This window comes from Streptomyces sp. NPDC048434 (assembly GCF_043200375.1).
Lineage (GTDB): Bacteria > Actinomycetota > Actinomycetes > Streptomycetales > Streptomycetaceae > Streptomyces.
In genome coordinates, this window is the sequence record NZ_JBICXQ010000012.1 from 1 (window position 1) to 114,674 (window position 114,674).

Consider the following 114,674-nt stretch of genomic DNA (forward strand, 5'->3'; position numbering starts at 1 on the left):
GATGCGCTCACCGATGCCGGGTTCCTCGTACCACTCCATGGCCACCCCCGCGGGAAGGACGTGCCGACCACGCTACGCCCGCGCACGGCGGCCCCGCCCCCTACAACCCCCCGCCCCGCCCCACCGCCGCCGCCCGGACCCCCTCCGTCCGCACCCCGTCGTACGGGCCGAAGCCGCGGCCGGTGGTCAGGACGACCACGGAGGTCATGGCCGCCAGGGCGTAGGCCGTCGTGGCCAGCGACAGGGCGCCCTCGGGGGTCTCGAAGGAGCGGTTGAAGAAGTCCGTCACGGTCAGCCATACGACCGTCCGCACGGTCATGTACAGCTCCAGCACGGCGAACAGCAGGAGCGCGCCGCGCACTTCCCGCCGTCCTTGGAAGGCCAGTACTCCGAGGAGCAGGAGCACGAATACCGAGCCGATGGTGGTGAACTCGTGGGGCGCCGCCAGATCGAGGGTGCGGAGTACCGAACCGTCGACCACCCCGCGCAGATACTGCCCCGTGTCCACCTCGGGGGCCGTCAGAGCGCGGACGGTCCAGCCGATACGGGCCAGACACATCAGCAGGAACAGCACCCCGCAGATCCGGGACGAGCGGCGCCACCAGGCTTCCGGGTCGTCCACCCCCGGGGCGGTCGGGTGCCCGCCGCGCCGGCGCTCGGTGGCCGGGAACAGCGCGAACAGTACGACCAGCGCCACCACCAGCCCCAGACCGCGGGTGGCGAGCACCCAGCCGCCCAGTGAGTCGTTGCTGTACTGGTAGCGGTAGGCGGGGTCGAAGAGGCCCACGCCCTCCCGTAGGGAGACGGCGAGCAGGATGAATCCGGACAGCAGCGCCGCGGAGCGCGCCACCCGTCGCCGGGCCAGTGCCAGCCCTGCGATCACCAGGAACGCAAGGGCGAAGGCCCATTCGTAGGGGCCGAGAATCTGGGCCGTGGGGGAGTCGCCCGGGTTGAACAGGCCCTCCAGGAAGTCCCAGACGTTGCCGTCCCCTTGGGCGATGCCGTAGATCGTCCAGGCGATCAGTACGCCGGAGTAGAGGAGCAGGGACAGGGCCGTCGTCAGATAGGCGCCGCGGTGCTCCGCGGGGGCCCGGCCCGGGTCGGGGCCCGGACGGACATCCACCGTTCCACCGTCCTGCATCACCATGACCGACCCCCGATCCGCCTCTCGTAGCTGCCGTACCGGTCGTTCCCGTACGACAGCCTCACTGTGTCAAGGACGGTGGGAGAGCAGGTGGAGGTTCCACCCCGTGTGTCGTGTGGTCCGTGCGGGTCCCGGGTCGGGTTCCCGGTCCCGGACGATCAGCGCAGATGCCGGGCGGTGGCCGCGACGAAGTCCCGTATGCCCTGGCGGGTGGTGGCCCGCAGTTCGGTGAGGCTCTCCTGGTCGGGGGCCCAGTGCAGCTCGGTCGTGGCTGCCATCACCTGCTCGCTGCGGTCGAGTATCCCCGGGTCGTCGGTCACCATCTGGGCCCGGAACATGGCCTCTTGAGCGGCATAGCGGGTCTTGTACACCTCCTCGCGCAGCTCGGGGGAGTCCTCGTCGCAGCGGTCCTCCTCGTGGAGCACGAACCAGCGGTGGACGAGGACCCGCCGGTAGTCCAGCAGCGCCCCCGCGTAGGCGCAGTACGCATCGATACGTTCCTGCCGCAGCCGCTCCGCGCGGGCGAACTGCTCGCTGCGCTCGGTCGCCCGGCTCTGGAAGAAATGGGTGATGCCGGAACCCAGCAGGGTGCCGATGACGGCCACGACGCTTGCAACAACTGCCTCCATGCGGGCAGTGGATCACGGCGGCCCGGCCCGGCGTCAGGCATCCGCGACGTTGGCCGGTCCCCGAGGGGGCGCTCTTCCGGTGGAGGGCCGGTGCGGCAAGATGGGTGCATGGGGATCTTCGGGGGCGAGGGCCGACTGATCGGTGGCCGGTACCGCCTGGGAATACGGCTCGGCCGCGGCGGAATGGGCACGGTCTGGCGGGCCACCGATGAGCTGCTGGGCCGCCAAGTGGCAGTGAAAGAGTTGCATTTTGATGACGGCACGGCGGAGTCCGAGTCGCGGGTGCAGCGCGAGCGGGCGATGCGGGAGGCGCGGACGGTCGCCGGGATCAAGCACCCGAATGTGATCGTCGTGCATGACGTCGTCGAGCAGGACGGCCGGCCGTGGATCGTGATGGAGCTGGTGGAGGGCCCGTCGCTGGCCGACCGGCTGCAGAGCGGCGGACCGGTCGCGCCGCGCGAGGCCGCCCGGATCGGTATCGCACTGCTGGGCGCGCTGCGGGCCGCGCACACCCGCGGGGTGCTGCACCGCGACCTCAAGCCCGCCAACGTCCTGATGGAGTCGGGCACCGGCCGGGTCGTGCTCACCGACTTCGGTATCGCCCAGGTGCCCGGCGTCACGACGCTGACCGATGCCGGCGGCTTCGTCGGCTCGCCCGAATACACCGCGCCGGAGCGGATGTCCGGCCGCGGCACCGGCCCCGAGGCCGATCTCTGGTCGCTCGGGGTGCTGCTGTGCGCCGCGCTCAGCGGTGACTCGCCCTTCCGTCGCGACTCGTTGGGCGGTGTGCTGCATGCCGTCGTGTACGAGGAGATCGAACTCCCGGAGGCGGCACGGGCGTTGCACGCCGTCGTCGAGGGGCTGCTGGAGCGCGATCCGGAGCGCCGGCTGGGTGTCGCCGAGACGGAACGGCTGCTGCGTGGCTATCTGCAGTCGGGCCGCGCCCCGGAGCGCGGGCCGGGCGTCCACGGGCCCGGCCGCGGCCACGGGGGCGGCGGGGCCGCGGGCATCGCCGCCGAGGCCGTGGCGGGCGCGAGCGGACCGGCCGGACCCGGCCCCGGGGGGCCGCACGCCCCGCACCACTCCGAAGCCGACGTCCACGCCTCCCCGCACGACGGCCCCGGCGACGGCCTGCCCAGCGAACACCCGCCCAGCGAGGACCCCGTGGCCGCCGGTACGCCGCCCGCGGTCCCGTCCGCTCCGGGCCGCGCCCCCGCCGGAAGCGGCGCCGGGGGGCCGGGCGGGCGCGCGGGCGGCCGGGCCCCGGGCCTGCCGATCCGTGCGGCGCTCGACGACCGGGCGCTGGCCGCGGCCGCCCGCCCGCACACCGGCCGCCTCCGCACCGTCCTGCTGGTGACGCTCGCGGTGGTGGTGATCGGCGGCGTGGGCGCGGGCATCGCGGTCCTGCTGATGGACCGGAACGGGACCGACGACGGCACCGGCCGCCGGTCCCCGCAGGCCTCGGGAGCGGGATCGGCACGCAGCCCTCGCCCCGACAGTGCGAAGCCCAGCCTCACGGGCACCTCCTCGCCTTCGCCAGGGACCACCGGTTCACCAGGGACCACCGGCAAGGTCCCCGCCGGATACCGCCTCGTCCACGACCCGGCCGGCTTCGCGCTCGCCGTACCGGACGGCTTCACCCGCTCGTACGAGAACGACCGCGTCTACTACTCCTCCCAGGGCAGACGGTTCCGGATCGGCGTCCAGCTGCAGAAGCGGGTGCCGGACGGGCCGCTGGGGGCGATGCGTACGGCGGACGCGGAGGGGCCCGCCCACTACCCCGGCTACCGCCAGGGGCAGGTCGTCGAGACCACCCACAACGGGCTCCGGGCCGGGCGCTGGGAGTTCGTCTGGGACGGCGCTGCGCAGGACGGCGGCGCCCGGTACACCTACGACCTCAGCTGGGACGAGGGCGGCAGGATGATCGACGTGTGGATCTCCTCCCCGGTCGGCTCGCGCACCGAGGCCGCACGGCACTTCGACACCGCGCTCGACGCGTTCCGGCTGACCGGGTCCTGACCCCACGGCCCCCTGGTCGCACCAGACCAGCCCCCTTGCGGCCAGCGAACACTGGCACGATTGTGCGTAGGGCGTGAAAACTCATTACTCCCGGGTACACAAAGCGTCCTGGGAGGAATACGCTCGCCGACATGACGGACTCGCAGGACACCGGAACAGCAGCCTCCGCCCCCGCCGAGGCCCCCGAAGAGGCCCCGGCCGCGGTTTCCGCAGCCACCGCCCCCGCCGAGGCCCCCGCCGCGCCCACCGAAGGCAACCCGGTCGCCCCCGCCCCGGCGGGCGCCCGTACCGCCGCGGACGTGGTCACCCCCGAGGTCGCCGCGCGGCTCACCCGTGGTGTCGTCGGCAGCGGACGCACGGCCAACCACACCCCGTTCACCGGGGAGAAGCTGGCCGACCTGCCCGAGTCCACCCCCGAGGACGTCGCCACCGCCTTCGAGCGGGCCCGCGCCGCCCAGGAGCGCTGGGCCAAGGTCCCGGTCAAGCAGCGCGCCGCGGTCCTGCTCCGCTTCCACGACCTGGTGCTCAGCCGCCAGGCCGAGGTGCTCGACCTGATCCAGCTGGAGACCGGCAAGGCGCGGCTGCACGCCCATGAGGAGGTGCAGGCGGTCACCGTCACCGCCCGCCACTACGGCCGCAAGGCCCAGGCCTACCTCAAGCCCAAGGCGCGCACCGGTGTCGTACCGACCCTCACCAAGGTCACCGAACTCCGCCAGCCCCGCGGCGTCGTCGGGCAGATAGCCCCCTGGAACTACCCCTTCGAGCTGTCCGTGGGCGATGCCCTGCCGGCCTTCGTCGCGGGCAATGCCGTCGTCATGAAGCCCGACACGGAGACCGCGCTGACCGCGCTGTGGGCCCGTGAGCAGCTCATCGAGGCCGGGCTGCCGGAGGACGTCTGGCAGGTCGTGCTCGGCGAGGGCCCGGTCGTCGGCCCCGCCGTTGTCGAGCACGCCGACTACGTCTCCTTCACCGGCTCGACCCGTACGGGTCGCGAGGTCGCCCAGGGCGCCGCCGCCCGGCTGGTCGGCGTCTCGCTCGAACTCGGCGGCAAGAACGCCATGTTGGTGCTCCAGGACGCCGATGTGGAGAAGGCCGCCGCCGGCGCCGTCCGCGGCTGTTTCTCCTCGGCCGGCCAGCTGTGCATCTCCATCGAGCGGCTGTACGTCCACGAGTCCATCGCCGACGACTTCCTCCAGCGCTTCGCCGCCCGTACGAAGGCGATGCGGCTGGGCAACGCCCTCGCCTACGGGGCCGACATGGGCTCGCTGGTCGGCGAGCGCCAGCTGGAGACGGTCACCCGCCATGTCGAGGAGGCCGTCGCCAAGGGCGCCGAGCTGGTCGCCGGCGGCCGCCCCCGCCCCGACATCGGCCCGCTCTTCTACGAGCCGACCATCCTCGACGGCGTCCAGGCCCCGATGGCGGTCTGTGGCGAGGAGACCTTCGGCCCGGTCGTCTCGATCTACCGCTTCAGCGACGAGGACGAGGCGGTGGCCCTTGCCAACGCCACCCCGTACGGGCTGAATTCCAGCGTCTGGACGAAGGACGGCCGCCGCGGCCGTGCGGTCGCCGCCCGGCTGCGTACCGGCACCGTCAACGTCAACGAGTCCTACGCGGCCGGCTACGGCAGCGTGCAGGCGCCGATGGGCGGCATGGGGGACTCGGGCCTGGGCCGCCGGCACGGCTCCGAGGGCATCCTCAAGTACACCGAGGCGCAGACCGTCGCCCAGCAGCGTCTGATGCCGCTCGCGCCGTCCTTCGGGATGACCGATGAGAAGTACGCACAGTTCATGACCCGCAGCCTGCGCGCGATGAAGGCGTTCCGACTCCGCTAACAAATCAGCAGGGAGAGCCAGTGCCCCAGGAGAACTCTGCCCGAAATCAGGACCGGTACGGCGACCGGGACGCCCAGGACGGTGGCTACGACTACGACGTGCTCGTCGTCGGCTCCGGCTTCGGCGGCTCGGTCTCCGCGCTCCGGCTGACCGAGAAGGGCTATCGCGTCGGCGTCCTCGAAGCCGGCCGCCGCTTCACCCGGCAGACGCTGCCGAAGAACTCCTGGGACATCCGCAGCTATCTGTGGGCCCCGGCGCTCGGCTGCTACGGCATCCAGCGGGTGCATCTGCTCGGCAACGTCATGGTGCTCGCCGGCGCCGGCGTCGGCGGTGGGTCGCTCAACTACGCCAACACCCTCTACGTCCCGCCTAAGCAGTTCTTCGACGATCAGCAGTGGGCCCATATCACCGACTGGCACGCGGAGTTGGCGCCGTACTACGACCAGGCCCGGCGGATGCTCGGGGTGCGCCTCAACCCGACGATGACGCCCTCCGACGTCCACCTCAAGGAGACCGCGGAGAAGATGGGCGTCGGCGACTCCTTCCATCTCGCGCCGGTGGGCGTCTTCTTCGGGGACGGACGGGACGCCGTCAGCGGGGAGGAGACCGGGACGTCGAAGACCGCACCGGGCACCGAGGTCCCCGACCCGTACTTCGGGGGCAAGGGCCCGGCCCGTAAGGCGTGTACGGAGTGCGGGGAGTGCATGACCGGGTGCCGGCACGGCGCCAAGAACACCCTCAACGAGAACTATCTGCACCTCGCGGAGCAGGCTGGGGCCGTCATCCACCCCATGACCTCGGTCGTCACCGTCACCGACGACTCCCGCGGCGGTTTCGCCGTCGCCACCCTGCCCACCGACAACAAACGCACGGGCGGGGGCCGCACCTTCACCGCCCGCCGGGTCGTCATCGCGGCCGGTACGTACGGCACCCAGACCCTGCTGCACAAGATGAAGGACAGCGGGCTGCTCCCCGGCCTCTCCGCCCGGCTCGGCGAGCTGACCCGGACGAACTCCGAGGCCCTGGTGGGCGCACAGACCGACAACCGCCGCTACCGCAAGCGGCACGGCACCAAGGCCGACTTCACCCGCGGGGTCGCGATCACCTCGTCGATCCACCCCAACGCCAACACCCACATCGAGCCAGTCCGTTACGGCAAGGGCTCCAATGCGATGGGCGCCATGTCCATCCTCCAGGTACCCCTCGCCGGACGCGGCTCGCGCGCCGGCCGGTGGGCCGCGAACTGCCTACGGCACCCGCTGCTGCTGCTCCGGTCGCTCTCCAACCGCCGCTGGTCCGAGCGGACCATCATCGGCCTGGTGATGCAGTCGCTGGACAACTCCCTGACGACCTACCGCAAGCCGAGCGGCATCGGGAAGGGCCTGCTCACCGCCCGCCAGGGCCATGGCGCGCCGAACCCCGAGCAGATCCCCGAGGCGACCGAGGCCGCCACCCTGCTCGCACAGGAGATCAACGGCTTCGCGGGCAGCAATGTCGGCGAGCTGATGGGGACCCCACTGACCGCGCACTTCCTGGGCGGCTGCCCCATCGGCGAGGACGCCGATCACGGCGTCATCGACCCGTACCACCGCCTCTTCGGCTACCCGGGCATCTCGGTCGTCGACGGCGCCGCGGTCTCCGCCAACCTCGGCGTCAACCCGTCCCTGACCATCACCGCGCAGGCCGAGCGCGCGATGTCGCTGTGGCCCAACAAGGGCGAGCCGGACCCGCGCCCCGCCCAGGGCCGGGCCTACCGGCGGCTGGCGCCCGTCGAGCCGGTCCGCCCCACCGTCCCCCCGAAGGCGTTCGGCGCGCTGAACCTGCCGTTCCTGGCCGTCCCGCCGGTGCCGCCGAAGAAGTCCCTGACCTAGGGCGTTTCCGCAACGTCCCGCCCGGCCCGACGGGTCATGGCCGGGGCGCGGCACTGGCGACGGCTACGACGAAGGGCCGCACCGTCCCCGAGTGCGGCCCTTCTGCTCTGCCCTGCGCCGGCCGTTACGCGGCGGCGCCACCGTCCGTCTTACGGCGACGGACGACGAAGAGCGCGCCCGCGCCGACGACCATGGCGACACCGCCCACGAGGCCGATGGTCGGCAGCGCGGAGGACGCACCGGTCTCGGCGAGGTTGCCGGTCACCGGCAGCTTGTCCATGCCGTCCTTCGGCTTGGTGGTGTTGACCGGCTTCCCGCCGCCCTGCGTACCGGGCTTGTTGCCGGGCTTGCCGGGCTTGGCCGGCGGGATCTCGCCCGGCTTGCTGCTGGCCGGCAGGATCGTGAAGTCGTACCACTGCTCCTCGGACCAGCCGCAGGAGCCGTCCTTGTTCTGGTAGTCGCCCGCCACCAGCGCGAAGCCGTCACCGGCCTTGGCGCCCTTGTCGGCGCGGATCCGCAGCTTGAGCTCCGCGGTCTGGTGCGCGTCGAGCTGGAACCAGCCGAAGTACTGGCCGTCGGTCCACTCGTCGAACGAGGTCCACTTGCCGGTGTCGGGGTTCTGGTACTCCAGGTCGAGCTGCGACTTGGGGTGGTCGATGTTCCCGGTCGGCACCGCGTAGATGACCGGGTAGACCTCGTCCAGCGCGTGGTCCGTGGTGTTGGCCAGGTGCACGCTGAAGCCCTTCCAGCCGCCGCCCGCGACGAGCTTGGAGGGCAGGTGGGCGACGGTCACCTTGATGGCGGCGTCGTCGACCTTGCAGTCGGGCTCGTCCCCGGGCTCGGCCGGCTTGGTGGGCTTTGCCGAGGTGGTGGGCTTGGGAGCGTCGCCGGGCTTGGTGTCACCGCTTGGGGCGGCCGGGTCGGACACCGTGGTGCCGTCACCGTTCCCGGTCTCCTCGCCGGGCTCGGTGCCGTCGCCCGTCGCGTCGTCGCCTGTCGTGCCGCCGTCCGACGTGGCCTCGTCACCGGCGCCCGGGGTCTCCGGCTGTGTGGCGGTGTCGTGGGACTGCTCCGGGCCGGGGGTGCCCGGGGTCGGTCCGGCGCTCGCGCCGGACTCGGTGCTCTCGGGACCGGTCGCGAACGCGGCAGGGGCCGCCATGAGGGCGGCGGGGGCTATGACGGCCGTTGCGGCGGCAGCCGTCAGGGCACGGCGAAGCTTCATCGAGAAGACCTCTCGGGTCCAAAGTGCCGTTGGGCGGCACAAGTGGGTGCGGGCCGTCGCGGTGGGGCGCGGTATGGCCGTGCGATTGCAGGTACATGACCGGCCATGGCCGAAAAAGGTTGTCTACTCAACAACAAATGCTGTCGTGATGCCGATCACATCCGTCACAGCAGCCTCACAGGATTTACAAAGACCGCGCACAGGACAGGTTCCGCGACGACCGTGCGCCGGGCGCACCCCCCCGCATAGCGAAGGGCCCCGGATACCGTCCGCGAGGGGGGTTGCGGACGGCCACGGGGCCCTTTGCTTTCGGTGCCGGCGTCAGGGCAGCGCCGGCACCGATCGGCGGCGCTGGGGGGGGGTAGCGCCGCTGGCTTTTGGGTGGTGCGTGATGGTGCGCATGCCGCGGTGGTCGGACCAATGGCAATGCAAGGTCCGTACCGGATGCGGTACGTCGTTCGTCAAGCATCGTCCTGGATACGCCTCACCTGGCGCAACCGTTTCGACCGGATGCGGTCGGTCCCGGGCGTCCCCAGGACCGACCACCCCATCGGATGTGACCGGGCTGCTGTCCCCTGCTGACCGGCCACGCAACCGGAGCGAGGTCCCACGACGCGGACCGCGGCAAGCGGCCGGCGTCTCATCGCTCCGGGTTTCCGCCCGTGGGGCGGCGTCTACGCGTAGTCCTGCAGGCCGCGCCTGGCTGGCGTGGCACCGGGAACAACGAAGCCTTGCAGCGGCCGGTCACGCGCCGTACGGGTGAGTCGGCAACCGAACGCGGATCCGGCAGCTGCGCCGGGGCGCGTGCGCCCGCGCCACGCGCCCCGACCAGCCCGGAAACCGACCGAATACCGTCCAGAACCAGCCATGGGGGCCTCGGGTGTGCCCGCTGTCTTCCATGCCGCCTCAGATCTGGCCGCGGGACAGCTCCAGCAGGGTCATCGCCAGTGCGGTGCCCGGCTTGCCGAGCTGGGCGCGGTAGTGGGCGAGGATCTCCATCTCGCGGGAGAGGTTCACCCGACGTCCGCCGGAGGTGAGGCGCTCGCGCTGGATGACGGCCGAGACGGCCATCCGTTCCTGGACGAGGCCAATGATCCGGCCGTCGAGATCATCGATCCGCTGCCGTGCGTCCTGGATGATCCCGGCCGCCTCGGGGGTGTGGGCGCCGGTGGCGGGAGCGGGGGTGGTGGTCTGGGGGCTCATGTACGTATCTCCTGGGGTGAGTGGCCCCGGAGCCGATGATCGGTCCCGACAGACGCAGGCGCCCCGGACCATTTCGGCCCGGGGCGCCTGGGAAGTTGCTTGTCAGTGGATCAAGCAGCACGACCATGGCAGCCGGACGGGCCGGTGCCATAGGTAAAGACGAAGGTCAGCTGCTTGGACATAGCGCTCAGTATGAGCCCGTTAGAATCGAAAGTCCAACCCTGCTCCACACCGCCGGAAGGCCGCCGAAGTGCCATCAGCGCCCCCTGCCGCTGCCCCGGACGTCGTCCTCGTAGTCGACTTCGGCGCACAGTACGCCCAGCTCATCGCCCGCCGAGTCCGTGAGGCCCGGGTCTACAGCGAGATCGTGCCGTCCACCACGCCGGTGGCGGAGATGCTCGCCAAGAACCCGAAGGCGATCATCCTCTCCGGCGGCCCCTCGTCGGTCTATGCCGAAGACGCCCCCAGCCTGGACCGCTCGCTGTTCGAGGCCGGTGTCCCGGTCTTCGGCATGTGCTACGGATTCCAGCTGATGGCGACCGCCCTCGGCGGCACCGTCGACAACACCGGAGCCCGGGAGTACGGCCGCACCCAGCTGACCGTCTCCCGCCCCGGATCCACCCTCTTCGAGGGCACCCCCGCCGAGCAGTCGGTGTGGATGTCCCACGGCGACGCCTGCTCCGCCGCCCCCGAGGGCTTCTCGGTCACCGCGTCCACGGACGTGGTGCCCGTCGCCGCCTTCGAGAACGACGAGAAGAAGCTCTACGGCGTCCAGTACCACCCCGAGGTCATGCACTCCACGCACGGCCAGCAGGTCCTGGAGCACTTCCTCTACCGAGGTGCGGGCATCGAGCCGAACTGGACCACCACCAGCGTGGTCGAGGAGCAGGTCGCCGCGATCCGCGCCCAGGTCGGCACCAAGCGCGCCATCTGCGGGCTGTCCGGCGGCGTGGACTCCTCGGTCGCCGCCGCCATCGTGCAGAAGGCCATCGGCGACCAGCTGACCTGCGTCTACGTCGACCACGGGCTCCAGCGCAAGGGCGAGTCCGAGCAGGTCGAGAAGGACTTCGTGGCTGCCACCGGCGTCCAGCTGAAGGTCGTCGACGCCGAGGAGCGCTTCCTGACCGCGCTGGCCGGGGTCAGCGACCCCGAGCAGAAGCGGAAGATCATCGGACGCGAGTTCATCCGCGTCTTCGAGCAGGCCCAGGCCGAACTGGTCGCCGAGGCCGGCGCCGAGGGCGAGGAAGTGGCCTTCCTGGTCCAGGGCACGCTCTACCCCGACATCGTCGAGTCCGGCGGCGGCACGGGCACCGCCAACATCAAGTCGCACCACAACGTGGGCGGACTCCCCGACGACATCGAGTTCGAGCTCGTCGAGCCGCTGCGGCAGCTGTTCAAGGACGAGGTCCGGATGGTCGGTTCGGAGCTCGGCCTGCCGGACGAGATCGTCCAGCGCCAGCCGTTCCCCGGCCCCGGCCTGGGCATCCGGATCGTCGGCGAGGTCACCAAGGAACGCCTGGACCTGCTGCGCGAGGCCGACGCCATCGCCCGCGAGGAGCTGACGGCGGCCGGTCTGGACCGTGAGATCTGGCAGTGCCCGGTGGTCCTGCTCGCCGATGTCCGCTCGGTCGGCGTCCAGGGCGACGGCCGTACGTACGGCCACCCGATCGTGCTGCGCCCGGTGTCCTCCGAGGACGCGATGACCGCGGACTGGACGCGGATGCCGTACGAGGTGCTGGCGCGGATCTCCACCCGCATCACCAACGAGGTCGCCGACGTCAACCGCGTCGTCCTCGACGTCACCAGCAAGCCCCCGGGCACCATCGAGTGGGAGTGATCCCGCCGGCCGTGCGGGAGTGATCCCGCCGACCGCCCGATGATGCCGCCGCTCGGTCTGTCCGAGCGGCGGCGTTGTCGTTGGGGGCGAACGGCGAACGGCGAACGGCGAACGGCGAGCTGCGGGCTGCGAACGGCGGCCGGGGCGTGGGGTGGCCGCGGCGGTGGCCGGCCGGCCCGATGACGTGGCCGGGGGGCGTGCCTCAGTCCCGTACGGCCGAGGCCAGCCGCTCCAGCGTCGTGGCCATCGCCGGGCCCATCCGCTTCGGGAAGCCGGGGAGTTCGATGACGAGGCGGGGGAGCCGGGCGCGCGACCAGTCGTAGGTGTGGGTGACCCGGGTGGTTCCGCGGCCCTCGGTGCCGTCCGCGCCGCCGGCGTCTTCCACCGGGGTCAGCTCATAGCGCCAGCGCTGCCCTCCGACGAGCCGCCGGCCGCGGAACTCGCCCCAGGTCTCCCAGGCGATCAGCCGGTCCTTCTCGTACTCCACCACGACGTTCACCGACCGGTACGCGACGCGCCCCTGCGCCATCCCCATGCTGAACCGGTCGCCCGGACCCAGCCGCGACGGGCCCTCCGGGCGGCCGCGCAGCATGCCCGAGCCGTCCAGCTCGGCGTGCCTGGCCGGGTCCCGGAGGACGGCGAAGAGCTGCTGCGGTGTGGCGTCGATGCCCTTGCTGACCGATATGGCCCTCATGATCGTGCCCCCTCTGGTCCCGTTCTGGTGCCCTCATCATGCAGGTCCGGTCATTCGTGCCGGTCGCGGCCCTGGTTACCTGGGGTAGTGGAAGGTAGCTTCCGCATCGAGCATCAAGTGCCGTATGCGCCAGGAGGAGAGCCGCGATGCCCGAGCCGAGCCCCATACCCACCGATCAGCTGCAGTTCGCGATGCCGCCGACGCATCAGACCGTCGAGGACGAGCGGCGCCACCGCAAGGAGCGCCTGGTCGCGGCACTGCGCCTCTTCGGGCGCTACGGCTTCGAGGAGGGCGTCGCGGGCCATATCACCGCGCGCGACCCGGAGTTCCCCCACTGCTTCTGGGTCAACCCCTTCGGGATGTCCTTTCAGCACATCACGGTCAGCGATCTGCTGCTGGTGAACGCGGAGGGCAAGGTCGTCGAGGGCCGCCACCACGTCAACCAGGCGGCGTTCGCCATTCATGCCCAGGTCCACCGGGCCCGTCCCGACGTCATCGCGGCGGCCCACAGCCACTCCACGTACGGCCGGGCACTGTCCTCACTGGGTGAGCTGCTGGACCCGATCACCCAGGACGTCTGTGCCTTCTACGAGGACCATGCGCTCTTCGACGACTACACGGGCGTGGTGGTGGACGAGCAGGAAGGCCGGCGGATCGCGGCCGCCCTCGGGCCGCACAAGGCAGTGATCCTGCGTAACCACGGCCTGTTGACGGTGGGCGACTCGGTGGACGCGGCGGCGTGGTGGTTCCTCACGATGGAACGCTCCTGCCAGGTCCAACTGGCCGCCAAGGCCGCCGGCAAGCCGGTCCTGATCGACCACCACAACGCCGTCCGCACGCGCGAACAGCTGGGCAACGACCTGGTGGCCTGGATCAACTACCAGCCGCTGTACCAGCAGATCGTGCGCAGCGAGCCGGATCTGTTCGGCTAGGGCGGGTCCGCGCAGTCCCGTCGTTCGCCCGCAGGCCAGGCGGAACCCACCGGACACGCCCAGGGCACGTCCGGTGGGTTCCGGGACCGGCCCCCGGTCGGTGGCAGCGCCCGGCCGCCGATGAAGGCGACCGGGCGCCGGCCGAGCTCGGACCGCGCGTTGAGCTATCCGATGTTGAGGTCGATGACCTGGTAGAAGGCGTTGCCGGTGTCGGCGACCTCCCACACCGACAACAGCACGTGGTACCCCTTGCGGTCACCGGGCAGCGTGACGTGGTGGATGGTCGGGTCCTCGGGGAGGAGGTCGTCGGCGCTCCAGTACGGCTGGCCGCTGTTCTGGTAGGTGGCGATCGGCTCCGGGGCGAACTGTGCCCGCGTCAGGCGCGCCCCCGGGTCCCAGCCGCTCTTGGTGAGGAAGTAGTTCCAGCGGCGGGTCTTGTGCGCGGCGTGGTAGTTCCAGGTGATGTCCAGCGCCTGGCCGGCGGCCACCTGGTGCTTGAACCAGTCCTGCTGCGCGTCGGGCTCGTCGAGCTTGGACGCGAAGTCCTTCCCTGCGCTGGCGATCCGGCCGTCCTGGGGCGGCTGGAAGTTGGGGACATCGTCCCGCGCGTACGGGTCGGTGAGGCCGGCATCTTTCGCGGGGAAGAACTTGCCGGCCTCCAGGCCGGCGGCCTGCCAGTCCGCGAGGTGAAGTTGAGCCCTGGACTTGGGGTCGGTCACTGCTCCGTGTCGGGCTTCTCGTGCCACAGCTCTCTCCTTAAACGACGAGAAGGTCGGTATATCGACCCTGTGTGCGCACTGTATCCATGTGGTTACTCATTGTGTCCGTGGAGCGTGACGTGTCCCCGCGAACCACCGGACGGCGCACCCAGGCCGTTCCTTTCGGATCGGCCGGCCGGGCCCGGCGGGACGGACGACTGTCCCGCCGGGCGCGGTCCCGTCTCACAAGTGCGGGAACAGATCGAGGAACGGTGCGGCGGTTGCTGCGATGCCCCGGCTGAAGGGCGCGTCGAAGTCCCAGACGAGGAACAGCAGGAAGGCGATCAACGCGCTGAAGAGCCCGGCCATCAGCAACTCCCGCCCCGAGCGCCGGATCTGCAGGGTGAACATGACGCCGATCGAAATGGCGCCACCGGCGATCAGCCCGAACCACACCACGCCCGGCAGCGTCGAATCGGCCGCGTCCGCACGGGCGGTACGGGCGCCGTCGGCCACCGCGACCTGGTCGACGAGGGGCTGGTAGGACTGCCCTTCGAAGTCGTTGCGCGGGTGGTAGTCGGTGACATCCGCCCGGACCTTCGTCAGCAGGTCGGCGGCGTGCCCGGTCAGTGCCCCCTGCTTGGCCATGACCGGCCACTCCTTGTGCACCACGTAGGACACATACGCGTCGACGTCCGAGCGGATGCGGTCCCGTACCGGCGCGGGGTAGGTCCGTGCCCGCGCGCTGACCTCGTGCAGCGCCTGCGCCTCGGTCCGTACGGTGTCCTCGGCCGCGCTCCTGGCCTCCCAGACACCGGCGATGGCCAGGCCCAGCACGATCGCGTACACCACCCCCACCATCATCGTCAGATACTCGATCACATCGGGCGTTTCGGTCGGGTCGTCGTCCTCACCGACCCGGCGCTCCTTGAGGACGGTGATGGTCAGGACGACGCCACAGGCGACGACGATGGCGATGGTCAGCACCAGCCATTGCGACATGGAGACCTCCTACGAGGAACGGCGCCCGGCGGAACCGGACGAGGAGCTCGAACGGGGACGGAGGGCGGCGCCGGCCAGCACGGCCGGGGCGGTGATCAGCAGGGTCGTGGTCACCACGGAGCGCCCGGCACGCGGTTTGTGGGACACCGGCGCATAGCTGCGGGGCAGGACGGGCGGAGAGGACGCCGGGCGGGGGGTCGGCGGCTTGGGCTTGGGCCTGGGCTTGGGCGGCGGGGCCGCGGGGTGGGTGCGGGGAGCAGGGGGCGGAGGCGGAGGCGGGGGTGGTGGTGTCGGGCGCGGTCTGGGGGCGGGCGGTGGTGGTGGCGCGGGCTTCGGGCTCCGCGGAGGCGGCGCCGGCGTGTGGGGTGGCGGGGGCGGAGGCTTGGTTGCGGTGCAGGGGAAGTGCCAGTGGCGGGGCATGGGAAAGCCGGTCGGTACGTCCACGGGTGGTGCGGTACCGGCATAGGCGCAGTTGTCGCCGGTGGCCGGGTGGTGAAACCGGTCATGGGCGGTCGCCGACGGCGCGGTGACGAGCAGCGCGGCGGCCCCGGTCAGGAGAAGGAAAGCGGCGGCGGCCAGCAGTCCGGCCCCCAGGCGCCGGATGCCGCCGAGGGGGTGAAGGGGGCGGGCTCGGCGTTGATGGGTGTGGTCGTGGGGTGGTGTCCCCTTGTCTTGTTGCTTTTGTGGTCCACCCTGTTCGCCCGGTCCATCCTGTTCGCCCGGTGCAAACGGTCCGCTCGGTGCAACCGGCGCATATCGCGCATCGCCTGCATCGCCTGCATCACGTGCACCCGGTCCACCCGGTCCACCCGGTCCACCCGGTCCACCCGGTCCACCCGGTCCATGTGGTTCATTCGGTTCAGTCAGTGCGTCGGGTCCGTTCGGTTCCGGTGGTCGGTCCAGGTCAACGCGGCTGTGCGATCCGTGAGGTCCGTCTATTTGGAACACGGCGAGAGCTTGCGCAGCGCGCGTGCCAATCAGCCGTCGCCGTGGCCCGGTTCGCCCGAATAGGGGAAGCGCCGGGGTTGCGTGGTCGGCCGCCGGTCAGGTGTGCGGAAGCCTGCGCACACCGGTACGGATATGCCGGGGCGCGTGCGACGGCCGGGCCGCCGCTTGTCGTACGTCAACGCGCCGATGCGCCCGCCACCCGCCACCAGCTGGACGTTTGATGTCCGCCCGACCATTTGGGGCACAATTCGCCTTTGTATAAAACAAGTTGGCGACGAGCGGTGGCGGGGCGGTAACGGACGTGTCGGTTGAGGCGGCGGGCAGGATGGCCGGAACGGGCGAGCCGGGGGACGGCGCGGAGCGCGCCACCGGCGGCGAGTGCCGATGCGGACGGTGCCCGCACGGCGCCCGTGCGGGGCACCGGCAGGCGGTCGCCGCGTTCATCGCGCTGCGCGAGGACTTCGCCGCCGGGCACGGGGTGCCGGCCGGCCTCGCACGCTCGGCCGGCGCGGCCCGGCAGTGGGTCTCCGACGAACTGACGCTGTCCGCACGGGAGGTGGCCAAGCGGGGCGCCGCCGAAGGGGCCGCCTGGCTGACGTCCGTACGGTGGCGCACCCTGCTCGTCGTCTGGGGCGCGGTGATCGCCCTGCTGCTCGGGCAGGCGCTGACCGCCATCGGCGACGGCTGGACGGCGGCCCGTACGGCGGGGCTGCTCGCGGCCGTCGTGCTCGCGCTGGGGCTGACGGCGGCGGCCTGGTGGCACCGCGCGCACGGCGGGGCGCTGGCGCCGCTGATCGGCGAGGACGGGCGGCTGTCCACCTCGCGCGCGGTGGCGTCGGGCTGGGCGGCCGCGGTGCTGTACGCCGTGCTGACGACGGCCGGGCAGCTGGCGACGGCCGCCGCCCCGGGTGAGCGGCGCGCTCTGCTCGGAGGCCTGGAACTCGACCGGTCCGGTGCCCTGTTGGCGATGCTCGCCGTCGGGTGCGGGGTGGCCGTGCTGGCGTACGGGCTGGTGGCCGCGCGGGTGCGGTCGGGGCGGTTGCAGAAGGTTCCCGCGGAGCGGCCACGGGCCGCCGACCTGCTGGCGGACGACGCGGGGCGGGGCAGCTTCCTGGACGTGCAGTACGTCCTGGTGAACGCGGCCGTGCTGGTGTGCGCCCTGGTACGGCTGGCCGGGCGGCCGGGGGAAGTGCCGCAGCTGCCCTGGGGATTGGTGGTGCTCCTCGCACTCTCCGGAGCGACCTATCTGTGGGGGAAGGCGGTGGCGGGCGGGCGCCCGGTGATCCTCTCCGTCGTCCGCGCCCGTGAGCTGGGTGATCTCGCCGCACCGGTCCGTACCGGCGACGACATCGAGATCCGCGGTGCCGGCTTTGTCCCGCCGGGCGCCGGGACGCCCGACCGGCTCGCCCGGACCGTCGTGCGGATCGGCGATGTTCATGTACCCGTCCCCCTGGTTCCAGTGGCCGGTGGCTTCGCCAATCCGAGGGACGGGGTGCTGACCGTCCCGGTACCGGTCGATGTCGAGCCGGGCCGGGTGACGGTCCGGGTGATCACGGCGGCGGGTGTGGAGACGAACGGCTACCCGATCGACGTCCTGGACTGAGGCCGCAGCGGGCGGGGTGAGGATGGCTGCGGGCGGCGCGGAGCGGCCGGTCGCCCTTGCGTGACGATTTTGTGTGCCGCAACCGCCCGAAGTGCATCGCGCCGTTGAACCTCTCGCGCACGTGCGTACGTATCTCCCCACGAGGCGCGGGCGGGGGCACAATCGTCTGCGCCCGGAGGCAATGGAGAGGCGGACGTCATGGTTCACGCGAATCGTACGATCGGTGCCGAATTGGGAGGGGTGGCCGTTGAGAGCTCCGGCGTCGGGTTGCGGGGGCAGCTGGCGCGCAATGCGCTGCTCCCGTTGCGGCTGTTCCTGGGGGCGACCTTCCTCTACGCGGGCATCGACAAGCTGACGGATCCGGCGTTCCTGGCGACCAGTGGCGCGGGGTCGCTCGGTGAAATGCTGCGCCAGGTCCATGACGTGGCGGCGCTGCCGCAGCTCGTGGACCTCGCACAGAAGAGCCCGGTGGGCTTCGGCTATGCCATCGCGGCCGGCGAACTGGCGGTGGGCCTCGGGACCCTCGTGGGGCTGCTGGGGCGGCTGGCGGCCCTGGGCGGGGCGCTGATCGCGCTGACGCTGTGGCTCACCGTGAGCTGGGCGACCACGCCGTACTACTACGGCAATGACCTCGCCTATCTGATGGCCTGGGTCCCGCTCGTACTGGCCGGCACACCGAGGTACTCCCTGGATGCCGCCCTGGCGAACCGACGCAAGCGGCATGGGACGCAGCTGTTCGGCTAGGCCGTCTCTTGCGGATCAGCGCGGGCCCGCGACGCCTGGCACGGCCCCGCGCCGCGTAGTCGCCTCGCCGCGTTGTTGTCTCGCCCACGGACACTCGGTCCGCGGGCGGGGCTGCTTTGCCGTGCAGCTTTGCCGTGCAGCCCGGCATCCGGAGGGCCTATGAGGTGAGGACGGCGCCCTGCGGCTCGGACGGATCGGTGCAGCTCGGACGGCTCGGACAGCGCGGTGCGGCTCGGACGGCTCGGACGGCTCGGCCGATGCGGTGCGGCCGCTCGGTCTTTCCGCGGCGGCGTGAGGCCGGGCCGGTCACGTGAGGCCGGGCCGGTCAGGGGTGCGGCAGGGGTGGCGCCTCGGTGTGCGGTGTGTCGCGGCGGGCCGTGGTCCGGAAGGCGGCAGTGAGGCCCGAGAGGAGCAGGCCGGCGGGGAGGGCGAGGAAGAGCCAGAGTCCGGGAGCCTCCCAGCGGCCGAGGGCGTCGAGACCGTAGCCCGTGCCGACGGTCAGGGCGGTGAGGCCCGCGATCAGGCGGGCCGGTTCGAAGCGATGGCGCTTCACTGGGGGGCTCCCTCGGGGGTCGGGGCGGTCGGCGGTGCGGGCGGCGCCGGGGCGGGTATCGACGGGGCGGAGGCCGGTGTCGCGCGCTGGATGACGATCTGTCCCGCGCCGAGTTCGAGGTCCAGATCCAGCGAGCCGCGCGGCTTCTCGCCCCTCTTGAGGCCGTCGGCCGGCAGCGTGATGGTCCGCTGGTCGCCTCCTGCCGAGAGGTCCATGTCGTGCGGCGATTCCCCGGGCAGCTGGATGTCGCCGAGGCCGAGGGAGATATGGAGGCGGGTGGTGACGCCTTGCGGCAGCGTCACCTGGAGGCGGCCGAGGCCTACTTCCGCGGTGGTGTGGACGGTACGGCCGCCCTTGACGGGCAGGTCGCCGAGGTCCAATGACCCTTCTCCCGAACCGATCTCGTAATGCGGGCGGACGGCGGCGAGGGTGGTGGGGGTCCAGGTGTGCTTCTGCCAGTCGGTGGTGATGTTGTCGGGCAGGGCCGTCGCGGCCGCCAGCAGCAGCGCCGTCAGCACCACCATGAAGACCGTGCCGCCGCCCGTCCGCCCGAACCAGGCGCTGAGTACGAGCCCCAGACCGAAGACGGCCAGCGCACACGCCAGCCCTGCCTGGAGGGAGGGTGCGAAGCCGTCCTGGCGGAAGACGGTGTGGGCGGTGGTGCCGCCGGCGAGCAGCGCGAGCAGGAACGTCCAGCCGCCGATCGGGCGGCCGATGCGGCGGGTTGCGCGCGGGGCGCGGTCGGGAGGTGCGCCGTGCGGAGGCGGGCCGGGCGGGCCGCCCGCGTCGGACGAGGAGTGAGGCCGGTCGGCGGCCGCCGTGCCTGCGCCGTGCTCGTAGCGGTAGGCGATGTCCAGCGGGAGCGGGGTGTTCTCGGGTCCCCACAGATAGCCGGGGCCGCCCGCCTCCCCGGAGCGCTGGTTGCGCCACCAGGAGGGGCTGGTCGGCACCGGAGGGGCCTTGGTCTCGGGCGGGGCGTCGGCGACAGCCTGGGCGGTGGCGGCGTCCACCGACTCCGGGCCCCTGGTCTCGACCTCCCGGCGCCGCCGCGACCAATAGGCGGAACCGGCCGCCGCCAGCGTCAGCATGATGGCGAAGGACATCATGCTGCCCTTGGCGAGGGTCGTCAGGAACAGTCCGCAGCCGACCAGCGCGAAGAGCAGGGCCGTCAGCGCGGAGCCCTCGACACGGCCGGAGAGCAGCCGGCGGCCCTCGTTCTCGTCCTCGCCGTCGAGGGGGATGAGCAGCCAGGCGAAGCCGTAGACGATGAGGCCGACGCCGCCGACGGAGAGCACGGCGAGCACGATCCGGAAGATCACCGGGTCGAGATCCCACTGGCGGCCCAGCCCGCCGCACACTCCGCCGATCACCTTGTGCCGCCGGCTGCGGCGCAGCGGGGCGTGCGACGGGGTGGGGCCGGCGGGGTCGGAGGGTGCCGACTCCTCGACGGGGGCTGCATCGTTCATGGACCCATGGTGACGTGGGCAGCGGAGTCCCGGCATCCGTGGAAACCCTGGCAGATCCCTGAGATTCCCTGATGGCCGCCCCGATATGCCCCAGGGGGGTCCCGAAACCCCTCGTGCCTTCGCATATGCCCCCTCGCTGGGGGCCCGGCCGGAACACGGGCGCGGACGGGCGGTGGCCGGAGGGCTTTCCACCGGCGAGGGCGACTATCGTTGCGCCCTGGATACGTACGGGTTTCCGGAGGGGCGTGCGGTGACGGAGGCGGCGTCGGTGGACGAGGGGCGACTGGTCGCCGGGCGGTATCGCCTGGTTGAGCGGATAGGCCAGGGCGGCATGGGAACCGTCTGGCGGTCCCGGGACGAAGTCCTTGGGCGTCAGGTCGCGGTGAAGCGTCTGCATGTGGCGCCGTATCTCGATGCGGACGAACTGGCGAGGCGCTATGAGCGCACCACCCGCGAGGCGCAGGCCGCGGCGCGCATCAACCACCCCAATGTGGTGGGGGTGCACGACGTCGTGGACGACGCGGGCATGCCGTGCATCGTCATGGAGTACGTCCGCTCGACGACGCTCGGCGATCTCATCAAGGAAGCCGCGCGGCAGGACAGTTCGGTCACGCCGCGCGAGGCCGCCCGTATCGGACGCGGCATGGTGGCGGCGCTGCGGGCCGCACACTCGGCCGGTGTGCTGCACCGTGACGTCAAGCCGGGCAATGTGCTGCTCGGTGAGGACGGCCGGGTCGTGCTCACCGACTTCGGCATCGCGGTCGCCAGCGGAACCTCCACGCTCACCAAGACGGGCGAGCTGGTGGGCTCCATCGACTACTTGGCGCCCGAGCGGGTCAGGAGCGGCAGCCCGGGTCCCGCCTCCGACCTGTGGGCGCTGGGCGCGACGCTCTATCAAGCGGTCGAAGGACGGCCCCCGTTCCGGAAGGACACCGCGGTCGAGACGGCGTATGCGATCGCCATGGACCCGCTGGAGGCGCCGCGCAACGCCGGGGCGCTGGGCCCGCTGATCGAGGCGCTGCTCGCCAAGGAGCCGGGCGACCGCCCGACGGCCGAGGTCGTCGAGCAGGCGCTGCGGTCCGCCGAGGCCGAGGCGGAAACGGCGCTGCTCGGCTGGCCGACGCTGGCACTGGGCACGGTCGGACGTGGTGCCCCGGAGTCGGCCGAGTCGAACGAGCAGACGGAGGCTCCCACCCGTCCGGTGTCTCATACGGGCGCGACGGGAACCATGTCGGGCCACACCGGGACAGGCACCGGGACAGGCACCGGGACCGGCACCGGCACCGGCACCGGGGCGCATACGGGCACGGGGCCGGGTACGGGTACCGGCGGCGAGGCCTTGACCGGCCCGGTGGCCCTCCCGGACGGGGCCGGCGGCGGGCGGACGGCCGTGGACCGTACGGGAGCGCCGTCCGGCGGCAAGCCCCGTAAGCGGCGTGCCGCCCGGGTCGTGGTCTGGAGCGCCGTCGGGGTGCTGTTCGCCGGCGGCGGTGCGGGCGCGGCCTGGTACCTGATGCACCACGGCGACTCGGGTGCGTCCCCCAACGCCTCCGACAAGGGCGTACCGGGAGTCCCCAGCGTCCCGGACAACGACATCGGGCCCCCGCCGGCCCTCCCCGACGGCTACCGCAAGGTCACGGAGTCCGGGGTCGGCGTCAGCTTTCCGGTGCCCAACGGCTGGAGGCGGGAAGCCAGGGACGGCGGCCGGCAGATCGTCTACTCCTCCGATGCCGAGCGCGCGCAGCTCACCCTCAGCGTCCTGGACTTCTCCTCGGGGGACCAGGTCCAGCACTTCAAGGACGTCGAGGTGGCCTTCAAGAAGCTGTACCCCGTCTACTCACAGCTGCGTATGCAGAAGACGACCTACCAGCACGATCCCGCCGCGATCTGGGAGTTCACCTTCGGGGGCCGGGCCCGTACGTTCCGGGGGATAGATCTCGGGTTCGGCCGCGAGGGCGCCAAGGAGTACGCGATCTACGTGTCCGCGCCGCAAGCGAACTGGGCGAAGTTCGAGAAGGTCTTCTCGGTGGTGAAGGACGGCTTCCGCAGGACCGACCCGAAGGGCTGAGGCGGCGGGCGGAGCCGGCGGGCCGGAGCAGGCCGTCACGGGCCGCCACGGGCCGGCCGGACCGGTCGCCGACGGCCCGGTCCCGGGCCGAACCCCGGAAACGTCAGGGACGGGTTCAGGGTCGACCCTGATGCCCCGGGCCCCGGCGCCGTGTGACGATCGGGGACATGACCACCGCTCCGCCCCGCGCCGAGACGAGCTACGCCCCGGCGCCGGACCCTGATGAGCCACCCGTGCGCAAGCTGTACCGCAGCGCCGACGGGCGGTTGCTCGGCGGTGTCGCGCGCGGTCTGGCGGGGCATCTCGGGCTGCCGGTCTCCTGGGTGCGGATCGTGTTCGTGGCCCTGTTCCTGGCCGACGGCATGGGCGCCCTGCTGTATGCCGCGTTCTGGTTCTTCGTCCCGCTGGGTGTCGGCGGCGTGGACCACCGGCAGCCCGCCACGGCCGGCGGGAAGCTGCGGCTGCGGCGGCACAAGCCCGACAAGGGCCAGGTCTTCGCGCTGATTGCGCTGCTCGTCGGCGCTGCGATCGTCGCCTCCAGATTTCAGCTGGGTCAGGCCAAGGGCTATGTCTGGCCGGTGGTGTTGATCGGCGCCGGCGTCGCCCTCGTGTGGCGCCAGGCGGACAACTCCCGCCGTGCGCAATGGCTTGAGCTCGGCCGCCGCAAGGGCGTGCTGCCGGTGTTGCGCGGCGCGGCCGGTGTGCTGCTGGTCGGCGTCGGGGTGACCGGCATCGTCGTGCTGCAGGGGTCGGTGCGCCATCTCGGCGCGGTGCTGCAGGCCTCGCTCGCCGTCGTCGTCGGCATCGCGCTGCTGGCGGGCCCCTATCTCGTGCGGATCACCCAGGACCTCTCCGAGGAGCGGTTGATGCGCATCCGCGCCCAGGAACGCGCCGAAGTGGCCGCCCACGTCCATGACTCCGTGCTGCACACCCTCACCCTGATCCAGCGCAACGCCGAGGATCCCCGGGAGGTGGCGCGGCTGGCCCGCGCCCAGGAGCGGGAGCTGCGCGCGTGGCTCTACAAACCCGAGGGCCGCGGCAAGGAGGAGGACGAGGAACCGGCCACCCTGGCGGAGGCGGTCCGCACGTCCGCCGCCGAGGTGGAGGACGACCACGGCGTCCCCATCGAAGTCGTGATCGTCGGCGACTGCCCGCTGGACGAGGCGCTGGGCGCCCAGATGCAGGCCGCACGCGAGGCGATGGTCAATGCCGCCAAGTACGGTGGCGAGGGCGGCGCGGTGCAGGTGTTCGCCGAGGTCGAGGGACGCACGGTCTTTGTCTCGGTGCGCGACCGCGGCCCCGGATTCGACCTGGACGCGGTCCCCGAGGACCGGATGGGCGTACGGGAATCCATCATCGGCCGTATGGAGCGCAACGGCGGTACGGCCCGGCTGCGTTCCGCCCCCGAGGGCGGCACGGTCGTCGAGCTGGAAATGGAACGCCCGGCGGCGGAGCACGGCACATGACCGGGCCGGGCGAGCGGCAGCCGGTGGCGACACCGCGGGCCGGAGCACGGGATGATGACCGGGCAGACATCGAGGGACGGGCGGAAGAGATGAGCAGCGAGGGCGCACAGCAGGGCGAGACCGGCGGCGGGACGGCCGAGGGCCGGACCGTACGGGTCGTGCTGGTCGACGACCACCGGATGTTCCGTACGGGCGTCCAGGCCGAGATCGGGGAGACCGGGCGCACCGGCGTCGAGGTGGTCGGCGAGGCGGCCGACGTCGACCAGGCGATCACGGTCATCACGGCCACCCGCCCCGAGGTCGTCCTGCTGGACGTCCATCTGCCCGGGGGCGGCGGTGTCGAGGTGCTGCGCCGTAGCGCCGCGATGATGGCCGACCCGGAGCGCCCGGTCCGTTTCCTGGCGCTCTCCGTCTCCGACGCGGCCGAGGACGTGATCGGCGTCATCCGCGGCGGCGCCCGCGGCTATGTCACCAAGACGATCACCGGCACGGACCTGGTCAACGCGATCTTCCGGGTCGCCGACGGCGATGCGGTGTTCTCCCCGCGGCTGGCCGGCTTCGTCCTGGACGCCTTCGCCTCGACGGACGCCCCGCCGGTCGACGAGGACCTGGACCGCCTCACCCAGCGCGAGCGCGAAGTCCTGCGGCTGATCGCCCGCGGCTATGCGTACAAGGAGATCGCCAAGCAGCTGTTCATCTCCGTGAAGACCGTCGAATCCCATGTCTCCGCGGTGCTGCGCAAGCTCCAGCTCTCCAACCGCCATGAGCTCACCCGCTGGGCCACGGCCCGGCGGCTGGTCTGACCTGCACAACCCGCTCGGGGGCCGGATAGCGGGGCCGCCGGAGAGCGGGTCGTAAAGAACGGCCAAAGACGGGCAACCAGGACCACGCGGATCACCATCTAAGGGCGCGGAGAGGCTCACTGCCGAAGGCGGGGCCGGAACCACCCCCACGTCCTTCGCGTAGTTGTCCTGGAAGCGAGATCCCGATGAGCCTGACGGGCACGCCCTTCTTCCTCACCTCGGTCACGCTGTTGATCGTCGCCTTTGTGCTGCCGCTCGCCCTGTGGGGCCGAATAGCCGGGCCGCCCCTGGCGCGCGGCCTCGGCCGGCTGCTGATGCTGCTGTTCGCCCAGGTCACGGCCCTCACCGTGGTCTTCGTCCTGGTCAACAACGCAAACAACCTCTACGACACCTGGGGCGATCTGCTCGGCACCGGCAGCCATGTCGAGGCGGCCCGGGACCTCGGCCCCGACGGCATGGGCGGCCAGCAGATCAAGAACGAGCCCAAGCAGCTCCAGCAGTTCCGCCCGGCCGACGACCCCAGGGTGGGCCCCGGCGTGCAGATGACCGAGCTCAAGGGCCGGATCTCGGGCGTGCTGGGCGAGGTCTACGTATGGCTGCCGCCGCAGTACAACGACCCGGCCTACCGGAACAAGAAGTTCCCGGTGGTCGAGCTGCTGCCCGGCTACCCGGGCTCGGCGAAGTCCTGGCTGGGCTCGCTGCACGTGGCCGAGCAACTCCAGCCGCTGATGCAGCGCGGCCAGGTCAAACCGGCCATCCTGGTGGCACCGCGCACCAACATCCTCCCCGGCGCGGACACCGGCTGCGTCAACATCCCCGGGAAGGTCAACGCCGACAGCTGGCTGACCGTCGATGTCCGCAAGATGATCCTCGACAACTTCCGGGCCGGGAACAAGGCCGACTCCTGGGCCCTGGCCGGCTATTCGGCGGGCGCGCACTGCGCCGCCAAGCTCGCCCTGGCCCACCCGGACCGCTACCGCGCCGCGGTGGCGATGTCCGGCTACAACGACCCGGCGCTCGAACGCGACTCGCTGGCCGGCAAGGACCCCAAGCTGCGCGTCGAGTCCAACCCGATGCACATCCTGCAGTCCGCCAACGCGGCCGGGAAGCCGCCGCGTACGGCCCTGTATGTGTCGGGCGCGGCGGGCGACGGCTACCAGGCCGGCATCGGTCTGCGACAGCTCGCGAAGTACCCGACGACGGTGGACGTGCAGCAGATCTCGTCGGGCGCCGGCGGCCACACCACGGTGGTGTGGAGGCACCAGGTGCCGCAGATCTTCCATTGGCTGGGGATGAAGCTCAGGGCGTGAGCGCGGCACCCCCGCAAACGGCCCCCTACGCCGGCCGGGTCGCCGCCGCGAACGGCATCTGGTCGATCGGCGCGATCCGTACCGGCGCCCCCGGATGCGGCGCATGGATCATCTTGCCGTCCCCGACGTAGAGCCCCACATGGCTGATGCCGGAGTAGAAGAACACCAGGTCACCGGGGGCGAGTTGGGACCTGTCGATACGCGGCCCGGAGCTGATCTGGGTGTAGGTCGTACGGGGCAGCGCCACACCGCCGGACCTCCAGGCGGCCTGTGTCAGCCCCGAGCAGTCGTACGCGGAGGGGCCGGTCGCGCCCCAGACGTACGGCCTGCCGAGGGCGCCGTAGGCGAAAGCGACGGCCCGCGCGGCACGGGGGTCGGGGGCCTGCGCCGCGGCCGCGGCGGCTGCCGAACCGGTGGGGACCCCGCCGAGGAGGCCGTCCCCGCGCCCGGTCCCGCGGTCCGCGCGGCCCTCGCCGGCGCCGCCGCGGCGCGCCATCCGCTGCCGCTGTTCCGCGGTCAGCCGGCTCAGCAACTGCTCGGCGGCGCCCAGCTTGTGGACGATCGTGACCCGGTGCTTCTTCAGCGCCGCCTCGGTGTCCGCCAGCCGTTCCGCGGTGTCCTCGGCCCGCCGCTGGATCTGCCGTACGCTGCCGAGCCGGCGGGCGTATCCGGCCACCGCGGTCGCCTGGTGGCTGCCCGTACGCTCCAGCACCGCGGCGCCGTCCAGATAGCGCTGCGGGTCCGCGGACAGCAACAGCCGTACGGTCGGGTCGATGCCGCCGGAGCGGTACTGGCTCGCGGCCATGGCGCCCAGTTCGGTGCGGGCGGCGTTCAGTTTCCCGGTCCTGCGGGCGGCCTCGTCCTGCAGCCTGCTCAGCTCCTCGCGTGCGGTGTCGGCGGCTTCCTTCGCGCCGTTGTAGCTCTGCGTGGCCACCTCTGCCTCCTGGTACAGCGCGTCGACCCGGTTCTTGACCTGGGCGGGGGTGGGCTGGGGCGCGGCCTGGCCGGTGCCGTCGAAGCCGGTGGCGGTGGCGGCACCGGCCAGCGCCAGGGTGGCGGCCGTACGGGCGGTGCGTGCGCTGCGGGAGCCACCGGTGAGAGCGGTGAGCGGATGCTGCCGGGGCTTGCGGTGCGAGGCCACGGTGGCCGTCACTTCCTTCCCTTCGAGCCGTGGGCCCGGCGGCGGTCCGTAACGAGGGAAACGGACCGCCGCCACGCCTCTCGGCGAAGCGGCCGACAGGACGCCGGTGGGAGGCCGGCGATGGCGGGGAGTCGGCCGCCTGGAGGAGGACGCTAAGCCCGGGTGTTGCGGCGACGGGTGTGCTTGCCCGGGATTGTTCGCTTTCGACCGCGGTCGGCGCGCGGCTGACCGCGGCGCCGTGGCCGCACGGCCGGGACCGGGCCCGGCCTGACCGAAGCGGCGATTGTGGGCGCCCTGCCCGAAGGGCCGTGCTATGCGGCGGATACGATCCAGCACTATGGACGTAGTAATCAATCTCTTCGTCGGCCTGCACATCATCGGCATCGCCTCCCTGCTGGGCGGCTTTCTGACCCAGATGAAGGCGATGAGCGCGGGCACCGCCCGGTTTGTGCCGGCGATGCTGCACGGCGCGCTGACGATGCTGGTCACCGGCATCGTGCTGGTCGGCCTCGACCAGGCCGCGGGCCACAGCCTCAACAACATCAAGATCGGCATCAAGATGGCCGTTCTGGTGGTCATCCTGGCGCTGGTCTACGTCAAGCGGGACGAGGAGACGGTCGCCAAGCCGCTCTTCGGCGCGGTCGGTGCGCTGACGGTGGCCAACATCTTCATCGCCGTGCTCTGGACCTGAGCGGAGCGGCGGTCCGCCCGGGAACAGGGCTCCACGGGCCGGGTAGAAGGCTCCCCCGTGGGCCGGGAAGGCCCCCTCCACGGCACACCGCGCGGTCATCGCACTCCGAATCCGGAGGCGACGGCCGCGCGGTGGCGTGTGGGGGTGGCCGTGGGGGGTGGTCCGGGGGAGCGCGGCCGGGTCTCAGCCTGGGCGGACGCTCCCGTAGATCGGCATGTAGTAGATGGACTCTTCGCGGACGTTGGCGCCCGGGTGCGGCGCGTGGATCATCTTGCCGCCGCCTATGTACATGCCCACGTGGCTGATGTCGTCGTAGAAGAAGACCAGGTCACCGGGCTTGAGGTCCTTGGTGGCGATTCGCTGGCCGACCTTGACCTGGTCCCAGGTGGTCCGCGGCAGACTGACACCGGCGGCCTTCCACGCGGCCTGCGTCAGGCCCGAGCAGTCGTAGGAGCTGGGGCCGGTCGCGCCCCAGACGTACGGCTTGCCCATCTGGGAGCGGGCGAAGGCGAGCGCCTTGTCGGCCTTGGCGGAGGTGGAACCGCCGGTCGAGCCGCCGTCGTCCGCACCGCCGCCGGTCTGTCCGCCGGCCGAGCCGCCGCCGTCGTGCTGCCGCTGGCGCTCGCGCTCCTGCTGCTTGCGCGCCTCCTCCTCGGCCTTGCGCTTGGCCGCCGCCTCCTTCCGGCGCTCCAGCTCCGCGAGCCGCGCCTTCTCCTGGGCGGTCAGCCGGGAGAGCAGCTGCCGGGCCTCGGCCAGCTTTTGCTGCACGGACCGCTTGGACTCCTTGAGGGAGGTCTGCGACGTCTGCAGCCGCTCCAGACTGCGGGTCGCCTCGGCGCGCTGCCGGGCGGCCGCCGCCTGCTCCTCCTGGTAGTCGGTGACGGCCTGCTTCTGCCGGCCGGTGAGCCGCTCCATGAGGTGACTGCGGTCGACGAACTGCTGCGGATCCTTGGCGAGTATCAGCTGCGCCGTCGGGTTCATGCCGCCGGTGCGGTACTGCGCCGAGGCGAAGGTCCCCAACTGGCGCCGGGACTCGTTCATCTTCTCGGCACGCTTGGCGGCGGCGTCGAGCAGGCCGTCCACGGTGTGGCGCTGTGTGTCGGCGTGCTCCTTGGCGGCGTTGTACTTCTGGGTGGCCACCTCGGCCTGGCGGTAGAGGCCGTCGACCTTCTGCTTGACCTCTTCGACGGTCGGCTTGGGCGCCCTGGGGGCCGCGTCGGCGGACTGCGAGAGCAGTGTGGCCGAGGCGAGGGCGGCAGTGGTGAGCCCGACGGCCGTACGTCGGCCTCCGGGTGAGGCGAGAATGCTGGTGCGCGGCTTGCGATGCGACGCCAAGGCCGGCGACTCCTTCCGTGGACCGCCTACCGGGTTAGCTGTCGGGTTCGGGCGGTGTCGCTGACGGAAGGCTTGCCCTACGGTCCGGACGTCCGCTGGCGACGGCTGTCCGGATCGATTCACCCCGGTGGTGCTGGTGGGTCCCCGGCTCCGGGTGCCTGAGGGCAGGGCCGGACTCGGCGTGGGCGGCCCGTGCGGACGCTGTCGTCCACGGGGAGGCGGGCTGCCTGAGCGAGGACGTTAGCCAACTCGTGTGGCTCCTGTGAAGGCTGATGTTCGATATGCCCGAAACCTTTTCGTGACCTGAACGCGATGCGGGGGTTGTTGTGGCAGATGTCGGATTCGGGTAGACGAGCCGCCGACCGATCTGTGACGGTCCCGGCCACCTGACCTGCCGCGGTGCCACGCCTCGCCCCGCAAGCGGCAGACAATGGGCTACTCCGCGGCGGACTGTCAGTGCGGCGGCCTAGACTCGGTGGGCGATGAGCAGCCTCTTTGACGACAGTTTCCTGGCGGACCTCGGCCACAAGGGCGAGGAGCACCCGCCGCCTCCCGAGGACGAGCACGGTCCGGCCCCGGAGGAGATCCCCGCCGACCTCTTCGGCGGGAAGTTCGACGCGCCCCCGCCCAGAGAGGCGTACTACCGCGACGGCGCCGCCCGTCCCGCCCTCGATCCGGCGACGCTGCTGGAGGGGCTCAACGACGAGCAGAAGGCCGCCGTGGTGCACACCGGCGGCCCGCTGCTGATCGTCGCCGGCGCCGGCTCCGGCAAGACCCGGGTGCTCACCCACCGCATCGCGCATCTGCTCGCCGAGCGCCATGTCCACCCCGGCCAGATCCTCGCGATCACGTTCACGAACAAGGCCGCCGGCGAGATGAGGGAGCGCGTCGAGGAGCTCGTCGGCCCGCGGGCCAACGCCATGTGGGTCTCCACCTTCCACAGCGCCTGCGTACGCATACTGCGCCGCGAGTCCAAGAAGCTGGGCTTCACATCCTCCTTCTCGATCTACGACGCCGCCGACTCCAAGCGCCTGATGGCCCTGGTCTGCCGCGATCTGGACCTGGACCCCAAGCGCTACCCGCCCAAGTCCTTCAGCGCGAAGATCTCCAACCTCAAGAACGAGCTCATCGACGAGGAGACCTTCGCCGGGACGGCGGCCGACGGTTTCGAGAAGACCCTGGCCGAGGCGTACGCGATGTACCAGGCGCGGCTGCGCGAGGCCAACGCCCTGGACTTCGACGACATCATCATGACGACGGTCAATCTGCTCCAGGCCTTCCCGGATGTCGCCGAGCACTACCGCCGCCGCTTCCGCCATGTCCTCGTCGACGAGTACCAGGACACCAACCACGCCCAGTACACCCTGGTCCGCGAGCTGGTCGGCCCCGCCGTATCCGCCGCCGAGCTGTGCGTCGTCGGTGACGCCGACCAGTCGATCTACGCCTTCCGCGGTGCCACGATCCGCAACATCCTCCAGTTCGAGGAGGACTATCCGGACGCGACGACGATCCTGCTGGAGCAGAACTACCGCTCTTCGCAGACGATCCTCTCCGCCGCCAACGCGGTCATCGAGCGCAACGAGAACCGCCGCCCCAAGAACCTGTGGACGGACGCCGGTGCCGGCCCCAAGATCACCGGCTATGTCGCCGACACCGAGCACGACGAGGCGCAGTTCGTCGCCGACGAGATCGACCGGCTCACGGACGCCGGAGACGCCAAGGCCGGCGAGGTCGCCGTCTTCTACCGCACCAACGCCCAGTCCCGTGTCTTCGAAGAGATCTTCATCCGGGTCGGGCTGCCCTACAAGGTCGTCGGCGGGGTGCGCTTCTACGAGCGCAAGGAGGTCCGCGACGTCCTCGCGTATCTGCGGGTGCTCGCCAACCCCGAGGACACCGTCCCGCTCCGCCGCATCCTGAACGTCCCCAAGCGCGGCATCGGCGACCGCGCCGAGGCGATGATCGACGCCCTGTCGCTGCGCGAGAAGATCACCTTCCCGCAGGCCCTGCGCCGCGTCGAGGAGGCGTACGGCATGGCGGCCCGCTCCGCCAACGCCGTCAAGCGCTTCAACGTCCTCATGGAGGAGCTGCGCACCATCGTAGAGTCCGGTGCCGGCCCCGCCACGATCCTGGAAGCGGTTCTGGAGCGTACGGGCTACCTCGCCGAACTCCAGGCCTCCACCGACCCGCAGGACGAGACCCGGATCGAGAACCTCCAGGAACTCGCCGCCGTGGCCCTGGAGTTCGAGCAGGACCGTGGTGAGGCTGCGACATCGGGGGCTGATGCCCCGGGCCCCGGCACGCTCTCCGACTTCCTGGAGCAGGTCGCGCTGGTCGCCGACTCCGACCAGATCCCGGACGAGGACGAGGACGGCAGCGGCGTGATCACGCTCATGACGCTGCACACCGCCAAGGGCCTGGAATTCCCGACGGTCTTCCTGACCGGCCTGGAGGACGGCGTCTTCCCGCACATGCGCTCGCTGGGCCAGACCAAGGAGCTGGAGGAGGAGCGGCGGCTGGCCTATGTCGGCATCACCCGCGCCCGCGAGCGGCTCTATGTCACCCGCTCGACGATGCGCAGCGCCTGGGGCCAGCCCTCGTACAACCCGCCCTCCCGGTTCCTGGAGGAGATCCCGGTCGACTACGTGGACTGGAAGCGCACGGGCCCGGCGACGCCGTCCGCGTCGATGGGCGGTATGTCGGCGGGCAGCGGAGGCGGCGGCTTTGGCTCCATGCTGTCGTCGTCGCGCGCCAAGGGCCCGAGCGGCTTTGCGACCCGCCGCGCCGCGGACCGTCCGGTGGTCGCCCTGGCCATCGGTGACCGGGTCACCCACGACACCTTCGGGCTCGGCACGGTCGTCGGCGTCAAGGGCAGCGGAGACAACGCCGAGGCGACGATCGACTTCGGCGGCGAGAAGCCGAAGCGGCTGCTGCTGCGGTATGCGCCGGTGGAGAAGCTGTAACGGGGGGCCGAGCAGCCCCCGCGGGGTGTCCCCCGGGGGCTGTGACGGCGAGACGGCGGTCAGTTCGGGTTGAGGCCGTGGTCGCGCAGCCACGGCTGCGGGTCGACCGCCGCGCCGCCGCCGGGGCGCACCTCGAAGTGCAGATGCGGTCCCGTGGAGTTGCCTGAGTTGCCCGAATAGGCAATCTGGTCACCGGCCTTGACCGACCCGGACCGGATCTTGGTGCTGCTCAGATGGCAGTACCAGATCTCGGTGCCGTCCGGCGCCGTCACGATCGCCATGTTGCCGTAGGCGGAGTTCCACTGGGTGCGGATGGTGCCGTCGGTGGCCGAGCTGACCGGGGTGCCGTAGCTGACCGGGAAGTCGATGCCGGTGTGCACGGACATCCAGTTCACACCGGCCTGGCCGAAGGTGGCGCTCAGCCCGTGCTGGGTGACCGGCAGCACGAACTTGGGGCGCATCGCCTCCTTGCGCGCCGCCTCCTTCGCCTTGCGCTCACGCTCCAGCGCCTGGCGCTCCTTGAGGTCGATCCGCTCCTGGGTGCGGCTGGCCCGGTCGCGGAAGTCGTCGGCGCTGGCGCTGAGTCCGGCGAGCTGGGTGTCGAGCTTGTTGTTCGCCGCGGACGGTTTGACGGCCCCCGGGTCGGGCGCGGCCTGAGCGGTCGCGTCGCCCTTGTCGTCCCCGGTGAATCCGGTGACGGACGCGGCAGCCACGGCGCACACGCCCATGGCGGCGACCGAGGGGACGGCCACGGTCAGCAGCGCCGACCGCTTTACCGGCCGTTTCCGGCCCCGGCCACGGACGGCCTTCCCGGCGTCCGGGCCAACGACCCGCCGCCCGGCGGGGGCCGCGGCGGTGACCGGCATGGCCTGCGTCATGGCGTCCGCCACGGCGGCGGCATCGCTGGTGGCGGCTGCGTCGTCGGAGAGATCACCCTCGCCGGGGGAGCCGCCGTCGGTCCCGGTCCGGCCGGCCTCGAAAACATCGGCGTCGTAACCGTCGGTGTCGAACCGACCGGTGTCGAGCTGACCGACGTCGGGCTGACCGGTCTCGAAGTGCGGGGTGTCGCCCCAAGCGGTGGTGTCCCAGTGGACGGTGTCGGTCGGGGGCGGGCCGGCCTGGGCCGGAATGCCGGCGATCAGGTTCCGGTCCGTGGTCGGCCAGACCGCCGTGGCCTCGAAGCTCCCGGTCTCCTGGAGCGCGGTGGCCTGCTGGCCGACGGTGTCGAAGGCGCCGGTGGTCTCGTACGCTCCGGTGGTTTCGTACGCGCCGGTCGCATAACTCCCGGTGTCGTACGTGCCGGTGGGGTAGCTCCCGGTGTCGTACCCGCCGTGCCCGTAGGCCGTGGCTTCATAGGCGGCCGCCGTCTCGTACGCGGGAGAGGCGTACGCGGTCGCGTCGTGCGCCGGGGTCTCGTACGACGTGTGCGCATAGGGGTCGTAGCCCGCGGCGGCCGGGTGCGGGTCGGTGGCGGCGTAGGCGCCGCTGTCGTAGGCACCGGTCTGGTAGGCGCCGGTGTCCCACTGTGCCGAGGCGTAGGTGCCGGTGTCGTAGGCGCCGGTGGTGTAGCTGCCGGTGTCGTAGCCGTCGGCCGCCGGGTATGCGCCTGTGTCGTACGCACCCGTGTCGTACGCACCGGTGTGGAAGGTGCCCGTGCCGTACGCGCTCATGCCGTAGGCGCCCGTGTCGTGCGTACCGGTGTCGTACATCCCGGTGTCATAGGTGCCGGTGTCGTACATACCGGTCTCGTACGAGCTGGGGAGCGAGCCGAAAAGGGGGTCGCCGTCGCCGTATTCGGCGCTGCCCGAAGGGGATTGCTGCTGCCCGTAGGAGTCGTAGGCCGGATAATGCGCATACGAGGCGTCGGAAGTGGAGCTGGTCGGGGGCTGAGCCCCCGATGGGTGACGGTCGTTCACCAACTTCTCTTTCGCCTCGGCAGCAGGAGAATTAGCGGTGACTGTACCCGGCGGTACATGGCGGCGACAATCTTCCACAGGTTTTGGGTTCGGCCAGACCGGGCATTTGGCCGCCTTTCGGCAGTCCCCATGCGAGCCCTTGGCGCCCCGTTCGATGTTTGTTCGACATTAAGCCAAGATCAGGTCGCCTGTGCGACCCCGTTTCGGCCTCGCGCGAGGCCGAAACGGGGCGTTCGCCACCGGTCGGGGTCAGGCCACCGAAATGACGTCCGCGGCTCCTTCCGCCGTCTCCGCCGAGGTCAGCGCTTCACGTATGCCGGCGGCGACGGTGCCGTTGACCGGTAGCGCGAGATGTCCGACACCGGCGACATGCACGTTGTAAGCGAGCAAATCCGGGTGGTCGATTCTGGCCGTCGTGGCGGGAACCATCACCCGGTCCTCTTCACTCCAGAAAGCGACAAAGTGCGTCCGGCAATGTGGCGCCGGAAGCGACAACTCCGCAATCACCTCGGAATCGGGGCGCATCTGGCGGACGATCGGGTGCGCCGACATCAAGGGCGCGATGCGGGTGCCGGAGTGCGGGGTCCCGAGCGTGATCAATGTACGGACGCGGGCGTCGCCGCCGAGCCGCTGGACGTAATAGCGGGCGATGAGCCCGCCCAGGCTGTGGCCCACGATGTCCACCTGTCGATGACCGGTCCGCGCGCACACCTCCTCCACATGCCGGCTCAGCAGCTCGGCGGCCTTACGGAGATCGCAGGTCAGCGGGGAGTAGTTGAGCGCCTCGACACGACGCCAGCCGTGCCGCTGCAGTGAGCGGCGCAGCAGCAGGAAGACGGAGCGGTTGTCGATGAAGCCATGGAGCAGGAGGACCGGCGGATGGGCCCGGCCCTCGGTAGGCAGCAGTGACGGTGCATCGGCGGCGGGCTGCAAGGGCTCCGGCGCCGGGTGCCCTTCCGGAGTCCCGGCCGCGGGGTGCGGTGCGGGTCGTGGCACGGGGCGTTCCGGGGAGATGCCGGTCGGATAGAGGAGGAGATGGCCGGCCAGCACCGCCAGTTCCACGGCCGTGCTGCGCAGGAGCACGGAAGAGGCGTAGGTGGGGAGCCGGCGGGCGCGCCGGAGTGGTGCGGCGCAAAGGCGCGCGAGCAGAAGGGGTGCGGAGAGAAAGGGCAGGGCCTGCATGGCCGACCTCCCGAACGGCACGCGGGAGGCGGCTTTGACCCCCGTATGCCCTCGTGGGAAGCCATGAGCAGCGACGGCGGGCATGCGGCGTACCCGCCCTGATGCGCGCCCGGCGGCGCGGTGGCCCGGCTGCGACTCCCCGTGCGCCCGCCCCGCGTGTACGGATCCGCCCGGCTCTGGCGGCACGACACACGGAACACGGCGCGTAGCGAACGTGTCCCATGTGTGATTTCCCCCTCCCCGGATGTCACGAAACGGCTGGGTACGGGATGCTGGCGATAACGTTCGTTCACGCTCGTGGCCGCCGGATCGCGGTCGCGCGATCGATTGTCGGCTCGGCGGCACCACGGTGCCGTGCATGGCTTGGAGGCAGTGATGAGTGTGGCTCGGCATGACGGAGCGCAAGCGGGGAGCCAGGGCGCGGCGGGCAGGTCGGGGCCGATCCGTGTGGTCGTGGCCAAGCCGGGCCTGGACGGGCACGACCGGGGTGCCAAGGTCATCGCGCGGGCGCTGCGCGACGCCGGTATGGAGGTGATCTACACCGGGCTGCACCAGACCCCGGAGCAGATCGTCGACACCGCCATCCAGGAGGACGCCGACGCGATCGGGCTGTCCATCCTGTCCGGCGCGCACAACACCCTCTTTGGGAAGGTCATCGCCCTGCTGGAGGAACGCGACGCGGCGGACATCAAGGTCTTCGGCGGCGGCATCATCCCAGAGGCCGACATCCCCCCGCTCAAGGCGCAGGGCGTCGCGGAGATCTTCACGCCGGGCGCGACGACCGCCTCGATCGTGGCGTGGGTCAATGCGAATGTGCGGTCGCTGGCGGTCTGAGACGCGAGACGGCCGGGCGGCCTGGGCGGCCGCGGCACCGGTGGTTCCGGAGCGGAGGGTCATGGGGCGAGGGGCTGTCGCGTGGCCCGGCGGGGGGCGCCGGCCGGGGTACCGGTAGTGATGCCGGTGTCCGGGCCGGTATCGGTGCAGGTGCTCGTGCTCGTGCTCGTGCTCGTGCTCGTGCTCGTGCTCGTGCCGGTGTCGGTGCCGGTGCTCGTGCCGGTGTCGGCAGGGCCGGCCGATTCGCTCTCGCCCCCGCTGTCGTGACCGGTGGGGGGCGGGGTGAGTTCCGCGTGCATGGTGGCGCGCAGGCGCAGGGTGCCGACCAGGCGCTGGAAGGCCTCGGACCAGTAGCCGCCGGCGCCCGGTGAGGCGCCCTCCGGCTCGTCCGTGACGGCGGTGAGCATCTCCAAACGGCCCGCCGCGGCCGGGTCCAGGCAGCGCTCGGCCAGGCCCATCACCCCGCTGAAGCTCCACGGGTAGCTGCCCGCGTCCCGGGCGATGTCCAGGGCGTCGACGACGGCCCCGCCCAGCGGCTCGGCCCAGGGGACCGCGCACACGCCGAGCATCCGGAAGGCTTCCGACAGCCCGTGTGCCGCGATGAACTCCGCCACCCACCAGGCCCGTTCGGCACCGGGCAGCACGGTCAGCAGCTTCGTCAGGTCCCGCGACGAGCCGGCCGGTGCGACCTCGGCCGCCTGGGACGGCGCGCCCGGCGCGCCCAGCAGCGCCCGCGCCCAGTCGGCGTTCCGCTGTCGCACCGCGGCGCGGCACCAGGCGTCGTGCAGCTCCGTCCGCCAGTCGTCGCCCACCGGCAGGGCGACGATCTCCGCCGCGTCGCGGCCCCCGAACCGGGCGTGCCATCCGTCCAGCGGCGTTGCCTCCACCAACTGGCCCAGCCACCAGGACCGTTCGCCCCGTCCGGAGGGCGGCTTGGGCGCCACGCCGTCCCGCTGCATCCCCGCATCGCACTCGTGCGGCGCCTCCACGGCGATCACCGGTGCGCCGGCCGTACGGTCCAGGCCGACGCAGGTGTGCGCACGCTGCGCCATACGGTCCGCGAGGGCGGAGCCGGGGAGCGTGGAGAGCAGTTCGGCGGCCGTGGCGCGGACGTTGCGGCTGCGGTCGGACAGCGCCTGTTCGAGGAAGGGCTCATCGGTCCCCGAGAGGCCCTCGCGCAACGAGTCGAGGAACATCAGACGGTCCTCGGCCCGCTCCGTGGGCCAGGTCGTGGCCAGCAGGGCCAGGCCGGCCTGCGGGTCCTGGCGGCGCAGCGCGGTCAGCAGGGCGACCCGCTCCGCGAACAGGCCCTCCTCCCAACGGCGTCGTACGCCCTCGGGGTTGTCGTCTCCGGAGAGCTCGGCCGGGCCGCCGACCCCTCGGAGCGCGAATTTCCACTCGTCGTTGAGCCGCGACAGCCACAGGGCACGCGGCCCCGCCAGCGCCAGCGCGGCGGGCCGCAGGTCCGTACGGGCGCGGGCGGCGTCGAGCAGCGCGGGCAGCAGCGCCTCCGGGGCGCGATAGCCGTACTCACCGGCGGCGGCCAGCCACTGGGGGAGCAGCTCGGTGAGATCGGGGGCCGTGCCGCGGCGGCTGCCGCCTGCGCCGCGGTCGGCCAGCAGCAGGGACAGCCGGCGGCGGGCGGCGGACGGCAACGGGGGGCGTAGGTCGGCCGGGGCCGCGGCGGGCCGCTCACCGGCCGGCGCGGGGCGGAGTGCGGCGCGCCGGCGCACCGTGCTCACCGCGGCCGCGTCCAGCAGCGCGGCCGCGCCGCCCTGCCCGGACCGCACCGCCACCGGCGGCGTCCGCCGCTCGGTCCCGAGGAGCGCGGCGCTCACGAGATCGGCCCAGGGGGCCGGGGCGGTCGGGGTGAGGGAAGAGGGGGCGGAGGATGCATTGGAAGTGGCGGGAGCTGCGGGAGTCGTGGGTGGAGTGGGCGTGGTGGTGGGCGTCATGCGCTTCCTCCGGGGATCGGTGGTGGACGGCGGGCGCGGGTGGCGGGAGGCAGTAGCCGGCGGTGTGGCGGGGGCTCGGGTCACAGGGACACCGGGGCCGGGTCCCAGACGGTCAGCGGCAGAAAGCCGCGGTGGCCGCATTCGCCGAAGACCGTGACCGGCGCGCCGCCCGATATGGCGGCCAGCTGCCACAGGTTCGTACGGGCCGGACAGCGCGGGTCCAGCGGCAGCGCCGATTCCCCGTCCGCATCGGCCAGTTGCCAGCTCTTTCCGTCCCGGCCCGGAATCGGGGTGACCTCGGCGAGCACCACCGGCCAGGAATCCAGCCACGGGTCGTCGCGCAGAGCGTCGCCGTACGAGGCGAGGGCGGCATCGATGCCGCAGCCCGGTGGCACGGCCCCCGGGGCGGCCGGGGCGTGCCGCTCGCCCAGGGTGGCGCGCAGGGGGCGGGCGCCCGGGTAATAGGCGAGGTCCGCATCGAGCACCAGGCCGGGCGGCAGGGCCAGGTCCAGAGGGCGGTTGGCGCCGCCGAAGGAGAGATGCAGCGCCATCCGGCCGGTCCGCTCGCCCCGAAGGAAGATTCTGCGGGTGGTCAGCTTGCCGTCCTCGCTGTCCTGTTGGGAGAGCACCAGCCAGCGGTCCCGGACCGTGGTCGTCCCGGGGCCGGTCAGCAGATCCGCCGTGTCCGTGGTCAGCCCGACACGCGAGCGGACCGTCGCCGCGAGGGGAGCCGGCAGCCGCTCGATGCCCAGGAACCCCTGGTCGAGGAGGTGCAGCAGAGCGCACTCCTCCAGCAGCCGGGCCGGCCAGTCCGGACCGGACGCCACTGCCGAGCCCAACTCCCTTACCCGCGAGGCGAGACCGGGCGCCTGGGCGTCGACCATGCGGGCGGCCGTCTCGTCCCAGGCCCCGTAACCGGCGCGCTCGGCCGAGGCCAGACCGGACTGCAGCAGATCCTCCAGGCGCTGCTCCAGCTCCGTCGCACCGGCGCCGATCCGCTGCATCCGGCGCTCCGCCCGCCGCTTGGCCGCCTCCGGGTCGGCCGGCGCACGCGACGGAGTGCCGCCGCCCGGGGGCGAATCCGCGGACCGCTCGGCGCGCTCAATGCGTCCGGCCAGCCACTCGCCCGCCCACTGCGCCGGTTCCCCTGCCGGCACCTCCTGGCCGCCGCCCGCCCAGAGCAGCAGCAGCCCCAGCGCGTGCTTGCACGGAAATTTGCGGCTCGGACAACTGCACTTGAATGCGGGTCCGTTGAGCTCCACGACCGTTTGATACGGCTTCTTGCCGCTGCCCTTGCACTGCCCCCACACCGCGCCCTCGTCCGCGCCCGTTTCCGACCACGGTCCCGGCGCCGCGAGCTTGCCGCCCGCCTTGCGCGAAGCCTCGTCAGGCGCCAGCGCGAGCACCTGATCCGTCGTCCAGCGTTCCCCCTGCGGATTCATGTCATCGACGCTACGACGCCCCACTGACAATCGCCGTGACGCGCGATGAACTCGCAGTTCAGGGCGGGTTTTCGGGGGATTGTCAGTGGCGTGGTGCAGGCTTGATTCCGCAAGCGGCCGCAGGGATTTCGGGGTCCCGGCCGCAGACGTTGCGACGAGGGGGAACCATGTCCGAGAACAGCTTCCAGACGACGGACGACGACAGCAATCCGAGCGGCGGGACGCCGCCGCACGCCACGGGCGGCCAAGCGCTGCGGCCGCACGCCGAGGACAGTTTCGCGGAGGAGCTGAAGGCCCTCGCGGCGGCCGACGACCGGCCGCGGCCGGAGCGGTGGCGGCTCTCGCCGTGGGCGGTCGCGACGTACCTTCTCGGCGGCGCGCTCGCGGACGGCACGGTCATCACACCCAAATATGTCGGCCCGCGCCGGATCGTCGAGGTCGCCGTGACGACCCTCGCGACGGACCGCGCACTGCTCCTGCTCGGCGTGCCCGGCACCGCGAAGACCTGGGTGTCCGAGCATCTGGCGGCCGCCGTCAGCGGCGACTCCACCCTGCTGGTCCAGGGCACCGCCGGCACACCCGAAGAGGCCATCCGCTACGGCTGGAACTACGCCCAGCTGCTCGCGAACGGCCCCAGCCGGGAGGCGCTGGTGCCCAGTCCGGTGATGCGCGCGATGGCGCAGGGCATGACCGCACGGGTCGAGGAACTGACCCGCATCCCCGCCGACGTCCAGGACACGCTGATCACGATCCTGTCGGAAAAGACCCTGCCCATCCCGGAGTTGGGACAGGAGGTGCAGGCCGTCCGCGGCTTCAATCTGATCGCCACCGCCAACGACCGGGACCGCGGGGTCAACGAACTCTCCAGCGCGCTGCGCCGCCGCTTCAACACCGTCGTACTGCCGCTGCCCGCAACCCCGGACGAAGAGGTGGACATCGTCTCGCGCCGGGTCGAGCAGATCGGGCGCTCGCTGGACCTCCCGGCCGGACCGGAGGGCCTGGACGAGATCCGCCGTGTCGTGACGGTCTTCCGCGAGCTGCGGGCCGGCCTCACCTCCGACGGCCGCACCAAGCTCAAGTCGCCGTCCGGCACCCTCTCCACGGCCGAGGCCATCTCGGTGGTGACGAACGGGCTGGCGCTGGCCACCCACTTCGGGGACGGTGTGCTGCGCTCCGGGGACGTGGCCGCGGGCATTCTGGGAGCCGTGGTCCGCGATCCGGCAGCGGACCGGGTCGTCTGGCAGGAGTACCTGGAGACCGTGGTGCGTGAGCGCGACGGCTGGAAGGACTTCTACCGCGCCTGCCGTGAGGTGAGCGCATGACCGGGCCGGTGCTGCTCGGGGTGCGGCATCACGGCCCCGGCTCGGCGCGGGCGGTGCGCGCCGCCCTGGACCAGTGCACGCCCGCCGCGGTCCTGATCGAGGGACCACCGGAGGCGGACGCGCTGGTGCCGCTGGCCGCCCAGGAGGGGATGCGCCCGCCCGTCGCACTGCTCGCCCATGCGCAGGACGATCCCGGCCGTGCGGCGTTCTGGCCGCTGGCCGAGTTCTCCCCGGAGTGGGTGGCGATGCGCTGGGCACTGGAGCGCGGCGTCCCCGTCCGCTTCATCGATCTGCCCGCGGCGCACTCCTTGGCGATGGGGGACGACGAAGGGACGGCGGGCGAGGGAGCGGCCGACGGGGGGCCGGCCGCCGGTAAGGAGGCCGATGGCAAGGAGGGGGCCGGCAAGGAGGGGCCCGGCAGCGAGAGGGACGCTGACGGCGGGCAAGCCGACCGCGCCCAGACCGGTGGCGCGGAGTCGGGAGGCACGGAGCCCGATGGCGCAGAGTCCGGAGGCCCAGCGGCCGCAAGCCCAGCGGCCGCAAGCCCAGCGGCCGCAAGCCCAGCGGCCGGAGGCGTGGCGGACGGAGGCGGCGCGGACGGCGGCCCGGGGACCGCCGGCGAAGGACTCGGCGCGCAGGAGGCCGGAGCCGGAGCCGGAGCCGGAACCGGGACCGGAGCCGGGACCGCGACCGCGACCGCGACTGAAGCCGGGACCGCGACCGCGACCGAGACCGCGACCGAGGTGCGGGTCGATCCGATCCGGGTGCTGGCCGAGGCGGCCGGGTACGACGACCCGGAGCGCTGGTGGGAGGACGTGGTCGAGCACCGCGGAGGCGGGGGTGCCTTCCGGTCAGGGGGGTCCTCCCGCCCGAGCGAAGCTTCGAGCGAAGCCGGGAGTGGGGGCGAAGTCGGGAGTGGAGGCGAAGCCGGGAGTGGGGGAGGAGCCCGGAGCGGGGGAGGCTCCGGTGTGGATGCGCTGGCCCCGTTCGTGGCGCTGGCCGAGGCGATGGGGGCGCTGCGCGAGACGTACGGGGACGGCGGCCATGACCGCGATCCGGTGCGCGAGGCGCATATGCGGCTGCGACTGCGGGCCGCGCGGCGGGAGTTCGGGGACGGCATCGCCGTGGTGTGCGGTGCCTGGCACGTACCGGCCCTGGCGCAGCGCACCACCGTGGCCGCCGACCGGCAGCTGCTCAAGGGACTGCCGAAGGTGAAGACGGCGGTGACCTGGGTGCCCTGGACACACCGACGGCTCTCCCGTCGCAGTGGCTACGGCGCCGGTATCGCCTCACCGGGCTGGTACGGCCATCTCTTCAGCGTCCCCGACCGCCCCGTGGAACGCTGGCTGACCAAGGTCGCCGGGCTGCTCCGGGAGGAGGACTACGCCGTCTCGTCGGCGCATGTCATCGAAGCGGTGCGGCTCGCCGAGGGGCTGGCCACGGTACGCGGCCGTCCGCTGGCCGGGCTGACGGAACTGGACGACGCGATCCGGGCCGTCATGGGGGACGGCTCCGATGCGCCGTCCTCGCTGATCCACGACCGGCTGGTGGTCGGGGAGGTGCTGGGCGAGGTCCCTGAGGACGCCCCCGCGGTGCCGCTGCAACGGGACATCGCCCGCAGCCAGCGGACGCTGCGGCTCAAACCGGAGGCGCTGGAACGGGAACGGGAACTGGACCTGCGCAAGGAGACCGACGCCGGCCGCAGCCGCCTGCTGCACCGGCTCCGGCTGCTCGGCATCCCCTGGGGCGAGCCCACCCGCTCCCGCGGCAGCACCGGCACCTTCCGGGAGACCTGGCGGCTGCGCTGGGAGCCCGAACTGTCGGTGCGGGTCGCGGAGGCCGGCATCTGGGGCACGACCGTGCTCTCGGCCGCCACGGCCAAGGCCGCCTCCGAGGCGTCCGGGGCGGCCACGCTCGCCGACGTGACGGCGCTCGCCGAGCGCTGTCTGCTGGCCGAACTCCCCGACGCACTACCGGTGGTGATGCGGGCGCTGTCCGACCGCGCGGCGCTGGACGCGGACGTGGGCCATCTCGCCCAGGCGCTGCCCGCCCTCGTACGGTCGGTGCGCTACGGCGATGTGCGCGGCACGGACGCCGTGGCGCTCCGCGAGGTGGCGACGGGCCTGGCCGAGCGGGTCTTCGTCGGACTGCCACCCGCCTGTCCGGGCCTGGATGCCGACGGCGCCGCCGAAATGCGCGGCCATCTCGACGCCACCCACCAGGCCGTCGGCCTCCTCGGCCAGCAGGAGACCGGGCAGCGGCCCGGATCGCGGCAGCTGCGGACGCGGTGGGCCGGGGTGCTGCGGGCGGTGAGCGAACGGGACGCCGTACCGGGCCTGATCCGCGGTCGGGCGGCCAGACTCCTGCTGGACGAGGGGGAGTTGGGCGACGGGGGAGCGGAGCGGCTGATGGGGCTCGCGCTCTCGCCGGGTACCCCGCCCACCGAGGCTGCCGGATGGATCGAGGGATTCGTCGGCGGCGGGGACGGCGGCATGCTGCTGGTCCATGACGAACGGCTGCTCGCGCTGGTCGACGGCTGGCTGACCGGTGTGCCGGACGCCGCGTTCACGGACGTCCTGCCGCTGTTGCGCCGGACCTTCGCGGAGTACGAGGCCGGAGTGCGGCGCACCCTCGGCGAACTGATCCGCCGCGGCCCCGCGGCCCCGTCCCGCCACCCGGCCGGCGATGCCCCGGACGCCGCCGCACCCGGGTTCGGCCCCGGCCTGGACCGCGACCGCGCCGCGGCCGTCCTCCCCACCCTGCGCATGCTGCTGGGGATCGGTGCCCACGGCTTCGACGACGAGCCGGGCGAGGAGCCGAACGACCCGCAACCGGACACCATCCGACCGGCCGACGACCTCACGGGGGCACGGACATGACCCGCACGACACCGGACCCGACGGCAACGACTACGACCACTGCCCCGGTGACGGCAACGACTACGACCACCGCCCCGGGGGCAACGAGTACGACCACCGCCCCGGCGACGGCAACGGGCACGACTACTGCCCCGGTGACGGCAACGACCACCGCCCGCACGACGGACCCGGACCCCGCTCCCGCCACCCCCGCTACCCCCGCCCCCGCCTCTGAAGCCGAGCGGCTGCGCCGCTGGCGGCTGGTGCTCGGTGGCGGCGGCGCGGACGGGACGGGGTGTGAACTACGGGGGCGGGACGCGGCGATGGACGGCGCGCTGGCCTCGCTCTACGGACGGGAGAAGGGAAACGGCGGCAAGGCGGCCGACGGCAGGCGGTCGGCGGGGCTCGGGGCTTCGGCGCCCGGGGTGGCGCGCTGGCTCGGCGATATCCGTACCTACTTCCCGTCCTCCGTGGTGCAGGTGATGCAGCGGGACGCCATCGACCGGCTGGGGCTGTCCGCGCTGCTGCTGGAGCCGGAGATGCTGGAGGCCGTCGAGGCGGATGTGCATCTGGTGGGCACCCTGCTCTCACTCAACAAGGTCATGCCCGAGACCACCAAGGAGACCGCCCGCGCCGTCGTCCGCAAGGTCGTCGAGCAGCTGGAGAAGAAGCTGGCGCAGCGCACCCGCGCCACCCTCACCGGCGCACTGGACCGCTCCGCCCGGATCAGCCGGCCGCGCCACCGCGATATCGACTGGAACCGCACGATCCGGGCGAACCTCAAGAACTACCTCCCGGAGTACCGCACGATCGTCCCCGAGCGGCTGATCGGCTACGGCCGCGCGGCGCAGTCGGTGAAGAAGGACGTGGTGCTCTGCATCGACCAGTCCGGTTCGATGGCCGCCTCGGTCGTCTATGCCTCGGTGTTCGGCGCGGTGCTCGCCTCCATGCGGGCCCTCGACACCCGGCTCGTCGTCTTCGACACCGCGGTCGTCGATCTGACGGACCAACTGGACGACCCGGTCGATGTCCTCTTCGGCACCCAGCTCGGCGGCGGCACGGACATCAACCGTGCCCTCGCCTACTGCCAGTCCCGCATCACCCGCCCCACCGAAACCGTCGTCGTCCTCATCAGCGACCTCTACGAAGGCGGCATCCGGGACGAGATGCTCAAGCGGGTCGCCGCGATGAAGGCGTCCGGCGTGCAGTTCGTGACGTTGCTCGCACTCTCCGACGAGGGGGCGCCCGCCTACGACCGTGACCACGCCGCGGCCCTCGCGGCCCTGGGGGCACCGGCGTTCGCCTGCACCCCGGATCTCTTTCCGGACGTGATGGCGGCCGCGATCGAGAAACGGCCGCTGCCCATACCGGACATGGCGGAGCAACGGTGACAGGAACCCCTGGCGGACTTGCGTGGCACCTGGCTCCTCATGCAAGGATCAGGCCATCGCTCGATCGCCCGCGACGCGCGTGACGCCGAGGCCGTGTGCCTTGGGCGTCCCCGTCCGTAGGGGAAGGTCCTCCTTGTCTGCTGTGTTCGCCCTGCCTGCCGCCGTGCGCCTGCCGCGCACGGTGGCCGTGCGGCGTGCGCTGCTGGCCGGGCTCTTCCTGGTGGGCTTCGTCGCCCTCGGCTTCGCCTTCGGTCCCGGCGCCCATGCCGACGACCGCACGCGGACAGCGGACCTGCCCGGGGTGGCGACCCCGGCCAAGGCCCCGGCCGAGGCGTCCACCCCGGACCGGGCCGCCACCCGGGACCGGGCGACGGACCGGGCGCACCAGCTGTCCGGCTCCGGCACCAGGCTCCAGCGGCAGGGCAAGGCGTCCGGCGCAAAGCTCGCCGAGCGCACCCCCACCGACTCCGACGCGGTGGCCAAGGCCGTACGGCCCGCCGCCGAGCAGGCCGCGCCGGTCACCGGCCGGATCACCGAGCCGGTGAGCCGGGTCGTACGGGAAGCCGGGGACTCGGCCGGCGCCGCACTGCCCGTACACCTCCCGTCCGGTGAACAGACGGGACCCGGAGACGGCGCGAGCAACCAGCACGGCCGTACGCCGGGCGACGCACAGCCGGCCGGTCCGCGGACCGCTGCCCAGGCTGCCGCCGCTCGTGCCGCCCAGTCGTCGCACCTCGTCGGTGACCTGCACCGTTCGGCCGCCGAGCACCGTTCGGCCGCCGTCCACGAGCAGCCCGCCCCGGGCCACAACGGCCTTCCGGGACAGTGCCCGCAGGCCCCGGTGGCGCCCACCTCGCACTCCGCCGGTGACGGCCATGGCCCCCGTGGCGGGGACCAGCACGCCGCCGCCCCGGCGGATCCCACGCGCTTCCGGCTGCTGCCGGGTGGCGTCCGCACGGCCGATGGCGCTCCGACGCGTCGGCGTGCCGAAGAAATCCTCGAATTCCCGGGCTAGGGCAGACCGCTCCGCGTCTGTAACTGGACCTGCCGCGCGGGGGCGGGACAGGTCTGCCCTTACACCCCTGAATTCGAAGGACATCACCTCCATGCGCTCGAACATCCGCCGTTCCATCGTCGTTGCCGCCGCCGCCACCGGTCTGTGGGCCCTGGGCTCCGTCGCCGCCAACGCCGCCGAGCTGCCCGTCGGCTCGGACCTGCCGGCCGCCGGCACGGTGACCGACACCGCCAAGCAGCTGCCCACCGGTGACGTGGCCGGCACCGCGACGAAGACGGCCAAGACCGTCACCACGACCGCCCAGGAGACGGCGGCCAAGGCCACCGGCGCCCTCGGCGGCGTGTCCACCCAGAACCTGCCCACCGGCAAGCTGCCGCAGGTCGGTGACGTGACCGGTGCGGTGGACGGCGTGCAGAAGCAGGCCCACGGCGTCGGCCTGCCGAAGACCGGTGAGGTGCAGAAGGCCGCCGACCTGAAGAAGGCCAAGAAGGCCAAGAAGGCCGTCAAGAAGGCCGGCAAGGCCGCCGACCTGGGCAAGGCCGGGCGCCTCACGAACGGCACGCTGCCCTCCGTTCCGTCGCTGCCCGCCACCCCGGGCGTCCCGTCCGCCCACCTCCCCGGCGGCCTGCCCCAGGGCCTGCCCGGCACCCCGGCGCTGCCGAAGGTCCCCGCGCTGCCCAAGGCTCCGGGCTCGGTCGACAACCTGCTCGCCGGTCTCGCCGGTGCGGGCATCCGCCCCGAGCAGCTGACGAAGCAGGCCCAGGGCGGCCTGGCCACCGCCCGCCCGGTCGTCGACAAGGCGGCCTCCGACGTGCTGCCGCCCGTCGCCCGCCGGGTCGTCGTCAAGGTCGTGCCGGTCGCGCAGGGTGCGGTCGGCGGTGCCGGTCACCTCGCCGGTGACGCGGCCGGCCAGGCGACCCCGTTCGTGATCACGGTCGGCGGCCAGGCGCAGCTGTTCGTGCAGGGTGCCGCGGCCGACGCGGTGCCGTTCGCCCAGGGTGTGGCCGGCGACGCGGCGCCGTTCGCCCAGGGCAAGGCGACCGACACCGTGGGGTTCGCCCAGGGTGCGGCCGCTGACGCCACCCCGTTCGCGCAGGGCCTGACCGCCGTCGTCGTGGCCGACGCGCAGGGCACCGCCGGCAAGGCCGTCGCCGGTGTGCAGGGCCTGGCCCCGGTGAAGTCCGTGCCGGCCGTGCCTGCCGTGCCCTCCGTCCCTGCCGTGCCCTCCGTCCCGGCCGTGCCGGCCAACGTGACCGACGCCGTTCCGGCCGTTCCCTCGGTCCCCGCCGTTCCGGCCAACGTGACCGACGCCCTTCCGGCCGTCCCCGCCGTCCCGGCCAACCTGACCGACGCGGTTGCCGTCCCGGCCGTCCCGTCGGTGCCTGCCGTCCCGGCCAACCTGACCGACGCCGTTGCCGTTCCGGCCGTGCCCGCCAACCTGGCCGACCTGACCAACGCCGCCAACATCCCGGCGCTGCCGGCCCTCCCGGTCCAGGCGGTCTGAGGCCTCAGGCCGACACCACCGGCTGATCGGCCGCGGCGGCGGCCGACGCCGGAACACCCATGAACAGCCGGGCGGACCTCTGTGGGGGAGGGCCGCCCGGCCTTGGCGTATCCACCGCGCCGCGCCGCACCACTTCGCGCCGCACCCCTCCCCCGCAGCACCCCTCCCCCGCACCACTTCGCGCCGCAGCACTTCGCGCCGCACCGCATCCCTGATGCGCTGCGCCAACGAGCCTCCCGCGCCTAAGACTTGGGTACGTGCAGCCGCTCCCAGCTGACCTGCCCGGGTGCCCCGTCCGCGTCCTTGCCGCGGAAGCCGTTCTTGCGCTGCCAGGCCGCGTACGACTTGCGGTCCGCCTCGGTCCACTCCGGACCGGGGCCGTCTTTGTAGTGGCCACAGCCCTCCGCCACCAGCCGCGCACCCATCGCCGTGATCACCGGGCTGCGGGCCCCCGCCCGGAAGAAGTCGCGGCCGGGAAACGACTCGTACGGCGGATGCTGTGGCTTCGGCGGCACCGGCCGCGTCGAACCGTCACCGGAACCGCCGCCCGAGCCACCCGGCCCCGAGCCGCCGGCATCCGTACCGCCCGCATCCGTACCGTCGGCATCCGGCGGGCCCTCCGCCGCCTTCGCCAGCCGCTTCTTGATCCGGCCGCGCAGGTCGTCCATCACGATGCCGCGCGGATCGACCTTCCCCGGCTGCCACTCCTTGTGCCCGATCACCGAGCGCTCGCTCCAGCCGTGCGCCCGGCAGATCGCCGCCGCGGCCTTCTCGATGGCGAGCTTCTGCTCCTCGGGCCAAGGGTCCTTGCCGTCCCCGAGGTTGATGCATTCGAAGCCGTAGAAGTGACGGTTGCCGTCGGTGTCCGCGGCGTTGTCCTTCGGCAGCTCCGCGTCCTCGTTGACCACCGCACGCAGGACGTCGCGGTCGCCGAGTCCGGCGTGGTTGGCGCGGCCGTTGCCGACGAGATGGACCTCGCCCTGCTTGTCGATCACGCCATGGCACAGCGGCCCCGGCAGATCGGAGCGCCCGTCGTAACACAGGTCCACCGAGCTGTCGGTGCCCTTCGTGGCGGTGTGATGGATCATCACGCCGTTCAACGGGCCCCAGCGGCCCTTGGTGTTCCGGTTGTGCTGACGCCAGTTGCGGACCTCGTGGACCACCAGGCCCTCGTCGCGCAGCGCCGCGATCAGCTTGCTCGCGGTCAGGGCGGTGGCCATCAGCCCGCACCTCCTTCGTCGGCCGCGGCTTCGGCCGCCGCGGTGGTCTGTGACCTGCTCGGCGCCGGATCCGCCGCGTCGTACGCCGCGCCGTCCGCCTCCTCCGCCCGTGCCTCCTCCTCGGCGGCCAGCGCCGCCTCGTCCGCCGCCGGAATGCCCGCCGACAGCGGGGCGAACGCCAGCCGCAGATCGGTCTCGCCCTGCTCGCCCGCGACCCACGCCAGCGGCGCGAAGTGCACCGCGATACCGGACGGGTACTCCAGCAGGGGGCGGCGCGCCGCATCCGTCGGCCACTCCACCGAGCCGGTGGCCGTACGGGCCGGGATCAGCCAGAAGTCGCCGGTGCGGTAGCTGCCGCCGGACGCGAAGCAGACCTCGACGCCGTCCTCCAGCGGCAGCCAGCCGCCCTCCTCGACCGGCAGTGCTCCGTGCTTGAGCCGGCCGCCCCGCTCAGCGCGCCCGGTGGTCCGCCGGCCGCCTTCCTGGTGGTCCCAGCGGCGCAGGAACGGGTGCAGTTCGGGCCGCCGGCCGACGCCCGGCGCCGGCTCGTCCGAGAGCCGTACCCGGCGGCCCGGCAGATCGAGCTCCTCCACCCGCAGCAGCGGCTCGGCCTCGCCCCGGCTCGTATACGCGGTGTCCACGAACTCGACCCGGTCGCCCACGTCCAGGTCCAGCTTGTCGTCGCTGCCCAGGGTCGCCAGCTCCACCCAGGTGCCGTCGAGTCCGTCGACCGGGAAGGTGACGGAGCCGTTCTCCCTGGACCATTTGAAGGTGGCGTCCTTGGCGCTGCCCCCGTCGTGCACCTCGACCCGGTAGAGCTGGTTCTCCGGCCCCCGGTAGCGGGCGTCAGGGACGACCAGGCAGGGCTCGTCGTCCGCGTGGTCCGGGCGTGCGCTGCGGGCCGCGAGACGGGAGCCGGGGGCTCCCGCCTTCTGCGCCCAGCGGGTGAAGGCCGTACGGATGTCGTCGACCGACGGGCTGTCGTCGTCCAGCCCCAGTGCGGAGGCGGGCAGGGGCAGCACCTGCCACACCACCTTTGTGCGGGCCGCGGTGTCCGGCATCGCCGCGCCCAGGGCGACCTCGCGCAGCGCCGGGTCCTCGGCCGCGGTGACGAGCCGCTCCCACACCTTCAGACAGGCCAGATACGGGAAGGCGGTGGGCAGCCGGTCGCCGGGCCGTTCCGGGTCCCGGAAGCCGTCGGGCTGGTCCCAGTACGTCCAGGTGGTGGGCGGTGCGGCCGGTTCGTCCGCGCCCTCGCCGCCGTCCTGGCCGTCCTTGGCCGCGGCGCCGTCCTTGCCGCCGGCGCCGTCCGCGCCGGCCGCGGGCACCGGCACCCCGGGCTGCGGGCGGGTCGCGTCACACAGGATGCCGTCCACGTAGTAGCGGCCGGGGCCGATGATCAGGTCGTCCAGCTCGCGGCTGCCGCCCCGCAGTTGGATCCTGAAGCCGGTGGCGCCGCGCGGCCCGCCGTGCTGACCGATCAGATCGGCGGCGAGCGTACGGGCCTGGAACAGCTGGATCGCCGTCTGCTCATTGGCGTCCGCGTCCAGCTGGACGCGGCCCTGCTGGGCGACGACCGCGGAGTAGTGACGCGCCGGCCGGTGGGTGAGGCGCGAGAGATCAGCGTGCATGGAAAGGGTCCCCCTCGTACGGGATGCTCGGAAGGTCGGCGGTCGGGGCACAGCAAGGGCGCGCAGTGCGCGGGCAGTTCACGTCACGAACAGGCCGGTGGTTCACGTCACGAACACCACCCCCGCATCGCTCCCCGCCGGCGTGTACTCCGCCAGCCGGGCCCGCAGGCTGTCCTCGCGCTGCGGTTGGTAGAGGTCGTGGTACGCGCCCATCTCGGCGCCGTCCTCCGCGCCGCGCCTGATCTCTTCCGCGCAGCCCGCCGCCAACTGCCCGTACCACGGCGTCCCGTAGCGCTCACCGCGCAGCAGCGGCCGTACCCGCGCGGCGTCCTCGGCTCCCGCCAGGTCCGGCCGGCAGCGGTAGCGGCGCGGGGTGCGCGACCCCGGCGGGACATAGCTGAACCGCAGACAGCCGATGCCGCGCCGGGCGACGTGCAGCCGCCCGGTGAAGATGCTGTTCTCGGCGATCTGTACGGCGTGCGTGTGCACCTCGCCGATGACCGTGGCGCGGTGTGCGTGGAGCACCGCATGCGCATGCCGGCAGTCCGGCGCTGAAAGGGCCTCGCGGTCGGACCCGGTGGCGTCCAGGATGCTGTCGCGCAGATGGATCGGCAGCGGATCGGTGCTCACCTCGTCACCGATCACCTCGATGGTGCCCAGGATGCTGCGGTCGATCTCCACACACGCCGTCGTACGGTCCAGGACCAGGCTCGGCTCCTCCGGGGAGTGCGGATCGCACTCAGGCTCCAGTGACCAGCCCGGTACCAGCGTGCAGTGCCGCAGCACCAGTGCCCCCATCGGCCCGCTGACATTCAGCCCGCGGCCGGTGACCAGCAGCCCGTCCAGCACCATCCGCGGCCGGTCGCCGGGCGCGCAATCCGCCTCGCTCGCCCGGATGTTGAGCGCATCGGGCCGGTTGCTGTACCAGTCGAGCAGCCGGATGACGGGCCGGGTGCCCTCGGCGGCGCGCAGCTCCAGCCGGTCGCCGGGTTCCAGGTCGAAGTCCAGCTGCTCCTGGTAGGCGCCGCTGTGGGTGATCTCGATGACCCCGTCGGGGCCGCAGCGCCCGGCCCGCCGGTCGTGCTGCCACGCCCCGTACGCATCCATGATCCGCCGGAAGTCCTGGCGCGGCCCGACCCGGTAGACGGCGGCGTCCGCAGGGGTGTCCCGCTCCCGCTCGTACTCCCCGCCACCCAGCTCGTCGCCGAACCCGTAGTGGTAGTCCACCCAGACGCCCTGCCGCGGCGCCGAGCGCGCGCCGAACGCCATCCGTCCCAGCTCCGGATCGACGGCGATCTGCCCGCGCTTGGGCCGGTAGCGCCAGTCGCTCAGATCCGCGACGACGATGTCGGCCGGCGGCACCGGAGTGTCGTGCCCGTCCCGCCGGATGACGAAGCTCTTGCCCGGCCCGTAGTAGTCGGCGAGCCGTTCGTGCAGCTGCCGGCGGCGGATCGCGGCCGGCACATTGTCGAGGGTGGCGATGTGGCTCGCGGACGGCTCCGGCTCCGGGCGGGTCACCAGCGCCGTGTCGTTGCCCAGGATCGAGAAGGTGTAGAGGTTACGGGCCCGGTCGATGCAGTACGCGGGCGCCCGGGTCACCGACTGAGGCTTCAGCCGCCAGACGAACAGCCCGACCCCGGCCGGGGTGTAACCGCCTTGCGTTCGGGGCGAGTTGACCCGTCTGACATCCACCGAGCGGGCCACCGTCCCGAACGGCCCGCCGGCCAGGTCCAGTGCCGCACCGTCCCGGACGTCCACCAGCCGCCCGCGCCCGCGCCGCCGCTCGTCGGCGGCCTCGGTGCCCGACCCGTACAGCTTCACCGGCTGCTGGTGCGCGACCAGCCGGGAGAACTCCACCGCCCGCGCCGGCCAGCCCGCCACCGACTCCGACAGTTCCTCCAGCAGCGCCAGAGTGCCCTTGCGCCGCCGGTTGCCGACCGTCGCCGCCACATCGCGGCGCGGCGCGAGCGCCTCGGCCAGCCGCCGCCGCGAGGAGTCCGGCAGCCCGCCGTCCCGCAGCCCGGTCGCCAGCACCCGCTCGTACCCGGGCAGCGGACGGTAGCCCACCAGATCGCCGAGGTAGGGCAGCACCCACTCGGCGGCGCTCTCCACGAACCAGTCGTCGTACTGCTGGGCGACCCCGTCGCGCACCCGGTCCACCTGCTCGGCGATCACGGCCAGCAGGGCGCGCAGGGGCTCCCCGTTCTCCGCGTCGCGCAGCCGGTGCCACTGCGGAAGCAGCTCCGCGAGCCCGTCCGGCTCCCTGGACGTCGTCATCGGGTCACCTCCGTGAGGATCAGTGTGTCCGCGACCTGCGGTGAGAACAGCGCCAGCTGGGCCGGGCGGATGCCGCGGAAGACGGCGACCGCACGGCCCTTGGCCAGCGGTCGGGTGTCGGTGATGTCCGGGTTCAGCCGCAGCAGCTCGGCCAGCGAGATGCCGTACTGTCCGGCGACCGCGCTCAGCGTCTCGCCGCCGTCCGCCGTCACCTCATGGATCCGCTCGTCGTACGTGGCCAGGCGGGCCGGTACCGAAGCATTCGGCGGGCCGGTCAACTGATCGCCCAGTCCGGCGAGTTCGGCGGGAGTGGCGGACGCCGGCACACCGGTGAACGCGTCCACATCCAGATAGTCGACACCCGGCACGGCCTGTGCAGCGGCCAGCACCTCCGACAACTGCGCCGCCTGTCCCAGCTCCCGCCCGTCGTAGCCGAGCCGGGCCAGCAGCGCCCGCCGCACCCGCGGCTCGACCAGCGGCCACGTGTGGTCCGCCGCCACCTTCAGCTGCGCCACGAGCAGCAGCAGCACCCGCTCCCGCACGTCCACCCGGACCGGCAGCCGGGCGTCGCCGTACTCCGCGAGCGAGGACCGCAGCGCCCGCAGCACCTCCGCGTCCGGCGCGATCGGGGTGTCGTCCACCCCCGCCACCGTCACATGCAGCACCTTCCGCCGCCCGTCGAACAGTTCGCGGGCCGCGGCCCGGCCGATGCCGGCCCGGGAGCGGGCGAAGTCCTCGTAGTCCGCGAGCGAGACCAGCCGGTCGAGCGCGGAGACCGCCAGCGGCACGGTGCGCCGGGTCAGCCCCGGCCCGTCGGCGTCCGCACCGCCGCTCGCCGGCTGCGGATTGGTGACGCCGGTGACGCCGAGCGGCCGGGTGACCGCCTGGGTGATCCGGTTCGCCGCGACATTCGCCGCCCGCCCGGTGCCGAAGCGGTAGCGGGCCCGTACGTTGTCGTGCCCGCTCGGCAGCCGGGCGCCGTGCACCCCGTCGCCGAACGTCACCGTCGTACGGCCGGCTCCACCCCCGGCTCGGCTCGACGGGGCGGTGCCCCCGTCCGCCGTCCCCGTCACATAGACCCGCTCCCGCGGGCCGCGCCCGGCCAGACTGTCCACCGCATGCCACAGCAGACCGTCGACCCGCACCTCCAACTGCGGGACGGCGCCGAGCGCATTGTCGTCCGGCAGCCAGGTCAGCGGCGACTGCCAGAGCGCGAACGTCTGATTCCCGCGTGCGGCATCTCCGCTGCCGATCGGCTCGTCGCGGCTCTCACCATGCGTGGCGGGGACGACATTGCCTTGAACGCGGACGGTGTCCCGCCGGTACCAGTAGGCGAGATCCGCGGTGAGCGTGAGCACCGTGTGCACCTGATCGCCCGGCAGCCCGGGGTCCAGGCGCTGGTCGACCGAGGCGATCACGGCCGGCTCGGTGGCGCGCAGCCCCGCCGACCCCGGGACGTCGGTGCGCTCGCCGGAGACGATGAGGCGCCGGCCGGGCAGCAACCCGTCGTACAGGGCGGCCAGTTCCAGCTCGTTGCCGTGCACGTCCTCGCCCAGCGGCTCGTCCGCCATCCGCAGCGGCGCGCCGCCCGCGTGCACGGTCGTGTCCCGGATCGCGGAGAGCACCACATCGTGCTCGTCCAGCCAGGGGTCGGCCAGGGTCAGTTCGGTGCCGCGTCCGGTGATGCCGAAATCGGTGTACGCGGCGGTACGCACCGCCGTCACCCGGGTGGTGACGAACGCCAGCTTCCTGTCCCCCGGGATGCCGTCGGGCCCGTCCGCGCCCTTACGGGGCCGCTGGACGGCCACCCAGCTGCCGACCGTGATGCCGTCCTGCACCGAGTCCAACGGCAGCACCGAACGGTTGGCGGCCTCCGGGACCGTCGCGATGCCGATCTCCACGGCGGGCGGTTCGCTGCCCGGCGTGCGGCGCACCGTCACCTCGTACGCGCCGTGCCGGATCTGATCCTGGTCGCCCGGCTTGAGACGCCAGGTCTTGGTCTCGCCGTTGTGCACCGCGATCTCGATCCGGTCCTCGTCGTCCGGACGGGCCACGAACAGGGTGCGCTCCGGCAGGCCGGCCAGCAGCCGGGCCGTGATCCCGGCATCCTGCGAGTCCGTCGGACGACGGCCCAGCCAGCTCAGATCGTGGTCCGGGCCGGTACGCGTGGACAGCTCGATGCGTCCGGGACCGAAGTCGAAGGCCCCGTCGGACGGCAGGTTCTCGGTGCGCTGCACCGAACTGCCGGTCTCGATGTGCTGGAACTCGGCCTTCACCGGCACCTTGCCGGCCGTGTCGAACACGACCCGCATGCTGGTCAGTACCCCGCCGGTGAGCGGCCAGTCGGCCTGCCGGATGACCCGGCCCTTGTCGTCCTGCACGGGCTTGAGCGGCGCGGTCGCCCCGAAGGGCGCGGCGGTCACCCGCATCGCCAGCAGCTCGCGCAGTGCGGACGGCACGGCGGGCGCCGCCTGCCGCCACGCCGCGTACATCCCGTCCGCCAGCCGCGGGTCCAGCGCGGACAGCAGCCGCGCGGTCAGGTCCGAACCCGGAGCGAAGAGCCGGCCGGGTTCGCGCGAGGCGCCCCGCGCGCCGGACGGCGGGCGGACGACCGGGTACGGAGGGCGGGGAGGACGGAACCCAGCGCCGCCAGTGCCGGAGCGCCCTGCCCCGCGGCGGACTTCGGCGTGCCGGGCACCGTGCGTGCGGGCGCCAGCTGCCCCGCGCGCTCCCGCAGTTCGCCGACCACCGCCGCCAGCCGCTCGAACCAGGCCGCGACCGCCTCGTACGGCGCGGCCAGCACCTGTGCCTCGGCCAGCCGCTCATGCGGCCCGGCGAGCCGCTCGGCCAAGGCCGCCGGCGTCCGGCCGGCGTCCCCGTCCAGATCCCTGCGCAGCGGCGCCAGCACCTGGATGTCGAAGGTCTCGATCAGCTTGCTGACGGGCCGCGGGTTCGGGACCTGCGGCCCGGGGTCCGGCGGATAGTCCGGGTCGTCCGGGTCGACGCCGGTCTCCGGCTCGGTGATCCACTGCCGCAGCTCGTCCACCAGCTCCTTGAGGGTGGCCGGCGCGGACCGCGGCAGCCCGATCGCGGTGAGGTCCTCGTCCCGGTCGATGCGTACCTTCGCGACCGGCAGCAGCAACTGCCTGTCGCCGAAGTCGAAGAGCAGCTGGTCACCGGTCTGGAGGGAGGTCGAGGTGCCCGATACGTACAGCTCCGACCGCTGGGCCAGATCCTCGGCGACCAGCAGCGCCGGACGCCGCCTGCGCACCGTCAGCTCGTTCCACGCCCATCGCGCGGTCAGGTCCTCGTCGGTCTCGAAGGTCTGCGACTCCTCCACGTCGGCGGCCGGCACGCTGTGGCTGCGCGCGCCCCGCGGAATGACCACCGGCAGGTCCTCGGCGCGCGGATCCTTGTCGAGGGTGTACGCGAGGTGGGTGTCGGCCGCGACACCGGGCCGCGGTCGATGCCCCACCAGCCGCCCCAGCAGGGCCAGCGACCGGTGCTCGTTGGCGGTCCGCAGATAGCCCTCCTCGGCGATCCGCTCGCTGTGGAAGGTCAGTACGTCACCGAGCACCGCCCAGGCGTCCAGCAGTCCGACCGCCGGGTCCTCCGGCGTACTCCCCCACGCTCGGCTCTGCTCGCGCGGGGGGACCCCCACGGTCAGGCCGCGCAGCGCCGGGTAGGCGGGCGAGGCGAGCCGGTCGAGCATCCCGGCCAGGAACGAGCCGTAGTCGCCGACGCGGTAGTCCAGGGCCGTGCGTCCCGGCGGGTTGTAGAGGGCGTCGGGGGCGCGGCGCTCGTCGCTGCCGCCCCCGCAGCCGCAACGGCAGCCGCTCATCGCACACCCCCGAGCTCGATGACCAGCGAGCCGTTCTCCGGCCGCTCCGGGTCGTTGTCGCACACGGCGATCTCCAGCGGGCCGAGCCGCAGCACACCGTCCTCCAGCGCTTTGTTGTCGATATGTCCCTGATGGAAAAGGCGTTGCAGCCGGGTCACCCGCACGCTCTGCACGCCGGGCACGGCCGCGGCCACCGCGACCAGCCGGCTCAGCCGGACCGGCTCCCCGAACGTCAGCGCGTCCGGGTGGAAGAAGCCGAGCCGGCCGCCGGACTGCCGCCCGCTGCCCAGCACCCGCGTCAACTCGGCCAGGATCTGCCCGTGTTGATGCCCCGGCGCGGCACACACCTCCAGCGCGATGTCCAACGGCACCGTCCGGGCCGGCCCCACGACCAGGTCGTGCCCGATCCGCCGGTAGCACTCCAGCGCATCCGCGACGGAATCCAGCAGCCGCGGGCCGGGCTCACCGGTCCCCGCCGCGTCGATCGCGACATGCGCCTCCTGGACGCTGCCGGTCCAGCGGATTTCGGCCGCCGCCCGCTGAACGCCGGGAAGCGCCGACGCCAGCTCCGCGTAGTCCGCGGCGGTCACGGCCCGCAGGCGGGTCCGCTTGAGGTCGAGCGGGGCGAGCTGCCGCACCTGTTCCAGGGGCTCCGGCTCGGTGCCGCCCGTCGCGGGCAGCGGGTTGCGGACCCCCGCCACCGGCATCGGGTCCCCGGCGTCGGAGGTCTGCGGATCCCGGCTCAGCACCAGGTGGTTGATCGCCTCGGCGCCGACATTGCCCGCCTTGCCGCCGCCCATCCGGTATTGCAGCGTGAGCCGGCTGCCGGGTGCGGGGCGGGCACCGTACCGCCCGTCGCCGAACCGCAGCGCGATCCGCCCGTCGTCCTCCAGCTCACCGACGACATGCCGCTCGCGGGGCCCGCTGCCGAGGAGATCGCGGCGGGGGCGCCACTCACCGTCGTCGTCCTGGATGCGCACGGCGGGGAGCGCGGCGCGCGGATCGGGCAGCAGGGTGGCGGCCGGACCGTGCAGCACCGGCTCGTCCGGATGCAGGCCCACCGCGTAGGCCGGACCCCAGCTCTGTGCGATCTCCCAGGCGATCCGCCCGTCCAGCACCGTGCCCGCACGGGCCCGCGCGGTCAGCACCTCCAGCCGGCGCAGCTTGGCGTCCAGCAGCCGGTCCGCACGGTGCAGCAGCTCACGCAGCGCCCGTACCGGGTGGCGGCGCAGCTCCAGCCGTTCGAGGATCTTCAGGCCGAACACCACGGCCAGCTCGGCGATCTCGTCCTCCGACAGCCCGTCGTGGTCCCGGGCGCTGCGCCACAGCTCCACCAGCCGCGCCCGCACCCGCTCCCGGATACCCGCCAGATGACCGGCCTGCCCCGCGGCCACCTGCGCGGCCTGCGGGAAGGGCACCGTCTGGGCGACGGGGGAGCGGTGCAGCAGCGGCCGGAAGCGCGGTCCGATGCCCGGATAGACCACCTGCGCCAGCAGCGTGCGCAGCGCCTCGGCCTGCGCATACGCGGTACCGGGGACGACGCGTTCCCGGCCCCGCCCGGCTCCGGCCGGCTCCAGGCCGAGCCCGGCCCGTACGGTCGCCTCCTCGCCGACGACGGTGAACAGCTCACGCATGTCGTCGGGGGAGAGCGCCCGGTGACCACCGGTCTTCTCCCGCAGGGCGTTGATGACCCGGGCCGGCGCATTTCCCCCGTCCTTGCGGTCGCCGCAGCCGAATGCGGGCGGATCGCAGGAGCCGAGGACGGCCGGGACGGGCGGGACGGTGACGGTCTCCTGCTCGGTCTCCGCTGCCGAGGCCCCGAAGGTCAGCGACCGCCCGTGATCGACGAGTACGACATTGCCGCGCGCCACGCTCACGTCCTCGACGGGCGCGCAGTCCGGGCCGCCCCGGGTGGACAGACACAGCGCAAAGGCCAGCGCGTCCTCCCGCGCCCAGGTGACCTCCAGCACCGGCTGGTTGTCGAGCCGGTCCACACCGGGGGTGACCGAGGTCAGCCGGACCGGCTGCCGGTGCGCCGGGTCCTGATCGCCGGGTGTGCCCGTGCGCGGCCCCTTGACCTCCTCGAACAGCAGCAGGTCACCGGGGGAGAGGCGGAGTGCACGGGAGGCGCACCCGTCGTCCGCCCACTCGTCCCGCAGCGTCGCGCTCGTCGCCCCCTTCGGCAGCGCAGGGACCTCCCCGCCCCAGGTCCACAGCCGGACGGCGTTGTGCTCCGCCCGCAGGGCCAGCGGCGCGTTGGCCACCGGCTCGAAGACCTCGACCGAACCGCGCTCGTCGAGCACCGCCAGATCCCGGTCGTCGATGACGCTGCCGATCTCGGGCCGGTCGCGCGGCCCGTACGTCCGGATGTCGACGGCGGCAAAGCGGAACTCGCCCGGCAGCAGCGTCAGTTCCCCGGTGGTCTCCAGGGACACGAACGCCCGCGCGCTGCACCCGTCGTGCATCAGATAGTCGATGAGCCGCACGTGCCGGCGCAGGGAGACCCGTCGCCGCGCCGTGTCGAGATACGCCTCCGTCGCCACCGCGTCCTGCTGATAACTGATCTGGTCCGCGGTGTACGCGAGCAGCTCGACCAGCGTCACCCCCAGATCCGCCGGATTGCGCTCGACCCAGTCGGGAGTGGTCAGCCGCAGCCGGTCCAGGACGAGTTGGCGCAGGCTGTCGTAGTCGCGGGCGGTGTAATCGATGACCGGCGCCGGCCGGAAGGTGTCCGGGCAGTCGTCTCCGGCGCTCTCCCCGGCGCAGTCGAAGGCGCTCGGGCAATCGGTCCGGAAGAAGAACTCGGCACGGAAATACCGCTGGTCGAAGCCCTCGTACGGCTCGGTGCCGGGCCGGCCGTACGGATCGGTGGCGACCAGCGACAGCCCGTACCGCGAGGTGTCACCGGTCCGGTCGAGGACGATATGCAGCCGGTCGTCGAGCTCGGGGTCCTCCTCCCGCTCGACGGAGACCTCCAGGGCTGCCGGCCCGGTGATCCGGCGCCCGCCGTCGATACGCACATTCTCCGGACACAGCCCGTGCGGCGCCTTACCGAGGAAGGTGACCGTCAGCGTCACCCCGTCATCGGCGACCTCCACCGCATCGATCCCGTTGAGCCGCGCCGCCCTGATACGCCCGCGCCGGCTGTCCGTACGGCACCTCAACTCGGCTGCCGCGCCGCGCTGTTCGCTCATGCCTCGCCCCGCCCCTCGAACACTTCGTCACGCCGGCTCGCGGTGGAGCGCACGACATAGCGCAGATACACCCGTACGACGTTCTCCTCGCTCACCACGTCCAGCGACTCGACCTCGATCAGGTCACCGAGCAGGCGCTGCAGCGAGGCCTGGACCGACAGCTCGACCGCCGACGCCAGCTCCGGGCTGTTAGGCGTGAACACGAGATCCAGCAGCCCGCACCCGAAGTCCGGCCGCATCACCCGCTCACCGGGGCTGGTGAACAACAGCTGCTCGATCAGGTCCCGTACGTGCGCGTCATGGCCGGCCTGCGCGGTCCGCCCCCGCCGGTCGATCCGGAACGGAAACGCGATCTCGGTACGCACTGGCCTTGTGGTCCTCATCGGCTGGAAACCCCCTGGTGGACGGACGCCACGACCGGGGGGCCCTGTGGCACCAGCCCGGCGTGGAAACACATGGCCGCCGTGGTGTCCAGCAGCACCGGTGCCCCGTCGACCAGTACGGCGTCATCGCCCGCGGCCGGGGTCCAGCGGATGCTGGTGCACGGCCGCGGACGGCCGGCGACGACATGTGTGCACCCGCTGACCGTGTAGAGGTCCGCTGCGGTGACCGCGGGCGCACCGTCGATCCGCACCTCCGCGCCACTGCCCGCGCCCGCCACGGACAGCGCGCGCCCTCCGTGCGGGCAGCTGATCACGGCCCCGCCATGGACAAGATTTCCGCTCGCCATTGTCTTCTGTCCCCCCGTTCCCTTCAGCGCTTCTTGGGCACGGTCAACCGGCCCTCATTGATGTCGACTTGATCCCCGACCAAGGAAATCGAAGCGCCGTGCCCGTTATTGATATGGACACCCGTCGCATCGATCTTCACGAATGCGCCACCCGGCGCTTCCAGCAGAATTCCGTTGGTGGGCACATCCGACATCACCAACTTGTGCTTCTTGGGCGTCTGAATCACCACGGGATGCGCGATCGCCGGATCGACCTGCGCGTCCTCCGGCAACTCGTCCCGTCGCCCGTACCAACAGCCGGTCCACACCGGGAAACTCGGATCCCCCTGCTCGAACTCGACCCACACACCGGCCCCGACGGACGGCACCACCACCTGTCCCGCCCGCTCTCCCGTGAACGGAAAGCAGGGCATCGCCCAGGTGGACACCTCATCGCCCAGCACGTCCGGCACCTGGACTCTGAGCCGTCCGATCCCCATCGGGTCGTCATTCGCCGCCACCCGGCCCCGGAACTTGCCGAGGAAGCGGTTGTTCGGTGCGCCGGCCATCTCTCCACGTCTCCTGGATCTCGTGCGTGCTGTTAGGGGGCGAACCGCGGCTGTATGTCGCTACGGTCGTACGGTGCCGCTACGGGCGATCAGTCCTTCCCGCGACAGGGTGAAGTTCTGCTGGTAGGAACCCGGCCTCAGATTGGTCGTCACACTCTTCACGTAGTAATCGCCGTCATAGGTGACCCCGGCGCCGCGCACCCCGACCAACTCCCGTGCCCGCAGCACATATCCATGCCGGTTGACGTCCAGCTGCCCGGACCCGGAGATCGCGTCGGCCGACATGGCGGCCCGCCCGAGGGCCTCCGCCTTGGCCAGCGCCTCATCCTTCTTCGCCGTCCCCGACAGCGTCCGCCGCTTGAGTGCCGGCGAACCGCGCAATCCGAGGGGCGGCCGCAGCGGACTGATGTCGGGCTGTGCGAGCAGCGGAGCCTGCCGCGTCACCGGATCCTGGACCCGGGCCTGCGGCTCCTCGCGCGCGGTCCCGTCATAGGCGAACGTCATCTGGTCCACGGTCGAGTGGACGTCCATGTTCACGTTCAGCGCATGCTGCCGTTGGCCCAGCCGCTGCTCCGGGCCCCAGAAAGCGGTCGACCGCCCGGGAACCGGCCCCGGGTCCAGATAAAAGGTGTACCCATTGGCACTGGCCAGTTCATTCACATACTGCAGATCGGTTCCGGTCTGGTAGTCGACCCTCAGCTGCTCCCGCGGTGGCTGCGGCACCTGCTCCCGAATGATCCGGGCATCGATCCCGTAATCCGCGTACTTTCCCAGAATCCGCTCCACCCGCTGCGAGGGCGCGAGATTCGGATACCGGTCCGTCCGCTCCTCCAGGTCCATGAGAAGCGTGAGATCCTCCCCGGTCACCGTCAGAGTGGTCTGCCCCGGCTGATTGCTGGCCCCCACCTCCTGCCGCACGATCAACCCGTCCAGCAGCACGAACGGCGTCCCCTTGACCGACACGGCCAGAATCACCCGCGTCTTGGGGTCGAAGAACCCCTCGGGCAGCAGCCGCTGAATGATCGCCCCCTTCTTCGTCAGATCGAAGGCGATCTGGAAACCGCTGCGCTCCCCCGCCGTACTCGTGATCTGCGCCGAAAGCAGCGCCTCCGTCACTTCCTGCGGAACCAGCCGCGCCGACTTGGGCCCCATGTACAAGGACACATGGATGGGCCCGCTCCCCACCGGCTGGTCCTCACCCATTCCGCACCCCTGGCCCACCCGTCCCACCGGGGAACCCACCCGGCAACGGCACCGCTACCCGCTCACCGGGCTCATCGGTCAACTCCCGCGGATCCAGCACCGGATTGGCATCGGCAATCCGCCACCACTGGCCCGGATCCCCGAAATACCGCTGCCCCAGCTGATCCGCCCGCTCCCCGCTGCTGACCGTATGGGGCACGGTCTCCTCGGCCGCTTCATCGAGCGGCGGCAGCAACCGCCGCTTCGCATACCGCACCCCGGTACCGTCCGGCGCCCGGTGCACCCCGATCTCGACCGCGTGGTACCGACTGCTCCGCGGATACGGATGCGCTCCCGGTACGTCGTCCAACGCCCGCTCATACGGCTCGATCACGCCTCAGATCCCCCTCCCGAGCCCCAACTGAGCAAAACTCCCCGCCCGTGCCTTGCGCGCCAACTGCTCCTTCTGCGCAAGGTGCGCGAGGTACAACTCGGCCCCCCGGTGCCCGGCGGGCAGATCACTCACCGTCAGCACCTTCATCCCGATCCCGAGCGAGGCCCGTATCGGATTCAGATTCACATCGAAAGCCGACTCATTGACGGACAACTCCGTGAGCCGCACGGGCATGACCCGCTTACTGCCCCAGGTGAAGAGCGTCAGCGGTGTCTCGATCGGACTGATCTCGATCGTGCCCTTCTTACTGAGGTGCGAGGCGGCCCGTAGCTGTGCCGTCGTCGGCTGCACCAGCATCTCCAGCACGGCCAGTTCCGGATGAATCCCGTCCGGCGCCGCCACATCGAGCTGATCGGTGGCGTCGATCTCCGCGGTGAACTTCCAGGTCTCCTGCGCGGGCCCTTTGAGCCGCAGGGCCTCGTTACGGTCTCCACCGCTATCCCCGCCCCCGCCTTCCCCTCCGGCGGATTGCGGCGTAACGGAGCGTTCGAGCGTGTCCGGGTTGAACTGGAGGACGATGATGCGCTGGGGGGTTCCGCGCTCGGGGTCCACGATGACAAGACCGGACCGGATGGGTTTGGGGATGTCGGCGTAACGGGTCACAGCCTTTCCTCCAGACGTCGACGCAGGGGCTCGTACTCGTAGTCGGGGAAGAGCGTCGGGAACACCTCGAGCATGTTCCGCATGTCGTCCGCGATGCCGCCGAAACCGCTGTCCCCGAGGTCTACGTCGGCGTACAAGTACTGCCAGCCGTGCGTCCCCTTAGTGATGAGAAGTGCATCGAGGTACTCGGCGTAGTCGATGTCCAGTCTGAATGCCCCGTCAGAACTGTCGTAGTGCCAGATCTCCGGGGAGATTGCGTCATTGGTGCCGTCCTGGACGCGGAGTGCGACGAGCGTCCCCGCTCCCGTCCTCGGGTGATCGTCGAATATGCGGAACTCCGAGTAGAGAGTGCGCTGAGCCTCACTGCAGTCTTCGTGGATCAAGCTGTCCCCGGTTGCGAACATGGCGGCAGACAGGTGCCGGAGTGAGAACTCGCCATTCAGGGACGTGTTGCCCTTCGCCATGTGCCAGTGACATGAGACCCCGTCGAAGCGAAGGAATGCGCGCTGTAGCTCTGGCGAGAGATCAATGCCGTGCCATTCTGAAATGAGGGCGAAAGCCTCTGGCGCCTCTCCTACGGTTTCCTCGATGTTCCCCCTCTCTTCGAAGTGCACGTCGACCTCTTCAGCTTCCTGGAGTTCATCCAGGATTTTGAGGTACCTGAGCTCTTGTGCAGTGAAACGCGCCATGATCCCTCGGTGTGCTAGGTGAAACGAATATCGGCTTTCTTGTCGATCACTGCCTTGAGTTCGTGCTCGAAGTTCCTGAGTTTCCTCGGTGAAGTGGCGGCAAGGTCCCTCTTGTACTTCTTCATCCGCACGATCAGTTGATATATATCGCGATACGGTGACTGATCCCGCACGGCCTTCGCGAACGCAAGGCTGACGCCGAATTCGTCCCTGATGGATTTTGGCCCTTTTCCGTTGATGTCGAACTTGGAGTCCAGGGCGTTCGGGCGCTCAATATTGTCACGCGTATAGTGGTTTTTGGCCGGCTGCTTCCGCCAGGTATTTCCCGCCGGCTTGTACTGTCCCCATGCCATGGAGATCTTCTTGGGGAAGTACTCATCAGGGCCCGTGTAGTAGCTGACGTCGTAGTTGTACCAGATCATGCGCACCTTGGGGTCATTTGTTATCGCCTTGTAGGCGGGGAGTTCTACGCGGTACGCAAATCTGCTGTTGACTGCCGTGCCTGGCGCGGGAACGAGATTTGAGCCCGTGGCTTTTCCGCCGAACTTCTCCGTGAAGAGGTGCATACGAACCCATGCGGTTTCATTTCTCAGGTTACTGGGAACAAGGTCCCAGCCGAGCGGGATTTTATTGTTCTTGCCGGGCTTCTCCCCCTTGTGGTTCTTGATGGTTTTATTGATGCCGGTTGCCTGAAATCCTGCGCCGCGCACGCCGTCGGTGTACGGCGGGAGAACCATCGGGAGAAGCGGCGGATCATTCGGATCGATATCACGGACTTCCAGTATTCTGGAAAGCCTGGTAAGTGCGATACGCAGGGCCGTGTACGCGGCCTCGCCGCTTCTCGCCGTCGTACCCCTGGCCGGCAGCCGCTTCTGCAGGTTGTCCACCTGAACGTGTTCGGCCCTTGCGGCGCGGACGGCGCCCTGCTGGTTGGACCGGCGTTGGGGGTCGTCCCGGATCTCGTCAGCCTCCCCCTCCCAGTCCTCGAGGTACTTGAGGATCGGGTCGGTCTGGCTGCGCACCACCAAGTCGGCACCGGGGCCCTGCCCCCGGTACATCAACGTGTGCACCTCCCCGTCCCTGTTGCGGAAGCGCACCCTCGGCATGTCGTGGTCGCGGGTGGGCTCCTGCCGTCGGTCCTTCTCCTGCCGCCTGTTCCGCCTCCGCTCATGACGACGCCGCAGCCGATCGCGCTGCCGCCTCCACCGGTCCCGCAGGCGATGGGCGCGGTTGTTGAGCTTGTGGCCCAGCTTGCGGCCCTTGCCGAAGAGGCGGCGGGCGGCGCGGCGGGCCCTGGACAGGGCGGACTTGATGGTCTGGCGGGCGCGGCGGAGTTTGCGGCGGGTGCGGGACTCGGGCTTGCGGGGCGGGCGTTTCTTGGTGCTGACCTTCTTCTTGCCGTCCTTGTCCCGGGTGCGGTCCTTGTGGTGGCCCTTGTCGTCGTGCTTCTTGTTGAGGTCAGGCTTCCTGGGGTCCTTCTTGTGGAGCGGGTCCTTGGTCCTGTCCTGGTCCCGCTTCTGGTCGGGGCGCTTCTTGCGGAGGGTGTCGCGGGCCGGGCCGCGGCGCTTGCCGGCGGCGGGCTTGTCGTCGTCGCGGCGCTGCTTGCGCTTGGCGTCGCGCAGGCGGCGGCGGGCGTCGTTGACCTCGCGGCCGTCGTCGCGCCGCTCGTGCTCGTCGGGCTTCTTCTTGTGCTTGGGCTGGGGCTGGTGCTCCGGGCGGGGCTTCTTCTCGGGAGAGGGGTGTTTCGTGGGGCGGGGGCCCTCTTCCGGGCGGGAGGTCTTGTCGGGGGAAGGCTTGCGCGGGGCCGGACGCTGGTTGGGCTTGTCGGCGGGGCCGGGCTTGTCGGCCGTCGGGCCGGGCTTGTCGGCGTGGCCGGGACGGCCCGCGGGGCCGGGGGTGTTGGTGTGGCCGGGGCTGTCGGGGTGTCCGGGCCGGCTGTTCTGGCCGGGCGAGCCCGAGTCGCCGGGCTCGCCGTGCCCGCCGGGCCGCCGCTTGCCGCGAATGTTCTTGAGCATCTCGCCGAGCTTGCTGGTGACCTTGCCCATGTACTTGTTGAGGCCGTCGATCAGAGCCTGGTAGATCAGCTCCAGGAGGGCGACGACACCGGCCGCGACCGCCTTGGCGAAGGGCCGGGCGCCGTTTCCGCTCTTGACGGCCTTCAGGAAGTCCATGAAGAGGCCGAAGGCGGCCAGGATTTCGCTGAGCGTGTCCCATGCGGTCTTCAGGGCATCGATGATCGCCATGACCCAGCCGGCCCCGGGGATCAGCTTGGCGACGACCTTTTCGATGACCAATTCACCGATGATCATGGGGAGTTGGGGGACGGCGGCGTCCCACGCCATCTTGCCCATTTCTTCGACGCTGACGTTCCCGGAGATCAACGCCTGGAAGTCCTCCGGCGAAAGGCCGGTGATTTCCTGGACCTTGTTGTTGAACCACTCCTTGACCGCCGACTTGACCTCGTCGAAGAGGTAGTCCCTGGCACCCGAGTGCGCCGCCGAACCGGCCTTGCTGATCCAGCCGCCGGGGTCGGAGACGATGTCGGTGAAGATGGCGGCCCATTCACCGAGCCCGGCGACGACGGCTTGCCCGAACTCCACCGCCGAGACGGTGACGCTCTCCGCGACATCGACGGCCGCCAGCAGCCCGCTCTCCATGATGTCCAGGCCGGCGAGGAGCGCTCCGCCCAGCCCGTCGATGAGCTTGCCCGCCACTTCCTTGAGCGCGTCCGCGGCCTCGTTGACCTTCCGCACGGCGTAGTCGCGGCCGGCGTTGATGGTGTTGCGCCACTTGTCGCGCATCGCCGGGTAGTCGGCGAGCATTTCGTCGCCGAACGCGATCAGCGCGTCGGCGAAGTCATTGATCTGCTTGACGACCCAGTTGCGTGCGTCGTCGATGAGCTGGAAGACCTCTTTCTTGAACTTGTCGATGAGGTCGGTGACGGCCTTCCGGGCCCGCTCGAAGAACTTCTTGATCTCGTTCTTGAGGTTCTCCCACCACTGCTTGAGCTGATCGAGGAACCCGCCGTCCCCCTTCTCGGCCTCCTTCTTCTTGTCGTCCTTCTTCTGCTCCGCGCCCTTCTGCGCGTTCGCATGCTCGTTGTCGATCTTGTTGTTGTCGTCCTCGGTGCGCTTGTCCGCCTTGTCGTCCGTCTCCTTCTGCTTGTCGTCGACGTCCTTGCGGACCTTGTCGTACTTCTTGCCCTTCTTGTCGTCGATCTCCGTGACCTTGTCGTCCTGCTCCTTGCGCCACTTGTCGCGGGCATCGGAGATCTGGTCGCGGCCCTTCTCGCGCTCGCCGGCCTGCTTCTTGGTGCCGGCGTCGACCTCGCGCTGCACGTCCTGGTCGTGCTTCTGCTTGTCCGCCTTGGCCTTGTCGTCCTTGGCCCCGCGCTCCTTCGCCATCCGCTGGTGGCCCCGGGCGAAGCCCGCCTGGATCTGCGGGCCGCGGTCGTGCTCGGCCACGGCGGACGCGGACTCGACCGGCACGCCGCCGCCGGCCCCCTTGGCCGCCCCGCCGCCCTTCTGCCGGACCTGCTTCCCGCCGCCGCGCACCTTGGCGGTCAACGTCTCCTGGGGGGCGTCCGGGTAGATCTGGTCCTCGCCCATGGGCTTGGCCGCGTCCTCGCGGCCGGACCGGTGCAGTTCGTCCTTGCGCTCGTCGAGCTTCTGCCCCTGCTCGTCGGTGCGTTGCGGATCGGAGTCGTCCTGGAGCGGCAGTCCCGGGGCGTTGCCCACCCGGTTGCCCTTCATACCGTCGTCCGTGGTCTCGATGCCCATGACCGAGTCGATCAGGTCGTCGAAGGGGAAGATCTTCTTGAGCAGCGCGCCGCCGATGGTCAGGAGAATGTCCCACCAGCTCGGCTCCGGCACATCGGCGCCGGGCGCCTCTCCCTCCGGCCGCTGCTCGCCGGTGATCTCGTCCGTCTTGCCCTTGGCCGCGTCGGTGCGGGCGACCTTGTCGTGGGTGTACGCCCCCGGGGCGGCGGGGGTCGGGCCGCCCGGCACCGTACGGGGCGAGCCGATGGGGCGCGCCATCTTCGGCGGCCCCTTGTGCAGCGCCGTGCGCTCCTTGCCGACCGAGTTGCCCACGGCCCCGTCGACGCCCTTGAAGGTCTCCAGCATCTGGTACGGCTTGAGCTTCGACACCGTGGCCAGCCCGGCCTCGGGCGTGCTCTTGGAGACATCGGGCGTCGGGGCGTCCTTCTTGGGCTTCGCCGGGCCGGACGCGGCACGGGCACCGCCGCCGCCCCGCGCGGGGGCCGCGGCCGTACGGCCACCGCCACCGCCGCCTCCGCCACGCCGGACGGTCCTGGCCGCCTGCTTGGCCGCCTGACGCTGCCGGGGTGCGGCCCCGGCCTTCGGCCGTACGGCCGGCCGGCCCGGCGCCGGCTTCGCGGAGGGTTCCGGCTTGGGGGCGCCGCCCTTGGCCACCGTGGCGGCCATGGGGACGGCCGCCCCCTTGCCTGGTGACAGCGTGGGCGCGGCCGAGGGCCCGGTGCCGGGTGCCTGGTCCGGGCCGGCCTCCGGGCCCGGCACGGTCGCGGGCCCCTTCCCCTCGGTCACCTCCCTGTTCCGGGCGCCGTCCTTGGTTTCGGTGGCGCCCGCCGGCTCCGCGGCGTCCTTGCCGTCGGTCGCGTCCTTCGACGTGGTGGCGTCCATCGACGCCGCGTCGTCCGGGGACTTTCCGCTGCCGCCCGAGGCCGTGCCGCCCGCTGCCCTGCTCTCGTCCTTGCCGGCTGCGGTGCCGGCGGCGGAACCGGACGCCGAGCCGCCTTCCGTACCGGACGCGGTGGCGGAGCCCGAACCCGATCCGGTGCCGGACCTCTCACCGGAACCGGTGGACGGCTTCGGGCCCGTGTCCGCGGAGCCCTCCGAGCTCTTCCCCTCGCCGGAGCCCGCACCCGAACCCGCACCCGAACCCGAACCCGATTCGGAGTCCGCCGTGTTCGACGCCGAGGACGAACCGGCTGCCTGTTTGCGGGCGTCCTCGTCGGCCTTCGACAGCTGCCCCGAGGCGGCTGTGTCGCCACCGGATCCGGACGCCGATCCACCGCTGCCTTCGGAGGCGGTACGAGCCGCGTCGTCCCGCCGCTTCGCCGCGGCGTCCTGCGTACGCTCCTCGGCCTGCTCCCGTTCGAGCTCGGCGTCGTCCGGGTCCACCGAGTCCGAGCCCGAATCTCCGGACTCCGCACCGACCTTGTCGTCCGCCTGCTCGTCCGGCTCCGGCCCGATCTCCTGCTCGATGGACTTGTCGGTCTGGAGATCCTGGCCGATCCGGTCGTCGGACTCCTGCTCCTCCTCGGAAGAGCGCGCACCCCCACCGCTGCCGGATCCACCCTCCGCCTCTCGCAGGGCAGCCGTCGGATCCTCGGTGGCGGGCGAGTCGATCACGCCCGGAGCGCCGTGACCGTCCCCCTCACGGTCGCCGGAGTCCTTCCGGTTCTCCCGCCGCGCGGCCGACGGGGCCGAGCCGTTGAGCTCGCCATCGGACGGAGAATCCGCGGCGTCGGCATCGGCGTCCGCATCGTCCTCGTCGCCCTCCGGCTCCAGTTCCCCGTCCGCGTCCCCGTCCTCCTCCGCCTTCTCCTCGTCGTCCTCGTCGAGGTCCGCCGACTCCTCCTCAAGCCCCAACGGCTCGTCGTCGGCGTCCTCTTCGTTCTCCAGATCCCCTGAGCCGGGCTGCCCGTCGCGGTCCCCGCCCTTCCGGTCCTTTTCGCCGGGCTCGGCGGCGCTCTTGTCCACGGCCTCCGGACCGGTACCGCCCTCGACGGCATCCTCCGCACCCTCCCCGCCGGCGCTCTGCCCTTCCTGCTCGCCGGCCTGCTCCTCCGACTGCTCCGGCGAGTCCTCCCCCTGGCCACCGGCAGCGCTCTCGTTGTCCTGCCGCGCGGCCTGCCCGGTAGCCGCCTTGTCGTCCTCCTTGGCCTGGGCCTGCTCCCCCTGCCGAGCGCCGGCCGCTTCCTTGGCCTGTGCCGCCGACTGCCCGGACGCCGCCGTCCCGCCCGCCGCGGCAGACGCCTTCGCCGCGCCCCCGGCCGTCTGCCGCCCGTCCCGCTCCGGACCGCCGTCGCCGGCGGGATCCGCGTCCTTGCGCTGCTGTGCCCGCTTCCGGCGGCCGTCGCTCTCCTTCTCGTCCGCCTTGCGCTTGTCGCGGGCGGCGGCGGCTTCCTGCGCCCGCTCCTGCCCGAGGACCTCGGCCTCGTCGGGGACGGCTTCGGGAGCCGTGGCCGACGCCGGCGGCAACGGCCCCTCCGCCACCTCCTCGACCAGGTCCAGCAGCCGGTCGAGTTCGGGGGTGGACAGCCGTATCTCCAGGCGGTCCAGCACGCTCTCCTGCACCTGCGGCGCCATCCGCGCCAGCTGCAGACGTACCCGCCCCGAGCGGTCCTCGGGGTCACCGCGCAGCGACCGCAGGACACCGTTGGTCAGGCGGTCCACCAGCGTCGCCGGGTCCACCTTCTCCATACGGGAGCGATCGGCGTCGACCGTCGCGTACCGCAGCCAGCCGGGAGTCGCCTGCCCCGGCCCGACCTCCGCCGCCGGCTCCTCCTCGCGTACGGAATCCCGCAGCGCGCCCAGCACCGACGCCTGCGCCGCCGACTCCGCCTCCCGCTCGACCGACTCCTGCGGCAGGCTGACCGAGCCCAGGTCGCGGCCGGCCCGCAACGCGCCCAGGCCGTGCGGATTCTGGACGGTGTGCAGCAGCTCGTGGGCCAGCAGCCGCTGCCCGTCCGCCGTGCCCGGCCGGTAGGTGCCCGCGCGGAAGAAGATGTCCTGGCCGACGGCGAACGCGTCCGCACCCATCATCTCCGCCAGCTGCCCGGAGTCCCGGTCGGTGTGCAGCCGGACCTGGCTGAAGTCGTGGCCGAGCTGCTCCTCCAGTTCGCGGCGGACGCCCGGGTCGAGGGGCTGGCCGGCGCCGCTGACGATGTCTTTCGGCTCCGGGGTGCGGGACTTGGCGGACCGCTCCTTGCGCTTGCGGCGCTTGTCGTCGGCGGCCGACCGGGTGTCCTGCGTCGAGGACCGTGCCGTACTCATTGCGCATCCCCCCGTCCCGCGAGTCCCGCGTGCACCGCGCGCGCCAGCGCCTCGCCCAGCCGTACGGGAGAGGCGGTCGCCGGTAGGGGCGGCAGCCCGGCCAGGCCGTCCAGCGCCACGCCCGTCCCGTCCGCTGCCAGCGGTACCCCGCGCTCGTGTACGAGCCGGGCCAACTCGTGCCGGAAGGCCTCCGATACGCGGTCCGGATCGATGCGGGCGTCGAAGCCCGACAGCACCAGTTCGCCGATGTCGATACGGAAGGAAGGCTGAGCGGACCGTGGCGTCGGCGCGGGCTGCCCGGCCGTCGCGGACCCGGGCACGGCATCCCGCGCGGGGCCCCTGACCTCGTGCTTCAGATCCATCCGTGGACCTCCGACGGCGTCAAGGAGCGTTCCAGCTTCAGGTATTCGGTGCGTGCCGCGGCGAGCATGTGGCGCATGTGCAGGCGGTCGCCTTCGTCCGCGGCGAGGAAGGCTCCGGAGAGGGCGATGTTGCGGATCGAGCCGCCCGCGACCGTGAGCTGGGCGAGAAGGACCGGGTCGATGTCCTTCATGGGGGCCTGGGCAGGCAGCACCCGCCGCCAGATCTCCGCCCGCTCCTTCTCACCGGGGAACGGGAAGTCCACGACGAAGCGAATACGGCGCAGGAAGGCGGAGTCCAGCGCCTTCTTCATGTTGGTGGTGAGGATCGCCAGACCGCGGTACGCCTCCATGCGCATCAGGAGGTAGCTGACCTCCAGATTGGCGTAGCGGTCGTGGCTGTCCTTGACCTCGCTGCGCTTGCCGAACAGCGCGTCCGCCTCGTCGAACAGCAACAGCGCGCCGCCGCGTTCGGCCGCGTCGAAGACCTTGCTGAGGTTCTTCTCGGTCTCGCCGATGTATTTGCTGACGACCTGGGAGAGATCGATGATGAACAGGTCGAGGCCCAGTTCCTTGGCCATGACCTCGGCGGCCAGGGTCTTGCCGGTTCCGGAGCCGCCCGCGAAGAGGGCCGTCACGCCGAGGCCGCTGCGCAGTGCCTCGGCGAAGCCCCAGTCCTGGTAGACGGTGCTGCGCCGGCGTACGTGGGCGACGACCTCCTGGAGGATGCGCAGCTGGCGGTCGGCGAGGACCAGGTCGTCCCAGCCGGCGCGTGGTGCGATCCGCCGGCCCAGCTCGTCCAGGCCCATCCGGGCCTCGGTGAGGCCGGCCTGCCAGGCGAGTGCGACGGCGTCCGGGGTGCCGGAGCCGGACAGATCGCGGCGTACGGCGGCGGCGGCCGACCGTACGACGTGCGGCGGGAGCTGGAACTGGGCCACCAGGGACTGGAGATGACGCTTCGTCATCTCGGGGACGCCGGCGAAGGCGTCCACCCACAGGCCGAGCTGCTCCTCGTCGGAGAGCTTCGGTACGGTGACCCGCTCGCCGCGCGGCTGCCCGGTCTGCCGTGGATCCGGGCCGGAGACGATCAGGGGCACGGCCGCGCCCGCGACGAAGGCGTCGGCGGCGGCGTGCTGAGCGCGGTCCATCTCGCCGACCTCGACCAGAAGCGCGGCCGGCAGCAGGATCGCCTCGCGTTGCCACAGGCGGGCCAGGCGGTCCCGCTCGGCGGCGTCGGCCGGTACGTCATCGGCCGCCATGGAGTAGAGGCCGAGTCCCGAGCGGCGGGCGGCGGTGGCGGCGATGTCGGCGCGGGTGCGGAGGTCGCCGCCGACCAGCTCGACACGGAGCGGAGCGTCGGGGCCGGCGCCTGCCCAGCCCGCCGCGACCCGGTCCGCGGCCGCGTCGTACGAGGGCGGCAGGCTGCCGGGCGCGGTGGTACGGCGCAGCAGCCCGTGCAGTTTGGCGTCCAGGTACGGCGAGCCGACCAGGAAGTGCAGGATGCGTTCGTCCAGGCGGAGCCGGGTGGTGGTCAGGCGGGTCTCGTCGTCCAGCTCGATCAGGCGCCAGCGGCGGAGCGGTGCGACGGGGGTGAGTGCGCTCCAGTGCGGGTCGGTGAGTGCGGCCAGTGCCAGCGAGAACGTCGGGAAGGCACGGCTCGGGTCGCTGCACGCGGCGGCGCAGCGGGGCCCGGTCGTCGGGTCCAGTTCGGCCGCGGCGGCGAGCAGGACGATCTCCCGCTCGAATGTGCTCAGGCCGAAGCACGAGGCCAGGACGTCGAGGGTGGCGTGGGCCGGGAGCGGGCCGTCGGGGGAGGGGAGGCCGTCTGCCTCGGCGGTGGCTGGCGGGGCGGGGGGCGCGGTCTTGCCGGAGGGTGCGCCGGTGTCGGGGGCTTCCCCGCCACCGCCACCCGCCGTGGTCCGGTGGGCGCGCGCGGCGTGGAGGTCCAGGCGCGCCAGCACGGACCGGATGCCGGCAGTCAGCGCGGCGCCGTCCGCCTCGACGGGTGCCGCGTCCGGCCCGGTGCCGCGGTCGCTGCCCATGTCCTTCTCCGCCCCCGTTCCGCGCACCGCGCCTCAGCTCTCCGTGCCGTCGTCCGTACGGTTCGGCTCGTCCGTACGGCCTGGCTCGTCGGTACGAGCTGGCTCGTCGGTACGGCCCGGCTCGTCCGTACGGCGTGTCGCGCGGCGCGAGCCGCCCCGGTCGCCGTCGCGCCCGCCGTCCCCCGCGGCCTCCTTGGTCGTCCTGCGGGTACGCGAACGGGCCGGCGTACCGGATGACTTGGCGCCCGTACCGGACGACGTGCCGCTCCCACGCCCGGCCGTCGCGCCGCCCGCCGCCTTCTTCGCCGCCCGCGCCCCGCCGCCGGACGCGGCCTTGGTGACGGTGGCCCGGACGTTGGTGGTGGCGCCGACATGCGTGGTCGGCTTCTCCTCGGCGGTGCGCGCATCGGCGGTCTTCGTGCCGGTGGTCGTGCTGCCGGTGGTCGTCGTGTCACGGGCGGACTTGGCGTGCGCGGCACCGGCTCCCGCACCGGCTCCCGCACCGGCTCCGGCACCTGCACCGGTCGCCTTCGCGGACCTGGTGCCGGCACGCTTCGCCGGCTCGGCCTCGGCCGGCCCGGCGGCTTCCGTGCGCTCCCCGGTCAGCGGCCGTTCCGGTGCCCCCGGCGCCCCGAACGGCAGCGCCGTGACCTCCGGCCGCTGCACCGGCTTCGCCGGCTTCGGCTTCTCGTGGCCGTCCAGCAGCACCAGCGACGCCTGGTACACGACCGACAGCGAGTACGGCGTGTTGTTGAGCATCCCCCAGAGCTTGGAGGTCTCGTCGACGTCCATCTGCGTCGGTGTGAAGCGGACCTGCTGCAGGGACTCGGCGAGATCGCTGCCCTCCAGATAGGGACGCTGCGCGGCCTCCTCGATCAACTCCTTCGGCAGCACCGGTATTTCGTGCAGGGTGCGCACCACGCTGCCGATCAGCCGCTGCCCGACCAGCTCGGTCTCCTCGCCGTATGCACTGATCATGAAGTGCAGATCGATCGCGGCGGCCGGCCGTTTCAGCAGGGTTCCGTCGGAGGCGCGGGTGACCAGGTCGCTGTTGCGCATCGAGGGGTTGTGGGTGACCTGGTAGAGGAAGACCGTGATCGTCGGGTCCGGCGGCGGGTCCGACGGCGGCTTACGGGTCTCCACCGAGACGGCCATATCGATCTCGGGGTGCAGATTGTGCTCGATCAGCAGTGCCAGGGCCTGGGTGACCGTCGCGACGGCGAGTGCGTTGCTCATGAAGTCCGTCCCTGCGAAGTCGGCCCGGGCCAGGTCGTGGGGTGCCTCACCGTCAGTTCGTCCTCTCCCCGCGCGCCAGATAGTCCGCGAGGCTCAGCGAGGGCGCGTGGCGCTCCGAACGCGCCGGCCGCCCGCCTGCCGCGGGTCGTTCCGTACCGGCCGCGCTCACTTCGAGACGGCCGATCTGTACGTGCACCACCCGCTCGGCACTGCGCTGCCCGCGTCGCCCGGCAGGGGCGGTCCGGGCCGCGCCGCGAGCCACCGGCAGCCCGTCGGTACGCGGCCGGAGCATCGAGACCGCGGCGAGGGGCGCGGCGTCGAGACCGGGGAGGACGAGTGTGGAGGCCGTCGGCCGTGCGGTATCCGCTTCGCCGGCCGGGCGCCGTGTCCTGGGCTGCGGGCGGATGACGTCCGCAGTGGAGGGCCGCGGCCCGGGGGCGAGGGGTGCGGTGGGCCGCAACAGCGCATGCTCGGGCCGTAGTTGTCGCTCGGGTTCCGCGGCCTCTTGTAGCGGCGACTCGGTCCGCAGCACGGTCTGTCGCTCGGTGGTCCTGATCTCCCGCTCGTAGCGGATCCGTTCCCCCTCGGACGCGAACGGCCGCGGCGCCTCGGGATACAGCGGCGCCGGTCCGTCCGGCTCGGCGGGCACACCGCGCAGCGCCTCGACGCGCTCGAACGGCCCCGGGAGCCGGGGCTGTACGAGGGCGCGCCGGGGCCCTTCCGTACGCGCGCCGGACCCGCCCGCACGGCCACCGGACGGGCCCGCGGGCGGGGCGCCCGGAGGCACCGGCGCATACCGCGTCAGCAGCCGGTCGAAGTAGTCAGGCATCGGCGCACAGCTCCAGGTAGTAGCGGCGGCGCAGCGGACTCAGCGCCAGGATCTGGGGCTCGCTCCAGCCGTAGGCCGAGGCGAGCAGATGGATGTCCAGGAGCACATCGCGTGCCCAGGCGTCCAGTTCGGTCCACAGGTACGCGGCGATGTCCAGCTCCGCCGGGGTGGCCGCGCCGCACTCCGGGCAGGCGATGTTCAGCGTCACCTCGGCCGCCGGATCCGCCTGCTCGGCCGCTTCGGCGAACCGCTTGAGCACCGGCTCGGGCAGCGCGGCCGGCTCCTCGTCGGTCGTCGCCCGGCCCGCCAGCAGCGCCGAGAGCGCACAGCGGGCGCCCAGCAGCCGCCGGGCGTCCTCCGCATCGGCGGCCAGGGACGCGACCGCGGCGAGGTCGGCGGGGCTGGGCAGCCGGAAGTGCACCACCCAGTCGCCCTCCGCCACCCGCAGACCGCCCTCGGGCAGCTGCGGCCGGGCACCCAGCTCCGCGGCATCGAGGTCGAACTCCATCGCCTCGCCGCAGTCCGGGTCCGTGCAGTCGATCGTGACCTGCATCCGCTCGCCGAACAGCGCCCGGCGCAGCGCGAAGAGGTCGGCGGCCCGCTCCCCGAGCGGCACCGACAGCAGGGTGTCGGTGCCGTCCCGGGGACGGGCGGCCCGGTGCAGCAGGAGGGCCCGGTCGCCGCTCTGCCGGGCCAGCCCGGCCTCCCAGGTGGCCAGCAGCTCAGCGGGTCCGGTGACTGCCATTGCTCACCTCGTCCCGCCGTTCAGGCCGGATGGGTGAACGACGGTTCTTCCGGCTCCGGCACCTCGTAGTCCCGCTCCCAGCCCTCGCACTCCAGCTTCAGGCTCTGGATGGCGACGGCGTTGGCGTTGGCGTCCATCTCACCCAGGACCTGGTACTCGCTCGGCCAGGAGCGGTAGATCTTGTGTGAGACGGCGACCTGCCCGGCCTCGTTGAGGACCTGGATGACGAGGTCCTTGCGGAAGTCGGCCAGCGAGACCTCGGAGCCGAGGCCGGCGCCGACCTGCCAGACCTTGTTGGCCCAGCGGTCGAACTCCGGGTCGTGGGTGACGCCGCGCTCCAGCGTGATCCCCTCGAACTCGGAGCGGCCCGGGGACTTGCGCGGGGAGCTGGGGTCGCCGCCGTGCCGGTGCTTGACGACCTCGGTGGTGCGCTTCAGCGGGCTGATCTTGCTGATGCCCGCGACCGTACGACCGTCCCACAGGACCAGGAACTTGAAGTTCTTGTACGGGTCGAAGCGATGGGCGTTGATCTGGAACTCAGCCATCGGATTCCTTCACGTCTCCTTTCCTGTCCGTCACCGGAGGTCGAACTGCCCGGCCATCTGCTGGATCTTGACGACCACGAACTCCGCCGGCCTGACCGGCGCGATGCCGACGACGACGTTGACGATGCCGCGCTCGATGTCCTCGTCGGTCGTGGTGTCCTTGTCGCACTTGACGAAGTACGCCTGGCGCGGGGTGCCGCCCTGGAACGCGCCCTTCTCGAAGAGCGTGTGCAGATACGCCGAGGCATTGAGCCGGATCTGCTGCCACAGCTGCTCGGTGTTGGGCTCGAAGACCACCCACTGGAGGCCACGCAGCAGGCTCTCCTCGACATGCAGGGCCAGCCGTCGCACCGGCACGTACTTCCACTCGCTGTCGAGCGCGTCAGCGCCCTCCAGGGTGCGCGCGCCCCAGACCAGCGGGCCGACCATCGGGAAGGTGCGCAGACAGTTGATGCCCAGGGGGTTGAGCAGCCCGTTCTCGCGGTCCGTCAGTTTGACGGCGAGCGAGTGAACTCCCGCCAGCCGGGCCTCCGTTCCGGCCGGCGCCTTCCAGACACCGCGCTCGCTGTCCGTACGGGCGATGACGCCCGCGACGGCGCCGGACGGTGGGAAGGAGCGCAGCCGCCCGGTGAGCGGGTCGGTGAGCTGGAGGTGCGGGAAGTAGAGGCCGGAGTGGTTGTCGCGGACCGGCTCGAAGGCGGCGATACCGGCACGGGCGGCGTCCACACCGCTCCAGGCGGCGGGCGCGTCGACGAGCAGGAAGATCCGCCGCTCCTGGCACAGCCGCCCGGCCGCCGAGAGCACCGTGACCATGTCCTCGGTGGACCCGTACGACGCCAGCTCGGGCAGGGCGAGCAGATTGACGTCATGGACATCGCGCAGCGCCTGCAGTCCGCTCTTGCGGGCCTCGCTGCCGATGAGGTCGCGCGGTCCGGGCGCCTCGCCGTCCTCGCCGCCGCACAGCGGGAAGACCGGCGGGTTGACGGAGGCCTCCAGGCCCAGGTCATTGGCGCATTCGCCGAGGAAGCGGACGGTGTCGTCGGGGTCGATGGAGCCGGCGACGACCTGGATGCGGCGGCCGAACGCGGTGACCTCGGCGCCCGCGAAGGCGTGCTTGCCCGGGGCGTCCGGCAGCGCGCGCAGCTTGTGCTCCAGCAGCAGCGCCAGCTCGGTGACGGTGCACGGCGCCTCGCCGTCGCAGTCCGGGTCGTAGAGCGTGAACTCGCGCTCGACCTCGTCGATCTTCACGGTCAACTCGACGTTCAGATCGGGGAGTTCGTGGTGGAAGGCCTTGGAGACGGTGCCGGACGGGTCCGGGCGGTCCTCCCCGACGGTCTTGACGCGGATCAGTGAGGAGCCGGCGTTGATCACCGTCTCGGCGTAGTGGCCGTGGCCGGGGTCCATGGACAGGCCGGAGAAGGACTCGCGGGCGGTGCCGTGGGCGTCGAGGACCTGGAGGTTGAAGGTCTCGTCCGATGGAGAGGGGTGGCGCGAAGCGCCCCCTGCCGAGGTGCTGGCCCGGCGACGGGCGGGCGTGTCGTGGTCGACGGCGACCCGGAGGCCGGAACCCCATACGCCCGGTTCCTTGGCGTGCACCTCGAGCACCGGGCACTGACTGTGGCCCTCGGTGGACTCCAGGGTGACGTGGGCTTCCTTGCCGCTGCCGGCCTTGGCGACCCGGACGATCACCGCGACGGTGCCGCCATTGCCGAAGAACTGATGGACGGCGTACGCGACCGCGCTCTGCGAGGTCAGACCACCGAAGCGGCGCTCGAAGTCGGCGAAGCTGGTGATCCGCACCGGCTGGTTGAGCGGGCCGCGCCGGGTGTGGCCGACGAATGCGGTCACGGAGGTGGTGACGGTGGTGATGCTGCGGATGCTGCTGGGAAGCTCTTCGACATAGACGCCGGGATAGGTCGTATGTGTCGGCATTCCCCCTCCAATCCCTTCAGGCACCGAGTGTGAGGACACCAAGAAATCGAGAAAGGGGGAGGGGCGCGGGTGCGGAAGAGTTCACGGCCGCCCCGTGCCCGTGGCCGTGCATCCCCCCGCTACCCATCAAGTTCCCCCGTCTGCACCCGATGCAAAGCGATCTGCCGACCGGCCTGCACGGGACCAAGCCTGAAGCTTGTGACTCCTGATGCGTATGTATCCGTAAGTGCTCAACACAGTGTCCGTAGCGGCCAGTTGAAGGGTCAAGGGGCCTTTCCGGACACCGTCTGCGGAGGTCTTGTGAGGAGGAGTCGCAGCTTCTTCCCAAACGGATTCCCGCGGCTTCGGAACCGGAATCGCCTGAGATGGGGGCGCACAGGGGCGTACCGGGTGGAGGCGGCGAACGACGCACGACGTGAGAGTGCACGCCGAGTGACGACGGAGCCGTCGGACGGAGGGGGCCGGGCGGGCCCCGGCCCTCAAGACCGTCGGGGACGGTCGAAAACCGGCCGACGACATGCGGAAATCCGGAGGAGGCGTAACTTGGCCAAAAGATCTGTGATGGTAATCACCGCTGGAGTGTGATCTGCGATTTAGGGCCTCAGGTCCCGCGGCGATAACCTGCGGGACGGACATGCCGCGTATCCGGTCACCGTGTACGCCTCCCCTGTGACAGCGCCGTCACGTTGCCCTTCGCGGCACGCCCATCGCAGACAACGAACCGCGATCACTACGGCGATTCTGAGAAGACAAGGGACGGACGCGCGTGGACCTGTTCGAGTACCAGGCGAGGGACCTCTTCGCCAAGCACGGTGTACCGGTGCTGGCCGGTGAAGTCATCGACACGCCTGAGGCGGCCCGCGAGGCGACCGAGCGGCTGGGCGGCAAGTCCGTCGTCAAGGCCCAGGTGAAGGTCGGCGGCCGCGGCAAGGCCGGCGGCGTCAAGCTGGCCGGCACCCCGGACGAGGCCGTCGCCCGGGCGACGGACATCCTCGGCATGGACATCAAGGGCCACACGGTCCACAAGGTGATGATCGCCGAGACCGCGCCGGAGATCGCCGAGGAGTACTACGTTTCGTACCTCCTCGACCGCACCAACCGCACCTTCCTGGCCATGGCCTCCGTGGCCGGCGGCATGGACATCGAGGAAGTCGCGGCCACCCGCCCCGACGAGCTCGCCAAGGTCCCGGTCGACGCCAACGAGGGTGTCACCAAGGAGAAGGCCCAGGAGATCGTCGCCCAGGCGAAGTTCCCCGCCGAGGTGGCCGACAAGGTCGCCGACGTGATGGTGACGCTGTGGAAGACCTTCGTCGCGGAGGACGCCCTCCTCGTCGAGGTCAACCCGCTGGCCAAGGTCGCCTCCGGCGAGGTCATCGCCCTCGACGGCAAGGTCTCCCTGGACGAGAACGCCGAGTTCCGCCAGCCGGAGCACGAGGCCCTGGAGGACAAGGACGCAGCCAACCCGCTCGAGGCTGCGGCCAAGGCCAAGGGTCTGAACTACGTCAAGCTCGACGGCCAGGTCGGCATCATCGGCAACGGCGCGGGTCTCGTCATGAGCACCCTGGACGTCGTCGCCTACGCCGGCGAGAAGCACAACGACGTCAAGCCCGCCAACTTCCTCGACATCGGTGGCGGCGCCTCCGCCGAGGTCATGGCGAACGGCCTGGAGATCATCCTCGGCGACCCGGACGTCAAGTCCGTCTTCGTCAACGTCTTCGGTGGCATCACCGCCTGTGACGAGGTCGCCAACGGCATCGTCCAGGCCCTGGAGCTGCTCAAGTCCAAGGGCGAGGACGTCAACAAGCCCCTGGTGGTGCGCCTCGACGGCAACAACGCCGAGCTGGGTCGTCAGATCCTGTCGGAGGCCAACCACCCGCTGGTGCAGCGTGTGGACACCATGGACGGCGCGGCCGACAAGGCCGCCGAGCTGGCTGCTAAGTAAAGGACGAGGACACAACAACCATGGCTATCTTCCTGACCAAGGAAAGCAAGGTCATCGTCCAGGGCATGACCGGTGCCACTGGCATGAAGCACACCAAGCTGATGCTCGGTGACGGCACCAACATCGTCGGCGGTGTGAACCCGCGCAAGGCCGGCACGAGCGTCGACTTCGACGGCACCGAGGTTCCCGTCTTCGGCTCCGTCGCCGAGGCGATGGAGAAGACCGACGCCGATGTGTCCGTCCTCTTCGTGCCGCCGGCCTTCGCCAAGGCCGCCGTCGTCGAGGCGATCGACGCCGGGATCCCGCTGGCCGTCGTGATCACCGAGGGCATCGCGGTCCACGACTCCGCCGCCTTCTGGGCGTACGCGAAGTCCAAGGGCAACAAGACCCGGATCATCGGCCCGAACTGCCCCGGCCTGATCACCCCCGGCCAGTCCAACGCCGGCATCATCCCGGGCGACATCACCAAGCCCGGCCGCATCGGTCTGGTGTCGAAGTCCGGCACGCTGACCTACCAGATGATGTACGAGCTCCGTGACATCGGCTTCTCCTCGGCCGTCGGTATCGGTGGCGACCCGGTCATCGGCACCACGCACATCGACGCCCTCGCGGCGTTCGAGGCGGACCCCGACACCGACCTGATCGTGATGATCGGTGAGATCGGCGGCGACGCCGAGGAGCGTGCGGCCGACTTCATCAAGGCCAACGTCACCAAGCCGGTCGTCGGCTACGTCGCGGGCTTCACCGCGCCCGAGGGCAAGACCATGGGCCACGCCGGCGCCATCGTCTCCGGCTCCTCCGGCACCGCCCAGGCGAAGAAGGAGGCCCTGGAGGCCGCCGGCGTCAAGGTCGGCAAGACCCCGTCGGAGACCGCGCGGCTGGCCCGCGAGATCCTCGGCGGCTGACCGCCTCCCGGCGTCCGCGCCGGATCGGACGTACGTCGTCCCGACGGCCGTCACTGATACCGCCGGACCCTCGCCCTCGTGGCCGCGCCCTCGCGGCGGAAGATTCTTCCGCCGCGAGGGCGCTCGGCGACCGGGGCAGGGTTCGGCGGTGTGCGTTGGGGGCGTACCGCCCGTCGGCGGTTCGACGCCCTAGCGGACGTCGGGCGACAGACGCGCCTCCCGGAGCCTCTTCCGCACGGCGGCGTTGCCGTGCTTCTTGATGTCCGCGCCACGGCGCCCGGACGGTGAGACCCGGACGTGCGGCGCGGTCGCCAGGGGCTGGTCCGGCGACCGCGTGTAATGGTCCGGCATCACGATCATCATCACCAGCATCACCAGCGCGAACAGACCGGCCAGCCCGAACGCCGTCCGCGTGGTCCGCAGATCGCTGCGCTCGCTGTCGCTCCGTACGTGCTGTGTGGCGACGGGCGTCACCTGCTGCGCGGCCGCCAGCTGGGTGAGCCGGGCCCGCAGGATCTCGCCCTGCCGCACCGGCGGGTGCCCGTCGAGCCCCAACTCGGGCAGCCGCGCGGCGACCCGCTCGCGCGCATGCGTCAGCCGCCCGGCCGTGGCCGGCGTACTCGCCTCGATCTCCGCCGCGGTCTCGTAGAGCCCCAGCCCGACGCCGTCGTGCAGCATCAGCGCCCGCCGGTAGGGGGCGGGCAGACTCAGCAGGGCCTCCAGGAGCGCCCGGTCCGAGGGCTCGCCGCTCTCCTGGAACTGCTTCGGCTTCCGGACCGGCCGCAGCCCCGGACACAGCCGGTGCCACGGCGTCAGCGCGTACTCGTACGCGGCCGCCCGCACCCACCCCGCCGGATCCGGGTCCACCGCGACCTGCGGCCATCGCTGCCAGGCCAGCCGAAACCCCTGTTCCACGGCCCGCCGCGCGAGCCGCGGCCGCCCGGTGAGCAGATAGGTCTGCCGCGTCAGCGCTGCTGCGTGCCGGGTGTGGAGGTCGTCGAAGGCGATGGCGGCCTGCTCGCGCTGGGTCATACAGAGCAGTGTGGAAAACTCGCTTCACCGGATACAGCGCGACACGTCGGGCATTTCGCCAGTGCAGGGATGAAACGTCTCTTATTGACAGCATGGCCGCGTGAGCCAGTTGACTGATCGTGGCCCAACGTTGTCCTCGCAGGGCCGAGCCGCCGCGCAGCGCTCCTCCGCGATCGGCGCGGCCTTCCTCGGCGGCGTGACGGCCGCCGGTCTCGGCCTCGGCGCGCTGGCGGTCGCCGTGCTGCTGCTCTGGGTCGCCTCCCCGGCCCCCGACAGCGGCCCGTCCCGGGCCCTGCATCTCGCCGCCGACCTGTGGCTGATGGCGCACGGCGGTGACCTCGTACGCACCACGAGCCACTCCGGCGCCCCGGTCGCCGTGACCCCGCTGCTGCTCGCCGTGCTCCCGGTCTGGCTGCTGCACCGGGCCGCCCGCCACGCCCTGGCGACCGCGGCCGACGGCCGTACCGGCCCCGGCACGGGCCCCGGCAGCGGCACGGGCGCCACCCGGGCGGTCGTGCCGCGCACCCTGCTCGGTGCGCTGCTCACCGGCTATCTGCTGATCGCGGCCGGTGTGCTGCTCTACGCCTCCACCGGGCAGCTGAGCGCCGAACCGCTCAGCGTGCTGGCGTACGTCCCGGCCACCGCGGTCGCCACGCTCGGCGGTACGGCCTGGTTCCTGCTCCGCCATCCCGGCGCCGATCTGCTGCCCGCCTGGGCACTGCGGGCCGTGGCCGGAGTGCCGGGCGGTCTGCGGAGCCTCCTCGGCGGCTCCCGGTTCGCCGCCGCGCAGCGCGCCGCCGGCGCCGCCCTCGGCGCCCTGCTGGTCTCCGGCGCCCTGCTCACGCTGCTCTCCCTCGGCCTGCACGCGGGCCGGGTGCGCCAGGACCTGCTCCAGCTGGCGCCCGATTGGGCCAGCCGGGCCACGGTGCTGCTGCTGTGCCTCGTCCTGCTCCCGAACGCGGCCGTCTGGGGCGCCGCTTACGGCCTGGGACCGGGTTTCACGGTCGGCGCGGGCGGTACGGTCGGCCCGCTGGGGACCTCGGCGCATCCGGTGCTGCCGCAGCTGCCGCTGCTCAGCGGGCTGCCGGACGCCGGCCCGGGAAACCCGCTGACCTGGGCGGTCGTTGTGGTGCCGGTCGTCGCGGGGGCGCTGCTGGCCCGCTCCGTGGCCCGTTCAGCGGCGGCGCCCGGCGCTGCGGAACGTCCCTGGTCATGGTGGACGACGGCATGCGCGGCAGCCCTGGGGGCGGTTCTTTGCGGCGCCGTCACGGCAGTGCTCGCGGGCCTCTCCGGTGGCGCGCTGGGCACCGGCGCGCTCGCCGCATTCGGCCCGAGCTGGTGGCGTACGGGCCTTGCGGCAGCGGGCTGGACCGCCCTGACCGGCATCCCGGGCGCGATCGGGCTACGGGTCTGGCGACTGCACGCGGAACGCCGGGCCAATGACGAGGACACCTGCCCCGGCACGGCGACCGGCGACGGCAAGGCAACGCCCCGCCCCGGTATGGCGACGGGCGACGGCAAGAACACCCGTCCCGGCGCCGCCGCAGCCGATCCCGGCCCCGACGGTGCGCCGGACGCCGACGACCTCGCGGCTACGGAACTGGAAGTCGCGGAACTGGAAGTCGCGGAACTGGCAGCCGCGGAACTGGAAGTCGCGGAACGGTCAGTCGCGGAACGCGCCGCCACCGAACTGGCCGCCCCGAAACCGGCCGCCACTCACGCCGCCCCGGAGGGCTGACACCGGCCGGCGCCGCACCCTCAGCACCGCATCGTCAGCCCCAAGCCGTCACTGCTGAACCGGCCATCGCTGAACCCGCCATTGCTGAACTGGCCACCGGCCACCGGCACACCCGGCCGGCGCCCACCGCGCCTACTGCTGGGTGCTCAGCAGCGGCCGCAGCTCCTTCGGCAGCATCTGCTCGCAGGACTTGCCGGCCGACTGGGTCAGGGCGTCGTTCACGCAGGTGAAGTAGTCGCGGTAGACGATCTGCACGGTGAAGGTCGCGGCCACCATCATCAGCGCCAGCGACGCGATCACCAGCCCCGCGATCGCCGCGGTGACCTGCGGCCGGGTGCTGCCCGGCGAGGTCGGAGGGCCGGACTGCGGGTCCGGGGCGGACTGGGCGGTGGGGGCCGGGCGGCCCTCCATGGCGGCGGTGGTGACCGCGGCGGCGGCCTTCGCGGGGTTCGGCTTGGCGCGCAGCGAGCTGATGCCCCAGTAGAGCGCCAGCGCGGCCAGCAGCAGGGCGACCTCCGGCAGGCTGAACAGCACACAGAAGAACGACCACAGTCCGGCGAGCAGCGCGAAGCGCGCCCGGCGCTGGGCCGGGTCGGTGGGGTCCCAGCGCAGTCCGCCGGGGCTGCCGGGGCCCCCGGGGCCGCCGCCCTGCTGGCCGTTGCGGGCGCCGGGCCGGGTGCCGAAGCCGCCGTTCTGCCGGCCGGGCTGCCGGGGGCTCCACTGGCTGCCCCAGCCCGGCGCCGGCTCGTCCTGCGACGGCTCTTCCTCGTCGTTGCCGTCCTGGCCCGGTGTGTGGGCGCGGTGGCGCGGGCGCCACTCCTGGTCGGGGGCGTCGGCCGGCGGCGGGGCGAAGGGGTTGTCCTGGTCGGAGTCCGGGGAATCCGGAGCGGAAGACTCCGGGGACGAGGACGACGACTTGCGCTCACGCGGCAGCAGCACCACCCCGGGGGCGGTGGCGGGCAGCGGGAGCAGGAGGGCCGCGCGGCGGCGTCGGTCCGTCATCTGGAGTGCGTCTTCCCCTTGTCTCGTCCGTACGCGGGCCTTAGCGGCCGGCGCCCGGTTACCACGAACTGCATGCAGTCTTACGCCTGACGCTACCTCCCGTGCCCGCCCCCGTCCCGTGGGGGCCGCTCGGTGTGCCGGTATCGTTGCTGACGGTCGGCGCCTTCGTAGGGTTCCCCGGATCTGCGGTACCCGCAGTCTTGTATGACCACACAAAGCACGCGAGATCGGAAAAGAGCCCCGTCGTGGCTTCCTCCCCAGCCCCCACCCAGCCGGCCCGGCCCGGCCGCCCCGGCCGTCCGGCCCGCATCGTCGTCCTCGTCTCCGGTTCCGGTACGAACCTGCAGGCGCTGCTGGACGCCATCGCCGGCCAGGGCGTGGCGGAGTACGGAGCCGAGGTGGTGGCCGTCGGCGCCGACCGGGGTGCCATCGCGGGCCTGGAGCGCGCCGGGGCCGCCGGGCTCCCGACGTTCATCTGCCGGGTCAAGGACTACGACAGCCGCTCGGACTGGGACGCGGCGCTCACCGAGGCGACCGCCGCGTACGAGCCCGATCTGGTGGTCTCGGCCGGTTTCATGAAGATCCTGGGCAAGGAGTTCCTCGCCCGCTTCGGCGGCCGCACCGTCAATACCCACCCGGCGCTGCTGCCGAGCTTTCCCGGTGCCCATGGCGTGCGCGATGCGCTCGCGTACGGCGCAAAGGTCACCGGATGCACCGTCCACTTCGTCGACGACGGCGTCGACACCGGCCCGATCATCGCCCAGGGCGTGGTCGAGGTCCGGGACGAGGACGATGAATCCGCGCTGCATGAGCGCATCAAGGAAGTCGAGCGATCACTGCTCGTCGAGGTCGTGGGGCGTCTGGCCCGGCACGGCTACCGCATTGAGGGACGAAAGGTACGTATCTCGTGACCGCCACCGAAGGTACGAAGCGGCCCATCCGCCGCGCACTGGTCAGTGTCTATGACAAGTCCGGGCTGGAGGAGCTGGCGCAGGGGCTGCATGCGGCGGGCGTCCAGCTCGTCTCGACCGGGTCGACGGCCGCGAAGATCGCCGCGGCCGGGGTGCCGGTCACCAAGGTCGAGGAGCTGACGGGCTTCCCCGAGTGTCTGGACGGCCGGGTCAAGACCCTGCACCCGAAGGTGCACGCCGGCATCCTGGCCGACCTCCGCCTGGAGGACCACCGCCGGCAGTTGACCGATCTCGGTGTCGAGCCGTTCGACCTGGTGATCGTCAACCTGTACCCGTTCCGGGAGACCGTCGCCTCCGGCGCCACCTCCGACGAGTGCGTGGAGCAGATCGACATCGGCGGCCCCTCGATGGTCCGCGCCGCCGCCAAGAACCACCCGTCGGTGGCCGTGGTCGTCAACCCCGCCCGCTACGGCGACGTCCTGGAGGCCGTCACCGGCGGCGGCTTCGAGCTGGACGCGCGCAAGCGGCTGGCGGCCGAGGCCTTCCAGCACACCGCGGCCTACGACGTGGCCGTCGCCTCCTGGTTCGCCGACGGCTATGCGGCGGCGGACGACTCCGCCTTCCCCGAGTTCCTCGGCGCGACCTACGCCCGCAAGAACGTCCTGCGCTACGGCGAGAACCCGCACCAGGGTGCCGCGCTGTACGTGGACGGCAGCGGTGGGCTCGCGGAGGCCGAGCAACTGCACGGCAAGGAGATGTCGTACAACAACTACACGGACACCGACGCCGCGCGCCGGGCCGCGTACGACCACGCCGAGCCGTGTGTCGCGATCATCAAGCACGCCAACCCGTGCGGTATCGCGGTGGCCGCGGAGGTCGCCGAGGCGCACCGCAACGCGCACGCCTGTGACCCGCTCTCCGCCTTCGGTGGCGTCATCGCCGTCAACCGCCCGGTCTCCGTGGCGATGGCCGAGCAGGTCGCCGAGATCTTCACCGAGGTCATCGTGGCCCCCGGCTACGAGGACGGTGCGGTCGAGATCCTCGCCCGCAAGAAGAACATCAGGGTGCTGCGCTGCCCCGACGCGCCGTCGAACCCCGTGGAGGTCAAGCCCGTTGACGGCGGTGCCCTGCTCCAGGAGACCGACCGGCTGCAGGCCGAGGGCGACGACCCGGCGAACTGGACGCTGGCCAGCGGGACCGCGCTGCCCGCCGACGAGCTGGCCGAGCTGGCCTTCGCCTGGCGCGCCTGCCGCGCCGTGAAGTCCAACGCGATCCTGCTCGCCAAGGACAGTGCCACGGTCGGCGTCGGCATGGGCCAGGTCAACCGCGTGGACTCCGCGAAGCTGGCCGTGCAGCGCGCGGGCGAGGAGCGGGCGCGCGGCTCCTACGCCGCCTCCGACGCCTTCTTCCCGTTCCCCGACGGCTTCGAGGTGCTGGCCGAGGCCGGCGTCAAGGCCGTGGCCCAGCCCGGCGGTTCGGTCCGCGACGAACTCGTCGTCGAGGCCGCCAAGAAGGCCGGCGTGACGATGTACTTCACGGGGACCCGGCACTTCTTCCACTGAGCGACCGGCACCACACGCACGGAGGGCCGCACCCCAGCCGGGGTGCGGCCCTCCGTCGCGTGCGGCCCGAAGAGGTCAGTAACGCGGCCTGTTGAACCAGAACTTGCTCTCGTCCTTGGACGTGAAGGCGATCACCAGGATGCCCAGGACCGTGTGGACCAGGCCGACCGGGAAGGTGAACAGGCTCAGCATGATGGTGGCGACGCCGAAGACGATGGCGCCGACCCGGACCCCGCCGCCGCCGTTGGCGAACTGCAGCGCCAGCGTGATGGCGACCGCGGTGAAGATCACGATGAGCACGATCACCGCGATCAGCAGGCCCTTGCCGACGTTCATCGCCGTGACGTCGTCCGCGGCGGTGTACGGCGAGACGTTGTGCGAGGCCTTGCTGACGCCGCCCAGACCCATCACGGCGAGGATCAGGCCGATGAGGTTCAGACCGGAGAGCACGAACAGCATCACCCGCGCGGCCTTGACGCCGCCGGGCATCACCGTCGGGTACTGCGGCTGCATGCCGGGCATCCCGCCGCCGCCCGGGTACGGGCCGTACGGCTGCTGCGGCTGCTGTTGGGGGTAGCCGTAACCGGGCTGCTGACCCGGCGGCGGACCGTAGGGGTTCTGGTTGGGATAACTCACGAGACGTGTCCTTCAAACGACGTGAACGGAGCCGCGAAGGCCCCGATCGCGCAGTGGCGAGGGGGCCTTCGCGAGTGGTGCACCTCGGGTCGGGGCGTCGCCCCGGACCGGCTACTGGGTCTTGACGACCACGGAGCCGACGGCCTTGTCGGCGAAGGTCTGCGCCTTGTCGTCCCACAGCGGCCACAGCCAGCCGACGTAGCAGGCGATGCTGTCGAGGAAGTGCGCCAGACGGCGGACGAAGGCCATACCGAAGCCGAGCGGCTGACCGGTGTCCTCGCGGACCAGCCGGATGCTCATGGCCTTCTTGCCCGGAGTCTGGCCCGTGTTGCCTTCCTTGATGAGCATGAAGATGCCACCCGCCATGGCCACCAGGCCGGCCAGGCCGATCAGGATGAAGGCGATGGCCGGCGGGCCGGCCGAGGCCGCGTCCGCCCGGCACTGGTAGTCGTCGAAGGCGCAGCTGTCGTAGTTGCCCACGGAGGACGCGGCGACGCCGGCCCCGATTCCGTACAGGATGCCGGGCACCAGGCCCACGATCAGGCCGTCGATCAGCAGGGCGCACAGTCGCGCACCCCAGCTCGCGTACCCCGTCGGCATGCCCATACCCGGCATGCCGGGCTGGCCGTAGGGAGCGGCCTGCTGCTGGGGGTAGCCGTACGCCTGCTGCTGCGGGACCTGCTGCTGGGGGTAGCCGTACGGCTGCTGCTGCTGCGGGGGCTGCTGGGGGTAGCCGTAGCCGGGCTGACCCTGCGGCGGGACCGGGGGCTGCTGGCCGTACGGGCCCTGCGGCGCCTGCGGCTGCTGGCCGTAGGGGTTGTTCGGGTCGCCGAAACTCATCTGCTGCTTTCCTCCGTTGGGTGACTGTCGCGCGACGCGGCGTGACGCGGAGGAAAAACAGGATTCACTGGCCCGCCCCCGACGATGCCTGCGGCACTGCACGTCAATCCTTCTAGTTGCGCATTCACTCTGTCCAGTCAAGGCCCCCGGCTGTTGTGCAAGTGCAATGATCAATTCCGGCCATGGACGCCCCGCATGCCCTGATTGGAACGTGACCGCCCTCATCCGGGAAGATAGAGGGTATGACTGCCCAGATCCTGGATGGCAAGGCCACCGCAGCCGCTATCAAGTCCGAGCTCACCACCCGCGTCGAGGCGCTGAAGGCCAAGGGTGCCCAGCCCGGGCTGGGCACCCTCCTGGTGGGCGACGACCCGGGAAGCCGCTGGTACGTCAACGGCAAGCACCGCGACTGCGCCCAGGTCGGCATCGCCTCGATCCAGCGGGAACTGCCGGAAACCGCCACCCAGGAGGAGATCGAGGCGGTCGTACGGGAGCTGAACGAGGACCCGGCCTGCACCGGCTACATCGTCCAACTCCCGCTCCCCAAGGGCATCGACGCGCACCGCGTCCTGGAACTGATGGATCCGGCCAAGGACGCCGACGGGCTGCACCCGATGAGCCTGGGCCGGCTGGTGCTCGGCATCGAGGGACCGCTGCCGTGCACCCCGTACGGCATCGTCCAGTTGCTGCGGCGGCACGGCGTCGAGATCAAGGGCGCGCATGTGGTGGTCGTCGGCCGCGGTATCACCATCGGCCGCCCGATGCCGCTGGTGCTGACCCGCAAGTCCGAGAACGCCACGGTGACCCAGTGCCACACCGGCACCCGTGATCTGTCCGCGCACCTCAAGCAGGCCGACATCATCGTCGCCGCCGCCGGTGTGCCGCACATCATCAAGCCCGAGGACATCAAGCCCGGTGCGGCCGTCCTGGACGTCGGCGTCAGCCGTGACGAACAGGGCAAGATCGTCGGCGATGTGCACCCGGGGGTCGCCGAGGTGGCCGGCTGGGTCGCCCCCAACCCGGGCGGCGTCGGCCCGATGACCCGCGCCCAGCTGCTGGTCAATGTCGTCGAGGCCGCCGAGCGCGCGGCGGGCTGACCACGCGAGATCTGAGAGCCTGTCTCTGAGACAGACGGAACCGGACACCGGAAGGGACTGCCAGCCATGGGTGCCGAAGCGCATTCGGACGGGGCCTCCGAGCCGCAGCGCTCCTCGCGCCGCTTTCCCACGCTGACCCGCGACACCGCCCGGCCGGAAGGCGGCGGGCGGGCCGCCTCGGGCGGCTTCCCCGCGCCCGCCCGGCAGTGGCCGCTGCTCGCCGTCATGGGCGGGGTCGCGCTCGGGCTGCTGCTGGTGGCGCTCGACGCGTTCCGTATCGGGGGGATAGTGATCGGGCTCTCACTGCTGGCCGGGGCGGTGCTGCGGTGGGCGCTGCCGTCGGTGGGGATGCTGGCCGTGCGCTCGCGCTTCACCGATATGGCGACGTACGGGGGGCTCGGCTTCGTGATCGTGATGCTGTCGCTGATGGTGCAGCCCAAGCCGTGGATCCATATCCCGTTCCTGGACGACATCGTCCACTTCACCGTGCGCTAGGACGACACGGTCCGAGGCCCGTCCCGGGCGCACGCCGCAGGGCGTCTCCGGGCCCCGGCCGATAGCGCGATGACGGCGGCCCGTCCTCTCCTCCGGGAGAAGGCGGGCCGCCGCCGTGCTGTGCCGAGGTGCCGTACGAAGGCGGCCGGGCGGCGCACGGGCCACGGCGGAGGCGGCGCGGGGCGGGCCGTGCGGCCCGGGGTGTGCCACCGGCCGTGCTCCCACCCGCCGGTGGCCGGCGTCGGCGGGGCCGCCGTATGCGGACACCGTGGGATACCGCGAGTGTGACCTGCGGGGACGTCGTCGAGGTGGACGCTTCGGTGGGACGGTGACGGGGGCGACGGGGAGTTCGGGATACCGCGTGGAAAGAGTAAAAAGCGGAAACGGAGGTCGCGTCCGCGCCATCATCGGCGGCACAGGGGGCTGATGGCCTCGGGGGAGAACGAACGCGTATATGGGGTGGAACATGTCGCGTTGGAAAGGGCTGCCCGAATCGCTGGACCATCGGGTGCGGCATCTGGTCGTCCAGCTACGGAGGTTGAAGGACCACAGCGGGCTGAGCCTGGCCGCGCTCGCTGCCCGGACCTCGTACAGCAAGTCGTCCTGGGAGCGCTATCTCAACGGCAAGAAGCTGCCGCCGCGTGATGCGGTGGCGGCGCTGGCGCGGGTCTGTGAGGCCGATGCGACCCGGCTGCTGGCGCTGCACGAGGTCGCCGCGCAGGCCTGGAACGCGGAGCGGCCGGAGCCGGCGGGCCGGCCGCCGGTGCCGCAGCCGGCGGCCCGGCCGCCGCGGGAACCGGCGGTGCGGCAAGCAGAGGGAGCGCCGCCGCCACGGGCGGAGCGGGACGAGGCGCCCGTCCCCGCCGCGGCCGCCGCGCCCACGGCCGGACGGCACGTGCCGCTCGGTCCTCTGGTGCTGGGCGCCCTGGCCGTGCTCGTCATGGCCGGTGCGGCGCTCCTGGTGGTCCGCCTCTGGCAGGACGCCTCCGGCATCGGGCGCGGTGCGGGCACCGCGATGGCCGTCGGCGCCCCCAGTGCCGCATCCACGTTCACCCACCGGCCGGGGGAGGCCTTCGACTGCCCCGTCCAGCGCCGGGGAGGTGCCCTGTACGCCGGGCACAGCCGCACCGGCACGGCGATCCTGGGCAGCGGCGCGACCGGCTGGGACGTCGTCGAGGCGCAGTGTCTGCTGCACCGCCAGGGCTATGACCCGGGCGTGGTGGACGGCATCGTCGGCGGGAAGACCCTGCGTGCCGTCAAGCGTCTGCAGGCCCGGTCCGGGCTGCCCACGGACGGGATCGTGGGCCCCGACACCTGGAAGGTGCTGCGCCGGTGAGCGGGCCCGGCAGCGAGCCGAGGGAAAGCGTCGAGAGCTCCCGACTGGCAGCGCGCATGCGGGAGTTGAGGGGGCGTACCGGGCTCACCCTGGCCGCACTCGCCGAGCGGACGCCCTACAGCAAGTCGTCCTGGGAGCGCTATCTCAACGCCAAGAAGCTGCCGCCGCGGGGCGCGGTCGAGGCGTTGTGCCTGCTGGCGGGGGAGCCGTCGGGAGGGCTCTTGGCGCTGTGGGAGCTGGCGGACGCGGCCTGGAGCGGACGCGGGCGGCCGGGCGGGGCCCGGAGCCGGAGCGTGGCGCGGGGCCGGGGTGCGGCGCCGGCCCGGGGCCTCGCACCGGGCCAGGGCGCGGGACATGCCGCGGACGGCGCGCGGGGGGAGGCAAGTGGCTCCGCCGGCACGCCGGGAGAGGGGAGTGCCTGTGGCGTGAGCGTGGTGGAGGAGGCGCCGCCCGGGGCGGGGGGCGGTGACGGTGAGACGTCGGCCCGGCGGTCGCCGCGGGCGTCAGCACGGCTGCCGCAGCGGGTCGTGGCCGTAGTGGCCGGCGCCTGCGTCGGTCTGGTGGCTGTCGGGGTGGCGGCGCTGGTCTTCTGGGCGGGGGAGAGGGGCGTCGGGAGCGGCCCGCGGGAGGACGCGGTGCCCCAGCCCTCCGCGGTGACGGGCTGCCGGGCGAGGGCCTGCGACGGCAAGGACCCGGAGTCGACGTACTGCGAGCCACCGGACCTGGTGGAGACGCCCCTGGAGCGAACTGCCGCCCGGGGCGAGCATGTTCAGATCCGCTACGGCGAGGCCTGCGGCGCGGCCTGGGGCCGACTCCGTGGCGGCCGGGTCGGGGACCGGCTGGAGGTGTCGGCGCCGGGGGCGCGGCCGCGGTCGGTGCGGGTGGTGGACCGGTTCGATGCCGAGGGGTATCTCGTCACGCCGATGGTGGCGGTCCGCGGGCCCGAGGGCATCCGCCTGTGTCTCTATCCGGCGGGCGGCGGGACAGGGGAGTGCTTCGCACGGTAGGCCCACGAGGGGCTACCTGGCCCGTTCTTGTCAGGAAACGTACGGAAGTCGTACGGCGTCCGGTCGAAATGCGACACTGCAGGGGTCACGGGGCGTGCGGGTGGGTGACGTGTGCCCGGATGCGCCCGTGCGCCCGTGAACGGGGAACTGCCGTCCTGGCCGGGCGCACCCCCGCGGGCAGCAAGGAGCGGGGCCGGGGGAGCCGCGCTGTCGCACGTAAGCGGGGGGATAGGGGGAGGCAATGCCTCGCTGGAAGGCGCTGCCGGAAGAACTCGATCCGCAGGTAGGGGAGTTCACCGAGCAGCTGCGCAGGCTCGTGGACCGCAGCGGACTGAGTGTGGCTGCCGTCGCGGACCGTACGGGCTACAGCAAGACGTCCTGGGAGCGCTATCTCAACGGGCGGCTGCTGCCGCCGCTGCGCGCGGTGGTCGCGCTCGCCGAGGCGACCGGCGCGCATCCCGCACATCTGACCACGCTGTGGGAGCTGGCCGAACGGGCCTGGAGCCGGGCCGAGATGCGGCAGGACGTCACCATGGAAGCGATCCGCGTGGCACAGGCGCGCGCCGCACTGGGGGAGTTCGACACGGAACCGGCGCAGACCGGGCCGGCGGCGAAGCCCGCAAAACCGGCGAAGGGTGCCAAGAGCGCCAAGGGTGCGGAGTCCGAGCAGATCGCGGAGCCGCCCCGGACGGCGCAGCAGCGCCGCTCGGACGTCCCGTCGAGCGCCGACTTCCCCGGATGGGAGGCGGCAGCGGGCCCGTCCCCGGCTCCGGCAGCGGCGCCCGCCCCATCCACGGACCGCCGTGCCCGCCGCGGCCGGACGGTCCTGTTCGTCGCCGGTGCGGTCGGCGCGCTGCTGCTGGCCGGCGCCGCCGTCCTGCTGCTGAATCCGGCCGCCGGCCCGGCGAAGAAGGCGGCGGCCGCGCCCGCGGCCGCGCCGAGCGCGAAGCCGGCACTTCCGGCCGGGGTGCGCTGCACCGGAGCCGGCTGTGTGGGCAAAGACCCGGAGAAGATGGGCTGCGGCGGGCAGCGTGCGGTCACCCCGTCCCGCGGTCTGGCGGGCCGCGCGCTGATCGAGGTCCGCTACAGCGCGGTCTGCCATACGGCCTGGGCCCGGATCAGCCACGCGGCACGGGGTGATCAGGCCACCATCAGCGCCGGCGGCCACAGCGCCACGGCGCGGGCCGAGCGGGACGGCGACGCCTACACCCCGATGGTCGAGGTGTCCGGAGACCCGGCGAAGGTCGCGGCCTGCCAGACGACCGTGGCGGGCGTGAAGAGCTGCGCCCGTCCGGTTCCGGCCACGCCCGCCGGCCAGGCCACCCGGGCGGCCCGCTAGGCCGTGTCCTCCGGCGGCCTGGGCGATATCCCCTGGGCGCGGGCGGCGACAGCCAGGTGCCGGGGCCGCCCCGGCGTGCTCCCGGCCCCGGATCAGCCTCCCCGGAGGTTGGCCGAAATTCAGGGGGCATGCCCGCCGGGATCCCGGGCAGGCGACGAAATACCCCCCCACGGGTGTGGCACAACTCGGCGGCCGCCCGCACTCCCCCCCTCCTTGAGCGGGCGGCCGCCGCCCCTTCCTGCGGAGACCCGCGCGGAGCGCATGCCGGGCCGGGGAAGCGTGCACGGACGGCCGTACGGACGCCCCCGGGAGCACCCGGTGAGGTGTTCCACACCGGCCCGTCGCTTGGGTCGGGCGGGGGTCCGATAGCCTGACGGCCGGGTCTCTCGATACCAAGAGACCTCGATAGCTGGGCAGGGACACCCACCGCCACCCATGGTGGTCCAGGGGCTTGCCCCCGGAAAAACACCGCGCAGGAGATCGCCATGACCCGCACTCCCGTCAATGTCACCGTCACCGGCGCCGCCGGCCAGATCGGTTACGCACTCCTCTTCCGCATCGCTTCCGGTCATCTGCTCGGCGCGGACGTGCCGGTCAAGCTGCGCCTCCTGGAGATCCCACAGGGTCTGAAGGCCGCCGAGGGCACCGCCATGGAGCTGGACGACTGCGCCTTCCCGCTGCTGCAGGGCATCGACATCTCGGATGACCCGGACGTGGCCTTCGACGGTGCGAACGTCGCGCTGCTCGTCGGCGCCCGCCCCCGTACGAAGGGCATGGAGCGCGGCGACCTCCTGGAGGCCAACGGCGGCATCTTCAAGCCGCAGGGCAAGGCCATCAACGACCACGCCGCGGACGACATCAAGGTCCTGGTCGTCGGCAACCCCGCCAACACCAACGCCCTGATCGCCCAAGCCGCCGCGCCGGACGTACCGCGCGAGCGCTTCACCGCGATGACCCGTCTGGACCACAACCGTGCGCTCTCGCAGCTCTCGAAGAAGACCGGCACTCCGGTCTCCGAGATCCGCAAGCTGACGATCTGGGGCAACCACTCCGCCACCCAGTACCCGGACATCTTCCACGCCGAGGTCGCCGGCAAGAACGCCGCCGAGGTCGTGAACGACCAGAAGTGGCTGGCCGAGGACTTCATCCCGACCGTCGCCAAGCGCGGTGCGGCGATCATCGAGGCCCGTGGCGCGTCCTCCGCCGCCTCCGCCGCCAACGCCGCCCTCGACCACGTCCACACCTGGGTCAACGGCACCGCCGACGGCGACTGGACCTCGATGGGTATCCCCTCGGACGGCTCCTACGGCGTCCCGGAGGGCCTGATCTCCTCCTTCCCCGTCACCACCAAGGACGGCAAGTACGAGATCGTCCAGGGCCTGGAGATCAACGACTTCTCCCGCGAGCGCATCGACGCGTCCGTGAAGGAGCTGGCGGAGGAGCGCGAGGCGGTCCGCGGTCTCGGCCTCCTCGGCTGACCCACCGCCGCTGCCGCCCCGCGCGGGCGGCACCGCAGCACCGACGAGCCCGCACGGTCCACAACGGCCGTGCGGGCTCGGCTTGTTTCCCCGTATCGCACGGACCCTGGGTAATCGCGCTGACACGGACCGGTCCGCTCCCCTATGCTGCGGCTTCGCACCGCCGTGGCCGGAGCCGGCAGCTCGCTCGCCAATCAGGCTGCCGAGGCGGCCAGTTGGAGTTTCGGGGGAGGACGATGGCTCGGATGGATGTGCCTCAGCAACAGGGAGAATCCGACGACGCCCGGCCGTTGGGCCGGACGCCCCAGGACCCCGGGCCCGCACCGCTTCCCCCGACCCCGCCGGGTGCCGGCGAGGCCACCCGGCTGCTGTGCGCCGGCACTTACCTGGACGACACGTTCCGCGACGCGGTCATCGATGAGCTGTACGTCCATGAGCAGCGGTTCGCCGCGCCCTCCCTGGGCATCGATGCCGCCCGGGTCCTCGCCCACGCGCTGCGTGCCCGGCGGCTCCAACTGGGCTGGGCGGCGGCGATCCTGCTGCTGTGGATCGTGGCCGTCCCGCTGTCCTCCGGCCTCGCGGTGCTCTACCTCGTCCCCGTCATCCTGATGGCGCTCGGCCGCGCCGTCCGCCGGGCGCCGATTCCGCGCTGGCTGGCCGTGGTGGCCTCCTTCGTCCTGCGCTGGTACGGACGGCTGTCGCTGACCCTGTTCTGCCTGTCGCTGCTGGTGGTGGCGTTCGGCGGGGCCAACCTCATCAGCGCGGACTGGATGTTCTCGCCGCTCCCGGACGCCCTCAACCCCCTGACGAGCGGCTCCTCGGACGGCTACGGCTCGTCCTACGGCACCCCGCCGTGGGACGCCTCCCTCAGCCAGGGAATGGGCGCCCTGTACCCCGGTGACGGCGGTCAGGGCGGCGTCCTGGTGCGGGTGTGGATCGCGCTGCTGCTGCCGCTGGAACTGGCGGTTGTCGTCGCGCTGCAACGCGGGCAGTTCGCCCGGGTGCTGGCGCGCGAACTGTCCAGGGAACGCTTCCCCGATGTGATGTCCGACCCCGCGGAACGGTCCGAGGGCTACCGCTTCCAGCGGCTGCGGGACCGGGTGCGGACCGAGCAGCACGGGCCGCTGGTGATGTACCGGGCCGCCGATCCGTTCTGCGGCGCCGGCTCCCCGTACAAGACCTGGTCGCTGTCGGTGGAGCTGAACCCCCGGCCGGACCGCGATCCCGAGCCGCTGGACAACGGCGCCATCCTGGCCCGGATCGTCCCGCTGGTGGCGGCGCTGCGGGTGCCGTCGCCGCACGGTTCGCCGGAGACGGCGGCCGCGGTGCGCGACCGGCTGCGTGCGCTGGAGATCGACGAGTGTGTCTTTCTGCCGGCCGAGGGGCTGCCGACCCGCGCGGCGGCACCGTACGCACCGGCCGAGTTCGAGATGCACCGGGCGGCGGCGGTGGAGGAGGGCGGCGAGACCCGCCGGCACTTCCTGCGCATCCGGGTCGGCGGCTGGAACGAGGGCATCGTCACCACGCTCTTCGTACGGGTCCACACGCAGGGCGGGATGCTGATGCTGGAGATCGCGCCCCATGTGCTGTGGCCGCTGCGGCAGCTCTTCCAGGACGCCGACCGGCTCGCCCACCAGTACCGGTACCACCACCACTTCGGCAAGGCGGTGTGGGCGCTGTCCCGCACCCCGAGCTCGGCCGGACACGCCCTCGTCACGCTGCTGCGCGGCCTGCAGTCGAGCTGGCAACTGGCCACCGCGGGACATGGTGCGGCGCTTCCCGAAGGCCCCGGCGCCTCCGTACGCGAACTGGGTTCCTTCGGTGAGTCGTCGCTCTTCCAGGACATGGACGTCGCCCGCTATCTGAGGACCATTCAGCAGCGGGTGTCGGCCGGGGTGACCACGGCGCTGCGCGAGGCCGGCTATCAGACCGACGAGTTCGAGCAGCGGGTGGTGCAGGTCGCCGCCGGCGGTGTCTACGTCGAGTCCGCACAGGGCGCCGTCGGCATCGGCGACCACAACACGATCACCCAGAACACCACCCAGCGTGGCTCCGCTGAGAAGGGAAGTGCCCGGCGTGGCAACGGCTGACGAACGCGGCAACGGCATCCACATCGGCAGTGTCCGGGGTCCCGTCGCCATCGGCGACCACAACACGGTGACCCACAACGAGGGTGGGACCGCGCCCGCGGCGGACCCGGCGCAGGAGGAGCTGCTGCGCGCCGTCCGTGCCCTGCGCGACGATCTTTCCCGGGCGGTGCAGAGCCCGCAGATCACCGCCCTGAGCGGCGAACTCGCCGACGCCGAGACGGAGATCGCGGACACCGGTGCGGCGGCCCAGGGCCGGCTGTCCCGGCTCCGTACGGCGCTTGCCGACGCCGGTGCCGTGGTGGGCCTGCTGGCCTCCGGCGCCGCGGTCAGCCAGGCGGTCGCGGCCCTGCTGGGAGGCTGACCATGAAACGAGGCGGCCCGGCCCGCTGGAACAACGAGACCCAGCGCTGGGAGGACGGCACACCGCCGCCCGCGCCCTATACGGGCCCGCCGCCGCCCCGGCCGTCCTTCGCGCCCACGACGGGCGCCCCCTCCACGGACGGACCCCTCCCCGCTCCCGTGCCTCCTGCCGAGCCCCTGCCCGCGGTCCGGCAGCGCGCCACGGCCCTGGTGGCCGGTGCGGCGGTGGCCGTGATCGCGGCGGCCGTCGGCGGCGGCTATCTGCTCTGGGGCCATCCCGGCGATGCCCCGGCCGCCGCCCGCCCGCCGGCCGGCAGCAAGGCGTCCGCCCCGCCGAGCACGGCCACCACCGTGCCCACCGGCAGCACGCAGCCCACCGCGACCGATCCCTCCGCCGGCGGTCTGCCCGACGGCTACCGTCTCGTGCACGACGCCAAGGGCTTCACCCTCGCGGTGCCCGAAGGCTGGCAGCGCAGCGAGGAGGAGAACGGGGTCTTCTACACCGCATCGGACGACCGGGGGCTGGTGCAGATCTTCGAGGTCAGCGAACCGGACTCCACGCCGCGCCAAGCGCTGCAGAAGGCGTCGCAGGAGCGGTCCGCCCAGCCCGGGTTCGAGGAGATCAGCCTCGCACCGATGGGCGGCCCGGCGCCGGGCACGGACGCCGCCCAACTGGTCTATGCCTATGACAGCAAGCGTCTCGGCGCGCGCGTCAAGGTCGTCGACTGCGCCTTCACCGCCACCGACGGCCGTCAGTTCGCCGTACTCGTCCTGGGCACCGAGGCCGACTGGCCACAACAGGAGCGGACCCAGCAGATCGCCCTGCAGGCCTTCGCTCCCACCACCTGAGGCCCGTGCGGCCGTAAGAAGGGCGCTACCCGGGCAGCTCCGTACGCTCCCACCACTCGTAGACGGGCAGGGCCCCCTCGGCGGTGTGCTTCTGCCGGCTGGTGGCCCGGAAGTGTTCATAGCCATTCCGGTACGGGATCTTCAGCTCGGTCCCGGGGGGATCCACCGGCACGATCCGCTCGGGGAGCTCCTCGGGGCCGCCTTCGAGCACCGCTTTCGCCGCTGTGTCAGCCATGCCTGCATTGTCGTCCGGGCCGTCGTCCACGGCTCCTCCGGTTCGGCAGCGCGGGTGACGGCTCCGGGGGGTGTCACATCGCGCGGTGCCGCCACGTCAAGGGGGTGAGGGGCCACCCCTCGGGACGCTCTTGAACGCTCTGCCCAGGAGGCACTGCCATGGCACGGATCTCTCTCAGCCCGCGGCGCACACTCACCCTGCGACTGGCCCGGTGGTACTCGCGGCGCGCCTACGGCGAGGTGCTGCAGCCCGCTCTGGCGCTGGGGCACCACCCCAAGGTCCTTCGTTCCTACTTCTCCTTCGAAAGCAAGGTGGCGCGGTGGAAGGCGCTGGACCCGGCGCTGAAGCTGCTGGCGGAGCTGGCATCGGCGGCGACGATCGGCTGCTCGTGGTGTGTGGACTTCGGCCACTGGCACGCCGACCGGCTCGGACTGCCGTTGGAGAAGATCAGCAAGGTGCCTGACTGGCGGGCGCACCAGGAGTCCTTCACCGCGCTGGAGCGGCTGGTCCTGGAGTACGCGGAGGCGATGACCGCGACACCGCCGGCCGTGACCGACGAGCTGGCCGAGAGCCTGCGCGGGCGGCTGGGCGATGCCGCGTTCGTCGAGCTGACCTGCATGGTGGCGGTGGAGAACCTGCGCTCCCGTATGAACAGCGCCATGGGACTGCACAGCCAGGGGTTCTCCGACGCCTGCGTGATCCCGCCGGTGAGCCCTGCGCCCGGCGGAGCGGCGTGAGCGCAGGGACGTCTCGGGGTCAGGCGTTCCGCGACCCCCGCAGCTGGTCCTCCAGGACGGAGATGTCGGCCGTGCTGGAGGGCGCGGGTGTCTTGGTGGACACCGGGGTGTCGTAGTTGCTCAGCAGGATGGTGTCGGTCTGGTGGTCGACCTCGGCGGTGAGTTTGCGGGGGTAGTGCTTGCCGTCGATGGCCACGTAGAGGGTCTGGACGCCACCCCGGGCTTTCTTGACGACGGGGAGGACGCGGGTGCCTTCCTGGGTGGTCGGCCGGCCCTTGGTGAGGGAGACCGAGGACGAGGGTGCGGCCGAGGGGGTGTGGGACGGGGGCCGTTCGGGACCCGCGGCCGACTTCTGGAACGCCTTGAGGTCACAGGCGGCGGACAGGCCCCGCAGAAAGGTGTTCTTGGTCGTGCCGTGCAGGTAGGTGTCCTTGTACTGCGCCGCCGCGTCATCGCCCTTCTTGCCGGGCAGCTGGCTCTTCCAGAAGGCCGCGTCCGGTTTCATCCAGACCTGGTCTCCGCGCTTGATGAGCTCGACGCGGCCGAGTTCGCCCTTGCTGATGGCGCCGGTGCAGTTGCCGGCGCGGTCGAGGGTGAGGTCGATCTTGGTGGGATCGGCACTGGTCTCGGTGCGCAGCCGCATGGACTGCGCGGCGACCAGTTGCTGGAGGGCGTCGTCGGAGATCTGTTGGGCCGATTTGTTCGCGAGGTCGCCTTCGCCGCCGTCCGATGCGTCGGCCGTCACCGCGGCGGCCGTGCAGGCGACCCCGGCGAGCAGGGCCACGCCGCAGGTCAGAGCCGTGGTGGCGGTGGCGGCACGCCGTCTGCTGTTCATCTCGGTACCTCCGGTCCCGAGGGGACAGTCCGCCAAGGACATACGGCTACTCAGGGTACGTTCCGGGACATTCCGTCGCACATTGAGTGAGTCGAGTCACTTTCCATGAATGTTTGGGCATAGATCCGCTCCTTCAGGGGAGGGGTCCCCGTTGCTGGTGACGCCAGTGGTTGCACCAGTGGGAACAGATCGGTAACCGGAAGGCAGAACGACGTGTCGTCAATCGAGACCATTCACGTAGACGGGGTGTGGCTCCCCGCCACATCCGGCGAAACGCGGGAGGTCCTCGACCCCGCCGACGCGACGACGCTCCAGCTGGTGTCCGAGGGGGGTGCCGAGGACGCCGACGCGGCGGTCGCGGCCGCCCGCCGGGCCTTCGACGGCGGTACCGGCGCCTGGCCCCGCACGGCCGTCGCCGAACGCTCCGCGCTGCTGCGCCGGGTCGCCGACCTGCTGCAGCGCGACCGTGAGGAGATCGCCCTCATCGAGAGCCGGGACACCGGCAAGACGCTGGAGGAGGGCCGGGTCGACGTCGATGACGTCACCAACGCCTTCCGGTACTTCGCCGACGTGGTGATGAACGAGAGCGGCGGCCGGGTCGTCGACGCCGGATCGCCCGATGTGCACAGCGTGGTCGTGCACGAGCCGGTCGGCGTCTGTGCGCTCATCACGCCATGGAACTACCCCCTGCTGCAGGCGAGTTGGAAGATCGCGCCGGCCCTCGCGGCCGGCAACACTTTTGTGATCAAGCCCAGCGAGGTCACCCCGCTGTCGACCGTGCACCTGATCAGGCTGCTGGTCGAGGCCGGGCTGCCGGCCGGGGTCGCCAACATCGTCACCGGCGCGGGCCTGCCGGTGGGCCAGCGGCTGGCCGAGCACCCGGACGTCGACCTGTTCTCCTTCACCGGTGGTCTGGTCAGCGGGACGAAGGCGGGCGCGGCCGCGGTCTCCGGCGCCAAGAAGATCGCGCTGGAGCTGGGCGGCAAGAACCCCAATGTGGTGTTCGCCGACGCCTGCGCCACCGACGAGGGCTTCGACACCTCCGTCGACCAGGCGCTGAACGCCGCGTTCATCCACAGCGGGCAGGTCTGCTCGGCCGGTGCCCGGCTGATCATCGAGGAGTCGGTGCGCGACCGCTTCGTCGCCGAACTCGCCCGCCGCGCCGAGAAGATCAAGCTCGGCCGGGGCACCGAGGACGGCGTCGAGTGCGGCCCCCTCGTCTCCCAGCAGCAGCTCGACAAGGTCGAGGCCTATGTCGCCTCCGCGCTCGCCGAGGGTGCCCAGCTGCGCTGCGGCGGCACCCGGCCCAAGCCGTCCGACGTCCGCCCGGCCACCGGCTACTTCTACGCGCCGACCGTGCTCGACGGCTGCCACCGCGAGATGAAGGTGATCCGCGAGGAGACCTTCGGGCCGATCCTGACGGTCGAGACCTTCACCACCGAGGACGAGGCCGTCGCGCTCGCCAACGACACCGAGTACGGCCTGGCCGGTGCGGTCTTCTCCGCCGACACCGCACGCGCCCGCCGGGTCGCCGCCCGGCTTCGGCACGGCACGATCTGGATCAACGACTACCACCCCTACCTCCCGCAGGCGGAGTGGGGCGGCTTTGGCAAGTCCGGCATCGGCAGGGAATTGGGTCCCACGGGTCTGGACGAGTACCGCGAGAGCAAGCACATTTACGAGAACCTCCGGCCGGAGCCGGTGCGCTGGTTCGCGGGCTGACCCCCGCCCCTCACTTGGCACCACCAGCACCACGCACGTTGTAAGAAGGAGCACCCCCAATGCCTGTGTATGACTATGTCGTAGTCGGCGGCGGCACCGCCGGTTCCGTGATTGCCTCCCGCCTCACCGAGGACCCGGATGTCACCGTCGCCGTCATCGAGGGCGGCCCCTCCGACATCGACCGTGACGAGGTGCTGACGCTGCGCCGCTGGCTCGGCCTGCTCGGCGGTGAGCTGGACTACGAGTACACGACCACCGAGCAGCCGCGCGGCAACTCGCACATCCTGCACAGCCGCGCCAAGGTGCTGGGCGGGTGCTCCTCCCACAACACGCTGATCTCCTTCAAGCCGCTGCCGTCCGACTGGGACGAATGGGAAGCGGCGGGCGCGGCCGGCTGGGGCGCCGAGGACATGGACCCCTACTTCGGCAAGCTGCGCAACAACGTCGTGCGGGTGGCCAAGAAGGACCAGAACCAGATCGCCACCGACTGGATCGAGGCCACCAAGAGCGCCCTGGGCGTCCCCGAGGTCGTCGGCTTCAACGACCAGCCCTTCGAGGAGGGCGTCGGCTTCTTCGACCTCTCCTACCACCCGGAGAACAACAAGCGCTCCTCCGCCTCCGTCGCCTACCTCCACCCGCACATCGAGGCCGGCGACCGCCCGAACCTCACGCTGCTGCTGGAGACCTGGGCGCACAAGCTGGAGCTGGACGGGACGACCGCCAAGGGCGTCCACGTCCGCACGAAGGACGGCGAGGAGGTCTACGTCGAGGCCGCCCGCGAGGTGCTGGTGTGCGCCGGCGCTGTCGACACCCCGCGGCTGCTGATGCACTCCGGCATCGGGCCCCGCAAGGACCTCGAAGCGCTGGGCCTCGAGTGCGTGCTCGACCTGCCGGGCGTCGGCGAGAACCTGATCGACCACCCCGAGTCGGTGATCGTCTGGGAGACCGACGGACCGATCCCGGGCAACTCCGCGATGGACTCCGACGCCGGTCTGTTCGTCAAGCGGGACCCGGAGCACAAGGGCCCCGACCTGATGTTCCACTTCTACCAAATCCCGTTCACCGACAACCCCGAGCGGCTGGGCTACGAGCGCCCCGAGCACGGGGTGTCGATGACGCCGAACATCCCCAAGTCCCGCTCCCGCGGCCGGCTCTACCTCACCTCCGCCGACCCCGAGGTCAAGCCCGCGCTCGACTTCCGGTACTTCGCGTACGACGAGAACGGGGTCGACTACGACGGCGACACCCTCGTCGACGGCATCAAGCTGGCCCGCAAGGTCGCCCAGGCCGAGCCGTTCAAGAAGTGGCTCAAGCGCGAGGTCTTCCCCGGCCCCGAGGTCACCGACGACGCGGAGATCAGCGAGCTGGTGCGCAAGGCGGCCCACACCGTCTACCACCCGGCCGGCACCTGCAAGATGGGCGCCGCCGACGACCGGCTGGCCGTCGTCGACCCCGAGTTGAAGATCCGCGGCCTGGCCGGCATCCGTATCGCCGATGCTTCCGTCTTCCCGACGATGCCCGCCGTCAACCCGATGCTGGGCGTGCTCATGGTGGGGGAGAAGTGCGCCGAACTGCTTCACAAGGCTCCGACCCAAGGAGGTGATGCGTGATGGCTACCGCCGCCGGCGCATCCGAGATACCCAACGCCCGCACGCCCGAGTCCGCCTCCGAAGGGGACGGCCGCGAGGTCGTCTTCTCCGTCCGCAACCTCTGGAAGGTCTTCGGCCCCAAGGCCGACCGCATCCCCGAGGACTCCTCGGTCGCCAAACTGAGCGCCCAGGAGCTGCGTGAGCAGACCGGCTGTGTGGCCGCCGTCCGCGATGTCTCCTTCGACGTCCACAAGGGCGAGGTCTTCGTCGTCATGGGCCTGTCCGGCTCCGGCAAGTCCACCCTCGTGCGGTGTCTGACCCGGCTGATCGAGCCGACCAGCGGTGAGCTGGAGATGGACGGCGAGGACGTCCGCGCCATGGACCGCACCGCGCTGCGCGAACTGCGCCGCCGCCGCGCCGCCATGGTCTTCCAGCACTTCGGCCTGCTGCCGCACCGCACCGTCGTCGACAACGTCGCCTACGGCCTGGAGATCCAGGGCATGAGCAAGACGGAGCGCCGCGAGAAGGCCAACGAAGTGGTCGACAAGGTCGGCCTGGCCGGTCTGGAGAAGCGCCGCCCCGGCCAGCTCTCCGGCGGTCAGCAGCAGCGTGTCGGCCTGGCCCGCGCGCTCGCCGTCGACCCCGAGGTCCTGCTCTTCGACGAGCCGTTCAGCGCGCTCGACCCGCTGATCCGCCGCGACATGCAGGAGGAGGTCGTCCGCCTGCACCGCGAGGAGGGCCGGACGATGGTCTTCATCACCCACGACCTCTCCGAGGCGCTGCGCATCGGCGACCGCATCGCCCTGATGCGCGACGGGGAGATCGTCCAGCTCGGCACCCCCGAGGAGATCGTCGGCTCCCCGGCCGACGACTACGTCCGCGACTTCGTCCGTGACGTCCCGCGCGAGCAGGTGCTGACCGTGCGCCGTGCGATGCGTCCGGCGAAGGACGGCGAAGCCGACGAGGGCCCCGCGCTCGGACCCGACACCCTGATCTCCGACGCCATCGAGGCGGTCGCCCGCTCCGGCGGTGCGGTCCGCGTCGTCGACGGCAGCCGCTGCCTGGGCATCGTCGACCACGCCTGCCTGCTGAACGTGGTCGCCCGGCTCGACGCCCCGGAGCACGGCGAGGTGGCCGCCTGATGTACGCCGCCACCACCCACCACGGCGCCGTACGCGCCGTCGGCTCCAGAGCTCCCGCGGCCACGCCGCGGGCCCGGCTGCGCGCCACCCTGCTGCGCCACTGGCGCGAGGCCCAGCGCTGCGCCGCCCTCAACATGCCCACCGGCACCGTGAAGCGGGGGCGCGCATGAGCACCACCGCCCCCACCACGCCCCGCGCGCTCGGCGCCGAGACCAAGACCGGTCCGGTACAGGCCCTGCTGCGCCGCCGCGGCCTCGCCAAGCTCCTGCTGCTCGCCGTCGTCGCGGCGGTCCTGGTCCCGCTGATCAACGCCCAGTGGCCCGGCGCCCTGTGGCCCTCCGACCTGACCGTCGATGTCTCCGGTCCGCTGGGCAAGACCAGCGACTGGATCATCGACAACCGCGACAGCCACTGGCTGTTCGTCTACTTCCTCGGCCACCTCAGCAACGCCGTGGTGATCTCCGTACGCGGCGTCTACCTGCTGCTGCTCGCGCTCGGCTGGACCGGTGTCGTGGCCGGCGCCTCGCTGGTCGCCTGGCGGGTCGCCGGTGTGCGGCTCGCGGTCCTCACGGCCGCCTCGTTCGGCGTGTGCGGGCTGCTCGGCATGTGGGTGCCGACGATGCAGACGCTGGCCCTGATGGTCGTGGCCGTCCTCGCCGCCGTCGTGCTCGGCATGCTCATGGGGCTCGCCGCCGGTCTCAGCGAGCGGATCTTCCGCATCCTGCGGCCGGTCCTCGACACCATGCAGGTCCTTCCGGCCTTCTCGTATCTGCTGCCGGTCGCCCTGATCTTCGGTGTCGGCGTCCCCGCCGCGGTCTTCGCCACCGTGGTGTACGCGGCTCCGCCCATGGCCCGGCTCACCGCGCTCGGTCTGCGCGGCGCCGACGGCGGCGTGATGGAGGCCGTGACCTCGCTCGGCACCACCGCCCGTCAGCGCCTGTTCTCGGCCCGCCTCCCGCTGGCCCGCAAGGAGCTCCTGCTCGGCCTCAACCAGACGATCATGATGGCGCTCTCCATGGCTGTCATCGCGTCGATGATCGGTGGTGCCGGTCTCGGTGACCGCGTCTACCAGGCGCTCGGGACCGTGGACGTCGGTGCGGCCCTCGCGGGCGGCATCCCGATCGTGCTGCTCGCCGTGGTCCTCGACCGCGTGACGGGCGCTGCCGGTGAGCGTCTTGGCGCGCACGCCGAGGACACCTCTCCGCTGCGCGGCTGGCGCGGCTGGTCCCTGGCCGGCGTCGTGACCGTCGCCGTTGCGCTCGTCGTGCGGTTCGCCGGCCGCCTGGAGTGGCCGACGAGCTGGACGGTGGACATCGTCGAGCCGGTCAACACCGCCAAGGACTGGATGGTCGACCACCTCTACACCGGCGTGCCCGTCGTCGGCGGCACCGCCGACTGGGCCGCGCACTTCACCACCTGGGTCCTCGACCCGGTCCGCGACGGAATGCAGGACCTGCCCTGGTGGTCGGTGCTGCTCGTTGTCGCGGCCCTGGCCTGGCTGATCGGCACCTGGCAGACCGCCCTGACCGCCGTCCTCGGCATGGCCGGAATCGGCGTCCTGGGCGTCTGGGACAAGTCCCTCGACACGCTCGCGCAGGTCCTCGCGGCCGTCGCCGTCACGGTCGTCCTCGGCTTCGCGATCGGCATCGCGACCGCCAGGAGCACACGGCTGGAGCGGCTCCTCCGCCCCGTACTCGACATCTTCCAGACGATGCCGCAGTTCGTGTATCTGATCCCGGTTGTCGCCCTCTTCGGCATCGGCCGGGCCCCCGCGGTCGCCGCGGCCGTCGTGTACGCGCTGCCCGCCGTCATCCGCATCACCGCGCAGGGCCTGCGCCAGGTCGACAGCGGCGCGATGGAGGCCTCGCGTTCGCTCGGTGCCACCAGCTGGCAGCAGCTGCGGCAGGTCCAGCTCCCGCTGGCCCGCCCCGCGCTCCTGCTCGCCCTGAACCAGGCGGTCGTCCTGGTCCTCGCCGTCGTCGTCATCGGCGCTCTGGTCGGCGGTGGCGCGCTCGGCTACGACGTCGTGTTCGGCATCGCGCAGGGCGACCTGGCGACGGGCATGGTGGGCGGCGTCGCCATCGTCTGCCTCGGTCTGATGCTGGACCGGGTGACGCAGCCCACGGCACGCCGGGAATCCGGCTCGAAGAAGGGAGCGTGACATGCGAGTACCCACGCGTGCAGTGAGCACCATGACCGCGGTCGGTGCCTTGCTGGCCCTCTCCGGGTGCGGCGCCGCCGACATGACCAAGCAGGCGTCCCCGTACGCGAACGCGGCGGGCACCAAGACCGTGACGCTCTCCGTCCAGAACTGGGTGGGAGCCCAGTCCGACGTGGCGGTTGCCGAGTATCTGCTCAAGCACGAGCTGGGCTACCGCGTCGACCGGGTTCAGATCGACGAGGTCCCGGCCTGGGACGCGCTCAGCCAGGGCCGCGTCGACGCGATCATGGAGGACTGGGGCCACCCGGACCAGGAGCAGCGATACGTCAAGGACAAGAAGACGATCGCGCCCGGCGGCGACGTCGGCGTGACCGGCCACATCGGCTGGTACGTCCCCACGTACTTCGCGAAGAAGCACCCGGACGTCACCAACTGGAAGAACCTCAACAAGTACGCGAAGCAGTTCCGTACCGCGGAGAGCGGCGGCCAGGGGCAGCTGATGGACGGCTCCCCGTCGTACGTCACGAACGACAAGGCCCTCGTGAAGAACCTCGGCCTGGACTACAAGGTCGTCTTCGCCGGCTCCGAGGCGGCGCAGATCACCCAGATCAAGCAGTTCGCCAAGGAGAAGAAGCCGTTCCTGACGTACTGGTACAAGCCGCAGTGGCTGTTCAAGAAGGTACCGATGACGGAGGTGAAGCTGCCCGAGTACAAGGAGGGCTGCGACGCCGACCCGAAGAAGATCAAGTGTGCGTACCCGCACACGCCGCTGCAGAAGTACTTCAACGCCAACTTCGCGAAGCACGGCGGTAAGGCGGCAGCCTTCCTGAAGAACTTCAAGTGGAGCCAGGCCGACCAGAACGAGGTCGCCCTCGACATCGCCGACAAGAAGATGTCCCCGGAGGACGCGGCGAAGAAGTGGATCGACAGCCACAAGTCGAAGTGGCAGGCATGGCTGCCGAAGTAGACGGCTCGGTCTGACTCCTGACCGGTAAGGGGGGTGCCGCACTGGGTGCGGCACCCCCCTTTGCCAACTGCCTTTCGGTGCAGGCTACTTGAGCGTGTGGCACGCCTTCTTCGCGAGGTGTGCCCACTGCACGCAGACGAGCGTGCCCTTGCGGAGCTTCGGGCCCACGGTCGCCCCCACCTTGCCCCAGTCGACCTCGGTGGCGTTGCCGTGCTGAATCGCGTGGGCCTTGCGCCAGCTCTTGCCGACGTGCGTCTTGCCGCCCGGCTGCTTGTACAGCCAGCGGGCCTTGCCCGCCTTGTACGGAGACCTGGCCGTCTGGACGTAGTTCAGGCCGCGCTTGTCGGAGCCTTTCTTGTTCCAGTAGAAGAAGGAGGCCGAGTACGCGCAGGTCCTGCCGCTCTGCGTGACGCAGCGGACCTCTTGGTGCTTGCTGACCTTCGCGGCCGTGGTCTGGGTCCCGGCGTGGGCCGGCGCCGCAGTCGTGACGGCGAGCGCCGCGGTGGCGCCGATGAGGAGCGCCTTCCCCTTTTGATTCAACACGTGCTGACTACCTCCGGCGGGAGTTGCGTGCCTTCGTTGTTCCTGCCACCAACTCCCGCAGAGAGTAAGGCAACTGATCGCTCGTCGATATTGTACGAAGGGGCGACATGAACGCCTGCGGCGAAGCCCTGCAAGGGGCCTGGCGTTGCCCTTTCGGGCAATAGCGGGGTCTGATCGAGCGCCCCTACTGTGGGCGGTGTTCATGTCAGACCTGAAAAGAGATTGGACGCGTATGGGACTCCCCCGTCGAGTGGCTACGTCGGCGTGCGCACTCGCCGTCGGTACCGCTGTGCTGATACCGGTGATGGGCAACGAGTCGGCGCAAGCCAACTCCTCCGCCGGCTCCAACTCCACCTCCGTGAATGCGGTTCCGGCCGCCGCGAAGCAGCCCGCCGCAGTCGTCAAAGCCGGTGGATTCCATTCGAAGAGCGGCAAGCTCAACTGCCGTAAGAAGGGCGAGACCGCCTGGATCTGGGACTCGGCGGCCGGTGCCTCGCGGGTGTCGTGGAAGCCCAAGGGCGGCCACCTGGTCTCGCGGGTGTGGCGGCACACGCCCGACGGCATCTCGACGCGGACCGTTCCCACCTGGCGCAAGTCCGTCAAATGGAAGGTCACTTCGACCTACGGGGGCGGGAAGAACCTGAGCAAGGTGTACGGCTACTGCAGCACGCAGGGGTGGCGGGTCGGAAAGGCGTCGGACAAGCTCAGCCAGAAGAAGTCCGGCACCAAGCGCTGCCCCGCGGGTAAGACGGTCTACATCGCCTCCGCCGGAATCGGCAACATGAAGCACCGCTTCAAGTCGACGAGCGGCGGCGCGCTGCACACGCACAATTTCGGTGGTTCCCAGCAGGTCCTCGTGACGGACCGCGCGACCCCGACCGAGATGCGTTCGGTGAAGTGGCGGGTGGAAGCCTGGAGCATCAAGAACAGCATTCCGAATGCCAAGGTCGGGCGGGTCACGCTCTCCTGCATCAGCAAGTACTGAAGTCGTGTGACCGACCGGGGTCCTGTCCTCGAAATGCCGCCGTCGCCCTCGGGTGACGGCGGCATTTCGACGACAGGACCTCGTTGTGCGTGGTGTCGGCGCAGGTGAACTGCCCCGCATGAATTGCTTCTTGACTGCAACGGGCAAATAGCGGGGAAACAACGGGGACTACGGGGACTCTGTCCGGTCCGGAGCCCGGTGACATTGCCCTGACGGACACCTCCCAAAGAGACGATGGCGGTGCCGCAGGCCGCGCCCGATGATGTTTTCGACCCCCTGGTTGCGCCTGCTTCCGCAGGCGCAACCAGGGCCACAGAGAACAGAAAACGGGGACGACATGTTCATCAAGCGCAGTACCTTCGCCGCGGTCGCGGCAGCCGGTGTTCTTCTTGCGGGGTCGGGCGCGGCCGTCGCCGCCGACGGCGCCGCCGCGGTGAAGGCCGGCCCGAGCAAGCAGGCCAAGTACCAGCGGCTCTACCAGCTGACCCGCTCCACCACGACGAGCGTCAAGGACTGGCGTCATACGCGTGAACTCGCCAAGTCGGGGGTCGACCGTTGGGGATTCATCTGGAGCACCGACTGGTGCACGAAGCTCGCGGACAAGCCGGGCGGATTCAACTTCAAGTTGTCATGCGCGCGCCATGACTTCGGTTACCGCAACTACAAGAAAATGATGGGAAAGAAGGCGTTCCGGCATTCGAAGCACGAGAGGCGCGTAGACAAGGCCTTCTTGTTCGACATGAACAACCAGTGCGCCGTGCAGCCGCACAAGACGGACGCGGAGCGCCGGCAGTGCCGGACGACCGCCAAGCAGTACTACGACCGGGTCAGCGGCTGACGCGGGATCTCGCGGGCAGTCGCACAGTGTGTGCGGCTGCCCGCGGGCGCGTTCCGGCCCGTTCCCCGCTCCCCCTGCCGGGTACCGCCGGACCCCTACCCGTTCGGGTGGCGAGCGGCGAACCGCCGCACGGCGCGGCGGCAGGCGCAGAAGGCTGGCAGCCGCCACCGACGAAAGGCCCGTCATGCCGCTGCCGCCGAAATGCCCCACGCCAGACTGCGACGACTGGCTGTGGAAGGACACCACGAACACCAACACCGACTGGGACAATTGGCGGTGGTGGTGCTGCCGTTGCCGCAAGCAGTGGTATCCCACGGCGGAGCAGCTCCAGAAGTTCCGTTATGGGACATCGGGAGGCCCGAACATTCCCGTTTACCGGGATCCCAGGGTGGGTGCCCGGCGGTAAGCGGGGGGACACGGTAAATGGCCTCCCTGGCATCCATCAGGGATGACTGGCCGGGGTTCCCGGCGCGTCGACGGTTACCGTCACCACGCCGAATGGCAGCGCGAGCCTGGCGAACGGCTTCACCTACCTCGTGGTCAGCCACGCCACCTCGCTCACCGTAGGGCCTGTCCGGCGGATCAGGGCCGGGTAGGGGTAGGCCCTGGCCCCGCCCGTGGTCGGCGGCGCGCCAACCCAGGGGCACCCATGAGCGCGCCGCGAGCGGCGTCCCAGGTCCGCGCCCGAGCGGCCATCGGCCCCCGGAGGCCGCATCACCCTCGATCTGTGCGCTGCCGCCCATAGCGCACACAGATCGGTTCCCTTCGTGTGGAGCAAGGGCAGGACCGTCGACCGGTGCCCTCCGGTCACCCCACCCGCAGCAGCAGCTTGCCGGTGCTCTTGCGACTGCCGAGGAGCCGGTGTGCCTCGGCGGCATCGGCGAGCGGGAACTCCGCCGTCACGGGGAGCTCCACGGTGCCGTCGGCCACCGTGCGGAAGGCCCGTTCGGCCAGCGCACGCAGCGCCTCCGGCGCCGTCTGGGCCAGGGACAGGATGGAGAATCCGGCGACCGAGCGTCCCAAGGGATACAGCTGGGGCTGGCCCACCTGCCACGGCTCGGCGGAACTCGCGTTACCGAACGAGACCAGGCGGCCGAAGACCGCAAGGGAGTCCAAGCTGCGCCGGAAGGTGTCACCGCCGACGGGGTCCAGGGCGAGATCGACTCCCCGTCCGCCCGTGGCCCGCCGCACCTCCTCGTCGAAGTCCGGCCCCACGAACACCTCGTCATAGCCGTACGTGCGCGCGTGCTCCGCCTTCGACGCGTCCGATACGACGCCGTGGACGGCACCCGCCCCCGCCGCCTTCGCCAACTGGCCCACGACCGTGCCGATCCCGCCCGCCGCGCCCTGCACCAGCACGGTCTCGCCCGCCCGCAGCCGGCCCACCTCGTGCACCAGGGCATGCGCGGTGGGCAGTACCGTCGGCAGGGTGGCCGCGGTGCGAGGGCTCACTCCCTGCGGAAGCGGGAACGCGGTGGCCGCGGCGGCCACGACGGTCTCCGCATACGCGCCGCCGTCCGTGAGCGCCGCGACCTCCTGCCCCGGCCGCAGCCCCTCGACCTCCGCGCCGACCGCGCGAATACGCCCGGAGACCTCCAGGCCCGGCCGGAAGGGCAGGGACGGGACGCGGTAGGCCTCGGCGCGGGCCTTGAGATCGGCGAAGTTCACACCGGCGTAGGCGACATCGATGCTCACCTGCCCGCGCCCTGGCTCGGGAACATCGGTCTCCACGACCTTCAGAACTTCGGGACCGCCGTACTCCTGGAACTCAACCGCACGCATGACAGCACACGCCCCTCACGAGTGTTCAATGGAATGCGAACACTCCGACTGTATGATCTGGATCGAACACTCTGCAAGGGGGATCGTGGAATGCCGGACCGCAGCAGCCACCGCGCCGTGCCGGCGCACACCCACCCCGAGGACGTCCCCGTCGAGACCGCCCTCGCCGCCCTCGCCGACCCCGTACGGCTCCAGCTCGTACGCGAGTTGGCCGGATCCGCCGACTGGTCACACAGCTGCGGCAGCTTCCGGGTGCCGGTCGGCAAAGCCGCGCTCAGCCACCACTTCGCGGTGCTGCGCGCCGCGGGCCTGGTGGAACAGCGCGACCAGGGCCCCAAGCGCCTCAACCGCCTGCGCCGCGAGGAGTTCGACACCCGCTTCCCGGGGCTGCTCGACCTGGCGCTCCGCGAGGAGGGTTAGGGCGTTTTTCGGAGCAGCACCCCGGGGCCGGTCCGGAAGACGCGCGCCGGCCTCCCGCCGCCTTCGGAGCGGCGGCGAGGGGCGCGGTGGGGCCGTGAGGCGCTGTGTTCGCTGAGGTGCAGCGGGTCGGTGAGGCGCTGCTGTGGGCCGGTGAGGTGCCGCCGGTCAGCTGAGGCGCCGTGCGTCAGCGAGGTGCGGTGGGTCGTACGCCGTTCCCGACCGGCTCACCAGGTGGCATTGGGGGCGCGAACGCCGTCCCGGACGGACGCACGAGGTGGCGGTGAAGGAGCGTACGCCGCCCCCGACGGGCTCACGAGGTGGCGGTGGGGGGTCGTACGCCCTCCCGGACGGGCTCAGGAGATGTCTGCGGAGCGTCGTCGTGTGCGCGGCGGGGCAGCAGTACGGGCGTGGTCAGGATCAGCACACCGGCAAGGGCGATGGCGGTGCGGGGGCCGGTGAGGCCGGCGAGCAGCCCCCAGCACACCGTCAGGGTCGCGGTGGTGGCACTGCTCGTGATGGACCAGGCCGACAGGGTCCGGGTCACCCGGTCCGTGGCGGTGTGTTCGAGCCGGTAGGTGGCAAACACCGGGGTGAAGACTCCCATGCACGTGATCAGGCCGAACTCGATGACGATGATGAGCAGCAGCCCCAAGGGGCCAGGCCCGATGAATGCCAGCCCCAGGGACCAACACGCCCGGAGGGTGCCACTGGTGAGCATCACCCGGTGCTGCCCGAACCTCGCGACCAAGGGCCGTGCGAGCCGCGAACCGATCAGACCGCCGATGCACGGCACGCCGAAGGCGAGACCGTACTGCCACGGCGAAAAGCCCAGGTCGCGAAGGAGGAGGACCGCCAGCAGCGGCATGGTCGCCATGATCAGCCCGTTCACCAGGCCGGTGTTGAAGAACAGCGGTCGCAGACGGGGGTGGCGCAGGATGTAGCGCCATCCCTCAACGACGTCGGCCATGGTGAACCGCTGTGCGGGGCGGGCCGGCGGCTGCGGTTCATGGCTGCGGATCGCCCGGATGCCGAGTGCGGAGAGCAGAAAGCTGACCGCGTTCATCACCACCGTCGTCAACGGCCCCAACACTCCGATGGCGACACCGCCCAGGGGCGGGCCGAGGGCGGTCGCCGTCCACATCGTGCTTTCGAACCTGCCGTTGGCCACCAAGAGGTCGTCGGGCCTGACCAAGGCCTTCAGGTACGCGCCGCTCGCGGCATTGAACACGATGTTGGCAGCCGCGACGACCACCGATACGACGACAAGCTGCGCGAAGCTCAGCCCTCCGAGCGCGTACGCGGCGGGCACGGTCAGCAAGGCCAGTAACCGGAGCAGGTCCATGGCCACCATGACCGGTCGTTTGCGACGGAACTCCACCCACGGCCCCAGGGGCATCGCAATCAATGCCCCC

The 114,674-nt window shown here is 71.7% G+C and carries 91 protein-coding genes and 1 riboswitch (1 of these 92 running past the window's edge); of the genes, 45 read left to right on the forward strand and 46 right to left on the reverse strand.

What is annotated here, in order from left to right; all coding sequences use genetic code 11:
* Positions 1-100: 100 nt before the first annotated feature.
* Positions 101-1,147 (reverse strand): hypothetical protein, encoded by a 1,047-nt coding sequence (locus tag ACGFWI_RS15925; RefSeq protein ID WP_393906533.1) that lies wholly within the window; start codon positions 1,145-1,147, stop codon positions 101-103.
* Positions 1,148-1,302: 155 nt separating this feature from the next.
* A complete protein-coding gene (locus ACGFWI_RS15930) occupies positions 1,303-1,773 on the reverse strand; it encodes a hypothetical protein (protein WP_393906534.1) in 471 nt (156 codons plus the stop codon).
* Positions 1,774-1,881: 108 nt separating this feature from the next.
* On the opposite strand from ACGFWI_RS15930, the gene ACGFWI_RS15935 reads away from it, so the two are divergent.
* The 3 genes from ACGFWI_RS15935 (at position 1,882) to ACGFWI_RS15945 (ending at position 7,495) form a co-directional block, all read left to right on the forward strand.
* Entirely contained in the window at positions 1,882-3,792 is a 1,911-nt protein-coding gene (locus tag ACGFWI_RS15935; protein ID WP_393906535.1) for a serine/threonine-protein kinase, read from the forward strand.
* Between the two features lie 131 nt (positions 3,793-3,923).
* Positions 3,924-5,624, forward strand: a complete 1,701-nt coding sequence (locus ACGFWI_RS15940; RefSeq protein ID WP_393906536.1) for a succinic semialdehyde dehydrogenase — start codon at positions 3,924-3,926, stop codon at positions 5,622-5,624.
* Positions 5,625-5,644: 20 nt separating this feature from the next.
* Complete coding sequence (locus ACGFWI_RS15945; RefSeq protein ID WP_393906537.1) at positions 5,645-7,495, forward strand: GMC family oxidoreductase N-terminal domain-containing protein; 1,851 nt, start codon at positions 5,645-5,647, stop codon at positions 7,493-7,495.
* Between the two features lie 124 nt (positions 7,496-7,619).
* On the opposite strand, the gene ACGFWI_RS15950 is transcribed toward ACGFWI_RS15945, so the two are convergent.
* Positions 7,620-8,717, reverse strand: coding sequence for an LAETG motif-containing sortase-dependent surface protein (locus tag ACGFWI_RS15950; RefSeq protein ID WP_393906538.1), 1,098 nt, complete (start codon positions 8,715-8,717; stop codon positions 7,620-7,622).
* A 906-nt stretch (positions 8,718-9,623) separates the two neighbouring features.
* Positions 9,624-9,920: a chorismate mutase gene (locus ACGFWI_RS15955; protein WP_393906539.1), complete on the reverse strand. Its 297-nt coding sequence runs from the start codon at positions 9,918-9,920 to the stop codon at positions 9,624-9,626.
* A 250-nt stretch (positions 9,921-10,170) separates the two neighbouring features.
* Between ACGFWI_RS15955 and guaA the strand changes: the two genes are divergently transcribed.
* Positions 10,171-11,757 (forward strand): glutamine-hydrolyzing GMP synthase, encoded by a 1,587-nt coding sequence (guaA, locus tag ACGFWI_RS15960; RefSeq protein WP_393906540.1) that lies wholly within the window; start codon positions 10,171-10,173, stop codon positions 11,755-11,757.
* A 202-nt stretch (positions 11,758-11,959) separates the two neighbouring features.
* Here the strand turns inward: guaA and ACGFWI_RS15965 are convergent, their stop codons facing one another.
* On the reverse strand, positions 11,960-12,451 hold the full coding sequence (locus tag ACGFWI_RS15965) for an SRPBCC family protein (RefSeq protein WP_393906541.1): 492 nt from the start codon (positions 12,449-12,451) through the stop codon (positions 11,960-11,962).
* A gap of 146 nt (positions 12,452-12,597) precedes the next feature.
* On the opposite strand from ACGFWI_RS15965, the gene ACGFWI_RS15970 reads away from it, so the two are divergent.
* The gene (locus ACGFWI_RS15970; RefSeq protein ID WP_393906542.1) at positions 12,598-13,383 is read left to right on the forward strand and encodes a class II aldolase/adducin family protein; all 786 of its coding nucleotides are present in this window, start codon (positions 12,598-12,600) and stop codon (positions 13,381-13,383) included.
* Positions 13,384-13,547: 164 nt separating this feature from the next.
* Here ACGFWI_RS15970 and ACGFWI_RS15975 read toward each other — a convergent pair whose 3' ends face one another.
* Both ACGFWI_RS15975 and ACGFWI_RS15980 read right to left on the reverse strand, forming a co-directional pair.
* Positions 13,548-14,129, reverse strand: coding sequence for a lytic polysaccharide monooxygenase auxiliary activity family 9 protein (locus ACGFWI_RS15975; RefSeq protein ID WP_393906543.1), 582 nt, complete (start codon positions 14,127-14,129; stop codon positions 13,548-13,550).
* Between the two features lie 195 nt (positions 14,130-14,324).
* Positions 14,325-15,083, reverse strand: coding sequence for a hypothetical protein (locus ACGFWI_RS15980; protein ID WP_393906544.1), 759 nt, complete (start codon positions 15,081-15,083; stop codon positions 14,325-14,327).
* Here ACGFWI_RS15980 and ACGFWI_RS15985 point away from each other — a divergent pair.
* Positions 15,082-15,240: a hypothetical protein gene (locus ACGFWI_RS15985; protein WP_164992969.1), complete on the forward strand. Its 159-nt coding sequence runs from the start codon at positions 15,082-15,084 to the stop codon at positions 15,238-15,240. The genes ACGFWI_RS15980 and ACGFWI_RS15985 overlap by 2 nt on opposite strands.
* Before the next feature lie 394 nt (positions 15,241-15,634).
* On the opposite strand, the gene ACGFWI_RS15990 is transcribed toward ACGFWI_RS15985, so the two are convergent.
* A complete protein-coding gene (locus ACGFWI_RS15990; protein ID WP_393906723.1) occupies positions 15,635-15,937 on the reverse strand; it encodes a hypothetical protein in 303 nt (100 codons plus the stop codon).
* Between ACGFWI_RS15990 and ACGFWI_RS15995 the strand changes: the two genes are divergently transcribed.
* From ACGFWI_RS15995 to ACGFWI_RS16005, 3 genes are all read left to right on the forward strand, one after another.
* Positions 15,824-16,252 (forward strand): hypothetical protein, encoded by a 429-nt coding sequence (locus ACGFWI_RS15995; protein WP_393906545.1) that lies wholly within the window; start codon positions 15,824-15,826, stop codon positions 16,250-16,252. The genes ACGFWI_RS15990 and ACGFWI_RS15995 overlap by 114 nt on opposite strands.
* A gap of 104 nt (positions 16,253-16,356) precedes the next feature.
* On the forward strand, positions 16,357-17,634 hold the full coding sequence (locus ACGFWI_RS16000; protein ID WP_393906546.1) for a hypothetical protein: 1,278 nt from the start codon (positions 16,357-16,359) through the stop codon (positions 17,632-17,634).
* Positions 17,635-17,832: 198 nt separating this feature from the next.
* Positions 17,833-18,378, forward strand: a complete 546-nt coding sequence (locus ACGFWI_RS16005; protein WP_393906547.1) for a TQO small subunit DoxD — start codon at positions 17,833-17,835, stop codon at positions 18,376-18,378.
* A 325-nt stretch (positions 18,379-18,703) separates the two neighbouring features.
* On the opposite strand, the gene ACGFWI_RS16010 is transcribed toward ACGFWI_RS16005, so the two are convergent.
* Together ACGFWI_RS16010 and ACGFWI_RS16015 are read right to left on the reverse strand one after the other, a co-directional pair.
* On the reverse strand, positions 18,704-18,931 hold the full coding sequence (locus ACGFWI_RS16010; protein WP_393906548.1) for a hypothetical protein: 228 nt from the start codon (positions 18,929-18,931) through the stop codon (positions 18,704-18,706).
* Positions 18,928-20,397 carry a PspC domain-containing protein gene (locus ACGFWI_RS16015; RefSeq protein ID WP_393906549.1) on the reverse strand — a complete coding sequence of 490 codons (1,470 nt, stop codon included), beginning with the start codon at positions 20,395-20,397 and terminating at the stop codon, positions 18,928-18,930. The genes ACGFWI_RS16010 and ACGFWI_RS16015 overlap by 4 nt, the downstream gene beginning before the upstream one ends.
* Positions 20,398-20,647: 250 nt before the next feature.
* Here ACGFWI_RS16015 and ACGFWI_RS16020 point away from each other — a divergent pair, with 250 nt between their 5' ends.
* The 4 genes from ACGFWI_RS16020 (at position 20,648) to ACGFWI_RS16035 (ending at position 26,044) form a co-directional block, all read left to right on the forward strand.
* Positions 20,648-22,465 (forward strand): serine/threonine-protein kinase, encoded by a 1,818-nt coding sequence (locus ACGFWI_RS16020; RefSeq protein WP_393906715.1) that lies wholly within the window; start codon positions 20,648-20,650, stop codon positions 22,463-22,465.
* A 167-nt stretch (positions 22,466-22,632) separates the two neighbouring features.
* Positions 22,633-23,931: a PspC domain-containing protein gene (locus tag ACGFWI_RS16025; protein ID WP_393906550.1), complete on the forward strand. Its 1,299-nt coding sequence runs from the start codon at positions 22,633-22,635 to the stop codon at positions 23,929-23,931.
* An 89-nt stretch (positions 23,932-24,020) separates the two neighbouring features.
* Positions 24,021-24,734 carry a LuxR C-terminal-related transcriptional regulator gene (locus tag ACGFWI_RS16030; RefSeq protein WP_393906716.1) on the forward strand — a complete coding sequence of 238 codons (714 nt, stop codon included), beginning with the start codon at positions 24,021-24,023 and terminating at the stop codon, positions 24,732-24,734.
* Positions 24,735-24,919: 185 nt separating this feature from the next.
* Complete coding sequence (locus tag ACGFWI_RS16035; RefSeq protein WP_393906551.1) at positions 24,920-26,044, forward strand: alpha/beta hydrolase; 1,125 nt, start codon at positions 24,920-24,922, stop codon at positions 26,042-26,044.
* A 25-nt stretch (positions 26,045-26,069) separates the two neighbouring features.
* Here ACGFWI_RS16035 and ACGFWI_RS16040 read toward each other — a convergent pair whose 3' ends face one another.
* Positions 26,070-27,197, reverse strand: a complete 1,128-nt coding sequence (locus tag ACGFWI_RS16040) for an NlpC/P60 family protein (RefSeq protein ID WP_393906552.1) — start codon at positions 27,195-27,197, stop codon at positions 26,070-26,072.
* A gap of 325 nt (positions 27,198-27,522) precedes the next feature.
* Here ACGFWI_RS16040 and ACGFWI_RS16045 point away from each other — a divergent pair, with 325 nt between their 5' ends.
* On the forward strand, positions 27,523-27,876 hold the full coding sequence (locus ACGFWI_RS16045) for a hypothetical protein (protein ID WP_393906553.1): 354 nt from the start codon (positions 27,523-27,525) through the stop codon (positions 27,874-27,876).
* A gap of 183 nt (positions 27,877-28,059) precedes the next feature.
* Here the strand turns inward: ACGFWI_RS16045 and ACGFWI_RS16050 are convergent, their stop codons facing one another.
* On the reverse strand, positions 28,060-29,211 hold the full coding sequence (locus ACGFWI_RS16050) for an NlpC/P60 family protein (protein WP_393906554.1): 1,152 nt from the start codon (positions 29,209-29,211) through the stop codon (positions 28,060-28,062).
* A 7-nt stretch (positions 29,212-29,218) separates the two neighbouring features.
* A riboswitch (cyclic di-AMP (ydaO/yuaA leader) is annotated at positions 29,219-29,403 on the reverse strand.
* Between the two features lie 290 nt (positions 29,404-29,693).
* Between ACGFWI_RS16050 and pcrA the strand changes: the two genes are divergently transcribed.
* Complete coding sequence (gene pcrA / locus ACGFWI_RS16055) at positions 29,694-32,171, forward strand: DNA helicase PcrA (protein WP_393906555.1); 2,478 nt, start codon at positions 29,694-29,696, stop codon at positions 32,169-32,171.
* A 59-nt stretch (positions 32,172-32,230) separates the two neighbouring features.
* On the opposite strand, the gene ACGFWI_RS16060 is transcribed toward pcrA, so the two are convergent.
* Positions 32,231-34,087, reverse strand: coding sequence for a peptidoglycan DD-metalloendopeptidase family protein (locus ACGFWI_RS16060; protein ID WP_393906556.1), 1,857 nt, complete (start codon positions 34,085-34,087; stop codon positions 32,231-32,233).
* A 249-nt stretch (positions 34,088-34,336) separates the two neighbouring features.
* On the reverse strand, positions 34,337-35,269 hold the full coding sequence (locus tag ACGFWI_RS16065; protein ID WP_393906557.1) for an esterase/lipase family protein: 933 nt from the start codon (positions 35,267-35,269) through the stop codon (positions 34,337-34,339).
* Between the two features lie 375 nt (positions 35,270-35,644).
* Here ACGFWI_RS16065 and ACGFWI_RS16070 point away from each other — a divergent pair, with 375 nt between their 5' ends.
* A complete protein-coding gene (locus ACGFWI_RS16070; protein WP_393906558.1) occupies positions 35,645-36,103 on the forward strand; it encodes a cobalamin B12-binding domain-containing protein in 459 nt (152 codons plus the stop codon).
* Between the two features lie 59 nt (positions 36,104-36,162).
* Here ACGFWI_RS16070 and ACGFWI_RS16075 read toward each other — a convergent pair whose 3' ends face one another.
* The gene (locus ACGFWI_RS16075; RefSeq protein WP_393906559.1) at positions 36,163-38,058 is read right to left on the reverse strand and encodes a DUF5691 domain-containing protein; all 1,896 of its coding nucleotides are present in this window, start codon (positions 38,056-38,058) and stop codon (positions 36,163-36,165) included.
* Between the two features lie 80 nt (positions 38,059-38,138).
* Positions 38,139-39,500 carry an SWIM zinc finger family protein gene (locus tag ACGFWI_RS16080; RefSeq protein WP_393906560.1) on the reverse strand — a complete coding sequence of 454 codons (1,362 nt, stop codon included), beginning with the start codon at positions 39,498-39,500 and terminating at the stop codon, positions 38,139-38,141.
* Positions 39,501-39,667: 167 nt separating this feature from the next.
* On the opposite strand from ACGFWI_RS16080, the gene ACGFWI_RS16085 reads away from it, so the two are divergent.
* The 5 genes from ACGFWI_RS16085 to ACGFWI_RS16105 all read left to right on the forward strand — a co-directional run bounded on the left by ACGFWI_RS16085 (position 39,668) and on the right by ACGFWI_RS16105 (position 47,590).
* Entirely contained in the window at positions 39,668-40,822 is a 1,155-nt protein-coding gene (locus ACGFWI_RS16085; RefSeq protein ID WP_393906561.1) for an AAA family ATPase, read from the forward strand.
* Positions 40,819-43,701, forward strand: a complete 2,883-nt coding sequence (locus ACGFWI_RS16090) for a DUF5682 family protein (RefSeq protein WP_393906562.1) — start codon at positions 40,819-40,821, stop codon at positions 43,699-43,701. The genes ACGFWI_RS16085 and ACGFWI_RS16090 overlap by 4 nt, the downstream gene beginning before the upstream one ends.
* Entirely contained in the window at positions 43,698-45,071 is a 1,374-nt protein-coding gene (locus tag ACGFWI_RS16095; protein ID WP_393906563.1) for a VWA domain-containing protein, read from the forward strand. The genes ACGFWI_RS16090 and ACGFWI_RS16095 overlap by 4 nt, the downstream gene beginning before the upstream one ends.
* A gap of 133 nt (positions 45,072-45,204) precedes the next feature.
* A complete protein-coding gene (locus ACGFWI_RS16100; RefSeq protein WP_393906564.1) occupies positions 45,205-46,086 on the forward strand; it encodes a hypothetical protein in 882 nt (293 codons plus the stop codon).
* A 91-nt stretch (positions 46,087-46,177) separates the two neighbouring features.
* Positions 46,178-47,590 (forward strand): hypothetical protein, encoded by a 1,413-nt coding sequence (locus ACGFWI_RS16105; protein WP_393906565.1) that lies wholly within the window; start codon positions 46,178-46,180, stop codon positions 47,588-47,590.
* Between the two features lie 242 nt (positions 47,591-47,832).
* On the opposite strand, the gene ACGFWI_RS16110 is transcribed toward ACGFWI_RS16105, so the two are convergent.
* From ACGFWI_RS16110 to ACGFWI_RS16210, 21 genes are all read right to left on the reverse strand, one after another.
* Entirely contained in the window at positions 47,833-48,810 is a 978-nt protein-coding gene (locus ACGFWI_RS16110; RefSeq protein ID WP_393906566.1) for a peptidoglycan-binding protein, read from the reverse strand.
* A complete protein-coding gene (locus ACGFWI_RS16115) occupies positions 48,810-50,441 on the reverse strand; it encodes a DUF6519 domain-containing protein (RefSeq protein WP_393906567.1) in 1,632 nt (543 codons plus the stop codon). Before ACGFWI_RS16115 ends, ACGFWI_RS16110 begins: the two co-directional genes overlap by 1 nt.
* 102 nt (positions 50,442-50,543) lie before the next feature.
* Entirely contained in the window at positions 50,544-52,718 is a 2,175-nt protein-coding gene (locus ACGFWI_RS16120) for a hypothetical protein (RefSeq protein ID WP_393906568.1), read from the reverse strand.
* A complete protein-coding gene (locus ACGFWI_RS16125; RefSeq protein ID WP_393906569.1) occupies positions 52,715-55,177 on the reverse strand; it encodes a putative baseplate assembly protein in 2,463 nt (820 codons plus the stop codon). Before ACGFWI_RS16125 ends, ACGFWI_RS16120 begins: the two co-directional genes overlap by 4 nt.
* A gap of 77 nt (positions 55,178-55,254) precedes the next feature.
* On the reverse strand, positions 55,255-56,559 hold the full coding sequence (locus ACGFWI_RS16130) for a hypothetical protein (RefSeq protein WP_393906570.1): 1,305 nt from the start codon (positions 56,557-56,559) through the stop codon (positions 55,255-55,257).
* The gene (locus ACGFWI_RS16135; RefSeq protein WP_393906571.1) at positions 56,556-59,753 is read right to left on the reverse strand and encodes a putative baseplate assembly protein; all 3,198 of its coding nucleotides are present in this window, start codon (positions 59,751-59,753) and stop codon (positions 56,556-56,558) included. Before ACGFWI_RS16135 ends, ACGFWI_RS16130 begins: the two co-directional genes overlap by 4 nt.
* Positions 59,750-60,136 carry a GPW/gp25 family protein gene (locus ACGFWI_RS16140; protein ID WP_393906572.1) on the reverse strand — a complete coding sequence of 129 codons (387 nt, stop codon included), beginning with the start codon at positions 60,134-60,136 and terminating at the stop codon, positions 59,750-59,752. The genes ACGFWI_RS16135 and ACGFWI_RS16140 overlap by 4 nt, the downstream gene beginning before the upstream one ends.
* The gene (locus ACGFWI_RS16145) at positions 60,133-60,450 is read right to left on the reverse strand and encodes a hypothetical protein (protein WP_393906573.1); all 318 of its coding nucleotides are present in this window, start codon (positions 60,448-60,450) and stop codon (positions 60,133-60,135) included. Before ACGFWI_RS16145 ends, ACGFWI_RS16140 begins: the two co-directional genes overlap by 4 nt.
* Positions 60,451-60,506: 56 nt before the next feature.
* Positions 60,507-61,031, reverse strand: coding sequence for a phage baseplate assembly protein V (locus ACGFWI_RS16150; RefSeq protein ID WP_393906574.1), 525 nt, complete (start codon positions 61,029-61,031; stop codon positions 60,507-60,509).
* Positions 61,032-61,091: 60 nt separating this feature from the next.
* Complete coding sequence (locus ACGFWI_RS16155) at positions 61,092-62,234, reverse strand: hypothetical protein (RefSeq protein ID WP_393906575.1); 1,143 nt, start codon at positions 62,232-62,234, stop codon at positions 61,092-61,094.
* On the reverse strand, positions 62,227-62,607 hold the full coding sequence (locus ACGFWI_RS16160) for a hypothetical protein (protein WP_393906576.1): 381 nt from the start codon (positions 62,605-62,607) through the stop codon (positions 62,227-62,229). Before ACGFWI_RS16160 ends, ACGFWI_RS16155 begins: the two co-directional genes overlap by 8 nt.
* 3 nt (positions 62,608-62,610) lie before the next feature.
* Entirely contained in the window at positions 62,611-63,270 is a 660-nt protein-coding gene (locus ACGFWI_RS16165) for a hypothetical protein (protein ID WP_393906577.1), read from the reverse strand.
* Complete coding sequence (locus tag ACGFWI_RS16170; protein ID WP_393906578.1) at positions 63,267-63,959, reverse strand: hypothetical protein; 693 nt, start codon at positions 63,957-63,959, stop codon at positions 63,267-63,269. Before ACGFWI_RS16170 ends, ACGFWI_RS16165 begins: the two co-directional genes overlap by 4 nt.
* Positions 63,960-63,973: 14 nt before the next feature.
* Positions 63,974-70,999 (reverse strand): DUF4157 domain-containing protein, encoded by a 7,026-nt coding sequence (locus ACGFWI_RS16175; protein ID WP_393906579.1) that lies wholly within the window; start codon positions 70,997-70,999, stop codon positions 63,974-63,976.
* Complete coding sequence (locus ACGFWI_RS16180) at positions 70,996-71,361, reverse strand: hypothetical protein (protein ID WP_393906580.1); 366 nt, start codon at positions 71,359-71,361, stop codon at positions 70,996-70,998. The genes ACGFWI_RS16175 and ACGFWI_RS16180 overlap by 4 nt, the downstream gene beginning before the upstream one ends.
* Positions 71,352-73,400: an ATP-binding protein gene (locus ACGFWI_RS16185; RefSeq protein WP_393906581.1), complete on the reverse strand. Its 2,049-nt coding sequence runs from the start codon at positions 73,398-73,400 to the stop codon at positions 71,352-71,354. The genes ACGFWI_RS16180 and ACGFWI_RS16185 overlap by 10 nt, the downstream gene beginning before the upstream one ends.
* 33 nt (positions 73,401-73,433) lie before the next feature.
* A complete protein-coding gene (locus ACGFWI_RS16190) occupies positions 73,434-74,636 on the reverse strand; it encodes a DUF4255 domain-containing protein (RefSeq protein WP_393906582.1) in 1,203 nt (400 codons plus the stop codon).
* Positions 74,637-74,688: 52 nt separating this feature from the next.
* Positions 74,689-75,465, reverse strand: a complete 777-nt coding sequence (locus tag ACGFWI_RS16195) for a hypothetical protein (protein ID WP_393906583.1) — start codon at positions 75,463-75,465, stop codon at positions 74,689-74,691.
* On the reverse strand, positions 75,458-76,210 hold the full coding sequence (locus ACGFWI_RS16200) for a hypothetical protein (protein WP_393906584.1): 753 nt from the start codon (positions 76,208-76,210) through the stop codon (positions 75,458-75,460). The genes ACGFWI_RS16195 and ACGFWI_RS16200 overlap by 8 nt, the downstream gene beginning before the upstream one ends.
* Positions 76,211-76,230: 20 nt before the next feature.
* Positions 76,231-76,755, reverse strand: coding sequence for a phage tail protein (locus tag ACGFWI_RS16205; RefSeq protein WP_128512438.1), 525 nt, complete (start codon positions 76,753-76,755; stop codon positions 76,231-76,233).
* A gap of 30 nt (positions 76,756-76,785) precedes the next feature.
* On the reverse strand, positions 76,786-78,687 hold the full coding sequence (locus ACGFWI_RS16210) for a phage tail sheath family protein (RefSeq protein ID WP_393906585.1): 1,902 nt from the start codon (positions 78,685-78,687) through the stop codon (positions 76,786-76,788).
* A gap of 766 nt (positions 78,688-79,453) precedes the next feature.
* Here ACGFWI_RS16210 and sucC point away from each other — a divergent pair.
* On the forward strand, positions 79,454-80,629 hold the full coding sequence (gene sucC / locus ACGFWI_RS16215; protein ID WP_393906586.1) for an ADP-forming succinate--CoA ligase subunit beta: 1,176 nt from the start codon (positions 79,454-79,456) through the stop codon (positions 80,627-80,629).
* A gap of 20 nt (positions 80,630-80,649) precedes the next feature.
* A complete protein-coding gene (gene sucD / locus ACGFWI_RS16220; protein WP_393906587.1) occupies positions 80,650-81,534 on the forward strand; it encodes a succinate--CoA ligase subunit alpha in 885 nt (294 codons plus the stop codon).
* A gap of 189 nt (positions 81,535-81,723) precedes the next feature.
* Here sucD and ACGFWI_RS16225 read toward each other — a convergent pair whose 3' ends face one another.
* Positions 81,724-82,566: a hypothetical protein gene (locus tag ACGFWI_RS16225; protein WP_393906588.1), complete on the reverse strand. Its 843-nt coding sequence runs from the start codon at positions 82,564-82,566 to the stop codon at positions 81,724-81,726.
* A 100-nt stretch (positions 82,567-82,666) separates the two neighbouring features.
* Here ACGFWI_RS16225 and ACGFWI_RS16230 point away from each other — a divergent pair, with 100 nt between their 5' ends.
* On the forward strand, positions 82,667-84,304 hold the full coding sequence (locus ACGFWI_RS16230; RefSeq protein WP_393906589.1) for a DUF6350 family protein: 1,638 nt from the start codon (positions 82,667-82,669) through the stop codon (positions 84,302-84,304).
* 132 nt (positions 84,305-84,436) lie between these two features.
* Here ACGFWI_RS16230 and ACGFWI_RS16235 read toward each other — a convergent pair whose 3' ends face one another.
* Complete coding sequence (locus tag ACGFWI_RS16235) at positions 84,437-85,306, reverse strand: hypothetical protein (protein WP_393906590.1); 870 nt, start codon at positions 85,304-85,306, stop codon at positions 84,437-84,439.
* Positions 85,307-85,551: 245 nt separating this feature from the next.
* Between ACGFWI_RS16235 and purN the strand changes: the two genes are divergently transcribed.
* Complete coding sequence (gene purN / locus ACGFWI_RS16240) at positions 85,552-86,217, forward strand: phosphoribosylglycinamide formyltransferase (protein ID WP_393906591.1); 666 nt, start codon at positions 85,552-85,554, stop codon at positions 86,215-86,217.
* Positions 86,214-87,779, forward strand: coding sequence for a bifunctional phosphoribosylaminoimidazolecarboxamide formyltransferase/IMP cyclohydrolase (gene purH / locus ACGFWI_RS16245; RefSeq protein ID WP_393906592.1), 1,566 nt, complete (start codon positions 86,214-86,216; stop codon positions 87,777-87,779). Before purN ends, purH begins: the two co-directional genes overlap by 4 nt.
* A 75-nt stretch (positions 87,780-87,854) precedes the next feature.
* On the opposite strand, the gene ACGFWI_RS16250 is transcribed toward purH, so the two are convergent.
* Positions 87,855-88,415, reverse strand: a complete 561-nt coding sequence (locus ACGFWI_RS16250; RefSeq protein WP_393906593.1) for a hypothetical protein — start codon at positions 88,413-88,415, stop codon at positions 87,855-87,857.
* A 111-nt stretch (positions 88,416-88,526) separates the two neighbouring features.
* A complete protein-coding gene (locus tag ACGFWI_RS16255) occupies positions 88,527-89,255 on the reverse strand; it encodes an RDD family protein (protein ID WP_393906594.1) in 729 nt (242 codons plus the stop codon).
* Between the two features lie 242 nt (positions 89,256-89,497).
* Between ACGFWI_RS16255 and ACGFWI_RS16260 the strand changes: the two genes are divergently transcribed.
* The 9 genes from ACGFWI_RS16260 to ACGFWI_RS16300 all read left to right on the forward strand — a co-directional run bounded on the left by ACGFWI_RS16260 (position 89,498) and on the right by ACGFWI_RS16300 (position 99,306).
* Positions 89,498-90,352 (forward strand): bifunctional methylenetetrahydrofolate dehydrogenase/methenyltetrahydrofolate cyclohydrolase, encoded by an 855-nt coding sequence (locus tag ACGFWI_RS16260; protein ID WP_393906595.1) that lies wholly within the window; start codon positions 89,498-89,500, stop codon positions 90,350-90,352.
* Positions 90,353-90,418: 66 nt separating this feature from the next.
* Positions 90,419-90,847 (forward strand): DUF3017 domain-containing protein, encoded by a 429-nt coding sequence (locus ACGFWI_RS16265; protein ID WP_393906596.1) that lies wholly within the window; start codon positions 90,419-90,421, stop codon positions 90,845-90,847.
* A gap of 466 nt (positions 90,848-91,313) precedes the next feature.
* The gene (locus ACGFWI_RS16270) at positions 91,314-92,183 is read left to right on the forward strand and encodes a helix-turn-helix domain-containing protein (RefSeq protein WP_393906597.1); all 870 of its coding nucleotides are present in this window, start codon (positions 91,314-91,316) and stop codon (positions 92,181-92,183) included.
* Positions 92,180-93,190, forward strand: coding sequence for a DUF2690 domain-containing protein (locus ACGFWI_RS16275; protein WP_393906598.1), 1,011 nt, complete (start codon positions 92,180-92,182; stop codon positions 93,188-93,190). The genes ACGFWI_RS16270 and ACGFWI_RS16275 overlap by 4 nt, the downstream gene beginning before the upstream one ends.
* A 241-nt stretch (positions 93,191-93,431) precedes the next feature.
* Entirely contained in the window at positions 93,432-94,529 is a 1,098-nt protein-coding gene (locus ACGFWI_RS16280) for a helix-turn-helix domain-containing protein (RefSeq protein ID WP_393906599.1), read from the forward strand.
* A 485-nt stretch (positions 94,530-95,014) separates the two neighbouring features.
* Entirely contained in the window at positions 95,015-96,007 is a 993-nt protein-coding gene (locus tag ACGFWI_RS16285; protein ID WP_393906600.1) for a malate dehydrogenase, read from the forward strand.
* Positions 96,008-96,243: 236 nt separating this feature from the next.
* Positions 96,244-98,097, forward strand: coding sequence for a hypothetical protein (locus ACGFWI_RS16290; RefSeq protein WP_393906601.1), 1,854 nt, complete (start codon positions 96,244-96,246; stop codon positions 98,095-98,097).
* Positions 98,084-98,458 carry a hypothetical protein gene (locus tag ACGFWI_RS16295; RefSeq protein ID WP_393906602.1) on the forward strand — a complete coding sequence of 125 codons (375 nt, stop codon included), beginning with the start codon at positions 98,084-98,086 and terminating at the stop codon, positions 98,456-98,458. Before ACGFWI_RS16290 ends, ACGFWI_RS16295 begins: the two co-directional genes overlap by 14 nt.
* A 2-nt stretch (positions 98,459-98,460) precedes the next feature.
* A complete protein-coding gene (locus ACGFWI_RS16300) occupies positions 98,461-99,306 on the forward strand; it encodes a hypothetical protein (RefSeq protein WP_393906603.1) in 846 nt (281 codons plus the stop codon).
* A 25-nt stretch (positions 99,307-99,331) separates the two neighbouring features.
* Here ACGFWI_RS16300 and ACGFWI_RS16305 read toward each other — a convergent pair whose 3' ends face one another.
* Positions 99,332-99,541: a DUF5988 family protein gene (locus ACGFWI_RS16305; protein WP_393906604.1), complete on the reverse strand. Its 210-nt coding sequence runs from the start codon at positions 99,539-99,541 to the stop codon at positions 99,332-99,334.
* Between the two features lie 158 nt (positions 99,542-99,699).
* Here ACGFWI_RS16305 and ACGFWI_RS16310 point away from each other — a divergent pair, with 158 nt between their 5' ends.
* Positions 99,700-100,278, forward strand: coding sequence for a carboxymuconolactone decarboxylase family protein (locus ACGFWI_RS16310; RefSeq protein ID WP_393906605.1), 579 nt, complete (start codon positions 99,700-99,702; stop codon positions 100,276-100,278).
* Between the two features lie 19 nt (positions 100,279-100,297).
* On the opposite strand, the gene ACGFWI_RS16315 is transcribed toward ACGFWI_RS16310, so the two are convergent.
* Positions 100,298-101,113 carry a hypothetical protein gene (locus ACGFWI_RS16315; protein ID WP_393906606.1) on the reverse strand — a complete coding sequence of 272 codons (816 nt, stop codon included), beginning with the start codon at positions 101,111-101,113 and terminating at the stop codon, positions 100,298-100,300.
* Between the two features lie 213 nt (positions 101,114-101,326).
* Here ACGFWI_RS16315 and ACGFWI_RS16320 point away from each other — a divergent pair, with 213 nt between their 5' ends.
* From ACGFWI_RS16320 to ACGFWI_RS16345, 6 genes are read left to right on the forward strand one after another with little or no spacing between them, the layout of a single operon-like run.
* Entirely contained in the window at positions 101,327-102,835 is a 1,509-nt protein-coding gene (locus ACGFWI_RS16320) for an aldehyde dehydrogenase family protein (protein ID WP_393906607.1), read from the forward strand.
* A 59-nt stretch (positions 102,836-102,894) separates the two neighbouring features.
* Positions 102,895-104,445, forward strand: coding sequence for a GMC family oxidoreductase (locus ACGFWI_RS16325; protein WP_393906608.1), 1,551 nt, complete (start codon positions 102,895-102,897; stop codon positions 104,443-104,445).
* Complete coding sequence (locus ACGFWI_RS16330; RefSeq protein ID WP_393906609.1) at positions 104,445-105,566, forward strand: glycine betaine/L-proline ABC transporter ATP-binding protein; 1,122 nt, start codon at positions 104,445-104,447, stop codon at positions 105,564-105,566. The genes ACGFWI_RS16325 and ACGFWI_RS16330 overlap by 1 nt, the downstream gene beginning before the upstream one ends.
* The gene (locus ACGFWI_RS16335; RefSeq protein WP_393906610.1) at positions 105,566-105,736 is read left to right on the forward strand and encodes a hypothetical protein; all 171 of its coding nucleotides are present in this window, start codon (positions 105,566-105,568) and stop codon (positions 105,734-105,736) included. The genes ACGFWI_RS16330 and ACGFWI_RS16335 overlap by 1 nt, the downstream gene beginning before the upstream one ends.
* Positions 105,733-107,727, forward strand: a complete 1,995-nt coding sequence (locus tag ACGFWI_RS16340) for an ABC transporter permease (RefSeq protein ID WP_393906611.1) — start codon at positions 105,733-105,735, stop codon at positions 107,725-107,727. The genes ACGFWI_RS16335 and ACGFWI_RS16340 overlap by 4 nt, the downstream gene beginning before the upstream one ends.
* 1 nt (position 107,728) lies before the next feature.
* On the forward strand, positions 107,729-108,694 hold the full coding sequence (locus tag ACGFWI_RS16345; protein WP_393906612.1) for a glycine betaine ABC transporter substrate-binding protein: 966 nt from the start codon (positions 107,729-107,731) through the stop codon (positions 108,692-108,694).
* Between the two features lie 84 nt (positions 108,695-108,778).
* Here the strand turns inward: ACGFWI_RS16345 and ACGFWI_RS16350 are convergent, their stop codons facing one another.
* Positions 108,779-109,237, reverse strand: a complete 459-nt coding sequence (locus ACGFWI_RS16350) for a hypothetical protein (RefSeq protein WP_393906613.1) — start codon at positions 109,235-109,237, stop codon at positions 108,779-108,781.
* A 232-nt stretch (positions 109,238-109,469) separates the two neighbouring features.
* Between ACGFWI_RS16350 and ACGFWI_RS16355 the strand changes: the two genes are divergently transcribed.
* Together ACGFWI_RS16355 and ACGFWI_RS16360 are read left to right on the forward strand one after the other, a co-directional pair.
* Positions 109,470-110,222, forward strand: coding sequence for a hypothetical protein (locus ACGFWI_RS16355; RefSeq protein WP_393906614.1), 753 nt, complete (start codon positions 109,470-109,472; stop codon positions 110,220-110,222).
* Between the two features lie 337 nt (positions 110,223-110,559).
* Positions 110,560-111,060, forward strand: a complete 501-nt coding sequence (locus ACGFWI_RS16360; protein ID WP_393906615.1) for a phospholipase A2 — start codon at positions 110,560-110,562, stop codon at positions 111,058-111,060.
* Between the two features lie 807 nt (positions 111,061-111,867).
* Here the strand turns inward: ACGFWI_RS16360 and ACGFWI_RS16365 are convergent.
* Positions 111,868-112,842 (reverse strand): zinc-binding alcohol dehydrogenase family protein, encoded by a 975-nt coding sequence (locus tag ACGFWI_RS16365; protein ID WP_393906616.1) that lies wholly within the window; start codon positions 112,840-112,842, stop codon positions 111,868-111,870.
* A 90-nt stretch (positions 112,843-112,932) separates the two neighbouring features.
* Between ACGFWI_RS16365 and ACGFWI_RS16370 the strand changes: the two genes are divergently transcribed.
* On the forward strand, positions 112,933-113,262 hold the full coding sequence (locus ACGFWI_RS16370) for an ArsR/SmtB family transcription factor (RefSeq protein WP_393906617.1): 330 nt from the start codon (positions 112,933-112,935) through the stop codon (positions 113,260-113,262).
* Between the two features lie 310 nt (positions 113,263-113,572).
* Here the strand turns inward: ACGFWI_RS16370 and ACGFWI_RS16375 are convergent, their stop codons facing one another.
* A protein-coding gene (locus ACGFWI_RS16375) for an MFS transporter (protein WP_393906618.1) crosses the window boundary here: on the reverse strand, positions 113,573-114,674 show its 3' portion. Its footprint extends 170 nt past the window's final position; 1,102 of the gene's 1,272 nt are visible here — the last part of the coding sequence; its start codon lies beyond the right edge, outside the window — the gene reads right to left on this strand; the stop codon is at positions 113,573-113,575.

What these genes read in the sequence shown, in the direction of transcription:
- ACGFWI_RS16135 (WP_393906571.1), bottom strand. Translation starts at nt 59,753, where the DNA reads ATGAGCGAACAGCGCGGCGCGGCAGCCGAGTTGAGGTGCCGTACGGAC.
- ACGFWI_RS16150 (WP_393906574.1), bottom strand. Translation starts at nt 61,031, where the DNA reads ATGGCCGGCGCACCGAACAACCGCTTCCTCGGCAAGTTCCGGGGCCGG.
- ACGFWI_RS16120 (WP_393906568.1), bottom strand. Translation starts at nt 52,718, where the DNA reads ATGACGACGTCCAGGGAGCCGGACGGGCTCGCGGAGCTGCTTCCGCAG.
- ACGFWI_RS16225 (WP_393906588.1), bottom strand. Translation starts at nt 82,566, where the DNA reads ATGACCCAGCGCGAGCAGGCCGCCATCGCCTTCGACGACCTCCACACC.
- ACGFWI_RS16265 (WP_393906596.1), top strand. Translation starts at nt 90,419, where the DNA reads ATGGGTGCCGAAGCGCATTCGGACGGGGCCTCCGAGCCGCAGCGCTCC.
- ACGFWI_RS16340 (WP_393906611.1), top strand. Translation starts at nt 105,733, where the DNA reads ATGAGCACCACCGCCCCCACCACGCCCCGCGCGCTCGGCGCCGAGACC.
- ACGFWI_RS15990 (WP_393906723.1), bottom strand. Translation starts at nt 15,937, where the DNA reads ATGAACCACATGGACCGGGTGGACCGGGTGGACCGGGTGGACCGGGTG.
- ACGFWI_RS15940 (WP_393906536.1), top strand. Translation starts at nt 3,924, where the DNA reads ATGACGGACTCGCAGGACACCGGAACAGCAGCCTCCGCCCCCGCCGAG.
- ACGFWI_RS16260 (WP_393906595.1), top strand. Translation starts at nt 89,498, where the DNA reads ATGACTGCCCAGATCCTGGATGGCAAGGCCACCGCAGCCGCTATCAAG.
- ACGFWI_RS16305 (WP_393906604.1), bottom strand. Translation starts at nt 99,541, where the DNA reads ATGGCTGACACAGCGGCGAAAGCGGTGCTCGAAGGCGGCCCCGAGGAG.
- ACGFWI_RS15925 (WP_393906533.1), bottom strand. Translation starts at nt 1,147, where the DNA reads ATGGTGATGCAGGACGGTGGAACGGTGGATGTCCGTCCGGGCCCCGAC.
- ACGFWI_RS16105 (WP_393906565.1), top strand. Translation starts at nt 46,178, where the DNA reads ATGCGCTCGAACATCCGCCGTTCCATCGTCGTTGCCGCCGCCGCCACC.
- ACGFWI_RS16170 (WP_393906578.1), bottom strand. Translation starts at nt 63,959, where the DNA reads ATGGCGCGTTTCACTGCACAAGAGCTCAGGTACCTCAAAATCCTGGAT.
- ACGFWI_RS16015 (WP_393906549.1), bottom strand. Translation starts at nt 20,397, where the DNA reads ATGAACGATGCAGCCCCCGTCGAGGAGTCGGCACCCTCCGACCCCGCC.
- ACGFWI_RS15930 (WP_393906534.1), bottom strand. Translation starts at nt 1,773, where the DNA reads ATGGAGGCAGTTGTTGCAAGCGTCGTGGCCGTCATCGGCACCCTGCTG.
- ACGFWI_RS16115 (WP_393906567.1), bottom strand. Translation starts at nt 50,441, where the DNA reads ATGCACGCTGATCTCTCGCGCCTCACCCACCGGCCGGCGCGTCACTAC.
- ACGFWI_RS15980 (WP_393906544.1), bottom strand. Translation starts at nt 15,083, where the DNA reads ATGTCGCAATGGCTGGTGCTGACCATCGCCATCGTCGTCGCCTGTGGC.
- ACGFWI_RS16035 (WP_393906551.1), top strand. Translation starts at nt 24,920, where the DNA reads ATGAGCCTGACGGGCACGCCCTTCTTCCTCACCTCGGTCACGCTGTTG.
- ACGFWI_RS16355 (WP_393906614.1), top strand. Translation starts at nt 109,470, where the DNA reads ATGGGACTCCCCCGTCGAGTGGCTACGTCGGCGTGCGCACTCGCCGTC.
- ACGFWI_RS16325 (WP_393906608.1), top strand. Translation starts at nt 102,895, where the DNA reads ATGCCTGTGTATGACTATGTCGTAGTCGGCGGCGGCACCGCCGGTTCC.
- ACGFWI_RS16270 (WP_393906597.1), top strand. Translation starts at nt 91,314, where the DNA reads ATGTCGCGTTGGAAAGGGCTGCCCGAATCGCTGGACCATCGGGTGCGG.
- ACGFWI_RS16255 (WP_393906594.1), bottom strand. Translation starts at nt 89,255, where the DNA reads ATGAGTTTCGGCGACCCGAACAACCCCTACGGCCAGCAGCCGCAGGCG.
- ACGFWI_RS16155 (WP_393906575.1), bottom strand. Translation starts at nt 62,234, where the DNA reads ATGGGTGAGGACCAGCCGGTGGGGAGCGGGCCCATCCATGTGTCCTTG.
- ACGFWI_RS16365 (WP_393906616.1), bottom strand. Translation starts at nt 112,842, where the DNA reads ATGCGTGCGGTTGAGTTCCAGGAGTACGGCGGTCCCGAAGTTCTGAAG.
- ACGFWI_RS16090 (WP_393906562.1), top strand. Translation starts at nt 40,819, where the DNA reads ATGACCGGGCCGGTGCTGCTCGGGGTGCGGCATCACGGCCCCGGCTCG.
- ACGFWI_RS16175 (WP_393906579.1), bottom strand. Translation starts at nt 70,999, where the DNA reads ATGAGTACGGCACGGTCCTCGACGCAGGACACCCGGTCGGCCGCCGAC.
- ACGFWI_RS16070 (WP_393906558.1), top strand. Translation starts at nt 35,645, where the DNA reads ATGAGTGTGGCTCGGCATGACGGAGCGCAAGCGGGGAGCCAGGGCGCG.
- ACGFWI_RS16335 (WP_393906610.1), top strand. Translation starts at nt 105,566, where the DNA reads ATGTACGCCGCCACCACCCACCACGGCGCCGTACGCGCCGTCGGCTCC.
- ACGFWI_RS16315 (WP_393906606.1), bottom strand. Translation starts at nt 101,113, where the DNA reads ATGAACAGCAGACGGCGTGCCGCCACCGCCACCACGGCTCTGACCTGC.
- ACGFWI_RS16195 (WP_393906583.1), bottom strand. Translation starts at nt 75,465, where the DNA reads ATGCCTGACTACTTCGACCGGCTGCTGACGCGGTATGCGCCGGTGCCT.
- ACGFWI_RS16285 (WP_393906600.1), top strand. Translation starts at nt 95,015, where the DNA reads ATGACCCGCACTCCCGTCAATGTCACCGTCACCGGCGCCGCCGGCCAG.
- ACGFWI_RS16005 (WP_393906547.1), top strand. Translation starts at nt 17,833, where the DNA reads ATGGTTCACGCGAATCGTACGATCGGTGCCGAATTGGGAGGGGTGGCC.
- ACGFWI_RS16110 (WP_393906566.1), bottom strand. Translation starts at nt 48,810, where the DNA reads ATGGCCACCGCCCTGACCGCGAGCAAGCTGATCGCGGCGCTGCGCGAC.
- ACGFWI_RS16185 (WP_393906581.1), bottom strand. Translation starts at nt 73,400, where the DNA reads ATGGGCAGCGACCGCGGCACCGGGCCGGACGCGGCACCCGTCGAGGCG.
- ACGFWI_RS16030 (WP_393906716.1), top strand. Translation starts at nt 24,021, where the DNA reads ATGAGCAGCGAGGGCGCACAGCAGGGCGAGACCGGCGGCGGGACGGCC.
- ACGFWI_RS16300 (WP_393906603.1), top strand. Translation starts at nt 98,461, where the DNA reads ATGAAACGAGGCGGCCCGGCCCGCTGGAACAACGAGACCCAGCGCTGG.
- ACGFWI_RS15955 (WP_393906539.1), bottom strand. Translation starts at nt 9,920, where the DNA reads ATGAGCCCCCAGACCACCACCCCCGCTCCCGCCACCGGCGCCCACACC.
- ACGFWI_RS15970 (WP_393906542.1), top strand. Translation starts at nt 12,598, where the DNA reads ATGCCCGAGCCGAGCCCCATACCCACCGATCAGCTGCAGTTCGCGATG.
- ACGFWI_RS15935 (WP_393906535.1), top strand. Translation starts at nt 1,882, where the DNA reads ATGGGGATCTTCGGGGGCGAGGGCCGACTGATCGGTGGCCGGTACCGC.
- ACGFWI_RS16235 (WP_393906590.1), bottom strand. Translation starts at nt 85,306, where the DNA reads ATGACGGACCGACGCCGCCGCGCGGCCCTCCTGCTCCCGCTGCCCGCC.
- ACGFWI_RS16310 (WP_393906605.1), top strand. Translation starts at nt 99,700, where the DNA reads ATGGCACGGATCTCTCTCAGCCCGCGGCGCACACTCACCCTGCGACTG.
- sucD (WP_393906587.1), top strand. Translation starts at nt 80,650, where the DNA reads ATGGCTATCTTCCTGACCAAGGAAAGCAAGGTCATCGTCCAGGGCATG.
- ACGFWI_RS15965 (WP_393906541.1), bottom strand. Translation starts at nt 12,451, where the DNA reads ATGAGGGCCATATCGGTCAGCAAGGGCATCGACGCCACACCGCAGCAG.
- ACGFWI_RS16025 (WP_393906550.1), top strand. Translation starts at nt 22,633, where the DNA reads ATGACCACCGCTCCGCCCCGCGCCGAGACGAGCTACGCCCCGGCGCCG.
- ACGFWI_RS16180 (WP_393906580.1), bottom strand. Translation starts at nt 71,361, where the DNA reads ATGGATCTGAAGCACGAGGTCAGGGGCCCCGCGCGGGATGCCGTGCCC.
- ACGFWI_RS16000 (WP_393906546.1), top strand. Translation starts at nt 16,357, where the DNA reads ATGGCCGGAACGGGCGAGCCGGGGGACGGCGCGGAGCGCGCCACCGGC.
- ACGFWI_RS16080 (WP_393906560.1), bottom strand. Translation starts at nt 39,500, where the DNA reads ATGAATCCGCAGGGGGAACGCTGGACGACGGATCAGGTGCTCGCGCTG.
- ACGFWI_RS16370 (WP_393906617.1), top strand. Translation starts at nt 112,933, where the DNA reads ATGCCGGACCGCAGCAGCCACCGCGCCGTGCCGGCGCACACCCACCCC.
- ACGFWI_RS16345 (WP_393906612.1), top strand. Translation starts at nt 107,729, where the DNA reads ATGCGAGTACCCACGCGTGCAGTGAGCACCATGACCGCGGTCGGTGCC.
- ACGFWI_RS16290 (WP_393906601.1), top strand. Translation starts at nt 96,244, where the DNA reads ATGGCTCGGATGGATGTGCCTCAGCAACAGGGAGAATCCGACGACGCC.
- ACGFWI_RS15985 (WP_164992969.1), top strand. Translation starts at nt 15,082, where the DNA reads ATGGAGACCTCCTACGAGGAACGGCGCCCGGCGGAACCGGACGAGGAG.
- pcrA (WP_393906555.1), top strand. Translation starts at nt 29,694, where the DNA reads ATGAGCAGCCTCTTTGACGACAGTTTCCTGGCGGACCTCGGCCACAAG.
- ACGFWI_RS16095 (WP_393906563.1), top strand. Translation starts at nt 43,698, where the DNA reads ATGACCCGCACGACACCGGACCCGACGGCAACGACTACGACCACTGCC.
- ACGFWI_RS16130 (WP_393906570.1), bottom strand. Translation starts at nt 56,559, where the DNA reads ATGAGCGGCTGCCGTTGCGGCTGCGGGGGCGGCAGCGACGAGCGCCGC.
- ACGFWI_RS16210 (WP_393906585.1), bottom strand. Translation starts at nt 78,687, where the DNA reads ATGCCGACACATACGACCTATCCCGGCGTCTATGTCGAAGAGCTTCCC.
- ACGFWI_RS16140 (WP_393906572.1), bottom strand. Translation starts at nt 60,136, where the DNA reads ATGAGGACCACAAGGCCAGTGCGTACCGAGATCGCGTTTCCGTTCCGG.
- ACGFWI_RS16360 (WP_393906615.1), top strand. Translation starts at nt 110,560, where the DNA reads ATGTTCATCAAGCGCAGTACCTTCGCCGCGGTCGCGGCAGCCGGTGTT.
- ACGFWI_RS16200 (WP_393906584.1), bottom strand. Translation starts at nt 76,210, where the DNA reads ATGGCAGTCACCGGACCCGCTGAGCTGCTGGCCACCTGGGAGGCCGGG.
- ACGFWI_RS16085 (WP_393906561.1), top strand. Translation starts at nt 39,668, where the DNA reads ATGTCCGAGAACAGCTTCCAGACGACGGACGACGACAGCAATCCGAGC.
- ACGFWI_RS16330 (WP_393906609.1), top strand. Translation starts at nt 104,445, where the DNA reads ATGGCTACCGCCGCCGGCGCATCCGAGATACCCAACGCCCGCACGCCC.
- ACGFWI_RS16075 (WP_393906559.1), bottom strand. Translation starts at nt 38,058, where the DNA reads ATGACGCCCACCACCACGCCCACTCCACCCACGACTCCCGCAGCTCCC.
- ACGFWI_RS15950 (WP_393906538.1), bottom strand. Translation starts at nt 8,717, where the DNA reads ATGAAGCTTCGCCGTGCCCTGACGGCTGCCGCCGCAACGGCCGTCATA.
- ACGFWI_RS16065 (WP_393906557.1), bottom strand. Translation starts at nt 35,269, where the DNA reads ATGCAGGCCCTGCCCTTTCTCTCCGCACCCCTTCTGCTCGCGCGCCTT.
- ACGFWI_RS16280 (WP_393906599.1), top strand. Translation starts at nt 93,432, where the DNA reads ATGCCTCGCTGGAAGGCGCTGCCGGAAGAACTCGATCCGCAGGTAGGG.
- ACGFWI_RS16205 (WP_128512438.1), bottom strand. Translation starts at nt 76,755, where the DNA reads ATGGCTGAGTTCCAGATCAACGCCCATCGCTTCGACCCGTACAAGAAC.
- ACGFWI_RS16045 (WP_393906553.1), top strand. Translation starts at nt 27,523, where the DNA reads ATGGACGTAGTAATCAATCTCTTCGTCGGCCTGCACATCATCGGCATC.
- ACGFWI_RS16190 (WP_393906582.1), bottom strand. Translation starts at nt 74,636, where the DNA reads ATGAGCAACGCACTCGCCGTCGCGACGGTCACCCAGGCCCTGGCACTG.